The 112,714-nt window shown below is 60.6% G+C and carries 102 protein-coding genes and 3 pseudogenes; 44 read left to right on the plus strand and 61 right to left on the minus strand.

Going from position 1 to position 112,714, the window contains the following annotated elements; all coding sequences use genetic code 11:
* Positions 1–270, minus strand: a pseudogene (locus tag P7F28_RS24020) (NAD(P)(+) transhydrogenase (Re/Si-specific) subunit alpha); the annotation flags it as partial.
* 225 nt (positions 271–495) lie between these two features.
* On the opposite strand from P7F28_RS24020, the gene P7F28_RS24025 reads away from it, so the two are divergent.
* From P7F28_RS24025 to P7F28_RS24035, 3 genes are all read left to right on the plus strand, one after another.
* Positions 496–978: an NUDIX hydrolase gene (locus P7F28_RS24025; protein ID WP_277187267.1), complete on the plus strand. Its 483-nt coding sequence runs from the start codon at positions 496–498 to the stop codon at positions 976–978.
* 34 nt (positions 979–1,012) lie between these two features.
* Positions 1,013–2,143 carry a tRNA 2-thiouridine(34) synthase MnmA gene (mnmA, locus tag P7F28_RS24030; protein ID WP_277187268.1) on the plus strand — a complete coding sequence of 377 codons (1,131 nt, stop codon included), beginning with the start codon at positions 1,013–1,015 and terminating at the stop codon, positions 2,141–2,143.
* A 183-nt stretch (positions 2,144–2,326) separates the two neighbouring features.
* Positions 2,327–2,884, plus strand: coding sequence for a TetR/AcrR family transcriptional regulator (locus P7F28_RS24035; protein WP_277187269.1), 558 nt, complete (start codon positions 2,327–2,329; stop codon positions 2,882–2,884).
* Positions 2,885–3,148: 264 nt separating this feature from the next.
* Here the strand turns inward: P7F28_RS24035 and P7F28_RS24040 are convergent, their stop codons facing one another.
* The 6 genes from P7F28_RS24040 to P7F28_RS24065 form a co-directional block, all read right to left on the minus strand.
* Positions 3,149–3,766, minus strand: a complete 618-nt coding sequence (locus P7F28_RS24040) for a glutathione S-transferase C-terminal domain-containing protein (protein ID WP_277187361.1) — start codon at positions 3,764–3,766, stop codon at positions 3,149–3,151.
* 123 nt (positions 3,767–3,889) lie between these two features.
* Entirely contained in the window at positions 3,890–5,968 is a 2,079-nt protein-coding gene (locus P7F28_RS24045) for a site-specific recombinase (protein WP_277187270.1), read from the minus strand.
* Positions 5,969–6,088: 120 nt separating this feature from the next.
* Positions 6,089–6,754, minus strand: coding sequence for a membrane integrity-associated transporter subunit PqiC (locus tag P7F28_RS24050; RefSeq protein ID WP_277187271.1), 666 nt, complete (start codon positions 6,752–6,754; stop codon positions 6,089–6,091).
* Complete coding sequence (locus P7F28_RS24055; protein ID WP_277187272.1) at positions 6,751–8,415, minus strand: intermembrane transport protein PqiB; 1,665 nt, start codon at positions 8,413–8,415, stop codon at positions 6,751–6,753. The genes P7F28_RS24050 and P7F28_RS24055 overlap by 4 nt, the downstream gene beginning before the upstream one ends.
* Positions 8,408–9,055, minus strand: coding sequence for a paraquat-inducible protein A (locus tag P7F28_RS24060; protein WP_277187273.1), 648 nt, complete (start codon positions 9,053–9,055; stop codon positions 8,408–8,410). Before P7F28_RS24060 ends, P7F28_RS24055 begins: the two co-directional genes overlap by 8 nt.
* Positions 9,052–9,708, minus strand: coding sequence for a paraquat-inducible protein A (locus tag P7F28_RS24065; protein WP_277187274.1), 657 nt, complete (start codon positions 9,706–9,708; stop codon positions 9,052–9,054). Before P7F28_RS24065 ends, P7F28_RS24060 begins: the two co-directional genes overlap by 4 nt.
* A 495-nt stretch (positions 9,709–10,203) precedes the next feature.
* Between P7F28_RS24065 and P7F28_RS24070 the strand changes: the two genes are divergently transcribed.
* From P7F28_RS24070 to P7F28_RS24085, 4 genes are all read left to right on the plus strand, one after another.
* Positions 10,204–10,773: a cytochrome b gene (locus P7F28_RS24070; RefSeq protein WP_277187275.1), complete on the plus strand. Its 570-nt coding sequence runs from the start codon at positions 10,204–10,206 to the stop codon at positions 10,771–10,773.
* 124 nt (positions 10,774–10,897) lie between these two features.
* Positions 10,898–11,461 carry a YceI family protein gene (locus tag P7F28_RS24075; RefSeq protein WP_277187276.1) on the plus strand — a complete coding sequence of 188 codons (564 nt, stop codon included), beginning with the start codon at positions 10,898–10,900 and terminating at the stop codon, positions 11,459–11,461.
* Between the two features lie 33 nt (positions 11,462–11,494).
* On the plus strand, positions 11,495–12,067 hold the full coding sequence (locus tag P7F28_RS24080) for a YceI family protein (protein ID WP_277187277.1): 573 nt from the start codon (positions 11,495–11,497) through the stop codon (positions 12,065–12,067).
* A gap of 222 nt (positions 12,068–12,289) precedes the next feature.
* Positions 12,290–13,171 (plus strand): DUF5672 family protein, encoded by an 882-nt coding sequence (locus tag P7F28_RS24085; protein ID WP_277187278.1) that lies wholly within the window; start codon positions 12,290–12,292, stop codon positions 13,169–13,171.
* A 63-nt stretch (positions 13,172–13,234) separates the two neighbouring features.
* Here P7F28_RS24085 and secF read toward each other — a convergent pair whose 3' ends face one another.
* The 5 genes from secF to queA all read right to left on the minus strand — a co-directional run bounded on the left by secF (position 13,235) and on the right by queA (position 19,159).
* Entirely contained in the window at positions 13,235–14,185 is a 951-nt protein-coding gene (gene secF, locus P7F28_RS24090; RefSeq protein WP_277187279.1) for a protein translocase subunit SecF, read from the minus strand.
* 18 nt (positions 14,186–14,203) lie between these two features.
* Entirely contained in the window at positions 14,204–16,285 is a 2,082-nt protein-coding gene (gene secD, locus P7F28_RS24095; RefSeq protein WP_277187280.1) for a protein translocase subunit SecD, read from the minus strand.
* Between the two features lie 116 nt (positions 16,286–16,401).
* The gene (gene yajC, locus P7F28_RS24100; protein ID WP_277187281.1) at positions 16,402–16,728 is read right to left on the minus strand and encodes a preprotein translocase subunit YajC; all 327 of its coding nucleotides are present in this window, start codon (positions 16,726–16,728) and stop codon (positions 16,402–16,404) included.
* A gap of 174 nt (positions 16,729–16,902) precedes the next feature.
* Positions 16,903–18,066 (minus strand): tRNA guanosine(34) transglycosylase Tgt, encoded by a 1,164-nt coding sequence (gene tgt, locus P7F28_RS24105; RefSeq protein ID WP_277187282.1) that lies wholly within the window; start codon positions 18,064–18,066, stop codon positions 16,903–16,905.
* 55 nt (positions 18,067–18,121) lie between these two features.
* Complete coding sequence (queA, locus tag P7F28_RS24110; protein WP_277187283.1) at positions 18,122–19,159, minus strand: tRNA preQ1(34) S-adenosylmethionine ribosyltransferase-isomerase QueA; 1,038 nt, start codon at positions 19,157–19,159, stop codon at positions 18,122–18,124.
* Positions 19,160–19,221: 62 nt separating this feature from the next.
* Between queA and recG the strand changes: the two genes are divergently transcribed.
* Both recG and P7F28_RS24120 read left to right on the plus strand, forming a co-directional pair.
* Positions 19,222–21,393, plus strand: a complete 2,172-nt coding sequence (recG, locus tag P7F28_RS24115; protein WP_277187284.1) for an ATP-dependent DNA helicase RecG — start codon at positions 19,222–19,224, stop codon at positions 21,391–21,393.
* A gap of 145 nt (positions 21,394–21,538) precedes the next feature.
* On the plus strand, positions 21,539–22,498 hold the full coding sequence (locus P7F28_RS24120; RefSeq protein WP_277187285.1) for a hydrogen peroxide-inducible genes activator: 960 nt from the start codon (positions 21,539–21,541) through the stop codon (positions 22,496–22,498).
* Between the two features lie 11 nt (positions 22,499–22,509).
* Here the strand turns inward: P7F28_RS24120 and P7F28_RS24125 are convergent, their stop codons facing one another.
* The gene (locus P7F28_RS24125; protein ID WP_277187286.1) at positions 22,510–22,746 is read right to left on the minus strand and encodes a hypothetical protein; all 237 of its coding nucleotides are present in this window, start codon (positions 22,744–22,746) and stop codon (positions 22,510–22,512) included.
* 31 nt (positions 22,747–22,777) lie between these two features.
* Between P7F28_RS24125 and P7F28_RS24130 the strand changes: the two genes are divergently transcribed.
* From P7F28_RS24130 to P7F28_RS24150, 5 genes are all read left to right on the plus strand, one after another.
* Positions 22,778–24,232, plus strand: a complete 1,455-nt coding sequence (locus P7F28_RS24130) for a catalase (RefSeq protein WP_277187287.1) — start codon at positions 22,778–22,780, stop codon at positions 24,230–24,232.
* A 17-nt stretch (positions 24,233–24,249) separates the two neighbouring features.
* The gene (locus tag P7F28_RS24135) at positions 24,250–24,387 is read left to right on the plus strand and encodes a hypothetical protein (RefSeq protein WP_277187288.1); all 138 of its coding nucleotides are present in this window, start codon (positions 24,250–24,252) and stop codon (positions 24,385–24,387) included.
* Between the two features lie 122 nt (positions 24,388–24,509).
* Positions 24,510–24,998, plus strand: a complete 489-nt coding sequence (locus P7F28_RS24140; protein ID WP_277187289.1) for a Dps family protein — start codon at positions 24,510–24,512, stop codon at positions 24,996–24,998.
* A gap of 113 nt (positions 24,999–25,111) precedes the next feature.
* On the plus strand, positions 25,112–25,972 hold the full coding sequence (ubiA, locus tag P7F28_RS24145) for a 4-hydroxybenzoate octaprenyltransferase (RefSeq protein ID WP_277187290.1): 861 nt from the start codon (positions 25,112–25,114) through the stop codon (positions 25,970–25,972).
* Positions 25,973–26,298: 326 nt separating this feature from the next.
* The gene (locus tag P7F28_RS24150; RefSeq protein ID WP_277187291.1) at positions 26,299–27,543 is read left to right on the plus strand and encodes a bifunctional 2-polyprenyl-6-hydroxyphenol methylase/3-demethylubiquinol 3-O-methyltransferase UbiG; all 1,245 of its coding nucleotides are present in this window, start codon (positions 26,299–26,301) and stop codon (positions 27,541–27,543) included.
* A 75-nt stretch (positions 27,544–27,618) separates the two neighbouring features.
* Here P7F28_RS24150 and proC read toward each other — a convergent pair whose 3' ends face one another.
* From proC to P7F28_RS24180, 6 genes are all read right to left on the minus strand, one after another.
* The gene (proC, locus tag P7F28_RS24155; protein WP_277187292.1) at positions 27,619–28,431 is read right to left on the minus strand and encodes a pyrroline-5-carboxylate reductase; all 813 of its coding nucleotides are present in this window, start codon (positions 28,429–28,431) and stop codon (positions 27,619–27,621) included.
* A 17-nt stretch (positions 28,432–28,448) separates the two neighbouring features.
* Positions 28,449–29,144 carry a YggS family pyridoxal phosphate-dependent enzyme gene (locus P7F28_RS24160; protein WP_277187293.1) on the minus strand — a complete coding sequence of 232 codons (696 nt, stop codon included), beginning with the start codon at positions 29,142–29,144 and terminating at the stop codon, positions 28,449–28,451.
* 45 nt (positions 29,145–29,189) lie between these two features.
* Positions 29,190–30,416 carry a glycolate oxidase subunit GlcF gene (gene glcF, locus P7F28_RS24165; RefSeq protein ID WP_277187294.1) on the minus strand — a complete coding sequence of 409 codons (1,227 nt, stop codon included), beginning with the start codon at positions 30,414–30,416 and terminating at the stop codon, positions 29,190–29,192.
* 32 nt (positions 30,417–30,448) lie between these two features.
* Positions 30,449–31,537, minus strand: a complete 1,089-nt coding sequence (glcE, locus tag P7F28_RS24170; RefSeq protein ID WP_277187295.1) for a glycolate oxidase subunit GlcE — start codon at positions 31,535–31,537, stop codon at positions 30,449–30,451.
* Between the two features lie 118 nt (positions 31,538–31,655).
* Positions 31,656–33,167, minus strand: coding sequence for an FAD-linked oxidase C-terminal domain-containing protein (locus P7F28_RS24175; RefSeq protein WP_277187362.1), 1,512 nt, complete (start codon positions 33,165–33,167; stop codon positions 31,656–31,658).
* A gap of 98 nt (positions 33,168–33,265) precedes the next feature.
* A complete protein-coding gene (locus P7F28_RS24180; protein ID WP_277187296.1) occupies positions 33,266–34,681 on the minus strand; it encodes an FAD-linked oxidase C-terminal domain-containing protein in 1,416 nt (471 codons plus the stop codon).
* Positions 34,682–34,852: 171 nt separating this feature from the next.
* Here P7F28_RS24180 and P7F28_RS24185 point away from each other — a divergent pair, with 171 nt between their 5' ends.
* Entirely contained in the window at positions 34,853–35,413 is a 561-nt protein-coding gene (locus P7F28_RS24185; protein ID WP_277187363.1) for a cob(I)yrinic acid a,c-diamide adenosyltransferase, read from the plus strand.
* A gap of 822 nt (positions 35,414–36,235) precedes the next feature.
* Here the strand turns inward: P7F28_RS24185 and aroG are convergent.
* The 4 genes from aroG to P7F28_RS24205 form a co-directional block, all read right to left on the minus strand.
* Positions 36,236–37,309 (minus strand): 3-deoxy-7-phosphoheptulonate synthase AroG, encoded by a 1,074-nt coding sequence (gene aroG / locus P7F28_RS24190; RefSeq protein ID WP_277187297.1) that lies wholly within the window; start codon positions 37,307–37,309, stop codon positions 36,236–36,238.
* A gap of 338 nt (positions 37,310–37,647) precedes the next feature.
* A complete protein-coding gene (gene tldD / locus P7F28_RS24195; protein ID WP_277187298.1) occupies positions 37,648–39,114 on the minus strand; it encodes a metalloprotease TldD in 1,467 nt (488 codons plus the stop codon).
* Positions 39,115–39,232: 118 nt separating this feature from the next.
* Positions 39,233–40,069 carry a carbon-nitrogen hydrolase family protein gene (locus P7F28_RS24200; RefSeq protein ID WP_277187299.1) on the minus strand — a complete coding sequence of 279 codons (837 nt, stop codon included), beginning with the start codon at positions 40,067–40,069 and terminating at the stop codon, positions 39,233–39,235.
* Positions 40,070–40,139: 70 nt separating this feature from the next.
* The gene (locus P7F28_RS24205; RefSeq protein ID WP_277187300.1) at positions 40,140–44,444 is read right to left on the minus strand and encodes a YhdP family protein; all 4,305 of its coding nucleotides are present in this window, start codon (positions 44,442–44,444) and stop codon (positions 40,140–40,142) included.
* Between the two features lie 139 nt (positions 44,445–44,583).
* Here P7F28_RS24205 and P7F28_RS33905 point away from each other — a divergent pair.
* The 3 genes and pseudogenes from P7F28_RS33905 to P7F28_RS24215 form a co-directional block, all read left to right on the plus strand.
* Positions 44,584–44,649: pseudogene (locus P7F28_RS33905) on the plus strand (PT domain-containing protein); the annotation flags it as partial.
* Positions 44,650–44,655: 6 nt separating this feature from the next.
* A pseudogene (glnE, locus tag P7F28_RS24210) lies at positions 44,656–47,466 on the plus strand (bifunctional [glutamate--ammonia ligase]-adenylyl-L-tyrosine phosphorylase/[glutamate--ammonia-ligase] adenylyltransferase); the annotation flags it as partial.
* Between the two features lie 116 nt (positions 47,467–47,582).
* Positions 47,583–48,335 carry a hypothetical protein gene (locus P7F28_RS24215; protein WP_277187301.1) on the plus strand — a complete coding sequence of 251 codons (753 nt, stop codon included), beginning with the start codon at positions 47,583–47,585 and terminating at the stop codon, positions 48,333–48,335.
* On the opposite strand, the gene P7F28_RS24220 is transcribed toward P7F28_RS24215, so the two are convergent.
* Genes P7F28_RS24220 through P7F28_RS24230 form a run of 3 tightly spaced genes read right to left on the minus strand, consistent with a single transcriptional unit; the run spans position 48,311 to position 51,834 of the window.
* Positions 48,311–49,228: a glycosyltransferase family 8 protein gene (locus P7F28_RS24220; RefSeq protein ID WP_277187302.1), complete on the minus strand. Its 918-nt coding sequence runs from the start codon at positions 49,226–49,228 to the stop codon at positions 48,311–48,313. The two genes, P7F28_RS24215 and P7F28_RS24220, sit on opposite strands and share 25 nt — an antisense overlap.
* A 26-nt stretch (positions 49,229–49,254) precedes the next feature.
* Positions 49,255–50,907: a DNA repair protein RecN gene (gene recN, locus P7F28_RS24225; RefSeq protein ID WP_277187303.1), complete on the minus strand. Its 1,653-nt coding sequence runs from the start codon at positions 50,905–50,907 to the stop codon at positions 49,255–49,257.
* A 33-nt stretch (positions 50,908–50,940) separates the two neighbouring features.
* Positions 50,941–51,834, minus strand: coding sequence for an NAD kinase (locus P7F28_RS24230; RefSeq protein WP_277187304.1), 894 nt, complete (start codon positions 51,832–51,834; stop codon positions 50,941–50,943).
* Positions 51,835–52,019: 185 nt separating this feature from the next.
* Between P7F28_RS24230 and hrcA the strand changes: the two genes are divergently transcribed.
* From hrcA to P7F28_RS24245, 3 genes are all read left to right on the plus strand, one after another.
* On the plus strand, positions 52,020–53,036 hold the full coding sequence (hrcA, locus tag P7F28_RS24235) for a heat-inducible transcriptional repressor HrcA (RefSeq protein WP_277187305.1): 1,017 nt from the start codon (positions 52,020–52,022) through the stop codon (positions 53,034–53,036).
* A gap of 135 nt (positions 53,037–53,171) precedes the next feature.
* On the plus strand, positions 53,172–54,239 hold the full coding sequence (gene hemH / locus P7F28_RS24240) for a ferrochelatase (RefSeq protein ID WP_277187306.1): 1,068 nt from the start codon (positions 53,172–53,174) through the stop codon (positions 54,237–54,239).
* 25 nt (positions 54,240–54,264) lie between these two features.
* Positions 54,265–54,672: an RNA-binding S4 domain-containing protein gene (locus P7F28_RS24245; RefSeq protein WP_277187307.1), complete on the plus strand. Its 408-nt coding sequence runs from the start codon at positions 54,265–54,267 to the stop codon at positions 54,670–54,672.
* On the opposite strand, the gene P7F28_RS24250 is transcribed toward P7F28_RS24245, so the two are convergent.
* Complete coding sequence (locus tag P7F28_RS24250) at positions 54,644–54,805, minus strand: hypothetical protein (protein WP_277187308.1); 162 nt, start codon at positions 54,803–54,805, stop codon at positions 54,644–54,646. The two genes, P7F28_RS24245 and P7F28_RS24250, sit on opposite strands and share 29 nt — an antisense overlap.
* A gap of 422 nt (positions 54,806–55,227) precedes the next feature.
* Between P7F28_RS24250 and grpE the strand changes: the two genes are divergently transcribed.
* From grpE to pabB, 4 genes are all read left to right on the plus strand, one after another.
* Entirely contained in the window at positions 55,228–55,833 is a 606-nt protein-coding gene (gene grpE, locus P7F28_RS24255) for a nucleotide exchange factor GrpE (protein WP_277187309.1), read from the plus strand.
* A 243-nt stretch (positions 55,834–56,076) separates the two neighbouring features.
* Entirely contained in the window at positions 56,077–58,032 is a 1,956-nt protein-coding gene (gene dnaK, locus P7F28_RS24260) for a molecular chaperone DnaK (RefSeq protein ID WP_277187310.1), read from the plus strand.
* 213 nt (positions 58,033–58,245) lie between these two features.
* Positions 58,246–59,391: a molecular chaperone DnaJ gene (gene dnaJ, locus P7F28_RS24265; RefSeq protein ID WP_277187311.1), complete on the plus strand. Its 1,146-nt coding sequence runs from the start codon at positions 58,246–58,248 to the stop codon at positions 59,389–59,391.
* 25 nt (positions 59,392–59,416) lie between these two features.
* Complete coding sequence (gene pabB, locus P7F28_RS24270; RefSeq protein ID WP_277187312.1) at positions 59,417–61,195, plus strand: aminodeoxychorismate synthase component I; 1,779 nt, start codon at positions 59,417–59,419, stop codon at positions 61,193–61,195.
* Between the two features lie 3 nt (positions 61,196–61,198).
* On the opposite strand, the gene dgoD is transcribed toward pabB, so the two are convergent.
* Positions 61,199–62,347, minus strand: a complete 1,149-nt coding sequence (gene dgoD / locus P7F28_RS24275) for a galactonate dehydratase (protein WP_277187313.1) — start codon at positions 62,345–62,347, stop codon at positions 61,199–61,201.
* A gap of 102 nt (positions 62,348–62,449) precedes the next feature.
* On the opposite strand from dgoD, the gene P7F28_RS24280 reads away from it, so the two are divergent.
* A complete protein-coding gene (locus P7F28_RS24280; protein ID WP_277187314.1) occupies positions 62,450–63,163 on the plus strand; it encodes a FadR/GntR family transcriptional regulator in 714 nt (237 codons plus the stop codon).
* Positions 63,164–63,165: 2 nt separating this feature from the next.
* Here P7F28_RS24280 and P7F28_RS24285 read toward each other — a convergent pair whose 3' ends face one another.
* Positions 63,166–64,026, minus strand: coding sequence for an MBL fold metallo-hydrolase (locus P7F28_RS24285; RefSeq protein WP_277187315.1), 861 nt, complete (start codon positions 64,024–64,026; stop codon positions 63,166–63,168).
* Positions 64,027–64,209: 183 nt separating this feature from the next.
* Here P7F28_RS24285 and P7F28_RS24290 point away from each other — a divergent pair, with 183 nt between their 5' ends.
* A complete protein-coding gene (locus tag P7F28_RS24290; RefSeq protein ID WP_277187316.1) occupies positions 64,210–65,217 on the plus strand; it encodes a DedA family protein/thiosulfate sulfurtransferase GlpE in 1,008 nt (335 codons plus the stop codon).
* A 5-nt stretch (positions 65,218–65,222) separates the two neighbouring features.
* Here the strand turns inward: P7F28_RS24290 and gloA are convergent, their stop codons facing one another.
* From gloA to miaB, 12 genes are all read right to left on the minus strand, one after another.
* The gene (gloA, locus tag P7F28_RS24295) at positions 65,223–65,609 is read right to left on the minus strand and encodes a lactoylglutathione lyase (RefSeq protein WP_277187317.1); all 387 of its coding nucleotides are present in this window, start codon (positions 65,607–65,609) and stop codon (positions 65,223–65,225) included.
* A gap of 83 nt (positions 65,610–65,692) precedes the next feature.
* Complete coding sequence (locus tag P7F28_RS24300; RefSeq protein WP_277187364.1) at positions 65,693–66,586, minus strand: M48 family metallopeptidase; 894 nt, start codon at positions 66,584–66,586, stop codon at positions 65,693–65,695.
* Positions 66,587–66,673: 87 nt separating this feature from the next.
* Positions 66,674–67,447 carry a 1-acyl-sn-glycerol-3-phosphate acyltransferase gene (locus tag P7F28_RS24305; protein WP_277187318.1) on the minus strand — a complete coding sequence of 258 codons (774 nt, stop codon included), beginning with the start codon at positions 67,445–67,447 and terminating at the stop codon, positions 66,674–66,676.
* A 21-nt stretch (positions 67,448–67,468) separates the two neighbouring features.
* Positions 67,469–68,026, minus strand: coding sequence for a D-glycero-beta-D-manno-heptose 1,7-bisphosphate 7-phosphatase (gmhB, locus tag P7F28_RS24310; protein ID WP_277187319.1), 558 nt, complete (start codon positions 68,024–68,026; stop codon positions 67,469–67,471).
* Between the two features lie 15 nt (positions 68,027–68,041).
* Complete coding sequence (gene glyS / locus P7F28_RS24315; RefSeq protein ID WP_277187320.1) at positions 68,042–70,141, minus strand: glycine--tRNA ligase subunit beta; 2,100 nt, start codon at positions 70,139–70,141, stop codon at positions 68,042–68,044.
* Between the two features lie 17 nt (positions 70,142–70,158).
* Positions 70,159–71,178, minus strand: coding sequence for a glycine--tRNA ligase subunit alpha (glyQ, locus tag P7F28_RS24320; RefSeq protein WP_277187321.1), 1,020 nt, complete (start codon positions 71,176–71,178; stop codon positions 70,159–70,161).
* Between the two features lie 173 nt (positions 71,179–71,351).
* A complete protein-coding gene (gene lnt / locus P7F28_RS24325) occupies positions 71,352–73,001 on the minus strand; it encodes an apolipoprotein N-acyltransferase (protein WP_277187322.1) in 1,650 nt (549 codons plus the stop codon).
* A gap of 113 nt (positions 73,002–73,114) precedes the next feature.
* Positions 73,115–74,020, minus strand: a complete 906-nt coding sequence (locus tag P7F28_RS24330; RefSeq protein WP_277187323.1) for an HlyC/CorC family transporter — start codon at positions 74,018–74,020, stop codon at positions 73,115–73,117.
* A 164-nt stretch (positions 74,021–74,184) separates the two neighbouring features.
* Positions 74,185–74,844: a gamma-glutamylcyclotransferase gene (locus P7F28_RS24335; RefSeq protein ID WP_277187324.1), complete on the minus strand. Its 660-nt coding sequence runs from the start codon at positions 74,842–74,844 to the stop codon at positions 74,185–74,187.
* A 9-nt stretch (positions 74,845–74,853) separates the two neighbouring features.
* A complete protein-coding gene (gene ybeY, locus P7F28_RS24340) occupies positions 74,854–75,321 on the minus strand; it encodes an rRNA maturation RNase YbeY (protein ID WP_277187365.1) in 468 nt (155 codons plus the stop codon).
* The gene (locus P7F28_RS24345) at positions 75,321–76,451 is read right to left on the minus strand and encodes a PhoH family protein (protein WP_277187325.1); all 1,131 of its coding nucleotides are present in this window, start codon (positions 76,449–76,451) and stop codon (positions 75,321–75,323) included. Before P7F28_RS24345 ends, ybeY begins: the two co-directional genes overlap by 1 nt.
* A gap of 33 nt (positions 76,452–76,484) precedes the next feature.
* Positions 76,485–77,846 (minus strand): tRNA (N6-isopentenyl adenosine(37)-C2)-methylthiotransferase MiaB, encoded by a 1,362-nt coding sequence (miaB, locus tag P7F28_RS24350; RefSeq protein ID WP_277187326.1) that lies wholly within the window; start codon positions 77,844–77,846, stop codon positions 76,485–76,487.
* 280 nt (positions 77,847–78,126) lie between these two features.
* On the opposite strand from miaB, the gene P7F28_RS24355 reads away from it, so the two are divergent.
* Genes P7F28_RS24355 through P7F28_RS24365 form a run of 3 tightly spaced genes read left to right on the plus strand, consistent with a single transcriptional unit; the run spans position 78,127 to position 80,438 of the window.
* Entirely contained in the window at positions 78,127–78,504 is a 378-nt protein-coding gene (locus tag P7F28_RS24355; RefSeq protein WP_277187327.1) for a VOC family protein, read from the plus strand.
* Between the two features lie 33 nt (positions 78,505–78,537).
* Positions 78,538–79,716 (plus strand): MFS transporter, encoded by a 1,179-nt coding sequence (locus P7F28_RS24360; RefSeq protein ID WP_277187328.1) that lies wholly within the window; start codon positions 78,538–78,540, stop codon positions 79,714–79,716.
* A 35-nt stretch (positions 79,717–79,751) separates the two neighbouring features.
* Entirely contained in the window at positions 79,752–80,438 is a 687-nt protein-coding gene (locus P7F28_RS24365; RefSeq protein ID WP_277187329.1) for an HAD family phosphatase, read from the plus strand.
* Positions 80,439–80,454: 16 nt separating this feature from the next.
* Here the strand turns inward: P7F28_RS24365 and glpK are convergent, their stop codons facing one another.
* The gene (gene glpK, locus P7F28_RS24370) at positions 80,455–81,951 is read right to left on the minus strand and encodes a glycerol kinase GlpK (protein WP_277187330.1); all 1,497 of its coding nucleotides are present in this window, start codon (positions 81,949–81,951) and stop codon (positions 80,455–80,457) included.
* A 223-nt stretch (positions 81,952–82,174) separates the two neighbouring features.
* On the opposite strand from glpK, the gene P7F28_RS24375 reads away from it, so the two are divergent.
* Positions 82,175–82,558: a hypothetical protein gene (locus tag P7F28_RS24375; RefSeq protein ID WP_277187331.1), complete on the plus strand. Its 384-nt coding sequence runs from the start codon at positions 82,175–82,177 to the stop codon at positions 82,556–82,558.
* Between the two features lie 63 nt (positions 82,559–82,621).
* Here P7F28_RS24375 and P7F28_RS24380 read toward each other — a convergent pair whose 3' ends face one another.
* Entirely contained in the window at positions 82,622–82,819 is a 198-nt protein-coding gene (locus P7F28_RS24380) for a hypothetical protein (protein WP_277187332.1), read from the minus strand.
* Between the two features lie 441 nt (positions 82,820–83,260).
* On the opposite strand from P7F28_RS24380, the gene ggt reads away from it, so the two are divergent.
* From ggt to P7F28_RS24400, 4 genes are all read left to right on the plus strand, one after another.
* On the plus strand, positions 83,261–84,898 hold the full coding sequence (gene ggt / locus P7F28_RS24385) for a gamma-glutamyltransferase (RefSeq protein ID WP_277187333.1): 1,638 nt from the start codon (positions 83,261–83,263) through the stop codon (positions 84,896–84,898).
* An 88-nt stretch (positions 84,899–84,986) separates the two neighbouring features.
* Entirely contained in the window at positions 84,987–86,285 is a 1,299-nt protein-coding gene (locus P7F28_RS24390) for an MFS transporter (RefSeq protein ID WP_277187334.1), read from the plus strand.
* A gap of 309 nt (positions 86,286–86,594) precedes the next feature.
* Entirely contained in the window at positions 86,595–87,419 is an 825-nt protein-coding gene (locus P7F28_RS24395) for a ferritin-like domain-containing protein (RefSeq protein ID WP_277187335.1), read from the plus strand.
* A 13-nt stretch (positions 87,420–87,432) separates the two neighbouring features.
* Positions 87,433–87,927, plus strand: coding sequence for a hypothetical protein (locus P7F28_RS24400; protein WP_277187336.1), 495 nt, complete (start codon positions 87,433–87,435; stop codon positions 87,925–87,927).
* A gap of 52 nt (positions 87,928–87,979) precedes the next feature.
* On the opposite strand, the gene P7F28_RS24405 is transcribed toward P7F28_RS24400, so the two are convergent.
* From P7F28_RS24405 to P7F28_RS24420, 4 genes are all read right to left on the minus strand, one after another.
* Positions 87,980–89,473, minus strand: coding sequence for a DEAD/DEAH box helicase (locus P7F28_RS24405; RefSeq protein ID WP_277187337.1), 1,494 nt, complete (start codon positions 89,471–89,473; stop codon positions 87,980–87,982).
* 200 nt (positions 89,474–89,673) lie between these two features.
* Positions 89,674–90,294: a hemolysin III family protein gene (locus tag P7F28_RS24410; protein WP_277187338.1), complete on the minus strand. Its 621-nt coding sequence runs from the start codon at positions 90,292–90,294 to the stop codon at positions 89,674–89,676.
* Between the two features lie 100 nt (positions 90,295–90,394).
* Entirely contained in the window at positions 90,395–91,693 is a 1,299-nt protein-coding gene (locus P7F28_RS24415; protein ID WP_277187339.1) for a cytochrome c, read from the minus strand.
* Positions 91,694–91,714: 21 nt separating this feature from the next.
* The gene (locus P7F28_RS24420; protein ID WP_277187340.1) at positions 91,715–92,452 is read right to left on the minus strand and encodes a cytochrome c; all 738 of its coding nucleotides are present in this window, start codon (positions 92,450–92,452) and stop codon (positions 91,715–91,717) included.
* 466 nt (positions 92,453–92,918) lie between these two features.
* On the opposite strand from P7F28_RS24420, the gene P7F28_RS24425 reads away from it, so the two are divergent.
* Positions 92,919–93,734, plus strand: a complete 816-nt coding sequence (locus tag P7F28_RS24425; protein ID WP_277187341.1) for a CopD family protein — start codon at positions 92,919–92,921, stop codon at positions 93,732–93,734.
* 8 nt (positions 93,735–93,742) lie between these two features.
* Here the strand turns inward: P7F28_RS24425 and P7F28_RS24430 are convergent, their stop codons facing one another.
* The 7 genes from P7F28_RS24430 to hda all read right to left on the minus strand — a co-directional run bounded on the left by P7F28_RS24430 (position 93,743) and on the right by hda (position 99,292).
* Positions 93,743–94,042 (minus strand): hypothetical protein, encoded by a 300-nt coding sequence (locus P7F28_RS24430; RefSeq protein ID WP_277187342.1) that lies wholly within the window; start codon positions 94,040–94,042, stop codon positions 93,743–93,745.
* An 89-nt stretch (positions 94,043–94,131) separates the two neighbouring features.
* The gene (panB, locus tag P7F28_RS24435) at positions 94,132–94,947 is read right to left on the minus strand and encodes a 3-methyl-2-oxobutanoate hydroxymethyltransferase (RefSeq protein ID WP_277187343.1); all 816 of its coding nucleotides are present in this window, start codon (positions 94,945–94,947) and stop codon (positions 94,132–94,134) included.
* Between the two features lie 25 nt (positions 94,948–94,972).
* Entirely contained in the window at positions 94,973–95,653 is a 681-nt protein-coding gene (locus P7F28_RS24440; protein WP_277187344.1) for a deoxynucleoside kinase, read from the minus strand.
* On the minus strand, positions 95,650–96,177 hold the full coding sequence (gene folK, locus P7F28_RS24445; RefSeq protein ID WP_277187345.1) for a 2-amino-4-hydroxy-6-hydroxymethyldihydropteridine diphosphokinase: 528 nt from the start codon (positions 96,175–96,177) through the stop codon (positions 95,650–95,652). The genes P7F28_RS24440 and folK overlap by 4 nt, the downstream gene beginning before the upstream one ends.
* Before the next feature lie 76 nt (positions 96,178–96,253).
* Positions 96,254–97,819 carry a polynucleotide adenylyltransferase PcnB gene (pcnB, locus tag P7F28_RS24450; RefSeq protein WP_277187346.1) on the minus strand — a complete coding sequence of 522 codons (1,566 nt, stop codon included), beginning with the start codon at positions 97,817–97,819 and terminating at the stop codon, positions 96,254–96,256.
* Entirely contained in the window at positions 97,812–98,498 is a 687-nt protein-coding gene (locus P7F28_RS24455; RefSeq protein ID WP_277187347.1) for an HAD family phosphatase, read from the minus strand. The genes pcnB and P7F28_RS24455 overlap by 8 nt, the downstream gene beginning before the upstream one ends.
* Positions 98,499–98,509: 11 nt before the next feature.
* Entirely contained in the window at positions 98,510–99,292 is a 783-nt protein-coding gene (gene hda / locus P7F28_RS24460; RefSeq protein WP_277187348.1) for a DnaA regulatory inactivator Hda, read from the minus strand.
* 192 nt (positions 99,293–99,484) lie between these two features.
* Here hda and purM point away from each other — a divergent pair, with 192 nt between their 5' ends.
* Positions 99,485–100,540 (plus strand): phosphoribosylformylglycinamidine cyclo-ligase, encoded by a 1,056-nt coding sequence (gene purM, locus P7F28_RS24465; protein ID WP_277187349.1) that lies wholly within the window; start codon positions 99,485–99,487, stop codon positions 100,538–100,540.
* 161 nt (positions 100,541–100,701) lie between these two features.
* Here purM and P7F28_RS24470 read toward each other — a convergent pair whose 3' ends face one another.
* The 3 genes from P7F28_RS24470 to mutL all read right to left on the minus strand — a co-directional run bounded on the left by P7F28_RS24470 (position 100,702) and on the right by mutL (position 103,883).
* Complete coding sequence (locus P7F28_RS24470; protein ID WP_277187366.1) at positions 100,702–100,953, minus strand: nucleotidyltransferase domain-containing protein; 252 nt, start codon at positions 100,951–100,953, stop codon at positions 100,702–100,704.
* Positions 100,954–101,031: 78 nt separating this feature from the next.
* The gene (gene miaA / locus P7F28_RS24475; protein ID WP_277187350.1) at positions 101,032–101,988 is read right to left on the minus strand and encodes a tRNA (adenosine(37)-N6)-dimethylallyltransferase MiaA; all 957 of its coding nucleotides are present in this window, start codon (positions 101,986–101,988) and stop codon (positions 101,032–101,034) included.
* Positions 101,985–103,883 carry a DNA mismatch repair endonuclease MutL gene (gene mutL, locus P7F28_RS24480; RefSeq protein ID WP_277187351.1) on the minus strand — a complete coding sequence of 633 codons (1,899 nt, stop codon included), beginning with the start codon at positions 103,881–103,883 and terminating at the stop codon, positions 101,985–101,987. Before mutL ends, miaA begins: the two co-directional genes overlap by 4 nt.
* 168 nt (positions 103,884–104,051) lie before the next feature.
* Here mutL and P7F28_RS24485 point away from each other — a divergent pair, with 168 nt between their 5' ends.
* Positions 104,052–104,711: a DedA family protein gene (locus P7F28_RS24485; RefSeq protein WP_277187352.1), complete on the plus strand. Its 660-nt coding sequence runs from the start codon at positions 104,052–104,054 to the stop codon at positions 104,709–104,711.
* A 54-nt stretch (positions 104,712–104,765) separates the two neighbouring features.
* On the opposite strand, the gene P7F28_RS24490 is transcribed toward P7F28_RS24485, so the two are convergent.
* Positions 104,766–105,017 carry a GlsB/YeaQ/YmgE family stress response membrane protein gene (locus P7F28_RS24490; RefSeq protein WP_277187367.1) on the minus strand — a complete coding sequence of 84 codons (252 nt, stop codon included), beginning with the start codon at positions 105,015–105,017 and terminating at the stop codon, positions 104,766–104,768.
* A 468-nt stretch (positions 105,018–105,485) separates the two neighbouring features.
* Here P7F28_RS24490 and P7F28_RS24495 point away from each other — a divergent pair, with 468 nt between their 5' ends.
* From P7F28_RS24495 to P7F28_RS24505, 3 genes are all read left to right on the plus strand, one after another.
* Positions 105,486–106,412, plus strand: coding sequence for a peptidoglycan DD-metalloendopeptidase family protein (locus tag P7F28_RS24495; RefSeq protein WP_277187353.1), 927 nt, complete (start codon positions 105,486–105,488; stop codon positions 106,410–106,412).
* A gap of 113 nt (positions 106,413–106,525) precedes the next feature.
* On the plus strand, positions 106,526–106,999 hold the full coding sequence (gene bamE, locus P7F28_RS24500; protein WP_277187368.1) for an outer membrane protein assembly factor BamE: 474 nt from the start codon (positions 106,526–106,528) through the stop codon (positions 106,997–106,999).
* A gap of 31 nt (positions 107,000–107,030) precedes the next feature.
* Positions 107,031–107,405, plus strand: a complete 375-nt coding sequence (locus P7F28_RS24505; RefSeq protein ID WP_277187354.1) for a hypothetical protein — start codon at positions 107,031–107,033, stop codon at positions 107,403–107,405.
* A gap of 313 nt (positions 107,406–107,718) precedes the next feature.
* On the opposite strand, the gene P7F28_RS24510 is transcribed toward P7F28_RS24505, so the two are convergent.
* Positions 107,719–108,219 carry a hypothetical protein gene (locus P7F28_RS24510; protein WP_277187355.1) on the minus strand — a complete coding sequence of 167 codons (501 nt, stop codon included), beginning with the start codon at positions 108,217–108,219 and terminating at the stop codon, positions 107,719–107,721.
* Positions 108,220–108,357: 138 nt separating this feature from the next.
* Positions 108,358–109,032, minus strand: coding sequence for a glycine zipper 2TM domain-containing protein (locus P7F28_RS24515; RefSeq protein ID WP_277187356.1), 675 nt, complete (start codon positions 109,030–109,032; stop codon positions 108,358–108,360).
* 725 nt (positions 109,033–109,757) lie between these two features.
* Here P7F28_RS24515 and P7F28_RS24520 point away from each other — a divergent pair.
* Positions 109,758–110,525, plus strand: coding sequence for a hypothetical protein (locus P7F28_RS24520; protein WP_277187357.1), 768 nt, complete (start codon positions 109,758–109,760; stop codon positions 110,523–110,525).
* An 8-nt stretch (positions 110,526–110,533) separates the two neighbouring features.
* Here P7F28_RS24520 and P7F28_RS24525 read toward each other — a convergent pair whose 3' ends face one another.
* Positions 110,534–110,674: a hypothetical protein gene (locus P7F28_RS24525; protein ID WP_277187358.1), complete on the minus strand. Its 141-nt coding sequence runs from the start codon at positions 110,672–110,674 to the stop codon at positions 110,534–110,536.
* A gap of 568 nt (positions 110,675–111,242) precedes the next feature.
* Here P7F28_RS24525 and P7F28_RS24530 point away from each other — a divergent pair.
* Positions 111,243–112,196 (plus strand): pentapeptide repeat-containing protein, encoded by a 954-nt coding sequence (locus P7F28_RS24530; RefSeq protein WP_277187359.1) that lies wholly within the window; start codon positions 111,243–111,245, stop codon positions 112,194–112,196.
* Positions 112,193–112,714: hypothetical protein (locus tag P7F28_RS24535; RefSeq protein ID WP_277187360.1), on the plus strand; the 522-nt coding region annotated here is incomplete at its 3' end. The genes P7F28_RS24530 and P7F28_RS24535, both read left to right, overlap by 4 nt.

Consider the following 112,714-nt stretch of genomic DNA (forward strand, 5'->3'; position numbering starts at 1 on the left):
GATCAGCACTGCGCCGCGCGCGAATTGAGCCAATTCGGCATCGTCGGGCGACTGTACTTTCAGCACGATTTCGGCGGATAAGGCCGTATGCGCATCGACGATATCCGCGCCCGCAGACGCGTAGGCATCGTCGATATAACTCGCCGGTAAACCCGCGCCGCTCTGCACCGATAGCCGATGCCCCTGCGTCACTAGTTTCTTGACCGTCTCGGGCGTAGCGGCGACGCGCGCCTCGTTCGCCCGCGTCTCGGCAGGCACTCCGATATGCATCTTGAATCCTCCTGTCTTTTATTCTTCCCTCGTGCGGTTCAGGCGTCGGGAAGGCTTTTAGGCTGAGTCTTATTTCAAATGCTGGAACGATAGGGCTATCGCCACTGTAACCGAAGAATGTGCCCGCCAGAATCGGATCTGGCACCTGTTCCGGCTTTGTCGTCTCAGCGCTTTCCCTGATGTGCCGCGGGCGTGTTCCACGCCGTGACGGTAAAATATCGGACCATGAAATCAGATACTTGGGCCCCCCACGTTACGGTGGCTGCCGTCGTCGAACGCAATGGACGCTTTCTCGTGATTGAGGAGCACACGTCTGCCGGGCTTCGAATCAACCAACCGGCCGGTCATCTCGAAGCAGGCGAAACGCTCGTTCAGGCCGTGATTCGCGAGACGCTCGAAGAAACGGCGCATCACTTCGAGCCGGAGGCGCTGGTCGGCGCGTATATGACGCATTTCGCGCGGCCAAGCGGCGATGTCACGTATCTGCGCTTCACGTTCTGCGGCAAGGCGGGCGAGGAAGTGGCGGGGCGCGCGCTGGATGATGGCATCGTGCGCGCGATGTGGCTGACGGTCGATGAGTTGCGCGCATCGGTCGAGCGGCATCGGACGCCGATCGTGCTGAAGTGCGTCGAAGACTATCTTGCCGGGCGGCGCGTTCCGCTCGATTTCATTCACACGCATTCGGTCGCGCCGATCGTTCGGGCCTGACGAGCTTTACCAGGCCTTATTGGGCAGTTTTCATATGAGCAAGCAAAAAGTAGTCGTAGGCATGTCGGGCGGCGTGGATTCGTCGGTCACGGCGTGGCTTCTGAAGGAGCAGGGCTACGACGTAGTCGGCCTCTTCATGAAAAACTGGGAAGACGATGACAACGGTGAGTATTGCTCCACGCGTCAGGACTGGATCGATGTCGTATCGGTCGCGGATCTGATCGGTATCGACGTGGAAGCGGTCAACTTCGCCGCCGAATACAAGGACCGCGTGTTCGCGGAGTTCCTGCGCGAATACTCGGCCGGACGCACGCCGAATCCGGATGTGCTCTGCAACGCCGAAATCAAGTTCAAGGCCTTTCTCGATCACGCGATGTCGCTGGGCGCGGAGACCATCGCGACTGGCCACTATGCGCGCGTGCGCGAGCAGGACGGCCTGTTCCAGTTGATGAAGGCGACGGATTCGACCAAGGATCAGTCGTACTTTCTGCATCGGCTGAATCAGGCGCAGTTGTCGAAGACGCTGTTTCCGCTCGGCGAAATTCCCAAGACGCAAGTGCGTGAGATCGCTGCGCAAATCGGTTTGCCGAACGCGAAGAAGAAGGATTCGACCGGCATTTGCTTTATCGGCGAACGGCCGTTCCGCGAGTTTCTCAACCGCTATCTGCCGACGAAACCCGGTCCGATGAAAACGCCGGATGGCAAGATCGTCGGCGAGCATATCGGGCTGGCGTTTTATACGTTCGGGCAGCGCAAGGGCATTGGTATCGGCGGGGCGAAGGACGGGAGCGGCGAGCCGTGGTTCGTCGCAGCCAAGGACATGTCGAACAACACGCTGTATGTGGTGCAGGGGCACGACCATCCGTGGCTGCTGTCGCATACGCTCGTCGCGGGGAATACGAGCTGGGTTGCGGGCTTTGCGCCCGAGGAAGGCGCGGCTTGCGGCGCGAAGACGCGCTATCGCCAGCAGGACGCCGCGTGCGTGTTTGCGCGCGCCGAAGACGGCCGCTTCGCGCTTGATTTCGACGACGCGCAATGGGCCGTCACGCCGGGTCAATCGGCTGTGTTGTATCAGGGCGATGTATGTCTGGGCGGCGGCATCATCGAACAGGCGGCGGCGCAGTCGGCGATAAGCGAGAAAGCGGTGGCTTCGGCGGCGCGCTGATCGCTGATTCGAAGTTAGAAAATGGAAGCCCCGGCAAAAGTCCGGGGCTTTTTTTGCGCGCGCAAACCGGCATTTCGCCCGATAAAGCGACAAAAGCTTTTTTGATACAAGTGCTTGACCGTCTATCTAGCGATAGATAAATTGCATTCGGTACGCTAACGAACACCGCCAATCGGACCCGATATGGACAAGAACACCGTACGCGACGCGCTTCTCGAGCACGCCCAGTCGCTGATGATGACGCGCGGCTATAACGGCTTCAGCTACCGCGACTTGTCCGAATTGGTCGGAGTGAAGACGTCGAGCATTCACTATTACTTTCCGTCGAAGGAAGATTTGGCGCTCGAAGCCGTGAACGCGTACAGCGCGGATCTGATGTCGTCGATCTACGCCATCGACAGTTCCGCGCCCGCCGACAAGAAGCTCGATCGCTATGCGCGCTTGTTTGGCCGCATCATCGGGGACGGGCGGCGCGTGTGTTTGTGCGGCATGCTCGCGGCGGAAATCGATTCGCTCCCGGAGAAGGTGCGACAGGCGGTGCAATCGTTCTTCAAGGCCAACGAAAACTGGCTGGCGAAAGTGCTCGCCGAAGGCGAAGCGCAGGATACGCTCGATGCCGGCGGCAAACCGGAATCGGCGTCGCGGACCTTGTACTCGGCGTTTCAGGGCAGTCTGCTGGCCAGCCGATTGTTTCAGACGCGCACGCGAATCGAAGAAGTCGCGGAAGCGGTTCGCCGGTAGATAAAGCTGTGGATAACTCTGTGAAAAACACCTTTACCAGCGTTGATTTATCTACCGCTGAGTAGATAGATTTTGGCGTGAAATTTGCACGAGGTATCTGCTCAGGCGTTTCGTAACGTGAAAGGCCATACGTGTCGGGCGATTCAGCATATCAACGCAAGCTCGCCGCCCGACGCAGTAAAACAAAGGTTCGACGTCTCTATCTAGTGGTAGATTTAATTTGACTGCAAGCAGCGGTCGATGGCGTCATTCGATGAAGGCCATTCATGCCTTGTCTTTGGGAATCGTGTCGATAAACGACTGCCGCTGCGTCAGACGCGCATAGTACTTGTCCAGATTCGGATGGGCCTCGCGCCAGTTCAGCTCCGGCATGCGGAAGTCGAGATACCCGAGCGTGCAGCCGCAAGCGATATCCGCAAGCGTAAAGCGATTGGCTGAGCACCATTGATGCGCATCCAGCCCACGCGCCATCGCGATAAGACCATCGTGAATCTTGGCGCGCTGCCGCGTCAGCCACGCTTCACTGCGATGCGCTTCCTCCCGCAACACGCCTTCCAGGCGAATCAGCACCGCTGCGTCCAGCATGCCGTCGGCGAGCGCTTCCCAGCAGCGCACTTCGGTGCGCTCGCGGCGCTCCTGCGGCAAGACCTTGCCCACTGGCGTCAGCGTGTCGAGGAATTCGCAGATCACGCGCGAATCGAACACCGCTTCGCCGTCGTCCAGAATCAGACACGGCACTTTGCCGAGTGGGTTGAAATCGTGGATCTTGGTCTCCGATGCCCAGACGTCCTCGAGCACCAGTTCGCATTCGATCTTCTTCTCCGCCATGACGATCCGTACCTTGCGGACGAACGGGCTGGTGTGCGAACCGATCAGTTTCATCATCAAGTCTTCGCTGTTATTCCGAAATGTGGGCGAGATCGATCTTAACCGCCGCGCACAACGCATCGGCGGAATTGAGAATGGGCCGCGCGGTGGTGTCGTCTGGTGACAACATTGCCGCGCTCAGCCACCTTGTTTCGATGGAAACAGCAGCAGCATGGGATGGGTGATGACGCGCCGCAGGACTGCGCGACGTAGCGCGCGCGCCTGAGCGCGATGCAGATCGCGCGAGCGCAACGCCAGCGAAAACGCCAGGTGGAAGCTCACGCCGACATTGAGCAGGCCCATCGACAGAATGCCGAGCAGCGCATGCCAGAACTGATGCGTGTGAAGAACGTGCATTCCGAGCACACCAGCCGATACGGCGACCACGCCCGACGACAGCGTAATGTGCCGTACTTCGAACGAAAACGGCGTGAGTTGATCGATGAGCGCGGGCACCAGGCCCATCATCATGCCGAGCATGACATTGCCGACGATACCCGACAGGTTCTTGCGAAAGAACGCCGCGAGCCGCGCCGCGCCGGCCGCGCCCAACGTAAGCCGCAGCCGACGATGGTGCGTCAGCACATCGCCGATACGATGCAGCACGAACCAGTTATCCGCCGCGCCCGCGATCAGACTCGACGACCACAGCAACACACCCGTGAAGGCCGCGTAGATAGGCGTGAGCCCGAACAGCGAATACGACTCGATGGTCTCGTGCGCGGTCTCCGGCGAGATGATGTCCACGCCGAATCCGTGCGCGGCGATCAATTGCACCGCGAGACACACGGGCGCGACCGCCACCACGTTGCCGAAAATCGCGGCCGCCTGCGTGCGCATCAGCGCGAGCACGGAGTCGACGTAACGGGCCATGCCATCGGGTGTATCGGCGCGATCGAGTTCGCGGGCGATGGTCGGCGCGGTCATGGCCGGCTGCTTGGTGGCAATCGTGAAATGCAGGAAGTGCATCAGCAGAAAGCTGGCGGCGTAGTTGATGCCCGCCAGCACGCCTTCGAGCGTCGGCGAAAAGCCCGCGCCGAGAATGGCGAACTTGACGCATACGGTCGCCATGGTCACGAGGCCGCCGCCCATCGCCATGTTGACCATCTGCCGGTATTCGCTGCGGTTTCGCGCGATGTAGTGCTCGCCGGTATCGCCATTGCTCTCGACGACCTTGCGCGCCAGCAGCGAAAAGTTGCTGCGCACGAGATGCAGCACGCTCTGGCTGCGCTGATTCGCGCCGATGAGTTCAGCGATCAAACGTGCGCGTGCTCTCCGATCATTGCCGGCGAGCCACGCTTCGAGCAGTCGCAACGCACGCGCGATCCGCATGCGCATCCGCTCGATCTGAAACACGATATCCACGGAAACGCCATTGCGAACCAGATGCCCGTAAATGCCGCCAGCCGCGCTCGCGCATTCGTCGAGCATCATGCGCAATACGTTGACTTCGCGCAGCAGTGCGTGCAGGTCGTCGTTGTGGTGCGTTTCGCGCCATTGTGCATGCGCCGTTTCGACGGCAAGCAGTGCGCGATTCAGTTGAAAGAACGGCCATGCCTGGCGAATCGCGAGCTTGTCGTGATCGGCGAGACGTTCGCGCACGAACTTCGACAGACCCGTCGAACTGATTTGACACGTCAGCGTGTGCAAGGCAGCAAGCAGATCGCGCGACAAACGATCATCGACATGATGTTCGTGCGGAGTGATGTCGTAGGCAAACAGTGCGTGCAGACCGGACAGCACATCGTCGGGAAGGTCGGCGATCCATTGCGCATCGCAGCGCGCGGGGAACATCAGCGCGGCGAGGCCGCTCAACTGGCGCGTATTGCCCGCAGGCGGAATCAGCGATGCGTGCAGCCGTGCGGCCACCGCGCCGAGAAACCCAGGCTGCGTCGGCATGCCCGATTCGCACAGCAGAGAAATGCCGTCGCTTTCGCGCAGCGTCGCGCGCAACAGGCGGGCAACGCGTGAACGACGCTCATCGCAATGATCGAGCACATGCAGCAGATAGCGCAGACGTGCGTGGATGGACGGTGGTTCGGCGTCATGCGCGATCTTGCTGCTTTGATGCAGCCAGTGCGCCAGGTCGATCAGCCATTCGTTGCGCTCGGCATGCGGCGCATCGGGATCGGCGATGGCGAGCAGCGTGTCGAGCTGCCGGCTGGCGCTGCGCGACGCGCGCCATTTCGCGAGAAGGTGACGAATGGAACGAAACATGAAAGCCCCGTATTCGATGAGGGCTTTGCAGTTTCGAATTCGAGATGGGTCGGCGCAAGACGCCAGTGCGATTCAGACTGTTTCATCGCACGTCCGGCGCGCGGCCGGACGTGCTTTTTCTCACTGCGCCTGAGCGTTCGTCACGTTCGTCATCGTGCCGGACGCGGGGCACGGCACGCTCTTGGTCTTGCTCGATGCCGGCATCGACCCGAGGCTGCGCACGCCCGCCGATATCGCCGCGGCAATCTCGTCCACTGCCTTGCGATGGCCGGCCACCAGCGCGTCGTAGCCTTTCTCCACGCGCTCCGGCGCGACCGTGCGGCAGGTCATCACCGCATCCGCGCCCGCTGTGTGTACGCTCCACACGGCATCGATCACGGCTTGCGAACCGGGCCACGACTCGAAGCGCTGCACACTCACCTTCACGCGATACACCTTCGCGGACGGCGGCGCAGCGGTGCCGTACACATCGATCGAGCCGAGCCGCTGCGTGAGATCCGCCGATAACGCGCGACGCACTTCATCGGCGGGAAGCGAAGCCCAGCGTTCGTCTTCCAGCACCTTCACCTGCGCCGGACTCGTCTGCACCACCAACTGGTTCTTCGCGACCTGCTGCGGCATATCCACCGGCGCGAGTTCGAAGTAGAACGGCACACTCGATGTCGCCGGTTGCGCGCTCGCGCCCGTCGGTCCTGCCAGCGTATAAAAGTTGCTCGTCGGCGACGACGCGCACGCGGCCATCAAACCAGCCGCGCTCAAAATCGACCACAACGCGCCGAACCTCATGGCTTGTCTCCTTGTTTGCCGCGCAACAGCGATTCCGGATGGCGTTCCAGATAATCCGCCAGCGCATTGAGCGATTGAAGCGTACGCGTGAGTTCCTGCATGGCCTGACGCGTATCGGATTGGATCGGCGAGTCGGATTGCAGCGTGGATTGCGCCGCGCTGAAGGTCTTCTTCGCCTGATCGAGCGTGTCACGCATTTCCGGCATGACTTCCTTGTCCATCTTGCCGAACAGCGCGTTGGCGTTCTTCAGCGATTCGTTCAGATTCGAGCCGATCTGGTCGAACGGAATCTTGTTCAGCTTGCGCGCGATATCGGCAATCTGCAGTTGCAGTTCGTCGAGCGTGTTCGGCACGGTCGGCAGTTCGATCGGGTCGCCTTCAAGATTGGCCTTGGCGGCAGGCGCCTTCGGGAAGAAGTCCAGCGCGACATAAAGCTGGCTGGTCAGCAGATTGCCGGTGCGCAACTGTCCGCGCAGACCGCGCTTCACCATTGCCTCCAATACCTTGCCGCGTTCTTCCGCCGTTTCTTCGCCCACGCCTTCCGCGCCGCGTCTGCCCAGACGGCTCGGATACAGGTCGATGGTCACCGGCATCATCAGCGAGTGCTTGTTGCGGTCATAGCGCACGCCGATACCCGTCACCTGACCCAGCACGATGCCGCGGAAATCCACCGGCGCACCGACCGACAAGCCGCGCAGCGACTGATTGAAGTTCATCACCACATGCACCGCTTCGCCGTCGGGATCGCGCATGGCGTCGGCCTGATCGGAACCCAAGCGGAACGTGGCGTTGTCCTTCGCCTGCGGACCGGCCTGCTGATTCGGCGGCGTCTGGAACGCGATACCACCGAGCACCACGGTCGCAAGCGACTGCGTGTTGAGCGTGAAGCCGCTCGAATCGAGCCGCAGATCGACGCCGCTCGCATGCCACCAGCGCGAATTGCTGCCGACGTACTGATCGTACGGCGCGTTGACGAAGGCCTGCATGGTCACGCCGGTGCCGTCCTTATCGAGCGAAAACGCCGTGACCTGACCCACCTGCACGCGGCGGTAATAAACCGGTGAGCCGATATCCAGCGAACCGAGCGAATCACCGTGCAGCGTGAACGTGTGACCCTTCTGATCGCCTGTGATGGCGGGCGGCGTTTCAAGCCCGATGAAGTAGCTTTGATCTTCCGTCGAACGTCCCGCGTCCACGCCGATATACGCGCCCGACAGCAATGTCGATAAGCCCGTCACGCCGCTTGCGGCCACGCGCGGACGCACGACCCAGAAACGCGTGTCTTTCACCGCGAAATCGGTGGCTTCCTTGGTGAGTTGCACATCGACGAGTACGCGCGAATGATCCTTCGACAGGTTGATGGTTTTCACCGTGCCGATATCCACGTCCTTGAACTTCACCTTCGTCTTGCCCGGTTCGAGACCTTCCGCGCTCACGAAGCTGATGGTCACGGTCGGCCCGCGCCCCGATACGGTCTTCACGACCAAAATCACGCCGATCAACGCGGCGACGATCGGAATCAGCCACACGAGCGACGGCAGCCAGCGGCTGCGCGGCTCGATCACCGGTTCCGGCAGATTCGGCGGCAAGCCTTTGTTATCGCCACCGTTCGATGGCTCTTTCGGTGAATCCGGCCCATTCGGACCTTGGGCACTAGTCATGTTTCTTTCCTGACGGTTCTATGTTGTCCCAGATGAGACGCGGGTCGAATTGCATGGAAGCGAGCATGGTCAGTACGACGACCGATGCGAACGCCAGCGCGCCCGGCCCGGCGGTAATCACCGCGAGCGACTTGAAGCGCACCAGCGCCACCGTAAGCGTGATGACGAAGACGTCGAGCATGGACCATCGGCCGATGCCTTCGACGATGCGAAACAGCGTCGTACGTTGACGCGGCTGCCACGTCGAACGCCGCTGCACGCTGATGGTGAGGAACGCGAGCGAAAAGAGCTTGAGCATCGGCACCAGAATACTGGCGATGAAAATCACTGCGGCCAGCGGGTAATCGCCGTCGTTCCAGAACAGCGCAACGCCGCTCATGATGGTGTCCTCCTCGGAGCCGAGAATGGACGACGTATGCATGATCGGAAACAGATTCGCGGGAATATAAAGGATCGCCGCGCTGATGAGCAGCGCCCACGTGCGCGCGATGCTGTCCGGATGACGGCGATGCACGATCGCGTTGCATCGCGTGCAGCGTTGCTTTTCGATGGTGTGCGCAAGCGGCTGAACCAGTCCGCACGCGTGGCATCCGACGACGTGTTCGCGCGAGGCCGTGGTGTATTGCGTCGGATCGCTCATGATCTCTGCCTCACGTGACGCGCGGCGCGCTTCGGTTTCTGCGGCAGCCTGGCCGCGATATCCCACAGCGCGCGGGGATCGAAACTTACGACCACGGCGACCATCAGCGTGAGCGCGCCGAATGCAAACAACGCGGCTTCGGGGATCACGCGCGCAATACTAATCATCTTCACCAGCGTGACCAGCACGCCGAGCATGAAGACTTCGATCATGCCCCACGGCCGCACGAACTGAATGGTGCGCAAGACGATATTGAAACCGGGCGGCACGAAGCCCGCGCGCAACGGCATCAACACGTAAAGCAGCGCCACCAGTTCGGCAAGCGGAAACAGAATGGTCGAACAGAACACCAGAACCGCGATGATTTCCATCTGCTCGCTCCACAACGCGACGATCGCGCCGATCAGCGTGGTCTCTGACGTCAAGCCATTCGCATCCAATTCGACGATAGGAAAAGCCTGCGCGATCACAAAAGTGATCAGCGCAGCCAGCGTCATGGCGCAGATGCGATCGAGATTGCCCGACATGGCGCGATACAGCAGCGCGCCGCATTGCGGACACTTCGCTTTACTGTGCGTGGGCAACGCGCGTTTGGTGAAGAGCGCGTCGCACTCGTGACACGCGATCAGTTCATCCGATTCGTTCACGTTCATGGTCGATTGACGAGCCTTCTCATGATGTTCGTTCTGGCGCCGCGTAATCGGATGGAACCGAAATTAGCAAGGAGCGGGCCAGCGCGGAATGGTAGCAGGACATGGTATCAAACATAGAATGGCTTACGATTGCTTGACTGCTAGCGCGCTTCGTAAGCAAAGGTAAACACGATATGGAATAACGGCTTATCGTTGCTCGTTACTTTTTGTGGCTGGGAGATGGTGCGTAATCGCGTGCTTATGTGTGTGCGTGTTTGCGTGCGTATGTGCGTGCGTTTGTGCGTGCATATCTGCGCGCCATGATCGACCGTTGCACGGGCGCAATAGTTCGTTGCAGGCGTGAACGCAAGTCTCGCCAAGCCTTGCTGCACAAGCCTTACGGACCGAAACGCGGCTTTTGGCGAGTGCTGGCAAACTACGAACGTTGTTGTAGCATGGCGTCCGTCGCTGACCGCAGCAGCTTTGCGTCGAACCACAAACCTTTGGACAAGCACTATGGATAGCAGCGTACACGCCGTGTCGGCGCAGCAGCAGGATCGATACAGTGCCACAGCCATCGGCCTGCATTGGGCGATCGCCTTGCTGATCGTCTGCGGCTTCTGGCTTGGCTGGATCATGACGGATATTCCCGGCATCACACCGACCAAGCTCAAGTATTTTTCATGGCACAAGTGGATTGGCGTGACCGTGTTCGCGCTCGCCGTGATCCGCGTGGTCTGGCGCGTTACACACAGCGCACCCGCCGATCCGCCCGGCATGCCCGCATGGCAGAAGGGCGCGGCCCATCTCACGCATTTCCTGCTTTATCTGCTGATGCTGGTGATTCCGATCTCGGGTTATCTGTATAGCTCGGCAGCGGGATTGCAGGTGGTCTATCTCGGCATTCTGCCGTTGCCGACCATCATCGGACCGGACAAGGCGTTGAAGGTCACGCTGCGGCTCGTGCATATCTATCTGAACTACACGTTGCTCGCGTTCTTCGTTCTGCACGTGCTCGCAGCGCTCAAGCATCATTTCGTCGATCGGGATGGCTTGCTCGGCCGCATGCTGCCGTTCCTCCGATAAGCGATTGTTTCCCGGCCGTTGGCGGCGCATTTCCTCCCCGCTGATTGTTCTCGCGGCCTTTTGATTTCCAATACCGGTTTGCCGTTCGGACCGTGTTCAAAACTCACAAAGACACAAGGCGCACATGAAAGTGAAACTCAATCGTTGGATGCTGGCAGGTGTCGCGGCGACATCGCTGGCTTTGGCCATCGGCGCGCAGGCGCAAGTTGACGTGAGCAAAAGCTCGGTCGTCGCTACATCGAAACAAATGAACGTGCCGACCGATGGCAAGTTCAACAAGTTCAGCGCGCAGATCAGTTTCGATCCGGCCAAGCCTGCTGCGGGCAGCGCGAACATCACCATCGATACCGGCAGCTACGACCTGGGCGATGACGACTACAACAAGCAAGTGCGCGGCGCCGAATGGTTCGATGCCGCCAAGTTTCCGACCGCGACCTTCGTCTCGAGCGCGATTGCACCGGCGGGCGGCAACAAGTTCAACGTGACCGGCAAGATCACGATCAAGGGCAAGTCGCAGACGGTTACGGTGCCCGTCACCGTGACGCAGTCGGGCGCGACCGAAACCTTCGACGGCGCGTTGCCGATCAAGCGCACCCAGTTCGATGTCGGAACGGGTGAGTGGAAAGATACGTCGATCGTCGCGGACGACGTCGTCATCAAGTTTCATATCGTCGCCGCGAAGAAGTAAGCGGCTTTCAGCCTTACGCACAAGGAGCATCACTTGAAAAAAATCTCGATCATCGCGGGCGTTCTGGCGCTCGGTCTCTCGGCCAGCGCATTCGCCGACACGTACAAGCTCGACCCGAACCACACGTACCCGAGCTTCGAAGCCGACCACTTTGGCGGCGTCTCGACCTGGCGCGGCAAGTTCAACAAGAGCAGCGGCGATGTCACGATCGACCGCGCGGCGAAGACGGGCACGGCGAACGTGACCATCGACATCTCGTCGATCGATACGGGCAATGACAAGCTCAACGAACATCTGCAAAAGGCCGAATTCTTCGATGCCACCAAGTTCCCGACTGCGGAATACAAGGGCACGTCGATGAAGTTCGAAGGCGATGTCCCGACCGAAGTCGTCGGCACGCTGACGATGCACGGCGTCACCAAGCCGCTGAACCTGAAGATCGAGCACTTCAAGTGCTTCATGAACCCGATGATGAAGAAGGAAGTCTGCGGCGTGGAAGCCACGACGACCTTCGATCGCGGCGACTTCGGCATGGATTACGGCAAGTCGTATGGCTTCAGCCTGAAGACGACGCTGCATATTCAGGCGGAAGGCGTGAAGCAGTAAGGGCTTTATTGCAGGCAAGTTTGAGTTTGTAAAAGCCGCTTCGCGCCTCGTGCACGAAGCGGCTTTTTGTTGTTTTCACCGTTTGTGCATTCGATCAAAAATGACTGTTGCGCAGTTCTAAGAAAACTTCCACGTTGATATTCTGGTCGGTGCATTTCAATCGTGCCAGGGATGCTCGCTTTCGCCTGGCGACAAGCAATCCAGACCTTGGAATCAACCAGCATGAATTCAGGCCCGCGCCTCGATCTGCGCAACGTGACCGTGTGTGCGGTCGATTGCGTCAATCCCCGTCTGGCTTCCCGCGCAATCGATATTTCCAGCCGTCACTGCGAGTTTGGCGATGCGATTCTTTTCACGCACGAAGACATTTGCGCCCACGCGCGTATTATGCGGACGCCGCATCTGGCCTCGCGCGAGGCGTACAACGACTACGTGCTCAAGGAAATGATCGAGTATATCCACACGCCGTGGGTGCTCGTCATTCAGTGGGACGGCTATGTCGTCGATCCTGCCGCGTGGCGCGACGAGTTTTTCCAGTACGACTATATCGGCGCGCGCTGGCCGTGGCATAACGACGGCATGTCGGTCGGCAATGGCGGCTTCTCGTTGCGCTCGGCTAAACTCATGCGCCTGCTCGCCAGCGATGCATTTCCGCTGGTCGATGGCATCTACGAAGACAAACTGATCGGCCGGCACTATCGTCCGAGGCTCGAAGCCGAACACGGCATTCGCTTCGCGCCCGACGAGGTTGCAGACCAGTTTTCCTTCGAAAACAGCTCGCCGCCCGGACCGACGTTTGGTTTCCACTCGCCTCACAATATGTGCCGATTCCTGAGCGAGCAGGAACTGATCGCATTACTTGATATGGCGACGCCGCGTACTATCACCTCGCGGGCAATGATCGTCTTGCTTGCCAATTATTTTTGTCGATTCGAGTTCGCGCAACTCGGGATTCTGTACGGGCGGACCAGCGAACATATGCCGACGGACGAGATCAGGACAATGCTCACCGCAATCGGCATGAGTGCCGATCTGGGTGCCTACTGCGTCACGCTTTGCGAACATCTCGGGCATCGCGCGACCGCGCAACACGTCGCCGCGTAAGCGCAAAAAAATGGGCCGGTCTCTTCAGACCGGCCCATTTTCTTTCAACGCTTTAATCGAGGCTTAAACCTGCGCCCCCGCATTCGGATCATTCGGATCGAAGCGATCCTTCTTGTCCTTCACGAGATCTTCACGCTTCACGCCGAACCACATGGCCAGCGCCGCAGCCACGAACACCGACGAGTAGATACCGAACAAGATACCCACCGTCAGCGCAAGCGCGAAGTAATGCAGCGTCGGGCCGCCGAAGAAGAACATCGACAGCACCATCATTTCCGTACAGCCGTGAGTGATGATGGTTCGCGACATCGTCGAGGTAATGGCGTGGTCGATGACTTCCTTCACCGTCATCTTGCGCTGCTTGCGGAAGGTCTCGCGAATCCGGTCGAAGATAACCACGGATTCGTTCACCGAGTAGCCGAGCACCGCGAGAATCGCCGCCAGCACGGAGAGCGAGAACTCCCACTGGAAGAACGCGAAGAAGCCGAGAATGATCACCACGTCGTGCAAGTTCGCGATGATGCCCGCCACCGCGTACTTCCATTCGAAGCGGAACGACAGATAAATCACAATGCCGATCACCACGCAGGCCAGCGCCGCCAGCCCGTTGGTGACCAGTTCCTTGCCAACCTGCGGACCGACGAACTCCACGCGCTGCAACGTGACCTGCGCGTTGTCGGCCTTGAGCGCGGTCATCACCTGGTCGCTCTGCTGGGCTGAGGTCAGGCCTTGCTTCAGCGGCAGACGGATCAGCACGTCACGCGAGGTGCCGAAGTTCTGCACCTGCGCGTCGCCGTAACCGAGCTTGGTCATGGTCGCGCGAATGGGTTCGGGCGAAATGGCTTGTGGATACTGCACCTCGACGACCGTTCCGCCGGTGAACTCCACCGACAGATGCAACCCGCGATGCACGAGGAAAAACACGGCGACGAGGAAGGTCACGAACGAAATCACGTTGAAAATCAACGCGCGTTCCATGAACGGCAGGTCGCGGCGAATGCGGAAGAATTCCATTTTTCGATTGCTCCGGAATCAGTGGGACTGGCCCGGTTTCTGTTGATCGATGCCCGGCCCCGAACGGCGGCGCACGGTCGGCTTGCCGGCGCGCGCAGGCGCTTCATCCGGCGCTGCCACCGCCGATGCCTGCTTGCGCGGCACAGCGGTCTTCTTCTTGCCCTTGGCGGTCTGCACGATTTCATCGACAGGCGAATCGTCGCCGCGTTGAGCCGCGAGGTACGCCGCTGCAGCTGCGTCGGAATCGCTGCCTTCGGGACGCCACACCTGTCCGATCGCCAGCGATTTCAGCTTCTTCTTGCCGCCGTACCACAGGTTCACGAGGCCGCGCGAGAAGAACACCGCCGAGAACATCGACGTCAAAATGCCGATACAGTGCACCACCGCGAAGCCGCGCACCGGACCCGAACCGAAAGCCAGCAGCGCCAGACCGGCGATCAGCGTGGTCACGTTCGAATCGAGAATGGTGGCCCAGGCGTGCGCGAAACCTTCCTGAATCGCGGTTTGCGGCGGCGCGCCGTTACGCAGTTCTTCGCGAATACGTTCGTTGATCAGCACGTTTGCATCGATCGCCATACCAAGCGCGAGCGCAATAGCCGCGATACCCGGCAGCGTCAGCGTGGCCTGAAGCATCGAGAGAATCGCGACCAGCAGCAGCAGGTTCACCGACAGCGACAGCATGGAGAACAGACCGAACAGCAGGTAGTACGCGATCATGAAGACGGCGATTGCGGCGAAACCGTACTGCACCGAATCGAAACCCTTCTTGATGTTGTCCGCGCCCAGGCTCGGCCCGACCGTGCGTTCTTCGATGATATCCATCGGCGCGGCCAGTGAACCGGCGCGCAGTAGCAGCGCGAGATCGGTGGCGGCTTGCGGCGTCGGCTGGCCGGTAATCTGGAAGCGGTCGCCCAGTTCCGACTGGATGTTCGCCACCGTCAGCACTTCGCCCTTGCCCTTTTCGAACAGGATCATGGCCATCGGCTTGCCGATGTTGTCGCGCGACACGCTCGAAATGGCGCGTCCGCCCGCCGAATCCAGACGGATATTCACCGAAGGACGCTGATGATCGTCAAAGCCCGTCGATGCGTCGATGATGCGGTCGCCGGTGAAGATCACCTGCTTGCGCAACAGTACGAGGCGGTCGCCTTGCTTGAACGCTTCGTCGCCCGGCGGCACCGGATCGTTCGGGCCGATGTACGTGTTGATCGGATCGGCGAGGCGCGCTTCGAGCGTCGCCGTCCGGCCGATGATGTCCTTCGCCTTCGCCGTATCCTGCACGCCCGGCAGTTCGACCACGATCCGGTCCGAACCCTGCTGCTGGATCACCGGTTCCGCCACGCCGAGTTCGTTGACGCGGTTATGCAGCGTGGTGATGTTCTGCTTGAGCGCGCCGTCTTCCACCAGCTTTTGCGCCGCCGCCGAGAACGTGCCGACCACCTGGAAGCCGTCGCCGCCCTGGCGCGTCGTCCATTGCAGTTCGGAGACGCCGGTCTGGAGCAGGGTGCGCGCGTTGTCCGCGCCCGCCTGATCCGAGAAATTCACCACCACCGACTGCCCGACGCGGTTCACGCCGCCATCGCGGATATTGCGGTCGCGCAGATACGTGCGCGCGTCCGCAGCGTCCGAGTCGAGCTTCTTGTTCAGCGCGCCGGCCATGTCCACTTGCAGCAGGAAGTGCACGCCGCCGCGCAGGTCCAGACCGAGATACATCGGCAGCGCGTGCATGGCGGTCAGCCAGCCCGGCGACGCGCTCTGCAGATTCAGCGCGACGATGTACTGCGGATCGGTCGGATCGGTATTGAGCGATTTGGTGAGCAGATCCTTCACGCGCAACTGCGTGTCGGTGTCCTTCAGGCGCACGCGAATATTCGGGCTTGCCGAGGAATTATCGAAGGTGACTTCGTCGGCCTTGATATTGCTCGCGGTGAGTGCGCTTTCGACATTGGCGAGCGTGGACGAGTCGAGCTTGACCGTGGCCTTGCCGCTCGATACCTGTACCGCAGGCGCTTCGCCGAAGAAATTGGGCAGCGTGTACACGAGGCCGATGACGAGCGCCACCAGCATCACGACATACTTCCAGAGGGGATAACGATTCATGGGGATGGCCGAACGGATAGTTGGCTGCGGGGAGAAGCGCGTCCGGCGTTACGCGCGATGAGTGTTGGAATGCCCTCGTCGAACGAGGCCGCGCCGGACGCGAAGAACGAGTGGCCTTACAGCGCTTTGATGGTGCCCTTCGGGAGAATGGTCGTCACGGCAGCCTTCTGCACGGTGATTTCCGTGCCTTCGGCGATTTCCACGCCGACGTAGGCTTCCGACACCTTCGTGACCTTGCCGACGATCCCGCCGTTCGTCACCACTTCATCGCCCTTGGCCATGGCCGAAAGCATGTTGCGATGTTCCTTCTGACGCTTCATCTGCGGACGGATCATGATGAAGTACAACACCGCGAACATCAGGATCAGCGGCAGGAAGCTCATCAGACTGGATTCCGCACCACCTGCGGAGCCTTGAGCGAAGGCATTCGAAATGAACGACACGTTGGTCTCTCCGTTAATTCGTGTTCAAAAACTTGGCTGGAATTCAGCCCGGCATTCTACCACTCGCACCGCGCCCGAATGGCTGGAATGGGCTTTACCATCAAGCCGTTACAGCTGTTTGGCAAGAGCCGACGCAAGCAATAGAAAGCAGATTGTAATGCGATGCGCGCCGCTTCAGTCCACGCCGCGCGCGCGGTTCTCGGCAAATGTCTTGCGAAACGCCTCGAACGTATGATTTTCGATCGATTCGCGCACTTCGCCAATCAGCTGAAGGTAATAGTGCAGGTTGTGGATCGTGTTCAATTGCGCGCCGAGAATTTCCCCCACGCGATGCAGATGATGCAGATAACCGCGCGTGAAGTTCTGGCACGTATAGCAGGTGCAAGTCTCGTCGAGCGGCTTCAGCGAGTTCTTGTGCGATGCGTTCTTGATCTTCAGATCGCCGAAACGCGTGAACAGCCAGCCGTTGCGCGCGTTACGCGTGGGCATCACGCAATCGAACATATCGACGCCGGCCGCGACGCCGTTCACCAGATCTTCCGGCGTGCCTACGCCCATCAGATAGTGCGGCTTGTCGGCGGGCAGCTTCGGGCCGATGTGATTCAGCACGCGCATCATGTCTTCCTTCGGCTCACCGACCGACAAACCGCCGATCGCGAAGCCGTGAAAGTCGATTTCGCTCAGACCCGCCAGCGATTCATCGCGCAAGTCTTCGAACATGCCGCCCTGCACGATGCCGAACAGCGCGTTCGGATTCCCCAGCTTATTGAATTCGTCGATGGAGCGTTTGGCCCAGCGCATCGACATGCGCATGGAATCGGCGGCTTCCTTGTGCGTGGTCGGCACACCGTTGGTCGCGTAGGGCGTGCATTCGTCGAACTGCATGACGATGTCCGAGTTCAGCACCTTTTGAATCTGCATCGACACTTCGGGCGACAAGAACAGCTTGTCGCCATTGATCGGTGAGGCGAACGTGACGCCTTCTTCGGTGATCTTGCGCAGATCGCCCAGCGAAAAGACCTGAAAGCCGCCGGAGTCGGTCAGAATAGGCCGGTTCCAGCCCATGAATTTGTGCAGCCCGCCGTGCGCGCCGATCACTTCCAGACCGGGACGCAGCCACAGGTGGAAGGTGTTGCCGAGAATGATCTGCGCGCGGATTTCTTCGAGTTCGCGCGGCTGGATTGCCTTGACGGTGCCGTAGGTGCCGACCGGCATGAAGATCGGTGTTTCGATCACGCCATGATTGAGCGTGAGGCGGCCGCGGCGCGCTTGCCCGTCGGTCGTCAGTAATTCGAATTTGAGGCCGTTGTCGGGCGACGTGAATTGACCATCGGTCATTGATGAAGCTCCATGCAACCGGAGAACAGTCCGGCGCAAATGTGGTTGATGAAAATCAGCTTGTCCGGCGCGTCAGCAGCATGGCGTCGCCGTAGCTGAAAAAGCGGTAACGCTGTTCGATTGCGTGCTGATACGCGTCGCGGATCGTGTCCATGCCGGCGAAGGCGGAGACGAGCATCATCAGCGTGGATTTCGGCAGATGAAAATTCGTCACCAGCCGATCCACCACGCGGAATTCGTAGCCCGGCGTGATGAAGATATCCGTTTCGGCCTGCGTTGCCGCGAGCGGTTTGCCCGCGTTGGCGGCGTCACGTGCGGCAGCTTCGAGGGCGCGCATCGACGTGGTGCCAACGGCGATCACCTTGTTGCCACGCGCCTTCGTCGCCGCGATGCGATCGACCAGCGCTTGCGGCAGGTCGTACCACTCGCTGTGCATCTTGTGCTCGGCGATATTCTCGACGCGCACCGGCTGGAACGTGCCCGCGCCGACATGCAGCGTCAGCGTCGCGCGTTCTACACCTTTTGCGTCCAATCGCGCGAAAAGCGCATCGTCGAAATGCAGGCCGGCGGTCGGTGCGGCTACCGCGCCGGGATTGGCCGCATAGACCGTTTGGTAGCGCGTCTCGTCGTACGCGTCGGCGTCGTGCTCGATGTACGGCGGCAACGGCAAGCGCCCGAATTGCTCGATCAGCGTCAGGCAATCGCTCGGGAAATGCAGCGTGTAGAACGGCTCGACACGCTCGCCCACCGTGACGTCGAAGGCATCGGCGAGACGGATCGTGCTGCCTTCCGTCGGGCTTTTGCTGGCGCGGATTTGCGCGAGCGCCGAAGTCGCGCCCGTCAGACGCTCTATCAGGACTTCGACGCGTCCGCCACTGGCCTTCTGGCCGAAGAACCGTGCCTTGAGGACTTTGGTATCGTTGAAGACGAGCAGATCGCCCGAATCGACGAGATCCGGCAATTCAGAAAAACGACGGTCGATCAGGCCGTGATCGCGCACCTCGAGCAGACGGCTCGCGCTGCGCTCGGTGAGCGCGCTCTGCGCGATCAGCTCGGGCGGCAGATTAAAATCGAAATCGGAAAGCGTGAACATGGCGTGAACCGTGACGCGAATGCGCCGACCAAACCTCACATTGTACTTTGCGAAGAGACCCGATGCCCTTGTCTGACCGCCGCCTGGCCGACACGACCGATCCGCAGCCCGCCGAGGCGAGCGCCGCGCCGTCGCGCAAGAAGGCGAAAGCGGACGAGAAACCCAAGCCAGCGGTCAAAACCGCGGACAAGCTGGCCAAGCTCGGCCTCAAATCGGACATCGATCTCGTGCTGCATCTGCCGATGCGCTACGAAGACGAAACGCAGCTCACGCCCATCGGCGAACTGATTCCGGGCGATGTCGCGCAGACTGAAGGCGTGGTGTTCGACAACGAAATTGCGTACCGGCCGCGTCGTCAATTGCTGGTGAAAATCCACGACGATTCCGGCGATGAACTCACCCTGCGCTTCCTCAATTTCTACGGCTCGCAAGTCAAGCAAATGGCGATCGGCACGCGGCTGCGCGTGCGCGGCGATGTGCGAGGCGGTTTTTTCGGGCTGGAGATGGTGCATCCGACCGTGCGCCCCGTGGACGACGACACGCCCTTGCCGCAAGCGCTGACGCCGGTGTATCCATCGACGGCGGGTATCTCGCAGGCGTACTTGCGCAAGGCGATCGATAACGCGTTGACGCGCGTTTATTTGCCCGAGCTGTTGCCGGAGCCGATCGCGCGCGAACATCTGAACCCGCTGAACGTACCCGGTCTGCTCGATGCCGTGAAGACGCTGCATCACCCGCACGCGGATTCGGACGAGCACGCGATGATCGACGGCACGCATCCGGCGTGGACGCGCATCAAGTTCGAGGAATTGCTGGCGCAGCAGTTGTCGCTGAAGCGCGCGCACGAGGAGCGCCGCACGCGCGCCGCGCCCGCCATGCCGCGCAGTTTGCCCGATGACGACGCATCGCTCGTCACGCGTCTGCTCAAGGCTTTACCGTTCGCGCTGACCGGCGCACAGCAACGTGTGGTCGCCGAAATCGCGGGCGAACTGACGCTCGCGCATCCGATGCAGCGCCTGCTGCAAGGCGATGTCGGCAGCGGCAAGACCATCGTTGCGGCACTGGCGGCGGCGCAGGCTATCGACGCGGGTTATCAGGCCGCGCTAATGGCGCCGACCGAAATTCTCGCGGAGCAGCACGCGCGCAAACTACGCGGCTGGCTGGAACCGCTGGGCGTGACGGTCGCGTGGCTCGCGAGCAGTCTGAAGGCGAAGGAAAAGCGCAGCGCGCTGGAAGCGGCGGCGCTCGGCACGGCGAAACTGGTGATCGGCACGCACGCGATCATTCAGGACGCGGTGGAATTCGCGCGTTTAGGGCTTGTGATCGTCGATGAACAACATCGTTTCGGCGTCGCGCAGCGGCTGGCTTTGCGTGCGAAGGCGCAGAACGCATCGGATGGCGCGCGCGATTTCCAGCCGCATCAACTGATGATGTCGGCCACGCCGATCCCGCGCACGCTGGCCATGACGTACTACGCGGACCTCGATGTATCGACCATCGACGAATTGCCGCCCGGCCGCACGCCGATTCTCACCAAGATCGTCTCCGATGGCCGTCGCGATGAGATCATCGGCCGCGTGCGCGAGGCGGCGCTGACGGGACGGCAGGTGTACTGGGTGTGTCCGCTGATCGAGGAAAGCGAGACGCTTCAGCTTCAGACGGCTGTGGATACGTATGAAACGCTCGTGGCCGCGTTGCCGGACTTGCGCGCCGGATTGGTGCACGGACGGCTCGCGCCCGCCGAAAAAGCCGCCGTGATGGACGCCTTCGCGCGCAACGAAGTGCAATTGCTGGTCGCGACGACGGTGATCGAAGTGGGCGTGGACGTGCCGAATGCCTCGCTGATGGTGATCGAACATGCGGAGCGTTTCGGGCTTGCGCAGTTGCATCAGTTGCGCGGACGCGTGGGGCGGGGGAGCGCAGCATCGGTGTGCGTGTTGATGTACGCGAATCCCTTGTCGCAGACGGCACGCGCGCGTCTGCAGACCATGCGCGAGACGACCGATGGTTTCGAAATCGCCCGCCGCGATCTCGAGATTCGCGGTCCCGGCGAATTCCTGGGCGCGCGTCAGTCGGGCGAAGCAATGCTGCGTTTCGCGAGCCTCGAAAACGATGGCTGGCTGATCGATCCCGCCCGCGCCGCTGCGGACGCCATGCTCAAATCTTTCCCCGATGCCGTCACGAATCATCTTGCGCGCTGGCTCGGTGCTCGCGAACAATTTTTAAAAGCCTGATGATGAACTTGCCGACATCGCGCAGGTCTTCATCTGACGAATTCGCCAAAGAAATCCCGCCTGCCGAAACTTCGCGAGTTGTCGAAGCACCGCTGGCAGGTGTATAACTCAAACCTATCGAATCAATGTATTTCATTGGCCACCAATGACTCTCACTGAACTGAAGTACATCGTCGCGGTTGCGCGCGAACGGCATTTCGGCCGCGCGGCCGAGGCATGCTTCGTGAGCCAGCCGACGCTGTCGGTGGCCATCAAGAAGCTCGAAGACGAACTCAACGTGCAGATTTTCGAGCGAGGCACGAGCGAAGTCAGCGTGACGCCGATCGGCGAACAGATCGTGACGCAGGCGCAGCGCGTGTTGGAACAGACGCTCGCCATCAAGGAAATCGCCAAGCAGGGTAAAGATCCGCTGGTCGGTCCACTGCGGCTGGGCGTGATCTATACGATCGGGCCGTATCTGTTGCCCACGCTCGTCAAGCAGATGATCAAAGCGGTGCCGCAGATGCCGCTGATGCTTCAGGAAAACTACACGCTCAAGCTGATCGAACTGCTCAAGCAGGGCGAAATCGATGTCGCGATCATGGCGCTGCCGTTTCCCGAAACCGGGCTGATGGTGCGTCCGCTTTACGACGAGCCGTTCGTGGTCGCGATGCCATCGGGTCACGCGTGGGAAAACCGCCCGAAGATCGATCCAGACGATCTGAAGCAGGAAACCATGCTTCTGCTCGGCAGCGGCCATTGCTTCCGCGATCACGTGCTCGGCGTGTGTCCTGAACTGATGCGTTTTTCGCAGAACGCGGATGGCATTCAGAAGACGTTCGAAGGCTCGTCGCTGGAGACTATCCGGCATATGGTGGCGAGCGGCGTCGGCATTACGGTGCTGCCGCGCATGTCGGTGCATGAGGTCAAGCCGCACGCGGCGGGTATCGACGCCGGCCTGCTCAGCTACGTTCCCTTCGATGAACCCGTGCCCGATCGTCGCGTGGTGCTGGCGTGGCGCAAGAGCTTCACGCGCATGCCCGCCATCGATGCGATTTCGGATGCGATTGCCGCGTGTGATCTGCCAGGCGTGAGGAAGCTGGATATGCCGGTGGCGGTGAACTAACCGCTTTCGGTTCAAAAACAGACGCCGCGTTTCTGCAAAGGAACGCGGCGTTTTTTATCGCCTTTTTCGTTGCCTATTAAATAGATAAATTTAATCGAATAATAAAAATCAATAGCATTTGCTACGATGCTCCTCATCCACACCGCGAGGACATCTCCATGAAGCACTGGAACGCACTGAGCGAAATCGCCATGACCATCCTCGCCGATTTCGCCCGCGCCGTCGCGTGACGAATCGATCGCATTCATCCAACGCCAACGCATAAGCAGGAGTATCACGATGACGACCCAACGACTCACAACCGCAGCCGGCGCGCCCGTCGGCGATAACCAGAATTCGCAGACCGCCGGTCCGCGCGGCCCGGTGACTTTGCAGGATTTCTGGCTCGTCGAAAAGCTCGCGCATTTCGATCGCGAAGTCATTCCCGAGCGACGCGTCCACGCGAAAGGCTCGGGCGCATTCGGCACGTTCCGCGTCACGCACGATATCTCGCGTTATACGAAGGCGAAAGTCTTCGGCGAAATCGGCAAGGAAACGCCCATTTTCATGCGCTTTTCGACAGTAGCAGGCGAGCGCGGCGCAGCCGACGCCGAACGCGATGTGCGTGGTTTCTCGATCAAGTTCTACACGGAAGAAGGCAACTGGGACGTGGTCGGCAACAACACGCCGATATTCTTTATCCGCGATCCGCTGAAGTTTCCCGACTTCATCCACACGCAGAAACGCGATCCGTACACCAACATGCGCAGCAATGTCGCCGCGTGGGATTTCTGGTCGCGCCATCCGGAATCGCTGCATCAGGTGACGATTCTCATGAGCGATCGCGGTATCCCGAAGAATTATCGGCAGATGCATGGTTTCGGCTCGCACACGTTCTCGTTTGTCAACGCGGAAGGCGAGCGCTTTTACGTGAAGTTCCACTTCAAATCGCAGCAGCCGCTCGAAAACTATACCGATGCCGAAGCCGCCGCCGTGATCGCGAATGACCGCGAAAGCGCGCAGCGCGATCTGGTGGACAACATCGACAACGGCAATTTCCCGCGCTGGAATTTCCGCATTCAGGTGATGACGGAAGCGCAGGCTGCGCAATCGGAAATGAATCCGTTCGATATCACCAAGGTCTGGCCGCACAAGGACTTTCCGCTGATCGATGTCGGCACGATCGAGTTGAATCGCAATGCGCAGAACTACTTTGCGGACGTCGAGCAGGCCGCGTTCACGCCGGCGAACGTGGTGCCGGGCATCGGCTTTTCGCCGGATCGCTTGTTGCAGGGACGGCTGTTTTCTTATGGCGATACGCAGCGTTATCGCCTCGGCATCAACCATCATCAGATTCCGGTGAATGCGCCGCGCGCGCCGGTCGTGAACACCTTCCATCGCGATGGCGCGATGCGCACCGACGGCAATCTCGGCGGCCGCGTGAACTACGAGCCGAATCGATACGGCGAGTTCGCGCAGGATGCGAGCGTGAACGAGCCGGCGCTGGCGGCGGGCGCGGTGTATCGCTACGACCATCGCGAAGACGACGATTACTACAGTCAGCCGGCCGCGTTGTTCGCGCTGTTCGATGATGCGCAGCGCGAGCGTCTGTTCGGCAATATCGCGCGCCATATCAACGGCGTGCCGCAGGACATTCTCGCGCGTCAGATCGAGCATTTCCGCAAGATCGATCCGGCCTATGCCGAAGGCGTGATCGCCGCGCTCGATGCAATGGCCGAAGCGCGGGCAGTGTGAACGAAAGGAGAGCAATCATGAGCGAAGCATTGAACACCATCGGGCAAGCGGTGGACCGCATCGAAACATCGACGCGCGGTGTGCGGATCGCGCTTGCGTTCGGGATCGTCGCGGCGGGTTATGGATTGATCGTCGCGGGCGGCGTGATCGGCTGAAAGCCTTGCCGCGCAACGATTTGCGCAACGTTTTACGTTAGACTGTCGAGCGCCCGACGCCGAGCGTATCGAAACGGTTCGCGCGGCGTACACAACGTTTGAATCACACTAACGGAGTCATCATGGCGAAGAAAGGCACTGCACCTGCCGTCAATATCGGCATCAACGACAAAGACCGCAAGAAGATCGCCGACGGACTGTCGCGTCTGCTGGCCGACACGTACACGCTGTATCTGAAGACGCACAATTTTCACTGGAACGTCACGGGTCCGATGTTCAACACGCTGCATCTGATGTTCGAGACGCAGTACAACGAACTCGCGCTCGCGGTGGATTCCATCGCTGAACGCATTCGCGCGCTGGGCGTGAATGCGCCGGGCAGCTATAAGGAATTTGCGAAGCTTTCGTCGATTCCCGAAGCGGACGGCGTGCCGGCTGCGGAAGACATGATTCGTCAACTGGTCGAAGGTCAGGAAGCCGTGGTGCGCACCGCGCGCGAAATTTTCCCGGCAACCGAAGCCGCCAACGACGAACCGACCGCCGACCTGCTCACGCAACGCATGCAGACGCATGAGAAGACCGCGTGGATGCTGCGTTCGATGCTGGCCTAAGACTGGCTTAAGGCACGCTTGCATTCAAGCTTGGACCGAAGCCCCGCTCGTCGCGGGGCTTTTGCTTTGGCGCTGATCTAAAATAGTCCGTCGCGAAAATCACGCTCAGGATCATGCTCGCCCGACTTCCGCTCTACATGCGCCTTGTGCGCCTCGACAAGCCCATCGGCAGCCTGCTGCTGCTGTGGCCGACGCTCAATGCGCTGTGGATCGCGTCCGACGGCCATCCGTCGCCGATGCTGCTGATCATCTTCGTGCTCGGCACCTTGCTTATGCGCTCGGCAGGCTGCGCCATCAACGATTACGCCGATCGCGATTTCGACAAATACGTCAAACGCACCGCAGAGCGCCCGATCACGTCGGGCAAGATCCGCGCGTGGGAAGCGGTGGCGCTGGCCGCCGCGCTTTCGCTGATCGCGTTTCTGCTGATTCTTCCGCTCAACACGCTCACGAAAGAGCTGTCCGTTTTCGCGCTTTTTGTCGCGGGTTCGTATCCCTTCACGAAGCGTTTCTTTGCGATACCGCAGGCGTATCTCGGCATCGCGTTCGGCTTCGGCATTCCGATGGCTTTCGCCGCGATTCAAAACCATGTGCCGATGCTCGCGTGGATCATGCTGATTGCGAACGTGTTCTGGTCCGTCGCTTACGACACCGAATACGCGATGGTCGATCGCGACGACGACATCAAGATCGGCATCCGCACGTCAGCGCTGACCTTCGGCCGCTTCGATGTCGCGGCGGTCATGCTGTGCTACGGCGCGTTTCTGGCGATATACGCGGGTATCGGTTTATCGCTCGGATTCGGCTGGGCGTACTGGCTCGGCTGGCTCGCGGCGGCGGCGTGCGCGGTCTATCACTACGGATTGATCCGCAATCGCGAGCGCATGCCGTGTTTCGCTGCGTTCAAGCACAACAACTGGCTCGGCGGCATGTTGTTCGCGGGCATTGCGCTGCATTACGCGTTAATGCGTTGATAAGTCGCTTACACGCCGCGCGTGCCAGCATTTCAGATAAATGAGGAATGCTGCGGATTTTTGACGTATTTTGCATTGCCTTCATGTTGTGCGTCGCTCAAAATCGAAATCGGCCAACGTGTTTTTCAAGCGAATGCGCCGTTTTGATAATTCGAGCGCTTTGGCTCACCTGCGCCGATCTCAATACGCCTGCCTTGAACTGCATTGCGTCCCAAGCTGGCGGGCGTGTTTTTTCACAATCGTGAAAATTCATCTGTTTAACTAAATAGCTGACTTCGATATCGTTGCGCGTAATCAAGTCAGAATGCTGATTCAATACACATATCATGGGCTCCTTGACACGATTCAACCTGACTGAGCTCGTTACGCATTACCACGTCAAAAGCTTTATCGAAACCGGTTATGGCGAAGGCGTATCGTGCAAAGCCGCACTCGACGCGGGATTTGCACAAGCGATTTCATGCGAGATTTACGATGCAGTTTTCAAGCGAGCGCAGCAAACCGATCAATTGCGGGTCGTGCATTCCGACAGCCTCGCGTTTCTTCGGTCGAAAACGGTAAAAGAAAAGCTGGCGGAAGGCCGCAGTCTCATCTTTTTGGATGCCCATTATCCCGGCGCCGATTACGGCAACGAAAGTTATCGCAGTGAGACGTTCGAGCCGGAGAAGCGGTTGCCGCTGCTTGCGGAACTCGACACACTGCGTGGCATTGCGGATAACGCGCTGATCGTGCTGGACGATATCCGCATTTATCGGCGCGATTTCAAGGTTGGCTTCGGCGCGCTGCCTGATTGGACCGAAGACGCTTTCGACAAGGAAGCGGAACTTCTTGCCCTGCTCGGTGCTTTCGAGTCGAGCCATTCGCTGCACTGGTTTTCGGAGGACAGCGGATATGCCGTGCTCTGGCCGCGCGCCTGGGGTGACTGCGGTCTCACCAAATGGATACAGCCCGGCGATCGCACTCGGCCGAATCACATCACGATCGGCGTGACGGGCACCACCGGCTTCTCGCTCAACCGGCGTCTGCTCGATGCGCGCTTTTCGAATCGCTGGCTGGTCGGCCAAGGGTTGGATATCGGCGGCGGCGATGACAGTCTGGCAATTTACACGTCGCTGTTTCCGCGGATCGCCAGCGTCACGGTCTACGACTGGGAACAGGGCGATGCGCAATATCTTCACAACGTGCGCGACGACAGCTTCGACTTTGTCTATTCCGCGCATTGTCTGGAACATGTCGTCGATCCGCGCATCGCGATCCGGCACTGGCTGCGTGTCGTCAAGCCGGGCGGCCATCTCGTCATCACCGTGCCGGATGAAGACCTTTACGAGCAAGGTGTCTGGCCTTCGACATTCAACAACGATCACAAGCACACGTTCACCGTCTTCAAGCAGAAGAGCTGGTCGCCCGTTTCGATCAACATTCTCGAACTGTTACGCGGATTCGACCGCGAAGTATCGATCGCGAAAATCGAACGGCTGGATCACAGCTTCCTGCGCGGGTTCGAGCGATTCGACCAGACGCGTTTGCCTTTCGCCGAATGCGGGATCGAATTCGTGCTGCAGAAAGTGTGAGGGAAGTGTGAGGACAGTGTGAGGACAGTGTGAGGATACGCGGCGGTTCAATTCCGACCGCCGCAAAGCGTCAAGCTACGCCGCGCCGAACTCATCGCCCATTTCGCGTGCGCGCGCATCCGCTGCGAGTGCGCCGCGCACGATGGCATCTTTCACGCCTTGCGCATCGAACGCGTTCAACGCGGCTGCCGTCGTGCCGCCTTTCGATGTCACACGCTCGCGCAACACGCTCGCCGGTTCGCCCGATTGCGCGGCAAGCTGCGCCGCGCCCGTGAACGTCGCGACGGCGAGCGCGCGGCCTTGCGCTTCGTCCATGCCGAGCTGGCGCGCGGCTTCCTGCATCGCTTCGATGAAATAGAACACGTAGGCCGGACCGCTGCCGGAGATCGCCGTGACGGCGTCGAGTTTCGATTCATCGTCGAACCAGACGGCTTCGCCAACGGCTTCGAGTACTTGCGATGCCAACGCCTTCGCGTCATCGCTTACGCCCGGCAGTGCGGCCAGACCCGTCACGCCCATGCCGATCAGCGCAGGCGTATTCGGCATCGTGCGCACGATCTGCGTGTAACCGTTCAGCCAGCGCGACAGATCGCTGGCGCGAATGCCCGCCGCGATGCTGATGATCGTCTGCTTCGTCAGATGCGGCGCGAGCGCCTCGGCCGCGCTCTTGAGCACTTGCGGCTTGACCGCAATCACCACGGCATCGAATTCGCTGAGCTTTGCATCGATCGATGCGCCCGTCGCGATACCAAACTGCTTCGCCGTTCGTGCGCGCGCTTCATCGTTGATATCGATAGCGTAAATATCCGCCGCCAACGTCCCGCGTTTGATCAAACCGCCGATAAGCGCCGCAGCCATATTGCCGCCGCCGATAAATGCAATTTTCATGATGTATTTCGGGAGAGTCAGTGGGTGTAAGTGCGCTTGCCGAAAATCGCCGTGCCGATGCGAACCATCGTCGCGCCTTCGAGCACGGCGGCTTCGAGATCGGCGGACATGCCCATCGAGAGCGTGTCGAGCGGCAGGCCATCGGCGATCAAGGCGCGCATGAGCTCGCGCAGGCGCGCGTGCGGCACGCGTTGTTCATCGAGCGATTCGGCGGGTTCGGGAATGGCCATCAGGCCGCGCAGACGCAAGCCGGGAAGGGCGGCAACCGCGTGCGCGAGCGCGGCGGCTTCATCGGGCGATACGCCGCTTTTCGAGTCTTCGCCGCTCACATTCACCTGAATGCACACGTTCAGCGCGCGCGATCCTTCGGGGCGTTGCGCTGACAAGCGCTCGGCAATCTTCAATCGGTCGATGGAATGCACCCAGTCGAATTGCTCGGCGACCACCTTCGTCTTGTTCGATTGCAACGGCCCGATGAAATGCCATTCGATCTGCGCGCGCACATCGCTCAGCGCCGCGATCTTGGCGATGCCTTCCTGTACGTAGTTCTCACCGAACGCGCGCTGGCCGCACTCGAAGGCGGCGCGCACGTCATCGGCGGGAAAGGTTTTGGAGACGGCGAGCAGCGTCACGTCGGCGGCATCGCGCGAAGCCGTTTTCGCGGCTTGGGCGATGCGTTGCCGTACTTCTTCCAGATGTTGAGCGATGGACATGCGAGGGGAAACGTTCAGAGCAATCTGAGCATTATACGAAGCGCATCAGCCGTAAATCAGATGCTCCAGCAGTTGAATCCAGTGCGTGACGGGCGTGGACGTGCCGCTCTGCAAATGCGCGATACACCCGACATTCGCCGACACGATCACCTGCGGCTCGGTCTTCTCCAGCCGGTCGAGCTTCTGATTACGCAGCGTGTACGAGAGCTTCGGCTGCAACACCGAATACGTTCCCGCCGATCCACAGCACAAGTGGCTATCCGCCGGAAGCCGCACTTCGAGTCCGAGCGCCGTCAGCAATTGCTCGATGCGTCCGCGAATCTGCTGCCCGTGCTGCAAGGTACACGGCGGGTGATACGCGACCGTATGCACGCTGCGCCGACGCGCGAGCGCCGTCAGTTCTTCTTCGTACTGCGGCAGAATTTCGGCCAGATCGCGCGTCATATCGACGATGCGTTGCGCCTTTTCCGCGTACTTCGGATCGTGCCGCAGCAGATGCGCGTATTCCTTCACCGTCGCGCCGCAGCCCGACGCGTTCATCACAATCGCCTCGACGCCGCTTTCCACATACGGCCACCATGCGTCGATGTTGTTGCGCACGTCGTCCAGCGCGTCGTCGTTGTAGCCGAGATGCAGGCGGATCGCGCCGCAGCAGCCTGCGTCCGGCGCGGTGACGATTTCGATGCCGAGCGCATCGAAAACGCGCGCGGTGGCGGTGTTGACGTTGGGCATCATCGCGGGTTGCACGCAGCCGGCGAGCATCAGCATCTTGCGATCGTGCTTCGCGGTTGGCGCGGCAAGCGGCTTTTCGGGCACCGGAATCTTCGCGCGTAGTTTGCGCGGCAGGAAGGTGCGGAACTGCTGGCCGAGCTTCATCGCGGGCGTGAAGATCGTGCTGTTCGGCAGCAGGCTTGCGAGCATGCGACGCTGCACGCGCTGCGACATCGGACGCTCGACTTTCTCTTCCACCACTTTGCGCCCGATTTCCACCAGCCGTCCGTATTGCACGCCGGACGGGCAGGTGCTTTCGCAATTGCGGCAAGTGAGGCAGCGGTCCAGATGCATCTGCGTGCTGCGTGTGACCGGCGCGCCTTCCAGCATCTGTTTCATCAAATAGATGCGGCCGCGCGGCCCGTCGAGTTCGTCGCCGAGCAGTTGATACGTCGGGCAGGTCGCCGTGCAGAAGCCGCAATGTACGCACTTGCGCAGGATGGCATCGGCTTCGTCGCCGTCTGCGGTGCCGCGGATGAAGTCAGCGAGATTGGTTTGCATCGCTCGTTCTCGTGTTCTCGTCGGCTGGCTGGCTAGAAATCGGGATAGAGACGCGCGCGATTGAAAACGCGCGCCGGATCAAATGCGGTTTTGAGACCGCGATGCATCTTCATCAGCGGCGCGGGCAGCGGCGTGAAGACGCCTGCATTGCGGTCATACGCGGAACCCGCGCGGAAGATAGTCGCGTGGCCACCCGCCTGTTTCGCGCTGATGCGCACGGTCTGCGGATCGGTGTCGGTGATCCACCAGCGTTGCGCGCCGCCCCATTCCATCAACTGCGCGCCCGGCAAGTGCAAAGGCTCCGCGATCGATGGCAACGCCAGCCGCCACAGCGCCGAACGCGGTTCGATCACCGCGAAAAACGGGTCCGTCTGTTCACGCATGCCGACCCAGAAACGGTCGGCTTCGACGGCATCGACCACTTCGCCGCCGAGCGTCGTGCGCGCGGTTTTCACTGCCGCTTCCGCGCCCGCCAGACGCAGCGCCAGCGTGCCATCGCGCCACGCGCTGCCGGTGATCGGCAAGGGATGGCCGCCCCATTCGTTGAGCTTGCGCACGCCGTCGGTGGCGTGCATATCGAATTTGAGCGTGGCTTCGGCGACCGGACGCGGCAACACTTTGATCGACAGTTGCAGAATCAGCCCGAGCGTGCCGAGCGAACCCGCGAGCAGACGCGATACGTCGTAGCCCGCCACGTTCTTCACCACTTGCCCGCCGAAATGCAGCACTTGTCCGTGTCCGTTCATCACCACCGCGCCGAGCACGAAGTCGCGCGGTGCGCCGGTCCACGCGCGACGCGGTCCGGCCAGCCCCGCCGCGATGCAGCCGCCCAGCGTCGCGCCGCGTCCGAAATGCGGCGGCTCGAACGGCAGCATCTGATCGTGCTCGCGGAGTTTGGCTTCGATGACAGCAAGCGGAGTGCCGCTCTTCGCGGTGATGACGAGTTCCGCCGGATCGTAGGCGACGATACCGCTGTGCGCGCGGGTATCGAGTATTTCGCCTTGCAGCGTCTGGCCGTACCAGTCCTTGGTGCCGCCGCCGCGAATGCGCAGCAGCGTGCCGCTTTCCGTGGCACGCGCGATCCTCTCCGACCAGCCGGCGACGATGTCGTCCTGTTCCATGATGTCCCGCTCTGAGATGCGTTTTTTTACGGCTGTCCGGTCGATTGTACTGGCCGTTTTACGACGTAATACCCGGTGAAACGTGGATAGCGGAACTGTTTTGCGCTTCCTGAAAGCTTTAGAAGCGCGGTAACTCGGGATGCGGCAGCAGTCCGCCGCGTACGTGCATCTTCCCGTATTCGGCGCAACGCGCACGCGTCGGGATACCTTTATCGGGATTGAGCAGGAACGGCGGATCGAACGCGCGTTTGACGGCGAAGAAGGTATCGCGCTCTTCCGGCGAAAATTGCACGCACATCGAATTGATTTTTTCGATGCCCACGCCATGCTCGCCCGTCACCGTGCCGCCCAGTTCCACGCACGCTTCGAGAATGTCGCAGCCGAATGCTTCCGCGCGATGCCATTCGTCGAGATCGTTGCCATTGAAGAGAATGAGCGGGTGCATGTTGCCATCGCCCGCATGGAACACGTTGATACAGCGCAACGCGTACTTCTTCTCCATCTCTTCGATGCGTTTGAGCAGCGGCCCGATAGAACGCCGCGGCACCGTGCCGTCCATGCAGTAATAGTCGGGCGAAATGCGGCCCGCAGCGGGAAACGCGTTCTTGCGCCCCGACCAGAACTTGAGTCGCTCGCTTTCGGAACGCGAAATCTGAATGCGCGATGCGCCATGCTCGCGCAACACGGCCGTCATGCGCACGATTTCCTCCGCGACTTCGTCGTGCGTACCGTCCGATTCGCACAGCAAAATGGCGGCGGCGTCCAGATCGTAGCCGGCCTTGACGAACTCCTCGACGGCGCGCGTCGCGGGTTTGTCCATCATTTCCAGACCCGCCGGAATGATGCCCGCAGCGATGATCGCGGCGACCGCGTTGCCGCCTTTCACGACATCGTCGAAGCTGGCCATGATGACTTGCGCGGTCTGCGGCTTCGGAATCAGCTTGACGACGATTTCCGTGACGATCGCGAACATGCCTTCGCTGCCGATCAGCACGGCGAGCAGATCGAGACCGGGCGCATCCGGCGCGAGCGAGCCGAATTCCACGACATCGCCGTCGATGGTCACTGCGCGCACGCGCATGACGTTATGAACGGTCAGGCCGTATTTGAGGCAATGCACGCCGCCCGAATTTTCGCTGACGTTACCGCCGATCGTGCACGCAATCTGCGATGACGGATCGGGCGCGTAATACAGCCCATAAGGCGCGGCGGCTTCGGAAATGGCGAGATTGCGCACGCCGGGCTGCACGGTCGCGGTGCGCGCGTAGGGATCGACTTCGATGATCTTGCGAAAGCGCGCCAGCGACAACACGATGCCATGACGAATCGGCATTGCGCCGCCTGACAGCCCGGTGCCCGCGCCGCGCGGCACGATCGGCACATTCAGACGCGAGCAAATCTGCACGATGCGCTGCACCTGCGCTTCGGTTTCCGGCAAGGCGACCGCGAGCGGCAGCCGCCGATACGCGGCAAGGCCATCGCATTCATAGGCGGCGGTGTCTTCATCGCGGAACAGCAAACAATGCGATGGCAGCACAGCCATCAGCGCCTGAACCACTTCGCGCTGACGCACGGCGAGCTGATCTTCCGTCAGTTCTTCGGCTTCCTCGTGCGGCAGATTCGGCGACATTTGCTGATGCTTCAATTCGTCGGGTGCGTTCATGTCTCCTCCGTTTCTTTTCGCGCTCGTTCGACGCTTCGACGATTCGGCTATCTTGCTCGACTTCGTCAGGCTTCGAAAGCGAAGATTTTCCCCGGATTCATCATATTGCGCGGATCGAGCGCGTGTTTGATGGCGCGCATCACGCCGATCGCATCTTCACCGTGCTCCTCGACCAGAAAACGCATCTTGTGCAGACCGACGCCGTGCTCGCCGGTGCACGTGCCTCCCATCTTCAGCGCCCGCGACACGATTCGATGGTTGATGCTTTCCGCTTCTTCCAACTCTTCGGGCTTGGCCGGATCGAGCAACATCGCGACGTGGAAATTGCCATCGCCCACGTGACCGACGATCGGGCAGGGCAGCGACGACTTCAGCAAATCCTGTTCGGTTTCCATCACGCATTCGGCGAGACGGGAGATCGGCACGCAGACATCGGTCGTGACGGCGCGGCAGCCGGGCTTCAGTTGCAGCATCGCGAAATAGGCGCTGTGACGCGCGTTCCACAGACGGCTGCGGTCTTCGGGCCGCGTCGCCCATTCGAAATCGGTGCCGTGATTCTCCGACGTGATTTCCTGCACGGTTTCCGCCTGTTCCTTGACGCCGGATTCGGTGCCGTGGAATTCGAAGAACAGCATCGGCGATTCGCGCAGCGTGAGATTCGAATGCTTGTTGATGGCGCGGACCGCGAGTTTATCGACGAACTCGACGCGCGCGATCGGCACGCCCATCTGAATGGTTTCGATGACGGCGCGCACGGCATCGCCCATCGACGGGAACGCGCAGACGGCGGCGGAAATGGCTTCCGGCTGCGGGTAAAGCCGCACGGTGATTTCGGTGATGACGCCGAGCGTGCCTTCCGAACCGACGAACAAGCGCGTCAGGTCATACCCCGCCGACGATTTGCGCGCGCGCGTGCCGGTCTTGATGACGCGGCCATCGGCGGTGGCGACGGTGAGGCCGAGGACGTTTTCGCGCATCGTGCCGTAGCGCACGGCGTTGGTGCCGGACGCGCGCGTGGCCGTCATGCCGCCGATGCTGGCGTCGGCGCCTGGATCGATCGGGAAGAACAGGCCGGTGTCTTTCAGCGCTTCATTGAGCTGCTTGCGGGAGATGCCGGGCTGCACGGTGACGGTGAGATCTTCGGCGTTGATCGCGATCACGTCCTTCATTTCCGACAGATCGATCGATACCCCGCCTTGCACCGCAAGCAAATGCCCTTCGAGCGACGAGCCGTTGCCGTAGGGAATGATCGGCGTATCGTGTTCCGCGCACAGCCTGACGATGGCCTGCACTTCTTCCGTGCTGCGCGCGAAGACGACGGCGTCGGGCAGTTGCGGATCAAACGGCGATTCGTCGCGGCCGTGGTGTTCGCGGACGGCTTGCGCGGTGGACACGCGATCGGCGAATTGCGCTTTGAGCGAATCGAGCAGTGCGGAAGGAAACGGGCGGCGCAGGGCGTTTTGTTCGGCGGGGTGGTTCACGGGGGTCTCCGTTTTTCGAGCTTTCTGCGCTGTGGTGCGGTTCTGCGCGCGTGATGGGTATGCCGGTTGCAAGGCTTATCTCATTTTACGCCGATGCCGCGATGCCCGGCTGTTGGGGCTCTCCGGGCTTTTTCGATGCCTATAATGATTTCGTTCTTATTGGAGACGATGATGGGTAACCGCCTTAGCAAGATTGCGACGCGTACGGGTGACGATGGAACCACTGGCCTCGGCGATGGCCGCCGCGTCTCAAAAGACGATGCGCGGATTCAAGCGATTGGCGATGTGGATGAGCTTAATTCTTGTATTGGGGTTTTGCTCTGTGAGCCGTTGCCGCCTGATGTGCGTAATGCGCTGACTCAGATTCAGAACGATTTATTTGATTTGGGCGGGGAATTATCCATCCCCGGCCATTCAATGATTGCCGATGCGCATTTGGAACGGCTGGATGGTTGGCTCGCGGAATATAACGGGACGCTGCCGGCGTTGAAGGAGTTTATTTTGCCGGGCGGGTCGAGAGGGGCGGCTATGGCGCATGTTTGCCGTACTGTGTGTCGTCGAGCTGAACGCTCAATTGTGGCGCTCAGCCGCGTTGACGCCGATGGCGTTAATGATGACCCGAGGCGATATGTTAATCGATTGTCGGATTTGTTGTTTGTGTTGGCGCGCGTGTTGAATCGGGCGGATGGGGGAAGCGACGTCCTTTGGACGCACTCTCATTCAGAAAAGTAAGAGATAACCAGGTAAGAAAAAATTTGTTTTATTAGTTGAAATGTACCTTTCCGTGATTTAAGTTTCTTCGAGCATGGCTCATTCTGAAAGCCATACATATTTATCGGGGAAAAATATCTTGGCTAGGTTAACTCAGGAGCAGATCATGTTCCTCAAGGCGCATCGAATTCCCGAATCTTTACTTTTCAACGCAGAGGGTCTTTCGAAGAGAGCTCGGATTCTCGCGATGGAGGCCTTCGACAAAAAATTCTTTTACGGTGGCTCTGTATGCTCGAACGGTGGCCATTCACTTCGCACGAAGGCGGGACACTGTATCCAGTGTGACACCTCGAGAATTGCGTTTCAGCTTCGTAGCTCAGACGCGGGATTTGTCTATCTCTGCTACTCGAAACGCATTGAACTAGTCTAAATTGGATTTAGCAAAGCTCATCCGCAAGATCGGACTGCAAAGCTTAACGAGCAAGGGTATGGAGGTGCCCACGATTGGGATGTTAAGAGATTTCTCTGGCTGGATAGAAATGCTGGGCGACACGAGTTTTCAATTCACGAACAGCTTTGCAAATACCAGAAGATCGTGTCTTATCAAAAAAACTTTGGTTTAGTAGTCGATTGCCGCGAATTATTTGATTGCCCGCTGAACATCGCGATCGACGTTTTCGACGCGGTGCAGAAGAGTAAAACTTAGTGGCACGCCTCAAGCGCACGTAGTACCCATTGTGAGCTTGCTCGTCACACTATCGCATAACACATTCGACGCGCGGGATCGAATTTGCCACTTGCTGTTGCTCCGCGTGCCTGTCAACGCGGAGCAGCTTTATCGAATCAATTGCCGCTCGTACTCTTCAAACGTCGCTGTTTAACACAGTAGGCTAGTTTCTCGAGTACGTTTATGCTCTCTTCCCACCCAATACAAGCATCAGTAATACTCTGCCCGTACGTCAATTCACACCCCTCCCGCAAATCCTGCCGTCCAGCAACAAGATGCGACTCCACCATCACCCCAACAATCCTGCTATCGCCAGCCGCAAGCTGCCGTCCGATGTCTTCACAAACCGGAATCTGATTCTCATGCTTCTTCGAGCTATTAGCATGACTCGCATCAATCATTAAGCGCGCGGCCAATCCAGCTTTACCGATATCACTACAAGCCGCATCCACAGAAGCCGCATCGTAATTCGGCGTTTTACCGCCGCGCAGAATGATGTGGCAATCCTCATTACCAGCAGTCGAAACAATCGCCGAATGCCCGCCTTTAGTAACCGACAGGAAATGATGAGGCTGCGACGCAGCCTTAATCGCATCCACAGCGATCTTCACATTTCCGTCCGTGCCATTCTTGAACCCAACGGGACATGACAACCCAGAAGCCAATTCACGGTGCACCTGCGACTCAGTAGTCCGAGCCCCAATCGCGCCCCAGGAAATCAAATCCGCAATGTACTGCGGACTAATCATATCGAGATACTCAGTCCCAGCCGGCAGCCCCATCTCATTGATATTCATCAGCAGTTCACGCGCCTTACGCAAACCGTCATTGATCTTGAAGCTGTTATCCATATACGGATCATTAATCAGCCCCTTCCAGCCGACCGTCGTGCGCGGCTTTTCGAAATAAACCCGCATCACGATCTCAAGCTCGCCCGCAAACCGCTTACGCTGCTCAACCAACCGCTCCGCGTACTCCAAAGCCGCCTTAGGATCATGAATCGAGCAGGGTCCGATGATCACGATCAACCGATCATCCATCCCATGCAGAATGCGATGCATCGATTGCCGTGCGTTGTAGATCAACTCCGACGTCGCCTCAGCGCAAGGGAATTCGCGGATCAAATGCGCCGGCGGCGTCAGTTCTTTCAGCTCACGGATACGAACATCGTCGGTATTGTGCGGGGGCATTTCAGTTCTCCAACTAGCTAATCCAGCGAAATTCGAAGGCGGAAATAAAAAAACCGCCAGACTCGCTGGCGGTTTTCTCGGGAATTCAGGTTTGTTCGACTTACGACAACCCCTCTCCATCCGCCAGCGGCTTGAGATGCCAAAAGAAATAAAAATAAAACTTGGCGGACATGATGGGTCGAAACGCGTATCGAAAAAAGTTGTGACTGACTTTATAACCTCAAACCTGCGGCGCTGGCAACCCATCGCACCGCAAAACGCGGGAAATCCGCATCGCATCGAGTCGGCACCAAGAGGCAGGACCAACGCGACGCGGAAAAACCGCACTAGAACTAAAACTACACCGTGCCGCCCACCGTCATCTTCTCGATGCGCAAGGTCGGCTGGCCCACGCCTACCGGCACGCTCTGGCCTTCCTTGCCGCACACGCCCACGCCGCTGTCCAGCGACATATCGTTGCCGATCATCGTCACATACTTGAGCGATTCCGGCCCGCTGCCGATCAGCGTCGCGCCCTTCACCGGATACGTGATCTTGCCGTCCTCGATCATGTACGCCTCGGACGCCGAGAACACGAACTTGCCGTTGGTGATATCGACCTGACCGCCGCCGAAATTCACCGCGTACAAACCGTTCTTCACCGACGCCAGAATTTCCTTCGGGTCCTTGTCGCCGTTGAGCATGTACGTGTTGGTCATGCGCGGCATCGGCAGGGCGGCGTAGGATTCGCGGCGCGCGTTGCCCGTCACCGGCATCTTCATCAGGCGCGCGTTGAGCGAATCCTGAATGTAGCCCTTGAGAATGCCGTCTTCGATCAGCGTGGTGCACTGCGTCGGATTGCCTTCATCGTCGATATTCAGCGAGCCGCGACGATTCGGCAGCGTGCCGTCATCTACCACCGTGACGCCCTTTGCCGCCACCTTTTCGCCGATACGTCCCGCGAACGCCGACGATCCCTTGCGGTTGAAATCGCCTTCAAGTCCGTGGCCGATCGCCTCGTGCAGCAGCACGCCCGGCCAGCCCGGCCCGAGCACGACGGTCATCGCGCCAGCCGGAGCGGGGCGCGCTTCCAGATTCACCAACGCAGCGTGCACGGCGTCATCGACATACTTGGTCAGCACTTCTTCCGTGAAATAGCCGTAATCGAAGCGCCCGCCGCCGCCGCCCGTGCCGATTTCGCGTCGGCCGTTCTGTTCGGCGATCACCGTCACCGAGACGCGCACCAGCGGACGGATATCCGCAGCGAGCGCGCCATCGGAGCGGGCGACCAGCACCACGTCGTATTCGCCCGCGAGACCGGCCATCACCTGAACGATGCGCGGGTCCTTCGCGCGCGCCATTTTCTCGACGCGTTCGAGGAGTTTGACCTTGGCGTTGGCATCGAGTGAATGGAGCGGATCGGCTGGCAGATACAGGTCGCGGCCCGACACGCCTGTGAGCGTACTGGCCGATTTGATCTTGTGCTTGCCGCCGCCTGCCTTGGCGATCGAACGCGTGGCGAGCGCCGCCTGACGGATGGATTCGGGCGACAGGTCATCTGAATAAGCGAACGCGGTGCGCTCGCCGGACACGGCGCGCACGCCGACGCCCTGATCGATGCTGAAGCTGCCCGATTTGACGATACCTTCTTCGAGACTCCACGCCTCACTACGCGTGGATTGGAAATACAGGTCGGCGTAATCGACACGATGCGTGAAAATTTCCGCGAGCGTGCGCGTGATAAGCCCCTCGTCGAGGCTGTAGGGCGTGAGCAAAACGTCCTTCGCCGTAGCCAGATTGCGAATGCCGGGTTCGATAATGTTCATGCGTTGCCTATTGCGAGTTCGTTTGCAAGTTCGGAACCGAGTTCGGTATTAGTTCAGATTATTCTAATATCTGAAACGATAAGTCCATATGAAGCGCGAATGACTACGCTTCAAGACCTCAAAAAATCACGCGATGCCGTAGCGCGGGCAAACTCTGCCGCACCGCCGCCATCTTTTCCAGGTCGATGCCGCCCATGACCACGCCCGCGCCCTCATCCAGCACGGCGACGACTTCGCCCCACGGATCGACCAGCATGCTGTGTCCCCACGTGCGCCGGCCATTCTCATGCGTGCCGCCTTGCGCCGCCGCCAGCACATAGCACTGATTCTCCACGGCGCGCGCCTTGAGCAGCGTATGCCAGTGCGCGCGGCCCGTCGTGTAGGTGAACGCGGACGGTACCACCATCAGCGCACAATCCCCGAGCTTTCGATACAACTCCGGAAAGCGCAGGTCGTAGCACACCGACAAGCCGACGCGTCCGAACGGCGCATCGAAAGTCTGCGTTTCGGTGCCGCGGCAAATGGTACGCGCCTCGTCGAACGATTCTTCGCCGCGCTCGAAATTGAACAGATGAATCTTGTCGTAGCGCGCCACGGGCTTGCCAGTCGGATCGAACACGAGCGTGGTGTTCAGCACCCGATTCGCGTCCGGCGATTGCAACGGCAAGGTCCCGCCGATAATCCACACGCGATGTTCCCGCGCGGTATCGGTGAGAAATTGCTGAATGGGACCGTTGCCGAATTCTTCGCGGATCGCGAGCTTGTCCGTGTCCTTGAAGCCCATAAAGCAGAAGTATTCGGGCAGCAGAACCAGTTGCGCGCCGCCTCGCGCGGCTTCGGCGATCAGCCGTTCCGCTTCGGCGAGATTGCGGTCGCGATCGGGCGTGCTGACCATCTGGAGCGCGGCGACCTGAAACTGCGGGGCCGTCGCGTGTTCGCTCGATTTTTCGCTCATGTTTTGCGCTGATTGCCAAAAAGGTGACGAAAATAGGGCGGTAGCCGCGGTGTATCGTTCGATAGGCGCTTTAGTTGGCGGCTGACGGAATGACAGCAGCGGCTGGTGTTTCGATCTTACCCTGATCGCCATGCAGACGCTGGACGACCGGTTTTTGCCACGAACCGGTGATCGAATAATCCAGCGCGAAGGCTTTCTTGATCGATTGCGACAGCGCGATATCCGCCGCCAGCGCGCCCAGCCCGAGCAGGGGATTGATGACCGCCGCGCCAATCGCAATGGTGCCCGCGCCGACGGTCGGCACCACTTTCACGTTCAGGTTTTGCGTCTGCTTCGGCAGATCGACCATGCCTTGCATCTGCACGCGCGCGGGCGAGGTCACCATCAGAAAATCATCCGTCCGTCCGATGCCCTGATCGATCCGCGCTGTGCCCGTGATCTTCTCGAAGGGCAGACCCTTGCCGACCACATCCTCGAAATGCAGCGTCAGCAGACTGGCGAGCGTGCGCAGGCTGAAGATGCCGAGCCACTTCGCCGCGCCTGCCCGCATGATCGCGCCATGACGCAGATCGACATCGACACTGCCGTCGAGCGTATTCATGTCGATGTTGGTCGGTCCACCGTTCCACGCCGCGTGACCCGACACCGTGCCGTCGCCCTTGTTGACCGAATGCGGCAGTCCGAAGCGATCGATCAGCGCGCCGCCGTTTTTCACATCGAGCTTGAAATCGAGCGAGGTGCGGCGCGGGATATTGTCGTCGGTGTCGTAGGGCATCGACTCGTCGGGCGATGCGGTGTGCATGACCGCGCCCGGCAGCGTGCGCCACGTGGCGTTGGCGGAAAGCGTCGCGTCGGGATTGGCGAGTTCGAACTTATCGAGCGTCCAGACGGGATCGTCGGTGACGAAGTCGTTGTGGGCATCGACTTCGAGACGGCCGAGATCGCGATTACGGAACACGAGTTCATTCACGATCAGATCGATCGACGGCATGTTGCGCGGTGGCTTGCGGATCACCTTGCCGACCAGATCGTCTTCAGTCTTGTCCGGAATCACGACCTTGGCGAAGCGCGCCTGCAACGCGCCCGGACTGCCAGGCGTCGCGCCCGGCGTCCACGCGAGATAACCGGACACCTGGTTCGATGCCACATTCGCCTGCCACTTCCGATCCGTCTCGCTCGCGCCGATCACCACGTTCTCCCAACGCCGATTCAGCAGCTTGAGCGTGGTGAAGTGGATCGCGGCGCGCGTGGGGATGAACTGGCGCACGTTCTCGCTCATCGGCGGGCGCGGCGTGTTCATCGCGGCGGGCGCTTCGGCTTGCGCGGACGCGTTGATATCGGCGATGACCTTGCGCCACGCATCGGCATCGAGTTCGTTCAGATCAACGGCCGCCGTCACGCCTTCCGATGGCAAATCCGCTGGTTTGTTCACGCCGATCGCGCCGCGCAGCACTTTCAGTTGCGCGCGCATGTTCATCGGATCGGCGGGATTTTGCGGATCGACCTTCACCTGCGCGCGGCCGATTTGCTGCAACAGATACTGCGCCTGCACGGGACCGAGCGTGAGTTGCGCGTCGTGTACATCGGCGGAACCGGGCTGCGGCTTGAAGGTGAACGAGAAGGGCATCGGCGTGCCTTGCGCCTTGCCGAACGGCGCGGGCAGATCGAAGCCAATGCCCGTCAGATCCGACTTCGCTTCCACATCGGGCAACGCGTTCTTCTTGCCGCGCACGTGCATCTCATACGGCGCCGTGCCGGTGATGCGCTTCAGAAACTGCACGGCCTGCGGACTCATACGCGCATCGAGCTTCTGCGCCACGTCCGAACCGATACGCCCGTTCACATCGAACGCATAGCTGCCGTCGGGCTGCACGCCGCCTTTCGCGCGCACATCGCCGCCGAGCAATTGCGCGGTCAGTTCATCGAGTGTGACGGTTTTGGCGGCGAAGCGCGCCGTGCCGCGCAAATGGCTCAGCGGCGGCAAGTTGGCGTAGCGCACTTCGTTGTCCGCGAAAGTGAGCGCGCCTTTGTATTCGGTCTTGATCGGCGGCGTGGGCGCGGGCGGTCGATAGCGAGGGATGCCGAGCGTCAGGTCGAGCACGGCATCGCCTTTGGCGTCGAGCTTGCGCGTGGCGTGCTTCGCCATCAAACCGAGCGAGCTGTCATCGACGTACTGAAGCATGTCCGCGAGCGGGCCGCGCGCGTGTCCGTCGATCCACAACTTGGTTTCGCGATTGCCCGTATCGTCGATCCGGCCCGTCAGCTTCGAAACACGCACGCCGCGATAATGCCCGCGCTCGACATCGAAACCGAGCTTGTTCTGCGCCAGATGAAACGTCCCGTCGATGCCTTCGAACGCTGGCCAGAAGTTCGGCAAGCCATTGAGCATCTTGCGCGGCGGGAACGGCGTCGGATCGAACTTGCCGCCGGTAAAGGGCGCGGTGATCTTGAACACGCCTGCGTCGGGAAACTTCGCGTAGGGGAATTTGGTGAGATCGCCGTGCACTTCCAGCGTCCCGTTCCGCGCGATGCCGGCCTGCAACGCATGCCCGAGATACACGCGCACGCGCTCGTTCAGACTCGTCGGCAGATAGCGCACCAGACGCGTGATTTGCAGATGCGCGACCTTCGCCTTCAGATCGAGATTGCCGCGTCCGCTGCCCTGATTCCAATACGTCGCGGTGACTTCGCCTTCGGCATCGGGATTCTTGATATGCAGCGTATCGAGCTGAATGGTGAAGGCGCGGCGCGCTTCGCCCGGCGCGATGCTGTCCGCGACCGTCCAGCGCGCGTGACCTTTGAGCGTATCGAAGGTCAGGCGCGGATCGTCGAATGCGCCGGGAATCGTGACCGCCGCATTCTTCGAATCGATATCGATGGAACCTTGCGCTTCGTTCGCATCGACCTTGCCCCACAGATTTTCGACGCCCGGAATGCCTGCGCGCGGGTGATTGTTGATCGTCAATCCTGGCGGCGGTTCCTGCGCCTGCACGCTGATGCCCTGAAGCGTGCCCTTGACCGCGTAGTGAATGATCGGCACGTCGCCTTTTTCGCGCTGACGTTTGGCATCCTCTTCGTTTTTCGGCGGCGCGCGTTCGGTGTAGATGGAGTAATCGGCAATCTGGCCATGCGGATTGAAGCGCACCAGTTCGTTGAGCACGCGCGCGGGCAGCGGCAACGCGCGCAGAAAGTCCGCGAGAATGCCCAGATCGACGCGATCGCCCGCGACGCGGAACAACTGTCCCTTTCCAACCGTCGCCGGTCGATATTCGCCCTGCAACGATTGCGATACCAGCAGGCGCGAAACCGGCGTGCCATCCGCGAGCGGCGGCTGACCGAGTTCCGCATGAAGATTCGACAAATCGAGTTTGTAGCTGCCGTCGTTGTGATTCAGCGCCCATGTCATACGCGCGATCGGCAAGTCGAGACGCGGTTGCGTGGCGCGCACGCGCAAGCCGATATCCGCGCCCGTCAGTTCGCCCGATGCCTTCTGCAACTGCCCGCGCGCGAAATCCAGCCAGATGTGGTTATCGACGCGGCCGCCGTACATCGTGAACGGCAGCTTGATATAGCGCGCGAGCGTCGGCAGATCGACGGGACCGGTGGACATGTAGAGGCGTCCGGTCCAGTTCGCGGGCGCGCCCATCGCGGCAAACGGCTCGTGGCGGAAATCGGTGCGGAAGTCGAGCGGGCCGTGCAGCACGTCGCCATCGGCGGGCGCTTGCAGTGCGAGCCGATGCCGCAAGCCATCGTTTTCGATTGCCAGTTGCAGACGCTTGAACGCGATTTCCGGCGCTTCGCGGCTGGCGTCGCGCCAGCGCAAGGTGCCATCGCGCAGGGCGATATGTCGCTGGCCGAGCAGCCATGTGGTGAACGCGTTCGATCCCGTGCGATGCGTCGGCAGCGGCACGCCCGCAATGCTCAGATGTCCATCCTTGTCGCGCGCGATGATGACATCGGGACCATCGACGGAAAGATCGGCGAGACGCGGCTGAAGATGCAAAAGCGATGACCACGACAGCCGCGCGCTCGCATGCGGCACCGCGAGACCGGGCGAACCATCGGCGGTATCGATACGTAAATTGTCGATATCGAGCACCGGCTGAAGTCCTGACCAATGCGTCGAAATCCTGCCGATACGCAACTGTGCATGCAGCTTCGACGACACCAGTTGTTCGATCCTCGGCCTGAACGCATCTGCCTGCGGCAGCACCACATAACGCAGCGCGATATAGATGCCCGCCACCGCGAAATACAGCACGGCGGCAACGATCAGCAGGATTTTGAGAACGCGCGTCAGTACACGCTCGGCGTTGCCGCTGGGCTCGCTTTGTCCAACTTCGGTCGGGTCGACGGATCGTCTGCTGTCGGACATGCTGCGGCTGTCGGGCGATATGGTAGTTTTGTGTGATTGACGTTGCAATGTAACACGGTGTCAACAGTATGACGGCGGCGCGTGCGCGCCGTCTGCGTAAGATGGCGGGACATGAAGCACTGTCCGAAGCAACGAGCCAAGCAACGAGCCAAGCAATGAGCCAAGCAATGAGCCAAGCAATGAGCCAAGCAATGAGCCAAGCAATGAGCCAAGCAATGAGCGAGCCCAACCTTTCATGACCGACGAGACTCTCCTCAGTTCCGATTATTCGAACTACGCATCACGCGCTTACCTGGCGCGTCCCGAACTGGCGGCGAACATCGCTCAATGGCGCGACGCGCCGATCACACGCGAGTGGATCGAGTCGCGCCTCGATTCGCTTGGCGAACTCTGCACCGAAACCGGCGTGCTGAACGAAGCCGCGCTCAAGACCGCGCTGCGCCGCCTGCGCACCGAAGTCTTCTGCACGGTGATGGAGCGCGATCTGGCCGGAACCGCGAGCGTCGCCGAAGTCACCGGCGCCATGACCGATCTCGCCGAAGCGACCATTCAGCGCGCGCTCGCGGTGTTATCGGCGGATCTGGAAGCCTTGTTCGGCGAGCCGCGCGGACCGAACGGCGAACGGCTGACGCTGGGCGTGGTCGGTATGGGCAAGCTCGGGGGACGCGAGCTTAACGCATCGTCGGATATCGATCTGATATTTATTTATGAAGACGATGGCGAAACCGCTGGCGGCACGCGTTCGCCATTGACCACGCAGGAATTCTTCACACGGCTTGGACGGCGGCTGATCGGCGCGCTGGCGGAAATCACGCAGGACGGCTATGTGTTTCGAGTCGATATGCGGCTGCGGCCCAATGGCGATTCCGGCCCGCTGGTGTGCAGTCTCGGCATGCTCGAAGAGTATTTCTACGTGCAGGGTCGCGAGTGGGAACGCTATGCGTGGATCAAGGGGCGCGTGGTTTCGGAGCGCGAGAGCGAGTCGGCGCAACGGCTGATCAAACAACTCGAATCGATCGCGACGCCGTTTATCTATCGACGCTATCTCGACTACGGCGTGATCGCGGCGATCCGCTCGCTGCACTTGCAGATTCGGCAGGAAGCGCGTCGGCGTGCGTCGATGCGTCCCGACAAAGCCGACGATATCAAGCTCGGTCGCGGCGGTATCCGCGAGATCGAATTCAGTGCGCAGGTATTTCAGTTGATTCGCGGCGGACAAGCAGCGGATTTTCGTATCCGTCCGACGCTTGCCGTGCTCGCGCGTGCCGCGGCGCATGGGCTGTTGGCGACGTCGGTGTGTGACTCGCTGACGGAGGCGTATTTGTTTTTGCGGACCATCGAGCATCGGCTGCAATATCGCAACGACGCGCAAACGCACGCCATGCCGGTCGCGGACGATGAACGTCTGCTGCTCGCCAGGTCGCTCGGTTTTGCCGATTACGCCGCGCTGATGGCGAAGCTCGATGCGCATCGCAATTTCGTCGAGCAGCAGTTCGACGAGATTTTCGCGGACAAAGTCGGCGGCGAGAACGGCTGCGGCGTTGCGGAAGATTCGGCGGCATCGCAAATCTGGAGCAGCGCGCTTGCGGACGATTCCGCGCAGGAAGAACTCGGCGCGCGTTTGATGGAACTCGGCTTCGCCAATCCCGCGCCGGTGCTCGCGCGTCTGACCGCCGTGTGGAATTCGTCGCGCTACAACAGTCTGGCCGAGCACAGCCGCGAGCGCTTCGACGTGGTCGCACAGCGCGCTTTGGAAGCCGCGCAATCCGTCGATGCCCCGCGCCGTGGCGAGACCATCGCGCGTCTGTTCGATCTGCTCGAAGCCATCGGCAAACGCGGCGCGTATCTCGCGTTGCTGACGGAATATCCGGCGGCGCTGGAGCGCGTGCTGTCGGTGTTGTCGGGATCGAAATGGGCGTCGGGATATTTGATTCGCCATCCGCAATTGCTCGACGAATTACTCGACGATGAAGCCATCGCTAGCCCGTTCGACTGGGAGCAATTCAGGCGTTCGCTGACCGCGCGGCTGACGGCGGCTGAAGATGCGGAACATCAGATGGACTTGCTGCGGCATATGCACCAGGCCGAAGTGTTCCGCATTCTGCTGATCGATCTGGCGGGGCATCTGAGCGTCGAACATGTGAGCGATCGTCTCTCCGAACTCGCGGATGTCGTGCTCGATGTGACCGTGCAAACCGTGTGGAAGCATTTCCCGAAGCGTCATATCGACGTGCCGCGTTTTTCGGTGATTGCGTACGGCAAGCTCGGCGGCAAGGAACTCGGGTACGCGTCCGATCTCGACCTGATCTTCCTCTACGACGATCCGCACGATTCCGCTTCGGACATCTACACGTCGTTCGCGCGCCGCCTGATTACGTGGCTCACCGCCGCGACCGGCGCAGGCACCTTATTCGATGTCGATTTGCGCCTGCGTCCGAACGGCGAATCGGGCCTGCTGGTGACGGACCTCGATTCGTTCCGCCGCTATCAAATCCGCGAAGGCGATGCCGCGAATACCGCGTGGGTCTGGGAGCATCAGGCGCTGTCACGCGCGCGTTATTGCGCGGGCGATACGGCCATCGGCGCGGCCTTCGAATCCATCCGCGCCGACGTCCTCACGATGGAACGCGACGCGCCGACGCTCGCACGCGAAGTCGCCGCGATGCGCGAGAAAGTGGCGGCGGGGCATCCGAATCGCAGCGAACTGTTCGATCTCAAGCACGATCGCGGCGGCATGGTGGATATCGAATTTATCGTGCAGTACTGGGTATTGTTGCATTCGCGCGAGCATCGGGAATTCGTGCGCAACGCGGGGAATATCACGCTGCTGAAGATCGCGGCGCGTAGCGGGTTAATTACCGAAGCGGAGGCCGAGTCGATTGGCGCGGTGTATCGGCACTATCGGAAGTTGCAGCACACGTTGCGGCTCGATGGCATGGAAAAAGCGCGCGTGGTGCCGGACGTGGTTGAAGGCGAGCGGGAAGCGGTGAAGGCGTTGTGGGCGCGGGTGTTTGGGGAATAAGGCATTTCAGAATCCGACGCTTGCGGGTCAAGATTTAAGCTTATATAGGTAGTCTGCCTGCTTGCGCTGATGCTGCCGTGCCATACTGAACGATCGTCCGTTTTTAGTGCTCTGTTATGTCCGAACACATCTCAATCGCCGTTGCCACGCCCACGCATCGAGGGCTTTTCTCGGCGTCGTATGTCCGTGGCGTGTGGGGGTTGCAAAGCGCGTGTATTCAGCGCGGTATTCCGGTCGAATTGCTGATCCTTTCCAATCTCACGATGGTGGATCGCGCGCGCAACTTGCTCACGAGTTTCTTTCTGCATCGCACGCAATTCAGCCACATGCTCTTCCTCGATGACGATATGGGTTTTGTCGTCGAAGATCTGATGCGCATGTTCGAGTGGCCGCAATACGACGTAATCGCGGCCATGTACGGCAGTAAGAATATCGACTGGGCGCGCGTAAAAGAAGCGGTGCTCAGGCATCCCGAAGTCGATCCATCGCAACTGGCGCAAGTGGCCGGCCGGACCGAAGGCATGTACACCTTTCTCCGCGATTCCGACCGCGCCGCCGATGCCCTGCATGCGCCCATGCCCGTGAGCGAAATCGGCACCGGTGTGATGCTGATCTCACGTGCTTGCCTGGAAAGGCTGGTTGCCGCAGGTATTCCGTCGGCGGCGCCGAACGCGGAATCGGACTTTCCGGTGCACGAGTTCTTCCGGCAGAAGGTGATCGACGGCCGGCTCGTCGGCGAGGACTTCTACTTCTGCAATCTGGTGCGTGAATACGGTGGCACGGTGTATGGATGCGCGTGGCCGCGCATCGTGCATAGCGGACCGTATGATTTTGTCAGCAACATTCAGGCAATTGAGTCGCTGTCCTGACTGCCGAGCAAGCTCTCGATAATCCGTTGCTTGAGCATGCTCGCCTCCTGAAAGCGCGCGTTATGGTCGAGTACGCGCGCGAACAGCATGGCTTGATCGATCGTGGTGATTTCTTGCGGCTTCAGCCCATCGATCCGCGCGCGATCCGCATATCGCCAGTAAAAATCGCCGACGCTTGGATTGCACCATTTGTGCCACGGCTTCACGCTATCGACGAAATGGAGCACGGCCAATCCGCTTTCCGATAACACGCTGTCGAATTGTGCTTCGGTGATATCGAACGCGGAAATTTGCCGGTTCCATTTCACGTCGAGCGTAATTTTTCTGCCTTCCGCATATTTATTAATCACGCATTGATCCGGCCACGCCAATTCATTCTCGTATTCGCAATAGATGGCCTTGGCTTTCTCGAGCATGTTGTCGTTTCGAAGCGCGTCGAGATTCATCAGCAACATGCCGGAATTCAGATACGGATCGCCGCATTGTCGCGGAACTCTGCTTGATTGCGCGCCGGCCGGATCGGGGACGCCGGCCAATAGATTGTTTCCGAGATCGACGGCGTGCAGCGCGGCGAGGTCGGATAGAACCAGCGTGTCTGCATCGAGATAAATGGCGCGCGGTTCGTGAATCAAAGACGGAATCAGCAACCGGAGATACATCGCTTGCGAAAAGTGATGCGATGCTTTCCATGCGCTGAATTCGCCGGGCTCAACCGGCCGCAATTCGACTTCCACTTCGAGATTCGCAGCAACTGGCGCGATGTGCTCCAGGTCATCGGCTGGAATGACCCAGACAATCCGCAATGCCGAACGGGAATGAAGCGCGAGCGAATACGTGGAAACCGCAGCGTAATGCGCGTAATTCCGATCAAACGAATAAACCACCGTAATCATGTGATTCCGATATAACCGTGGCGCGATCACGCCGCCAGCATTTCCTTCGCATGCTTGCGCGTGGTCGCGGTAATTTCCAACCCGCCAAGCATCCGCGCCACTTCTTCGATGCGCTTCGACTTATCCAGCGGCGTGACGCTGCTGACCGTGCCGCCCGCATCGTCCGATGCTTTGGCCACCTGAAAATGCTGATCGCCGCGCGCGGCCACCTGTGGCAAATGCGTGACGCACAGCACTTGCCGGTCACGCCCGAGTTGATGCAGAAGACGCCCGACCACTTCCGCCACGCCACCGCCGATACCCGTATCCACTTCGTCGAAGATCAGCGTGGGCGTGGGACTCGCGGTGCTCGCGATCACGGCGAGCGCGAGACTGATCCGCGCCAGTTCGCCGCCTGACGCGACTTTGGCCAGCGGTCGCAACGCCACGCCCGCGTGACCCGCGACGCGGAATTCGATCTGCTCTAATCCATTCGCGCCGCCCTCGCTGAGCGGCACGAGCGCGACGTCGAAACTGCCGCCTGCCATCGACAATTCCTGCATGCCTTCGGTGACGGCTTTCGACAGCGCTTTTGCTGCTTTGGCGCGTGCCTTCGATAGCGTTTTCGCTTCCTTGTCGTAGGCGTTACGCGCTTTCTCTGCCGCGGCGTTCAACGCATCCAGATCGGCGGCGGCATCGAGTTCGGCGAGTTGACGGCGGCGCGCTTCGTGTTCCTCGGGCAGCGTTTCCGGCTGAAGGCGGAATTTGCGCGCCGTCGAATGCAGTTGCTCCATGCGCTTTTCGACTTGCGCGAGACGGTCCGGATCGAGTTCCAGACGCTGTGCATAGTGCGACAGCGAATACGACGCTTCCTGTAACTGAATTTCCGCTGGCTCCAAAGCAGCAAGCACATCGTTCAAGGCGGGATCGATATCAGCTAGGCCGCGCAGCTTCGAAATGATCGCGCCGAGTTGCGAAATCATCGCTTCATCGGATTCGGAGAGCGCGCCGAGCGCAGCTTGCACGCCATCGATCAGACTCGCCGAATGCGACAGCCGATGATGCTCCGCGCTCACTTCTTCCCACTCGCCCGTTTGCGGTGCGAGCTTGTCGAATTCGCTCAATTGCCACGCGAGACGTTCGCGTTCCAGTTGCAGTTCGCGGTCGCGGCTTTGCGCTTCGTCCACCGCGTGTTGCGCGTCGCGCCACGTGCGCCATGCGCGATTCACCGTGTTCGCGGTATCGAGCAAACCGGCGTGTGTATCGAACAATTCGCGTTGGGCGTCGGGGCGCATCAGCAATTGATGCGCGTGCTGGCCGTGGATATCGACGAGCATTTCGCCGACTTCGCGTAATTGCGTGAGCGTAGCCGGCGTGCCGTTGATAAACGCCCGCGAACGTCCGCCCGAATCGATGACCCGGCGCAGCATCACCAGATCGCCGTCCTGCGATAACGCGTGTTCTTCGAGCCAGCGCGTCACTTGCTCGTGCGTCGAAAACTCCGCGGTGATGTCGGCGCGCGGCTGGCCGGTGCGTACCACGCTTGCGTCGCCACGTGCGCCTAAGGTGAGCGCGAGGGCATCGATCAAAATGGATTTGCCTGCGCCGGTTTCACCCGAAAAAACCGTAAAACCGGAATCAAACTCGATATCCAGCGTGGCAACAATGACGAAGTCTCGAATCGACAGATGACGGAGCATGGACGCGTAGGAAAGGGAATTCGGATGAACGAATCAGCCGGCCGTGTCTTGCGACGGATGCTCGTTCCAATGCAGTTTCTTGCGCAGCGTGGCGTACGTGCTGTAGCCGACCGGATGCAGCACCGGCACGGTATGCCGCGAACGCCGCACTTCGATTGAATCGTTCAGTTCGACGGCGGTGAACGACTGCATGTCGAAGTTCACGTTGACGTCGCGCCCGCCGATGATCTGAATGGTCACCTTGGAGTCGTCGGGCAGCACGATCGGCCGGTTGGAGAGCGAATGCGGCGCGATCGGCACCAGCACGAAGCCCTGCAATTGTGGATGCAGAATCGGTCCCGCCGATGACAGCGCGTACGCCGTCGAACCCGTGGGCGTGGCAACGATCAGCCCGTCCGAGCGCTGGTTGTACATAAAGTGGCCGTCCACCGAGACGCGCAGTTCCGCCATGCCCGAAAAACCGCTGCGGTTAACGACGACGTCGTTGAAGGCGAGCGCGTGGTAGATCGGTTTGTCGTCCCGCACGATGCGCGCTTCGAGCAGCGTGCGTTCTTCGCGTTCGAATTGGCCGCCGAGCATAAGCAGGACGATTTCGCGCATATCGGCGAGCGCAATGTCGGTGATAAAGCCGAGCCGCCCGTGATTCACGCCGATCAGCGGCGTCTTGTATGGCGCAAGCTGGCGTCCGACGCCGAGCATGGTGCCGTCGCCGCCGAGCACGACGGCCACATCCGCGCGCGCGCCGATTTCCGCCACCGACAGCGCCGGGTAATCACTGACGCCGACATCCTTGGCCGTGCCCGCTTCGAACACGACTTCGAAGCCTTCTTTCGCAATGAGATCGGCGAGCGAGCGCAACGGCGCTTCGATGCCCGGTGTGTTGGTGCGCCCGACGAGCGCGACGGTCTTGAATTGGCCAATTTCCATGCCGGCATTACACCATAGGTAAAAGCCTAAATGAACCTCGAGCGATGCCTGACGCACACGCCGTCATCCGATGCGCGGGCACGCCCGTTGTTTCTGGCTAGAATGGAACGAACGATCAACTCCGCGCAGCTCGTGAAGAACGGCCTGGCGCGCCGCTTCCGGACCCGTTGCGTTAAACTTTGCCCATGCTAGACCCACGTGCACAAACCCTCCTCAAGACACTGATCGAGCGATACATCGCCGAAGGTCAGCCGGTCGGTTCGCGCACGTTATCACGGCATTCCGGGCTGGAGCTGAGCCCCGCGACCATCCGCAACGTCATGTCCGATCTCGAGGACCTCGGGCTGGTCGCAAGTCCGCACACTTCCGCCGGGCGCATTCCCACGCCGCGTGGGTATCGACTGTTCGTCGATACCATGCTGACCGTCGAAGCGCCGCGCGACGAAGCCATGACCACGGCAGTCAAGACGCGTCTGCAAGGCGAGGAGCCGCAGAAGATCGTCGCGGCGGCCGCCAGCGTGCTCTCCAGTCTGTCCTCGTTCGCGGGCGTCATCCTCACGCCGCGCCGTAGTCACATGTTCAAGCAGATCGAGTTCATGCGGCTGTCGGACAAGCGTATTCTGCTCATCATCGTCACACCGGAAGGCGACGTGCAGAACCGGATGATGGCCACCCAGCGCGATTATTCGCCCTCGCAGCTCACCGAAGCGTCCAACTATATCAACGCGCATTTCGCGGGCCTGTCCTTTGACGAAGTACGCCGCCGACTGCGCGAGGAAATCGATCAGTTGCGCGGTGACATGACCGCGCTGATGCAGGCGGCAGTCGTCGCCAGCACCGCCGAGACCGATCCCGGCGAGACCGTTTTGATTTCCGGCGAGCGCAATCTGCTCGAAGTCGCGGACCTTTCGTCCGATATGGCGCGGCTGCGCAAACTGTTCGATTTGTTCGATCAAAAAACTAGCCTCCTGCAATTGCTGGATGTGTCGAGTCACGCGCAGGGCGTGCAGATCTTCATCGGCGGAGAATCGAATCTCGTGCCGATCGAAGAAATGAGCGTGGTGACCGCGCCATACGAAGTGAACGGCAAGATCGTCGGCACGCTCGGCGTGATCGGGCCGACGCGCATGGCGTACAACCGCGTCATTCCGATCGTCGATATCACCGCGCGTCTGCTGTCGATGTCGCTCAGCAGTCAATGAGCGGTCAATAAGGCATTTATCTTGCAGCCTGGCGCAATCGCGCGCCACTAGGCCGTTCGGCTAATGATGCGGTTTTCGGCGCGTCGCTATAATGGTTTTCACTTTATCGACGACACCGCGCGGCGGCCTTCCTTTATGCGTTTCGACCTCGAGTTGCCTTCGCAGCCTAGCGCTTCCCATCGCGTGGCCGTGCTGCTGATCAACCTCGGCACGCCGGACGCGCCCACGCCGCGAGCGGTGCGCAAATATCTCGCGCAGTTTCTATCCGATCCGCGTGTGGTCGAAATTCCCGCGCTCGTCTGGCAGATCATTTTGCGCGGCGCGATTCTGCCGTTCCGCAGCCGCGCATCGGCGAAAAAATATGCGCAGGTGTGGATGCCGGAAGGCTCGCCTTTGCGCGTCTACACCGAAAAACAGGTCGATGGCTTGCGGCGGCTGTTCGCGGCCAACGACTATCAGGTGATCGTCGAATACGCGATGCGTTACGGCACGCCGGGCATCGGCGCGATGCTCAATCAGTTGAAGCTCGAAGGCGCGGACCGCATTCTGCTGCTGCCGATGTATCCGCAATACTCGTCGTCCACCACCGCGACCGCGTTCGACGACGCCTTCACCGCGCTCAAGCGCGTCCGCACGCAGCCCGAAATCCGCACGATTCGCCATTACGCCGACCATCCCGCCTACATTTCCGCGCTCGCCGATCACGTTCGCGATTACTGGAAACATCACGGCGCGCCGGATTTCGCGGCGGGCGACAAACTCGTGTTGAGTTTTCACGGCGTGCCCAAACGTACGATGGACCTGGGCGATCCGTATCACGATCAATGTCAGATCACTGGCGCGCTGCTGGCCACGGCGCTCAATTTGTCGCCGGTGGAATGCCGCGTCACGTTTCAATCGCGATTCGGCCGCGCGGAGTGGCTTCAGCCGTACACCGCGCCGACGCTCGCGGAACTCGGCGCGGGCGGCGTGTCGCGCGTGGACGTGTTTTGTCCCGGCTTCACGGCGGATTGTCTGGAAACGATCGAGGAAATCGGCATCGAAGTGCGCGACGAGTTCCTTAAGGCGGGTGGCAAGCATTTCCATCGCATTCCTTGCGTGAACGCGTCGCCGGTGTGGATCAAGGCGCTGGGGGAGATCGCAGCGCAGCATTTGCAGGGCTGGCCGGTGCATGCGCCGCAGCCGCTGACGGTGGCCGCGTGAGCATCGAATAATTGAGCAGTCACGGATGAACTACAAGATTTCGACGGAACCCGGTGCGCGTTTGCGTATCGATAAGTGGTTGTGGGCGGCGCGCTTTTTCAAGACGCGCTCGCTCGCCAGCGACGCGGTGGAGAAAGGCCGCGTGAAGATCGGCGGCGCGAATGTGAAGCCGTCCAAGGACGTGCGCGTAGGCGATATCGTGGAAATTGATATCGAGCGGATTGTCTGGCAGGTCGAAGTGCTCGGCCTGTGCGATGTGCGCGGGCCCGCGCCGGTCGCGCAGACGCTTTACGCCGAAACGGAGGACGGACGCGCCAAACGCATGGCCGAAGCCGAGCGCCGCAAGACGTTCCGCGAGCCCGCAGCCGGCATGCAGGGCAGGCCGACCAAGCGGGACCGCCGCGTTATCGACAAATTTTCAGGTTCGGATTGAAGTAGCGTTCCATGGTCGCGTGAATGCCGCCGTACTCGGTCGTACGGTCGGTCACAGCGCCAGATACGCAAATGGTGGTCGTTCCTGCAACCAGTACCAGAGCGACCACCGCGATAGCAAAGGTCAGTTTCATGGCACCCCCGGAAACGGGTAAATCCGCATGATTGCGGATCAGGAAACGGGCAAAGGCTCAGCGGTTGAAAAGCATTCGTAGGCTTAGGGTTAACCTGCGCCTTCGACGCTTAATTCGAAGTGTAGGCGAGGGTATCGATTCCCTCAATCTGAATTTGCGCAGTGCGGCGAAATGCGCGTTACTGATTGTTTCTGTTGGTTTTTCGCCGCAGAAGTGTCACTTAAGCGCAAAAGACGGCGCAGAGATTTCGTCGTAAAAATTGCCTGTCGAAGTCTTGAAATCGCGCGCCGCCGCCCCAATTTCCGCCGCTAGTGCGAAAAAGCGCAGAGACAGGTCTCAGCCGCTGCCACAATCCACACCGGTCCGCGAAGATGCAACACGCTTCGCATCCGATTCATTCACCGCAACAGATATTCAGCGACATGGAAAACACGCAAGAGAATCCAGCGAGCCAGAACCCGACGCCCGCCGACGAAACCGCGCGCCAGGCCGCCGACCCGACTCAGGCAAACGCGCAGGCCAACGCTCAAGGCGCGCCCGCCGACGGCGCCGTGCCGCCGCAAGCCGATCCGAACGAAGCCGAAGCTCAGCTTGCCGAAGCGCAACTGAAAATCGCCGCGCTTCAGGAGGAGTTCCTGCGCGCCAAGGCGGAAACCGAAAACGTGCGCCGACGCGGTCAGGAAGACGTGCAGAAGGCGCATAAATTCGCCATCGAAAATTTCGCGGAGAACCTGCTGCCGGTGCTCGACAGCCTGGAAGCGGCGCTGGCCGACCAGTCGAGCGATGTGGCCAAGGTGCGCGAAGGCGTCGAACTGACCTTGAAGCAACTGACCGGCGCGCTGGAAAAGGGCCGCGTCGTCGCGCTCAATCCGGTCGGCGAGAAATTCGACCCGCATCGCCATCAGGCAATTTCGATGGTGCCCGCCGAGCAGGACGCCAACACCGTCGTCACCGTGCTGCAAAAGGGCTACGTGATCGCGGATCGCGTGTTGCGTCCGGCGCTGGTCACCGTCGCTGCACCCAAGTAAGACGCGAATGCCGGCGTCGCGCCGCTTTTGATGGCGGCGGGCGGGAAAATCGCTGTCGCGGAACAAAAAAGTTATAGACCGCATCGCTTTCAGGGTCTTGAAATCGAATTTGGCGGGCTTATCTTGCGTACAGGTATGAATTTTGGGCGTTCGGCCCGGTAATCGGCGACTCAGAAGAGCGCGGGGTGAGCAAAATCACCCGCCGCAACGCCACTGCGATCAAAGTTAGGAGAGGGATAAAAAATGGGCAAAATCATCGGTATCGACCTCGGCACCACGAACTCGTGCGTGGCGCTGATGGAAGGTAATTCGGTCAAGGTTATCGAAAACTCGGAAGGTGCACGCACCACGCCGTCGATCATCGCTTATATGGACGACAACGAAATTCTCGTTGGCGCGCCGGCCAAGCGTCAGTCGGTCACGAATCCGCGCAACACGCTGTACGCAGTCAAGCGCCTGATCGGCCGCCGCTTCGAAGAAAAGGAAGTGCAGAAGGACATCAACCTGATGCCCTACAAGATCGTCAAGCACGACAACGGCGATGCATGGGTCGAAGCGCATGGCAAGAACCTCGCGCCGTCGCAAGTGTCGGCCGAAGTGCTGCGCAAGATGAAGAAGACCGCTGAAGACTATCTCGGCGAGCCGGTGACGGAAGCGGTCATTACGGTTCCCGCGTACTTCAACGACAGCCAGCGTCAGGCAACCAAGGACGCAGGCCGTATCGCCGGTCTGGAAGTCAAGCGCATCATCAACGAACCGACGGCAGCGGCACTGGCTTTCGGTCTGGACAAGGCTGAAAAGGGCGACCGCAAGATCGCCGTGTTCGACCTCGGCGGCGGCACGTTCGATATCTCGATCATCGAAATCGCGGATGTGGACGGCGAAATGCAGTTCGAAGTGCTCTCGACCAACGGCGATACATTCCTCGGCGGTGAAGACTTCGACCAGCGCATCATCGATTACATCATCGGTGAGTTCAAGAAAGAGCAGGGCGTCGATCTGTCGAAGGACGTGCTCGCGCTGCAACGCCTGAAGGAAGCCGCCGAAAAGGCCAAGATCGAACTGTCATCGACGGCTCAGACCGACATCAACCTGCCGTACATCACGGCGGACGCGACCGGTCCGAAGCACTTGAACCTCAAGTTCACGCGCGCCAAGCTGGAAGCGCTGGTCGAGGAACTGATCGAGCGCACCATCGAGCCGTGCCGTATCGCGATCAAGGACGCAGGCGTGAAGGTCGGCGAAATCGACGACGTGATTCTCGTCGGCGGTATGACGCGTATGCCGAAGGTGCAGGAGAAGGTGAAGGAATTCTTCGGCAAGGACCCGCGCCGTGACGTGAACCCGGACGAAGCCGTGGCGGTTGGCGCTGCGATTCAAGGTCAGGTTCTGTCGGGCGACCGCAAGGACGTGCTGCTGCTCGACGTGACGCCTCTGTCGCTCGGCATCGAAACGCTCGGCGGCGTCATGACCAAGATGATCAACAAGAACACGACCATCCCGACGAAGCACGCGCAAGTGTATTCGACGGCGGACGACAACCAGGGCGCCGTGACCATCAAGGTGTTCCAGGGCGAGCGTGAAATGGCCGCAGGCAACAAGCTGCTCGGCGAATTCAACCTCGAAGGTATTCCGCCGGCGCCGCGTGGCACGCCGCAGATCGAAGTGACTTTCGACATCGACGCGAACGGCATCTTGCACGTCGGCGCGAAGGACAAGGCGACCGGCAAGGAAAACAAGATCACCATCAAGGCGAACTCGGGTCTGACGGACGCGGAAATCGACAAGATGGTGAAGGACGCCGAAGCGAACGCGGAAGAAGATCACAAGCTGCGTGAACTGGCCGATGCGCGTAACCAGGGCGATGCTTTGGTCCACAGCACGAAGAAGGCCGTCGCCGAGTACGGCGACAAGGTTGACGCGGCGGACAAAGAAAAGATCGAAGCGGCGCTGAAGGATCTGGAAGACGCGCTGAAGGACAACGCATCGGACAAGGCTACGCTGGACGCCAAGGTCGAAGCGCTGGCGCAGGCATCGCAGAAGCTCGGTGAGAAGATGTACGCCGACATGCAGGCACAGCAAGGCGCGGCGAACGCGGCGGCCGGTGCGGCGGGCGCGGGTGCATCGGCGGAAGCGGGCGCGAGCCAGCAGCACGACGATGTCGTCGATGCCGACTTCAAGGAAGTGAAGAAGGACTAAGCCGTTGAGGGCGCGTGATTGGAAACGGTCACGCGCCTTTTCGGTGTTATCACCGGGACGCGTGTGCGTCTGACGTGGAGCGCGCCTGGCGAGCCTTTTTGGCTCTCCGGGCACGTTGTTTTTTAGAGGCGTACCGCTCTGGAAGAACAAAGCGGGCGTCAGAGGTAACTGACAGGAACCGTCGCGGGTCAAGCGCGGCGGCATCGAACCGACATGGCGAAACGGGACTACTACGACGTTTTGGGCGTCGCAAAAAACGCGAGCGACGACGAGATCAAGAAGGCGTATCGCAAGCTCGCGATGAAGTATCACCCTGACCGCAATCCGGACAACAAGAAGGCGGAAGACAATTTCAAAGAGGCGAAAGAAGCCTACGAAATGCTCTCCGACCAGCAAAAGCGCGCCGCTTACGATCAGTACGGCCATGCGGGCGTAGACCCGAACATGGCGGGCGCAGGTGCGCAAGGCTTCGGCGGCGGTTTTGCCGATGCGTTCGGCGATATTTTCGGCGACATCTTCGGTCAGGCGGCAGGTGGCGGCGCGGGTGCGCGCGGCGGTCGCGGCGGCCCGCAGGTGTATCGCGGCGCGGACTTGCGCTACAGCATGGAAATCACGCTGGAGCAGGCCGCGCACGGCTACGACACGCAGATTCGCGTGCCGAGCTGGGTCAATTGCAACATCTGCCACGGCTCGGGCGCGAAGCCCGGCACCAAGCCGGAAACCTGCCCGACGTGTCATGGTCAGGGCCAGGTGCGCATGTCGCAGGGCTTTTTCAGCATCCAGCAGACGTGCCCGAAGTGCCACGGCACCGGCACCTACGTTCCCGATCCGTGCACGAACTGCCACGGTCAGGGCAAGGTGAAGGAAACCAAGACGCTGGAAGTGAAGATTCCGGCCGGTATCGACGACGGCATGCGGATTCGTTCGGCGGGCAATGGCGAGCCGGGCATCAACGGCGGGCCGAGCGGTGACTTGTACGTGGAAATCCACATCAAGCAGCATTCGGTGTTCGAGCGTGACGGCGACGACCTGCATTGCCAGATGCCGATTCCGTTCACCACGGCAGCGCTGGGCGGCGAAATCGAAGTGCCGACGCTCGCGGGCCGTGCGAGCTTCACGGTGCCGGAAGGCACGCAGTCGGGCAAGACGTTCCGGTTGCGCGGCAAGGGTATCAAGGGTTTGCGCTCCAGCATCGCGGGCGATTTGTACGTGCACGTTCAGGTGGAAACGCCGGTCAAGCTCACCGACCAACAGCGCGATCTGCTTAAGCAGTTCGAGAAGTCGCTGTCGGAAGGCGGCGCGCGGCATAGTCCGCAAAGCAAGAGCTGGTTCGATCGCGTAAAGAGCTTCTTCGATTGATGCGGTCTCAGTTGTCGGCATGACGATGAAAACCGAAGAGCGCGGCGCGATTTTCGCGCTGCTCGACGATTGCGACTCGACCGCCGAAAGGCGGTCGAGTCGTTTGTACACGGACTTCGCGCACGAGCGCGTGTGCGTGGATGGGCGTGCGCTCGAATCCGTGTGCGCGGAAGTTGAACGTGATGTGCAGCGTGGACTGCATGCGGTCGTGGTCGCGGACTACGAGTTCGGGCGCGATCTTCAGTTCGGCGTTGCGGCGCGCAGCGATAAGCACGCATTGCGCGTGCTGTTGTTTCGCTCTTGCGCGTTGATGTCGTGCGATGAGGTGAGCGCGTGGCTGACCAACGACGAAGCCACCGGTATTGGCGGCATCGAGCCGAGCGTCACGCGTGATGAATTCGATGCCGCCATCGCCTCGATCAAACAAGCGCTGACCGAAGGCGAGTCGTATCAGGTCAACTACACGTTTCGGCTGAAGTTCGATGTGTTCGGCGCGCCGGTCGCGCTGTATCGGCGATTGCGGGAAAGGCAGGCGGTGCGCTACGGCGCGCTGATCGCCTTGCCGGATGGGCGCAGCGTGGTGTCGTGCTCGCCGGAGTTGTTCATCGAAAAGCACGGGGACGTGCTGCGCGCGCGGCCGATGAAAGGCACCGCGCCGCGTGAATCCGATCCACAAGCGCTGCGTCACGATCCGAAAAATCGCGCCGAGAACGTGATGATCGTCGATCTGTTGCGCAACGATATGTCGCGCGTGGCGGTGACGGGTTCGGTGAATGTGCCGGCGCTGTTTTCGGTCGAGCCGTATGCGTCGGTGTGGCAGATGACCTCGACGATCGAGGCGCGCGTGATTCCCGGCACGGACTTCGCGGCGATCGTGCGGGCGCTGTTTCCGTGCGGATCCATTACCGGTGCGCCGAAGTATCGGACCATGCAGTTGATCGATGAAATCGAAAGCACGCCGCGCGGGCTTTATACCGGCGCGATCGGCTGGCTGGATGCGAGCGGCGACTTCTGCATGTCGGTGGCGATTCGGACCTTGGTGATCGATGCCGATGGCACGCGCGGCGAGTTGGGTATCGGCGCGGGCATCGTGTTGGATAGCGTCGCGGCGGATGAGTACGACGAGTGTTTGCTGAAGGCGCGGTTTCTGACGGGCATGGACCCGGGCGTCGAGCTTTTCGAAACGTGCTATGCCACGCTCGAGAATGGTGTGCGCCATGTCGCGCGCCACGTCTCGCGGCTGAAGAACAGCGCGTCGTATCTTGGATTCGCGTTCGATGAAGCGAAGCTTCGCGCGCAACTTGACGAACACATCGCGGGATTCGATTCGGATCAGCCGTATCGATTGAGAATCGCGCTGAACAAGAGCGGGCGGACCGCGATTACGAGCGCGGTGCTTGCCGCGTTGCCTTCAGATACGGTCGATGTTTTTCTCGCATCCGATCACGGATTCCCGCCGCAATCATCGCGCGATCCATTGCTGAAGCATAAAACCACGCGCCGCACGGACTACGACCGCGCGTGGAAAGCCGCTGAAACACAAGGCGCGTTCGACATGCTGTTCACCAACGAGCGCGGCGAAATCACCGAAGGCGGACGGTCGAGCGTGTTCGCTCAACTAAATGGTCAGTGGTTCACGCCGCCAATCGACGCCGGCGTTTTGCCCGGTGTGATGCGCGCGGTGTTGATCGAAGAACTGAAAGCCGTCGAGCGCACGCTGACGCCCGACGATCTTCAAAACGCGCAAGACGTGCTAATCAGCAACGCCTTACGCGGCGCGGTGAAAGCGCGGCTAAAACGCTAAGCATCACCACTCGGCGACAGAACCATCCGCATGCCGCCAAACCGGGTTCCGCCAACGATGCCCGACCTTCGCCATCTCGCGCACCTTCTCCTCATTCACTTCGATCCCCAGACCCGGCCCTGACGGAATCGTCACCATGCCGTCGTCGTACTTGAAGACTTCAGGATTCTTGATGTAATCGAGCAGGTCATTGCCCTTGTTGTAGTGAATGCCAAGGCTCTGCTCCTGGATAAACGCGTTGTAACTGACCGCATCGATTTGCAAGCAGGTGGCCAACGCAATCGGACCGAGCGGACAATGCAGCGCCAGCGCCACGTCATACGCTTCCGCCATCGACGCAATTTTGCGGCACTCCGTCAGCCCGCCCGCGTGCGACGCGTCCGGCTGAATGATATCGACGTAACCGCCTGCCAGAATGTGCTTGAAATCCCAGCGCGAATACAGCCGCTCGCCGAGCGCAATCGGCGTGCTGGTCTGATTGACGATATCGCGCAAGGCCTCGACGTTCTCCGACAACACCGGCTCTTCGATAAACATCAGCTTGTACGGATCGAGCTCCTTGGCGAGCACTTTCGCCATCGGCTTGTGCACGCGCCCGTGAAAATCCACGCCGATACCCACGTTCGGCCCGACCGCCTCGCGCACGGCCTGCACGTTGTCGATCACGCCTTGCACCTTGTCGAAGGTATCGATGATCTGAAGCTCTTCCGAGCCGTTCATCTTCACGGCCTTGAAGCCGCGTTCGACCACCGCGCGCGCATTGTTCGCGACATCGCTCGGACGGTCGCCGCCGATCCACGAATACACCTTGATCTTGTCGCGCACCTTGCCGCCAAGCAGCGCGTGCACCGGCACGCCGTGATGCTTGCCGAGAATGTCCCACAGCGCCTGATCGACGCCTGCGATCGCGCTCATGCCGATGGGCCCGCCGCGATAAAAGCCCGAGCGATACATTACCTGCCACAAGTCTTCGATATTGCGCGGGTCCTTGCCAACCAGATAATCCGCGAGTTCATCGACGGCGGCAGCGACGGTATGCGCGCGCCCTTCGACGACCGGCTCGCCCCAGCCGGTGATGCCCTCGTCGGTTTCGATCTTGAGGAAACACCAGCGCGGCGGAACGATAAAGGTTTCGAGCTTCGTGATTTTCATGTGCGTCTCCGGATAAGTAGCGTCATAGTAGCAAAATCAGCGCTTGTAGTGCTATTAATAGTATTATTCGGGTGAAATCCGGCGCTTCGGGCAAGCGGCCAAATGCACGATAATCGTGCAAATTCCAAGGAGACCACCATTCAACGCGATCTGCACGGGCGTGTCGCCCATGAACTCGGCAGCGCCATTCTGCGAGGCGATTTTCCGCCGCAATCGCCGCTGCCGCGTGAAGCCGAGCTGATGGAACGCTTCGGCGTCAGTCGCACGGTGTTGCGTGAAGCGTTGCGCACGCTGACATCGAAAGGGCTGATCGAGTCGCGGCCGAAGGTCGGCACGCGCGTGCGTAACAAAGCAGCCTGGAATCTGCTCGATGGCGACGTGCTCGAATGGTATTCACGCGTCGCCCCGCCGATGCAGTTCGCCATCAAGCTCCAGGAAATGCGCGAGATGATCGAGCCGTTCGCGGCATCGCTGGCGGCGGACAATCACGAAGCGTTCACCCGAGAACGCCTGACGAAAGCGCACGGCGCGATGGTCGCGGCACAAAACGTCGATGAATGGGTGCGCGCCGATCTCGATTTCCACCTTTGCGTGCTCGCCGCATGCAGCAACGAATTGCTGATCCCGCTGGGCACGTTGATCGAACGGACGCTCGAAGGGCAGTTGCGCTTAAATGCGAAACGCGCCGAGGTCTTCAACGCATCGCTGGCGGAGCATACGGCGGTGTTCGACGCGATCATCGCCCGCAATGCAAATGCAGCCCGTCGCGCGATGGAGAATCTGCTCGGTGTGACGCGCGGGCGGATCGAAAGCTAGAGCTAGAGCGTGTTCAACGGAATGCGCAGATAACGCGTGCCGTTACCCGATGCCTCGGGAAAGCGGCCCGCGCGGATATTCACTTGTATCGCCGGAAGAATGAGCGTCGGCATGCCGAGCGTGGCGTCGCGTGCTTCGCGCATCGCGACGAATTCGTCGTCGCTCTTGCCGCCGCCGACGTGAATGTTGTGCGCGCGTTGCTCGCGTATCGTCGATTCCCAACGCGGTTCGCGTGTCTCGGGCGGATAGTCGTGGCACACGAACACGCGCGTGTCCGGATCGAGCGTGAACAGGCGCTGAATCGATCGATACATCGTGCGCGCATCGCCGCCGGGGAAATCGCAGCGCGCCGTGCCCAGGTCAGGCATGAACAAGGTATCGCCGACAAAAACAGTATTGCCGAACGTGTACGCCATATCGGCGGGCGTGTGGCCGGGCACATGCAGCGCAGTGGCTTCGACAGAACCCACGGCAAAGCGCTCGCCATCGCGGAACAGGTGATCGAACTGCGAGCCATCGAGCGGAAAACCGGCTTCGAGATCGAAGATCGGCTGGAACATGCGCTGCACTGCGCGGATCGATTCGCCTATGCCGATTTTCCCGCCCAACTCACGCTTCAAATACGGCGCGGCGGAAAGATGATCGGCGTGCGCATGCGTCTCCAGAATCCACTCGACGGACAAGCGCTGCTCGCGCACGAACGCGATCACGGCATCGGCGGAACGGGTGGTGGTGCGCGCGGCTTTCGGATCGTAGTCGAGAACGGGATCGATGATTGCGGCGCTGGCGCTTGAGCGATCGAACACCACGTAGGTCATGGTGCCGGTGTCGGGATCGAAGAATGGCTGGACGTCGGGATTCACACACGCACTCCAAGGTTGCAATCCGCCGATCCGCCCCAACGATACCCAACTTGCGATAGTTACTCGCGAAAACCGCTGCCCCGATTGCGCATCATTTTTGGGATGGCGATACAGTGTAACCCTTTGCGTGCGGCGCGCATCTCGCGGGCGTCACGTTCACGAAAGCATCAACAAGGATTTCGAATGCCGCTCGTCCCGACCGCGCTTGCGACGTCGTGGGGCGCGTGGGCCGTCTTCGTCAGCGTCCTCGCGACGCAACTCGGCGTGCCGGTCCCCGCCGCGCCGATGCTCATCATTGCCGGCACGCTCGTCGCTCAAGGCGCGGCGTCGTTCTGGCAAATGCTGCTCGCCGCCGTGCTGGCCGTGCTTATCGCGGATTCCTTGTGGTTTGCGGCAGGCCGTCTTTATGGCCGGCGCTTTCTGACATCGCTCGTGCGCTTTTCTCTTTCGATCGATTCGACGCTGCGCACCGCGCGCAACTGGTTCGAGCGCTTCGGCGTGCCGCTGCTCGCACTGTCGAAGTTCGTGCCGGGACTCGGCCTCGTCTCCGCGCCGATGCTCGGCACCACGCAGATCGAAGTGCGCATCTTCGTGCTGTGGGATGTGATCGGCGCGACCGCGTGGGCGAGCTTCTGGATGCTCGGCGGCGCGGCTTTGCAGCATCAGATCGCGGAAGGCATTGCTTTGGTGCGCGAGAACGGCGCGACCGTCGTCGATGTGCTCGTGATTGCGTTCGTCGGCTTCGTGCTGTATCGATGGATACGCCGGCAGCAATTCCGCATGTGGCTGGAAAAGTATCGCATCACGCCCGATCAGCTCGACGCGATGATGCGCTCCGACGCGCCGCCCGTGATCTACGATGCGCGTCCCGCCGACGTGCGCCGCAAGGAGCCGTATCGGATAAAAGGGGCGGTGGCGCTGGACCTCGACTCACCCGATCTCGTCGATCAGATTCTGTCGGAGCACGAAGTAGTGGTGTACTGCGTGTGCCCGAACGAAGCGACCGCGAAGCTGATTGCGCGGCGTCTTCAGGCGAAGGGATTCAAGCATGTGCGGCCGCTGAAGGGCGGACTCGATGCGTGGGAAAAGCACGGCTATCCGGTCGAAGCCATTCCGCTGGAACCGGCGCATGCCGCAGCGGATCACGAAGAAGAAGGCTTCATCACGATCCGCGCGACGGCACCGGAATAAGCCACTTACGAGTGCTTTTCGATCAGTTCGACTTTGTAGCCGTCCGGATCTTCCACGAACGCGATCACCGTCGTGCCGCCCTTGACCGGACCGGCTTCGCGCGAAACCTTGCCGCCCGCGCTGCGAATGCGTTCGCATGCATCGGCGGCGTTGTCCACTTCGAGCGCGATATGGCCGTACGCCGTGCCCATATCGTACTTTTCCACGCCCCAGTTGTAGGTCAGTTCAAGCACGCTGTTTTCGCTTTCGTCGCCGTAACCGATAAAGGCGAGCGTGTACTTGTACTCGGTGTTCTCGCTTTGACGCAGCACTTTCATGCCGAGAATGCGCGTGTAGAAATCGATCGAACGTTGCAGATCGCCGACGCGCAGCATCGTGTGAAGAAGTCGCATGATGGGGTTCCTGTTGTGTGGGACGCCCGCGTATGAATGAATGCGGGTTGCGAGAGAAATTGTACCGTCGCACACAAAACCCGTCAGAGCGCGGGCAACAGGTCCGGCGGATGATGCTTGAGCGTGTGCCGCGCCTCGCGGAATTCCGGAAAGATCGATTCGACCGTCTGCCAGAAACGCGGGCTATGGTTCATTTCACGCAAATGCGCGAGTTCATGCGCAACCACATAGTCGATGATCGATAGCGGAAAGTGAATCAACCGCCAGTTGAGGCGAATCTTGCCATCGCTCGAACAACTGCCCCAACGCGTCAGCGCTGAAGACAACGCGTACGCGCGAAACTCGACGCCGAGCTTCTGCGCATACACCGCGAGCCGTTCACCGAAAATGCGCTTCGATTCCGATTGCAGCCAGCCTTGCACGCGATCCTTGATCTGCTGCGCATCGGCGAGGGCGGGGAGGGCGAGTTTCAGTGCGTTGGTTTCGGGATCGAACGTGAGCGTACTCGCGCCCACGCCGATCGTCACGCGCACGGTCTTGCCGAGATACGGAAACTCCGCGCCATCTTTCCATTCGATCCGCGGCAACGCGCGCTGCTCCACGCGCGTCTGCCATTCGGTGAGCTTCTTGAAAATCCAGTTCTGCTTGTCACCGATCGCGCTTTCGATATCCGCAATCGTCACCCAACGCGGCGCGGTAATCGACAACCCGGTTCCGTCGATACAAAAGCCAATGGTGCGCCGCGACGATCGCTTCAGCCGATAGTCCAGCGCACGCGCACCCAGCGTGATACGGCGAAGACGTTCGCCATCGCGCAACGGTTTGACGACAGGAGGCGCAGCAGGCGAAGGCGGAACCTCACCACGCAGCGGCGCCTGCGCGGGAGCCGAGAACACCGGCGCATGCTCGAAGGGCAGATCGAGCTGCGTGTTGTCGAGCGCGACGGCGGGACGCTGCCGCGATGGAGGCTTCTGCATCGGTTCGGCTTTGCGCTCACGGCGCAGGAATGACGAGAAGAACGAAAAGGGCACGCAGCGGCTCGATATAACGGCAACGAGACCGCGTCAGCGGCTCGCGCCCGCGGCGCCGGTTTCACCCGGCTGCGCGTTCGACGCGCCGTAAGCGTTCGGATCGATCCGGCGCATTTCCGTTTCGATCCACTGCTCGACGCGCTCGTTCACTTCTTCGGGCGAGAGGCCGGCCGTGTCGATCGGCTTGCCAATCGACACCGTGACTATACCCGGATATTTGATGAAGGAATTACGCGGCCAGACATGACCCGCGTTATGCGCGATCGGCACAACCGGCGCGCCTGTCGCGACCGCGAAGCGCGCGCCGCCCGTCTTGTACTTGCCCTGGCTGCCCACACGCGTGCGCGTGCCTTCGGGAAACATGATGACCCACGCGCCTTCTTCCATGCGCGCCACGCCCTGACGCGTGACGGACGCGAACGCATCGCGCCCTTGCTTGCGGTCGATATGGACCATCTTCAGGAGTCCGAGCGCCCAGCCGAAGAACGGCACATACAGCAATTCGCGCTTGAACACATAGCAAAGCGGACGCGGCATCAGCGCGGGAAATGCAAGCGTCTCCCATGCCGATTGATGCTTCGAAAGCAGCACAGCCGGACCATTCGGCAGATTCTCCCAACCCTGAATGGTGTAGCGAATGCCGATCAGATGCCGGAGCACCACGATGGTCGATTTGCACCAGCCCGCCGCCATCCAGTAACGCTTGTCGGCGCGCATAAACGGAAACGCAATAAAGCAGGCCGTCGCGTACGGCACCGTGTACACGACGAAGTAAATCAGCAGCAGCAGCGAACGGATGAAGCGCATGTTTTTATTTTGATGCCCGAATCAGTCGTGATGACGCGCGAGGAAGTCGAGCGCGAATGCACGTAAGTCCTTATGCACGAGCGTGCCTTCGGGCATGTTGCCTTCCTTGAGCGTTTTTTCGCCCTTGCCGGTGAGGACGAGATGCGTAGGAAAGCCGAGCAATGCGCCCGCCTGAAGATCGCGAAGCGAGTCGCCGACCACGGGCGTGTCTTCCGGATCGATCTCGAAACGGTCGATGATCTGCTGCAACATGCCCGCCTTCGGCTTGCGGCATTCGCACTGATCTTCGGCGGTATGCGGACAGAAGAACACGGCATCGATCCGCCCGCCGACCGCTGCGGCCGCGCGATTCATCTTTTGGTGCATCGCGTTCAGCGCGGCCATATCGAACAGACCGCGTCCGATGCCCGATTGATTCGATGCAATCGCCACGCGATATCCCGCCTGATTCAGCCGCGCGATGGCTTCGAGACTGCCGGGAATGGCGACCCATTCGTCCGGCGACTTGATGAACGCATCCGAGTCGACGTTGATGACGCCGTCGCGATCGAGGATGACCAGCTTCTTGCTCATGACCATGGCGGCGCTCTCTTCTTATGCGGCCAGCTTGGAAATATCCGCGACGCAGTTCATCTGCTGATGCAGCGCGTTCAGCAGCGCGAGGCGGTTATTGCGCAGCGCGGGATCTTCCGCGTTCACCATTACATCGTTGAAGAACGAATCGACGCTCTCACGTAACGCAGCGAGCGCCGTGAGCGCTTCGGTGTAGTTGCGTGCGGCAAGCGTGCTCTGCACCCGCGGCGTGACCGCTTCGATCTGCGCGTACAAATTCTTTTCCGCCGATTCGACCAGCAGTTCCTTGTTCACCGACGAAGGCGCGCCTTGCTCCGACTTCTTCAGGATGTTGGAGATACGCTTGTTCGCCGCCGAAAGCGTCGCCGCTTCCGGCAGCGCCGCGAACTCGCGCACGGCATCCAGACGCGCGACGATATCGTCGAGACGCGTGGGGTTCAGGCTCAGCACGGCTTCGATATCGTTCGCTTCGAAACCGCGTTCGCGCAGCAAACCGCGCAGGCGATCGAGGAAGAACGCATAGACCGCTTCGGTCGAATCCGCGACTTCGGGCACGTTGGCAAACTGACGTTGAGCGGCAGCGACGAGTTCGCGCAAATCGATCGGCAGCTTCTTTTCGAGCAGAATGCGCAGCACGCCGAGCGCATGACGACGCAGCGCGAACGGATCTTTCTCGCCAGTCGGCGCGAGACCGATGCCCCAGATGCCGACGATGGTTTCCAGCTTGTCCGCCAGCGCGACCGCAGCGCCGACGCCGGTGGACGGCGTGTCATCGCCCGAAAAGCGCGGTTGATAGTGCTCCGTGCACGCCAGCGCGACTTCTTCCGGCTCGCCATCGTGCCGCGCGTAATACGTGCCCATCGTGCCTTGCAGTTCGGGGAATTCGCCGACCATGTCGGTGAGCAAATCCGCTTTCGCGAGACGCGCGGCGCGGCGGGTCAGCGTGGCATCGACACCGACCATCGGCGCAATTTCGCCTGCCAGCGCTTCGAGTCGCTCGACGCGTTGCAGCGTCGAACCGAGCTTGTTGTGATAGACGACGTTGGCAAGCAAGGGCACGCGATCTTCGAGACGCTTCTTCTTGTCCTGCGTGAAGAAGAACTTCGCGTCGGCCAGACGCGGACGCACCACGCGCTGATTCCCTTCGACGATCTCGCCCGGCGTTTTCGTATCGATGTTCGACACGATCAGGAAGCGCGAACGCAGCTTGCCGTTTTGATCGGTGAGGGCGAAGTATTTCTGGTTGGTTTGCATCGTGAGGATCAGACATTCCTGCGGCACTTGCAGGAATTCCTCGTCGAAGCGGCATTCGTAGACGACTGGCCATTCGACCAGCGCGTTCACTTCGTCGAGCAGCGCTTCGGGCATCACCACGCGATCTTCGGCGGCGAAAGCCTGCAACTGCGTACGGATCGATTCACGGCGATCGTCGAAGTTGGCGACGACGTGGCCCTTCGAGCGCAGCGTTTCGGCGTAGTCGTCCGCGTTCGAAATCGCGATCAGCCCTTCCGACATGAAACGATGACCGATGGTGGTATCGCCCGAATCGACGCCGAGCGCGCTGACCGGCACGACGCTGCGGCCATGCAGAGCGATCAGACGCTTGACCGGACGCACGAACTGCACGTCGGTGCCGTCCGGGCGCTGGTATGTCATGACCTTGGGAATCGGCAGCTTGGTGAGCGTTTCGCTGAGCGCGTCTTGCAGGCCGGCGGCGAGCGTCGCGCCCGGCGCGGCGTAGCGCAGGAAGAAGGCTTCGGCCTTGCCGTCCTGCGCGCGTTCGAGGTCAGCGAGCGGGAAGTCGGGAAAGCCGAGCGCCGCGAGTTTCTTGGCAAGCGGCGGCGTGGGCTTGCCTTCCTTGTCCAGCGCAACCGTCACCGGCAGCACTTTCTCGCGCACCTGCTTTTCCGGCGCGACATCGCGCACGTTCTTGATGAGCACGGCGAGGCGGCGCGGCGTCGCATATTTTTCGAATGAAGGCGTGCCGTCGATCAGATCGCGCGCGGCCAATCTTTCGACGATGCCATCGGCAAATGCGGTGCCGAGACGCGCGAGCGCTTTCGGCGGCAGTTCTTCGGTCAGCAGCTCGACGAGCAGCGATGCAGTAGTGGATTGCGTCATTGTTCTGTCGGGCCTCGTCAAACCTGTTCGTTATTGCCGGTGGGCGCGGTTTCCGCCCGCAGCGGCGGCGCCCAGTCGGGGCGCGCGGCTTCCTGCTGATCGGTGACCAGTTGCGGGTCGCCTTTGATCGGATTGCCGAGCATCGGGAAACCGAGTGCTTCGCGCGATTCGTAGTAAGTCTGCGCGACCAGACGCGACAACGCGCGAATACGTCCGATATACGCTGCGCGCTCCGTGACGGAAATGGCGCCGCGTGCATCGAGCAAATTGAATGTGTGGCCGGCCTTCAGCACGAGTTCATACGCGGGCAGCGCGAGTTTCGCATCGATCATCTTCTTCGCTTCTTCTTCGTAGCTCTTGAAGAGATGGAACAGCAATTCGACGTTCGCGTGCTCGAAGTTATACGTGGATTGCTCGACTTCGTTCTGGTGATAGACATCGCCATAACTCAGACGACGCAGCACACGGCCGTTCGGACCGTCTTCTTCCCATTCGGTCCACACGAGGTCATACACGTTCTCGACCTTTTGCAGATACATCGCGAGACGTTCGAGACCGTAGGTGATTTCGCCCAGCACCGGCTTGCAATCCAGACCGCCGGCTTGCTGGAAGTAGGTGAACTGCGTCACTTCCATGCCGTTGAGCCACACTTCCCAGCCCAGACCCCACGCGCCGAGCGTCGGATTTTCCCAGTCGTCTTCGACGAAGCGCACGTCGTTCTGCTTCAGATCGAAACCGAGCGCTTCGAGCGAGCCGAGATACAGATCGAGGATGTTTTCCGGCGCGGGCTTGAGCACCACCTGATACTGGTAATAGTGCTGCAGCCGGTTCGGGTTCTCACCGTAGCGGCCGTCTTTCGGCCGACGCGACGGTTGAACATAGGCCGCGCGCCACGGCTCCGGGCCGATCGCGCGAAGGAACGTGTGAACGTGCGACGTGCCTGCGCCGACTTCCATGTCGATCGGCTGAAGCAGCGCGCAGCCCTTGTCGTTCCAGTAGGACTGCAGCGTCAGAATGATTTGCTGGAAAGTAAGCATGATTGCCTTGAATGCGTGACGGAGGGGGTTCGCTCGTTATTTTCGAGCGATGCAACTCCGAGGCTCGGCCGAGGTGCGGAAACCTTAGATTTTAGCCGAACGCTGAGGGCATGCGGCTTTTTGGGAAGCGCGCTGCGTTGACCGGCGCTGTCGATCAACGAGTCGAACGATGCTCAGCGCTTGTTGCTGCGCGGACGTCCCGGCGCGAACGCAAACCCGAACGCCAGCAGCACCAGCGACACCACGATCACCGTCACGTTCCCGCTCGTGATATACGGCGTGCTTCCCGACATCCCTTGCACGGTTGCTTCAAGCGAGCCGGTCGTAAACGTCGGCAGCTTCGACACGACTTTGCCATCCGCGCCGATCACCGCCGTCATGCCAGTATTGGTGGCGCGCAGCATCGGCCGTCCGGTTTCGAGCGAACGCATGCGCGCAATCTGCAAGTGCTGATCGAGCGCGATGGTATTGCCGAACCACGCAAGATTCGTCGAATTGACGAGAATGCCCGCAGGCGTTTCCTGATTGCGAAGCGTATGCGCGATCTCTTCGCCGAAAATATCCTCGTAGCAGATATCGACGGCGATCGGCTGATTCTTCACGAAGAACGCTTTCTGCGCGACCGGACCGCGCGCGAGATCGCCGAGCGGAATGCCCATCATCCGCACGAACCAGTGGAAGCCCGTCGGCACGAACTCGCCGAACGGCACCAGATGATGCTTGTCGTAGCGATACACATCGTTGATGCCGGGCGTGATGCCGAAGAGACTATTCGTGTAGTCGGTCACGTTGCCATCGGGCAGCATCGTCACGCCGATCGCGCCGAACAGAATCGACGAATTCGTGTTGTTGGCGAAGTTGCGAATTGTCGTGGCGAAGTCTTGCGGCACTTGCACGGCGAGCACCGGCAATGCCGTCTCCGGCGTGACGATCAGATCGGCCGGCTTTTCGGTGATAAGCCGCTTGTACAGCGCCAGTGATTCATCCACGCCCGCCTGCTCGAACTTCATTTCCTGTTTGACATTGCCTTGCAGCAGACGCACGGTGATCGGCGCATTGGCGGGTGTCGTCCATTGCACGAGCGACAGCAACATGCCCGCGATGACGGTCGCGAGCGCTGTCGCCGCCGGCAACAACGTGCGCGTGAATACCGCCTGCACGACCAGCGCCGCGAACAAAGCAAGCACCCACGCCACGCCATATACGCCCGCGATCGCGCCAAAGCCCGCGAAGGGACCATCGACTTGTGCGTAGCCGCTGGCGAGCCACGGAAAGCCGGTGAAGATCAGCCCGCGCAACCATTCGCCCAGCGCCCACGCGCTGGCGAATGCAAACGCGCCGTGCCACGTCGGGGCGAAGCGCGGCGCGGCGTCGATATCGCGCGATGTCGCGGCGTCTTCATCGCCGAAACGTGCGCGGCCCGCGACCAGCGACCACACCGCGCTCGACAAGGCCGGATACAACGCGAGATAGAGCGAGAACAAGGCGACCGCCGCCGCTGCGAGCGGCGCGGCCATGCCGCCGTACACGTGCATGCTCACGTATAGCCACCACACGCCCGTCACGAAGTTGCCGAAGCCGAACGCCCAGCCCGTCGCCGCCGCGCTCAGCCAGCCGCGCGTGCGCGAAAGCCACGCAAAAAACAGCGTGAAAATGACGAGTTCGATCCACCCGCCATGCGGCGTCGGCGCGAACGAAAGCGTGTTTGCCCCGCCCAGCACGGCGGCGACGAGGTAATGCCAGAACGGCAACGCGCGCGGCGAAGCGGAAACGGCGGACGCGTCACGTTGACGGGAGGGAAAGCGAGTCGATGAATCGGCCATAAATTAGGCGGTCAGGCGGTCAGGCGGTCAGGCGGGAGAACGGACTGCAAGGATAAAGCAGTTGAATGACACCGGCCGATGCGGGAGATCGGCCGGTCAACACACGCTGAGCGTCAGTCGCGCATTTCATCCTCGTCATCGTCCGCGCGATGATGTTGCTGCGCGAGATTCGGAGCACGTCGTACGAGCAAAACGTGAATCTGCCGCGCATCGCCACGGAGGATTTCAAACACGAAATCGTCGATACGCACCTTCTCGCCGCGATGCGGCACGCGCCCGAACCGATGCGTCACCAGCCCGCCGATGGTATCGACTTCCTCATCGGAGAAATCGGTGCCGAATTCTTCGTTGAACTGTTCGATGCCCGTCAGCGCGCGCACACGATGCCGGCCATCCGGCGTGGCAATGATATTGCCGGCTTCCTCGTCGAAATCGTATTCGTCTTCGATATCGCCGACGATCTGCTCCAGCACGTCTTCAATCGTGATGAGGCCCGCCACGCCACCGTATTCATCGACGACGATGGCGATGTGATTGCGATTCACGCGGAAGTCGTGCAGCAGCACGTTCAGGCGCTTCGACTCGGGAATGAACACGGCGGGGCGCAGCATGCCGCGCACATCGAACTCTTCTTCGGCGTAATAACGCAGCAAATCTTTCGCGAGCATCACGCCGATGATGTTGTCGCGATTGCCCTCGAACACCGGATAGCGCGAGTGCGCTTTTTCGAGTACGAAAGGGATGAATTCGGCGGGCTTGTCCGCGATATTGATGGCGTCCATCTGAGCGCGCGGAATCATGATGTCGCGCGCGCAGAGATCGGAAACCTGAAAGACGCCCTCGATCATGGAGAGCGAATCGGCGTCGAGCAGGTTGCGTTCGTGCGCATCCTGAAGCACTTCGAGCAGTTCGTCCCGCGTTTCGGGTTCGTGCGAGATGAAATCGGTCAGACGTTCGAGGAGCGAACGCTTTTCTGGGGGTTTCTCGGTGTGGCGTCGACTGGGATAGGGTTCGTTCATAGCGGAGCGCCCGGCTTCTTCCGGGCGCGTTTTGACGGAAAGTTAAGCATACACCAAGGGAAAATGCGGGCTGAGTGGGGCGGCGCGCATCTGAAAAGGCATGCTAGCGGAAAAATATGAGACACGTATGTCCAACGCGGTGCATTGGCCGATCGGCCGATGGTTCATCGCGGCGCTTCCTCTTCGCGACACCGCCGCAGAAGCGCTTCCAGCGCGCGATCCGGCATGCCGCTTTCGCGCAGAGCATCGACGGTTCGGCTGACGTAGTCGAGCGTCGTGCCGTATCGGCCGCTGGCGCAGCCGAGCACCGTGCGCACGATTGGATCGGCGAGCTTGCCAGTGTAGGACGTCGCCTCGCGGCGCATGACGAAGGCGAGCGCATCGACACGGCGGCCGTCGGCGAGCGTGCACGGCAGCCACGCGGGACGATACGATGCCATCGCCATTTCGCGTCGCCAGAGCACTTCGAGATGCGGAATCGCGCCTTCTCCGGCCAGTCGAAACGCCATGCCGGTGCACGAGCCGCCGCGATCCAGCGCCAGTACGAGTCCCGGCTGCTCGGGCGTGCCGCGATTCACACGCGACCACAAATACAGCCCGCGATGGTAGCCGTGCACCTTGCCGCGCACGGCTTCGACGGTCGGCAAACCGGGGTTCCAGATCAGCGAGCCATAGCCAAACAGCCATAGATCGGACCGGCGATCCCAATGCGCAAGCGCCGCCTCGCGCGAGGCGGCAAGCTCTTCATCGGTGAGCAGGGGACATTCGACGAGTGCCGGCGGATACGCCAGACAGGGTGTGAAAGAAGGGTCGGGATCGGGCATCGGCCTGCGTCAGTCGTCGGTCAAAGGCAGGTAAGGATCGGAAAAGCCAAGAGACTTCATGATATCCGTCTCTATGGATTCCATCTCTTCCGCCTCGACTTCGACCTCGTGATCGTAGCCCTGCGCGTGCAGCGTGCCGTGAACGATCAGATGCGCGTAGTGCGCCTCCAACGGCTTTCCCTGCTCGTTCGCCTCACGCTCGACGACCGGACAGCAGAGAATCAGATCGCCCGCGACCGGATCTTCCTCGGTTTCCGCATACGCAAAAGTGAGCACGTTCGTCGCGTAATCTTTTTGACGATACGTCCGGTTGAGCACGCGCCCTTCGTCTTCATCGACGAAACGGACGGTCAGATCCGCGTCCGCGAACAGCGAAGCCTTGATCCAGCGCGAAACCGCCGCACGCGACAACAAAGCCTTGTGCGACGGATACGCCTTCGCGGCCGGAAACTGAATGGTGAGACCCAGGCGATGCATCACGACGGCTTCTGCGAGTTTTGTGAGTTCTGCGATGCACGCGCCGACGCTTCGGCAAGCGCGGCGTCTTTCTGCGACTGCGCGTCGTAAGCCTCGACGATGCGCGCGACCAGCGGATGCCGCACCACGTCCGCCGACGTGAAGTGCGTAATGGCGATGCCGCGCACTTCCGACAGCACATGCTGCGCTTCGATCAGCCCGCTCTTGTGGCCCCGCGGCAAATCGACCTGCGTGGTGTCGCCCGTCACGACCGCCTTCGAGCCGAAGCCGATCCGCGTAAGGAACATTTTCATTTGCTCGGGCGTGGTGTTCTGCGCCTCGTCCAGAATGATGAACGCGTGATTCAGCGTGCGGCCGCGCATGTACGCAAGCGGCGCAATTTCGATCATTTGACGTTCGAACATTTTCGCGGTCTTGTCGAAGCCGAGCAGATCGTAAAGCGCGTCGTACAGCGGACGCAGATACGGATCGACCTTTTGTGCGAGATCGCCCGGCAGGAAACCGAGCCGCTCGCCCGCTTCGACCGCCGGACGCGTCAGCACGATACGCTTGACCTGATCGCGTTCCAAAGCATCGACCGCGCAGGCGACGGCGAGATAGGTCTTGCCCGTACCCGCCGGCCCGATACCGAACGTCACATCATGCGCGATGATCTGCTTCAGATAATCGCGTTGCGCGGGCGTTCTGCCGCGAAGATCGGCGCGGCGCGTGTACAGCTTCGGGCCGTGATCTTCGTCGTCGCCGAGATCGATGGTCGCGCTCGGTTCGTCGAACGGATGATCAGGATCGCCGCGAAAACGCGGATCGACTTCCTGATCCGCGCTGCCGTTGGTTTCGCGCGCATCGCGCGCGCGGCGCGTGGCGTGACGCGCTTCGACCAGCGCGAGCTGGATGTCATCGACGGAAATGGGATCGCGCGCGCGGTTGTAGAAATTTTCGAGCGCCGCGAGCGCCACTTTCGCGCCACGGCCGCGAATCGCGATCTTGTGACCGCGACGCGAGAGCGTGACATCGAGCGCCTGCTCGATCTGTCGCAGGTTTTCGTCGAGCGGGCCGCAGAGGTTGGCAAGCCGCGCGTTATCCTCGCGCGGAGCGGTGAATTCCAGATGCTGCGTAGGAGCGTTCTTCAAAGTGAACTGAATATCCTTGTCTTAGTGCGCCACTCAATGCGTCATTTCGGGCGCGAGCACCAATTCGCCACGCAGCGAATGCGGATACGCATGCGTGATTTTCACGTCGATCATCTGGCCGATCAGGCGCGCGTGCGACTGCACCGGCGCCGGAAAATTCACCACGCGATTATTCTGCGTGCGGCCTGCGAGTTCGTTCGGATCTTTGCGCGCCGGGCGCTCGACCAGAATACGCTCGGTCTTGCCCACCATCGACGCGCTGATGCGCTGCACGTTTTCTTCGATGGTCGCCTGCAGATGTTGCAGGCGTTTGAGCTTCACTTCGCGCGGCGTGTCGTCATGCAGATTCGCGGCGGGCGTGCCGGGACGCGGGCTGTAGATGAACGAGAAGCTGGTGTCGTAACTCATCTCATCGACGAGCGCCATCATCTTGTTGAAATCGTCTTCCGTTTCGCCGGGGAATCCGACGATGAAATCCGTTGACAGCGACAAGTCCGGCCGGATTGCGCGCAATTTGCGAATCACCGACTTGTATTCGAGCACGCTGTAGCCGCGCTTCATCGCCATCAGAATGCGGTCCGAGCCATGTTGCACCGGCAAATGCAGATGCGAGACGAGCTTCGGCACTTTCGCGTAGGTATCGATCAGACGCTGCGTGAATTCCTTCGGATGCGAAGTCGTATAACGAATGCGTTCGATGCCCGGCACCTCCGCGACGTACTCGATCAGCGTCGCGAAATCCGCGATTTCGTTCGATCCGAGCGTCAGCGCGCCGCGATAAGCGTTCACGTTCTGGCCAAGCAGCGTGACTTCACGCACGCCTTGATCCGCGAGACCGGCGATTTCGGTCAGCACGTCGTCGAGCGGACGCGATACTTCCTCACCGCGCGTGTACGGCACGACGCAATAGCTGCAATATTTCGAGCAGCCTTCCATGATCGATACGAACGCGCTCGGACCATCCACGCGCGCAGGCGGCAGATGATCGAACTTTTCGATTTCGGGGAAGGTGATATCGACCTGCGCGCGGCCCGTGGCGCGGCGCTGATCGATCATCGCGGGCAAGCGATGCAGCGTCTGCGGCCCGAACACGAGATCCACGTACGGCGCACGCGCCACGATCGATGCGCCTTCCTGACTGGCCACGCAACCGCCCACGCCAATCAGCAGATTCGGGTTCGCTTCCTTCAGTTCGCGCACGCGGCCGAGGTCGGAGAACACTTTTTCCTGAGCCTTTTCGCGCACCGAGCAGGTATTGAACAGAATGACGTCCGCGTCTTCGGGCGTGTCCGTCTTCACGAGTCCTTCCGCCGCGCCGAGCACATCGACCATTTTGTCGGAGTCGTACTCGTTCATCTGGCAGCCGAAGGTCTTTACATAAACTTTCTTGGTCATGAATCTACGCCGGTCACAGTGGTTAACCTGGGGGCGCTCATTAAAGGATTGAAAAGGGATTCGCGGACTTCTACGCTGATCTGGCCGCTTTTTACTGCAATTTAGCCCGATATTATAGCGCCGGCAGCGATTCCTTACGTCGTTGCGTGGGTAGGGCAATGCCTTCCGATTCCCTCATTTTCAAATCCGCTTTGATAATGATTCAAAGCGTAGCCCAATTCTCAATTCGCGGCCCGCTTCGCAAAATGGCGATCACTTCTTCACCTTTGCGCGGTCTGCCATGCAACTCGATCACGTCACCCTCATCGCGCCCGACTGCGATGCCTTCATGCGCTTTTTCGTCGATGTCGCGGGGATGCGCGTCGGGCCGCGTCCGCCTTTCGGCGTCGATGGCTACTGGCTGTATCTCGATGCGCGGCCGGTTCTGCATCTGATCGGCACGGGCGGCGCGGCTTCGGCGGAACGGCCAGCTTCCGCACGCATCGATCACTTCGCCCTGCGTATCGACAATGCCGCCGAATGGTCCGCGCTGACTGATCGGCTCGAAACGCACGGTTACGCGTATCAACTCGCCGACGTGCCGCTGGCGCGCGAACGCCAGTTGTTCATGCGGCTCGCGCCGGGTGTCGTCGTCGAATTCGTGACTGCGCGTTCTTAACGCGTCTACCGCTTCTCCCTCTACGGAGCCATCATGCCTCTGCCTCTTCTTGCGCTGGCGATCAGCGCGTTCGCCATCGGCACGACGGAGTTCGTCATCATGGGCTTGCTGCCCAATGTCGCGCACGATCTCTCCGTTTCGATTCCATCCGCCGGGCTGCTCGTGTCCGGTTACGCGCTGGGCGTTGCAGTCGGCGCGCCCTTGCTTGCGGTGCTGACCGCGAGACTGCCGCGCAAACTCACGCTCCAATTGCTGATGCTCGTGTTTATCGTCGGCAATGTGTTGTGTGCAGTCGCGCCGAACTACGAATTGATGATGGTTGCGCGCGTGGTGACTTCCTTTGCGCATGGCTCGTTCTTCGGCATTGGCGCGGTGGTGGCGGCGTCGCTCGTGCCCACGGAAAAGCGTGCAAGTGCGATTGCTTTGATGTTCACCGGCCTCACGCTCGCAAACGTACTGGGCGTGCCGTTTGGCACGTTCATCGGTCAGGAACTCGGCTGGCGTGCGACGTTCTGGATCGTCGCGGGTCTCGGCGTGTTTTCTGCGCTCGGCGTGACCGCGCTCGTGCCGAATCGACACGACGCCGCGCCCGCCGGTCTTGCCCACGAAGTCCGCGTCCTGCGTGATCCGCAAGTGTGGCTCGCGCTCACTATGACCGTGCTCGGCTTCGGTGGCGTGTTTATCGTGTTCACCTATATCGCGCCGATTCTCGAACAGGTCGGCGGATTCTCGCCACGCGGCGTGACGCTGGTGCTCGTGCTGTTCGGCGTCGGGCTGACGATCGGCAATATGATCGGCGGCAAACTCGCGGACCGCGCGTTGATGCGTTCGCTGATGGGCATTCTTCTCGCGCTCGCCATCGTGATGGCGGTTTTTGCCAAGACCAGCCACAGCCAGATCGGCGCGATTGTCACGATTTTCCTCTGGGGCATTGCCGCGTTCGCGACCGTGCCGCCGTTGCAGACGCGCGTGGTCGAGAAAGCAAAGCAGGCGCCGAATCTGGCCTCGACGCTGAATATTGGCGCATTCAATATCGGCAACGCGGGCGGTGCATGGCTGGGCGGTGCGGTGCTCACGCATGGTTACAGCCTCGATGCCTTGCCGTGGGCGGCAGCGGCCGTGGCTATCGCGGCCCTCGCCGTGACGTGGTTCGCCGCGCGACTCGACGCGCAACCCGTTAGCCATGATGCAAAGGTTGCCGACGCGTGCTGAGCGCTATCATGTCGGCTCACCAAAACTGAACAAACATGATCGATCACCTCATCTGCGACTGCGACGGCGTGCTCGTTGACAGCGAAATCATTGCGGATCGCGTCATGCTCGACGTGCTCACCGAGACGTTTCCGGGCATCGATTTCCACCCCGTGGTCAAGACCGCGTTCGGTCAGCAGACGTCGCGTTTTCTCGCGGGGCTGGAGACCAAGTTCGGCCTTACCATGCCGCCGGATTTCGTCGATACGATCGAAGCGCGCGTTTCTGTCGAACTCGCGCGTTCGGTCGGGCCGATCAAGGGCGTGCGTCGCGCGCTCGAAATGTGCGGCTTGCCGGTCGCGGTCGTCTCGAACAGCCGCATGGAGCGCGTGCAGGCGTCGGTGCGGCGCGCGGGGCTGGACGAGATCGTGGGGAATCGCGTTTTCAGCGCGCAGCAGGTCGCACGGCCGAAACCTTATCCCGATGTCTATCTCTTCGCAGCTGAAACGCTTGGCGTCGATCCGTCGCGTTGTCTGGTTGTCGAAGACAGCATCGCCGGACTGACGGCGGCGCGCGCGGCGGGTATGAAGACTATTGCGTTTATCGGCGCGAGTCATATTCCTTCGGGCTACGCGCAAGTCCTGCACGAAACCGGCATCACGCGGATCATGGCGCATATGGATGAGTTGCCCGCACTGGTCGATGCAGGCGTGCGCGGCGATTTCGGCGACGTACTCTCTTGACTTTCGCTGCATGGGTTTATGCGTCCGCCCATAGCTTCGCCGCGTCCACCGCGCGCTTCCATCCAGCGAGACACGCTTCGACTTCCGATGCCGGCATCGACGGTTCGAAGCGGCGGTCGAGTTGCCACTGCGCCTTCAATTCTTCGATGTCCTTCCAGTAACCCACCGCGAGTCCCGCGAGATAAGCCGCACCGAGCGCGGTCGTCTCCGCGACGCGCGGACGCAGGACATCGACGCCCAGCACATCGGCCTGAAACTGCATGAGCAGATTGTTCGCGCATGCGCCGCCATCCACGCGTAGCTGCGCGATCCGATTGCCCGAATCCGCTTCCATTGCCCGCAACACATCGAGCGATTGATACGCGATCGAATCGAGCGCCGCCCGCGCGATATGACTCGACGCCGTGCCACGCGTCACGCCGAACAAGGTGCCGCGCGCCCGCGCGTTCCAGTGCGGCGCGCCCAGACCGGCGAACGCGGGCACGAGAAACACGCCATCGCTATGCGGCACGCTGCGCGCGAGCGCTTCGATTTCGCTTGCGTGCCGAATGATGCCGAGCCCGTCGCGCAGCCATTGCACCACCGCGCCCGCAATGAAGATGCTGCCCTCCAGCGCATAGTTCACCTGATCGCCGATCTGCCACGCAATCGTCGTCACGAGATTGTTGCGCGACTCGATCGGCTGTTCGCCAGTGTTCATCACCAGGAAGCAGCCTGTGCCGTAAGTGTTCTTGACCATGCCGGCGTCTGTGCACATCTGTCCGAACAGTGCGGCGTGCTGATCGCCCGCGATGGACGCGAGCGGCACATCGGCGGCGAACACCGAACCTTGCGTCGAGCCATACACTTCCGACGACGTGCGCACCTCCGGCAACATGCTGCGTGGAATGTCGAAGGCTTCCAGCAGTTCGTCGTCCCAGCGGCGCGCGTGGATATCGAACAGCATGGTGCGCGACGCGTTCGTGATGTCGGTGACGTGCAGTGCGTGCCGCGTGAAATTCCACATCAGCCAGCTATCGACAGTGCCGAATGCGAGGCGTCCTTGCTTCGCTTTGTCGCGCGCGCCTTCGACGTTATCGAGAATCCAGCGGATCTTGGTCGCGGAGAAATACGAGTCGATCGGCAAGCCGGTTTTGCTGCGCATCAGCGCTTCCAAACCGCGCGCCTTGAATTCGTCGCACATGGAGGCGGTTCGGCGGTCCTGCCAGACGATCGCGTTGTACACCGGCTTGCCGCTCTCGCGGTCCCACACGATGGTCGTCTCGCGTTGATTCGTGATCCCCACCGCCGCAATCGACGACGCACTCAATCCCACGCGCGTGACCGCTTCGGCCGCGACGCCCGCCTGCGTTGACCATATTTCCTGCGGATCGTGCTCGACCCATCCGGCCTGCGGATAGATCTGCTGAAACTCCTTTTGCGCGATGGACACCACGTTGCCGTTTCTGTCGAACAGCATAGCGCGCGAGCTGGTCGTGCCTTGATCGAGCGCGAGAACGTACTGATCCTGCATGAGCTTCCTCCGGGTCGAGCGGCAGTCGCAAACAAGGCGATGCCGGTACGTTCAATCTATCGGAGGCGCGCGGCGTGGACAACCTGGCCGGATGGCATAGGCCAAAAGCGCAATCGGCCTACGCACGCGGAACATGCCGATTTGCCTATGCCATTCGGCCGAGTGGCGCGGTCCGCAGGATCGTCCGATACTGGCGGCTCGAATCGAACGAGAGGTGAGTGCAATGCGAATGCTGGCTGTATCGAGCGTGCTGGCCGTGACCGTGCTGGGCGGGTGCGTTTCCACGCCGACTAATCTTGATGGCTCGTTGGGCGCGCCGTCTTTCAGCGCGCTTCAGTCGATGTGCGGAACGTCGTCCGTGGATTACGGTGCGGAGGCGCAATCCGTCTATTCGGCTTTCTACGATGCTTACGTTGCGCAAAAGCGTGGCGCGTTGCCGAAGGATCGCTATTGCGCGTTCCAGGCGTCGATCGCTGAGCGATACAGCGCGTACAAGGCGAATCCCGGCGCGGAGGCGCAGCGTGCGTGGGCGAATTTCTTTCTGGATCAGCGGGCGCAAGCTTTGAGCTGGCGCGCATCGGTCGATCCGACTTTGCGCGCAGGCTGAACGCGTGAGGGGAAAGCGGAGCGGCGAGCAGGGCGCAGCGTGATTGCCGCGCCCGCGAATTTGCTACGAGAAACGCTTGAAAGCCTTAATGGTGGAATCGCCTGAAGCGGTGAGACGCCATTGTTGGCGGCCCGAGGCGAGATTTTCGAGTTGTACGAGCTGACGTTCGAGTAGGGCGTCGAGCTCTTGCCTTTCCATATCGACCTGATTAGGCGCTTCCTGAACCAATAGCAGCGTGGCAAATTCGTGCGGACTCAGCATTGCGTTCTCCATGACGACCGAACAGCATCAGCAGCCGGCTTTGTGAGCCGGATCGTTTTGCTTCGAAACGTTTTACGGGGAAACCGACAACCGGGCAGTCGCGCTGTTTTGTGTGCTGCGCGAGCCGGGAATTCGGATTGTAGGCAAGCGTCAGACGAGTGCCAACCAACACTGAGAAAATTTTGGCTTTGACTTTTGAGGTGCGAGAAGGCGGTTCGACAAAGAGCGGAATTTGCAGAAACCACTTTAAGTGTCTGATGCAGTGCACACAGACGCGGGCCGCCGCGCATCCATGCTTTTATTGCATCAATTCATACAACAAATGAATTTGTTTAAGCTTACGGGGGCAATGCAATATTCCGCTTCTGCTTAATCGCCTGACCCCATCGACTAACGCTTCGTGATGCGGTTCTGATCGCTCGTAATTCCGGAAAAGACACAATGACTCGCTTCAATTGGCAGAACCCGTATCCCACGCCGCGCTTGCCGGTATTCGCACGCAATATCGTTTCCACGTCGCATCCGTTGGCTGCGCAGGCGGGTTTGCGCATGCTGTGGAAGGGCGGCAATGCTGTCGATGCGGCGATCGCAGCGGCGGCCGCTATCACTGTCGTCGAACCGGTTTCGTGTGGCTTGGGCGGCGATGCGTTCGCGCTGGTTTGGGACGGCAAGAAGCTGCACGGGCTGAACGCGTCGGGTGTGTCGCCGGCGGCGTGGAATGTCGATTACTTTCGTCGCAAATACGGCGAAGAAAATGGCCTCGTGCGTCAGCCGAAGCGCGGCTGGGATGCGGTGACGGTGCCCGGCGTGATCGCCGGATGGGAAGCGCTTCATGCGAAGTTCGGCACGCTGCCTTTCGCCGATCTGATGGAACCGGCTATTGAGATTGCCGAGCGTGGGCATGCGGTGGCGAGCATCGTCGCGTACAAGTGGGCGGCGGCGGTGCCGGAGTTGAAGGATCAGCCGGGATTTGCGGATGTCTTCATGCCGCACGGACGCGCGCCCGAAGTCAGCGAACTCGTGCGCTTTCCTGGCCACGCGGCCACGCTGCGTCAACTGGCGAAGCACGGTCCGCGCGCATTCTACGAAGGTGAAATCGGTGAACGCATCGCGGCGTTCGCGCGTGAATGCGGCGCGGCCATGACCATGGACGATCTGCGCAACTACCGCGCGGACTGGGTCGAGCCGATCAGCAAAGATTATCGCGGTCACACGGTTCACGAGATTCCGCCGAACGGGCAGGGCATCGCGGCGCTGATCGCGCTCGGCATTCTCGACAAGTTCGATGTGAGCGCGCTCAGCGTCGATCGCATCGAGTCGCAGCATTTGCAGATCGAGGCAATGAAGCTCGCCTTTGCCGATGTATATCGCTACGTCGCCGATCCGCGTTCGATGGAAGTCACGCCCGAGCAAATGCTCGATGACGCTTATCTCACCGAGCGCGCCAAACTCATCGATCCGACCAAAGCCACGCAATTCGACTTCGGCATGCCGAAGGCGGGTGGCACCATCTACATGTCGGCGGCCGACGAGCGCGGCATGATGGTCAGCTTCATCCAGTCGAATTACATGGGCTTCGGTTCGGGCGTGGTCGTGCCGAATTCCGGCATCGCGCTGCAAAACCGTGGCTGTGGTTTCTCGATGGACCCGAAATCGGCGAATGTGGTCGAAGGCGGCAAGCGGCCGTTCCATACGATCATTCCGGCGTTCCTCACACAGAATGTCGGCGGTAAGCAGGAAGCCGTGATGAGCTTCGGCGTGATGGGCGGCGACATGCAGCCGCAAGGCCATCTGCAATCCATCGTGCGCATGTTGGACTACGGCCAGCAGCCACAGGCCGCATGCGACGCACCGCGCTGGAAGGTGAACCGCGATTTCACCATCGACATCGAAGCTACGCTCGACGCCGAAACCGCGCGCGCGCTCGAAGGACTCGGCCACACCATCAAGTCCGTCGATGATCCCTACATGGACTTCGGCTCGGGCCAATACATCTGGAAGCTGGATCGCGACGATCCCGAGCGCGGCTACGTGGCCGCAAGCGACAGCCGGCGCGATGGGCTTGCCGCAGGTTTCTAACTAAAAAAGCACGTCGCCATTCAGATCGCTGCTTGCGAGCAGCGAATGGCGGCGCACGCCTATACGAAATCAACGGAGACTTCATTTCATGAACGACTGCGCCGTCCCCGCGCCGCCCTTAACGAAGTCGATGGTCCGCCGAATCGTCTTTTCATCGTCGATCGGCAACGCGCTCGAATGGTTCGACTTCCTGGTGTACGGCTATTTCGCCGCGACCATCGCCAAGGCGTTCTTTCCCGCGCAAGACGAATGGCTCTCGACGATGCTCGCCATCGGCACCTTCGGCATCTCGTTCCTGATGCGGCCGCTCGGCGCAATCGTCCTCGGTATCTACGGCGATCGGAAAGGGCGTAAGGCAGCGCTCACGCTCGCCATCCTTCTGATGATGATTGGCACGCTGACGATGGCCGTGATGCCGTCGTATCAGCACATCGGGATTGCCGCGCCGCTGTTGATCTTGCTCGCGCGTCTGATTCAGGGATTCGCGGTGGGCGGAGAATTCGGCAGCGCGACGGCGTTCATGGTCGAGCACAGCGCGTCGCGACGCGGCTATTACGCGAGCTGGCAGTTCGCGAGCCAAGGTCTTGCCGCGATTCTTGCCGCCGCGTTCGGCACGGTGTTGAGCGCATGGCTGCCGCAACCACAACTCGAAAGCTGGGGCTGGCGCATTCCGTTCGTGTTCGGCTTGCTGATCGGACCGGTCGGGTATTACATCCGCTCGCATTTGGATGAGACGCCGGAGTTCATCGCGAATCGGCGGGCGCAGAAGACGACCGCATCCGATGTGTCGTTCTCGAATCAATGGGTGAATTTGTTGCTGGCGGTGGGCATCGTCGCGCAATCGACAGTCGGCGTGTATGTCCTGCAACTTTATATGCCGATGTACGCGGTCAAGCAGCTTCATCTGCCCGCGACGGCATCGTTCGCTGTCGTGGTGCTGAATGGCGGATTGCAGTTCATCTTTTCGCCGATCATGGGCGCGTTGTCCGACAAGCTCGGGCGAATTCGCATCATGCTCGGCACGTCGATCGTCATGGGCGTAACGATTTATCCGATGTTTTCGTGGCTTCAGGCGCATCCGACGGTGGCATCGCTAGTCGTGCTTCAGGCAGTCGCGGGCATTCTCAAAGCCGCGTATTCCGGCCCGATGCCCGCGCTCATGTCCGAGATATTTCCCACGCGCGTGCGTTCGACAGGTTTGTCGATTGGATACGCGCTCGGCGTGACCTTGTTCGGCGGGTTCGCGCCGACTATTGTCGAAGGTTTTATTCACGCCACGGGTGACAAACTCGCGCCAAGCTATTACGTGCTGCTCGCTGCGGTGTTGTCGGGCGTGTCGCTGGCGATCGTTGGTTGGCGCATGCGCCGTGCATTACGGACGGCGTGACTACAATCGCAACCTGGTGTTTTCTCGCGCTTTAAACTGCCTCATATCAATAAAGGCATGATTCCTGCTATTCAAAGTCAGTGAGTGGTTGCTCAGAGTCGTAAGAATTTGACTTCGACGGAACCGATCGGCATATGGACAAGTCTGTCCCCGATGTCTGCAAACTCATTGCGGGACAGCTAAGATGGTTGGATCGACCTCGAGCGTATCCTTAGTTCGGGTTGGTAACGAATCATCGCGGAATCAATTGAACCACGGCCGCCCTTTATGGCCGATGGCGCGTTTCAGTTCAGCCAGGGAGCGCGATACATGCACCTAGACAGTACCCACGTGATGCCGTGGCGCATCGAAGACATCGATCTCAATCGGATAGATCGTCAGAAGGCGGCATCGAACGAATATTTGCTTTTGTTGTTATGCGCCTGTTCGTTTATCGAAAGCGGCACCGACCTTTATACGAGCAATCTCAGCACGTATTTCAAGGACGATTCGGAGATCGCCGCGTGGCTCAATAATGAGTGGGAGCCCGAAGAAATGCAGCACGGGCGCGCGCTCAAGGCGTACATTCATCATGTTTGGCCGGATTTCGATTGGGACACGGCTTTCAAGAATTTCTTCGAGGAATATTCGAAAACCTGTTCCTACGAAGCTTTCGAAAAGAAGCGCGCCCTCGAAATGGTCGCGCGCTGCGTTGTCGAAACGGGGACGGCCACGCTTTATCGCGCTATCAATAAATGTTCGGACGAACCGGTGCTCAAAGAAATCACCGACAACATCCGTACAGATGAAGTGCGTCACTACAAGCACTTTTTCCAGTTCTTCAAGAAGTGGAACAAGATCGAAGGCAACGGGCGGATTGCGGTGCTCGGCGCATTGATTCGCCGTGTGCTCGAGCTCAAGAGCGAGGATTCGGAAATCGCGCTGCGACATGTATTCGCAGTTCGTTATCCTGATCGTGCGCAGGATTCGGAGTACAACCGCGAATTGTCGGCGCGTGTGAATGCGCTGGTGCGGCGGAATTTGTCGGCGGATCAGTGCATCAAAATGTTGTTGAAGCCGCTCGATTTGCCCGCGCGCATTCAGCCCGGCGTGCAGATTCCGCTTGCGAAGATGACGCAGTTTTTCTTCCGTTGAGCGTCGAAGGCGAATGACGAGCACGGCGCAGACAACGGTATTCGACGCATGGACGCCGCCACTTCGCGCGCTTTTCGAGCGCGCGCCGGATGGATTCGCTTTCTCGCTTTGTGCGGCTGACAGCAACGGTCGCATTCGAACCGCGTTGCTGAGCGCGGGCGAACTGATTGCGCCGGATGCGCGTACGCTGTGCTTCGCTTTATGGCCGACATCGCGTACCGCGCAAGCCATCACGCAAGACGGCCACGCCACGCTCACGTTCGTATTCGACGAAGCGTTTTATCAAGTGCAATTGGATACGCGATGCATCGCGCTGGAAGGTGTGCCGCTTGCGTGTTTTGTCGGCTGGATCGAAAGCGGGGAAGCGCAGCGTGTGGCTTATGCGCGTTTGACGGGCGGTATTACGTTCGACTTGCCCGACGCGCAGAGTGTGCAGGCGCGCTGGCGTGAGCAAATCGAATGGTTGAAGAGGGCGGCGAGCGCCGCCCTAAAAGACAAGCCGACTTAAGCAAGCCGACATAACCAAGCCGACATAACCAAGCCGACATAACCAAGCCGACTTAACGCGCGCGCTCGGACGAGCGGTTGCCGTCGCGGCGTGTCGAATTGCCGTCGGTGCGCGGCTTGCCGCCGAGCAGCGCGCCGGGATTGCCTGCCTTGGCACCGCCGCCTCGCGCGTTGGAGCCAGCTGGCGCTGCATCGTGGGAACGACGCGGTGCAGGATTGGCTTTCGGCGCGGCGGGTTTCTGACTACGGCCATCGCGCGGAGCCTGAGCTTGCGGCTTGCTGCCGGCCGGTTTCGCTGAACGCTGCTCGCCGCCACGACGCGCCTCACCCTCACGCGGCGCACGACGCCCCTGACCTTGGCCTTGTCCCTGACTACGCCGCTGAATCGGCTCAGGCTTCGCATTCGGGTCCGGCTCGAAGCCAGGCACCACTTCCTGCGGAATCGCGCGCTTGATCAGCCGTTCGATATCGCGCAACAACTGGTGTTCATCCACGCACACGAGCGACACGGCTTCACCGTCCGCGCCCGCACGCCCCGTCCGGCCAATCCGATGCACATAATCTTCCGGCACGTTCGGCAAATCGAAGTTGACCACATGCGGCAACTGGTCGATATCGATCCCCCGCGCCGCGATATCCGTCGCCACCAGCACTTGCAGCGTTTCCGCCTTGAACTCGGCCAGCGCACGCGTACGCGCCGACTGGCTCTTGTTGCCGTGAATGGCCAGCGCGCTGATACCGTCCTTCGTCAACTGCTCAGCCAGCCGATTCGCGCCGTGCTTGGTCCGCGTGAACACGAGCACCTGAAACCAGTTGTTCTGCCGGATCAAATGCGTCAGCAACTCACGCTTGCGGTCACGATCGACCGGATAAATCTTCTGTTCGATACGCTCAGCCGTCGTATTCCGGCGCGCCACTTCGATCAGCGCGGGTGAATCCAGCAGGCTGTCGGCGAGCGCCTTGATTTCATCGGAGAAAGTGGCCGAGAACAGCAGGTTCTGGCGCTTCGCCGGCAGACGCGCCAGCACGCGCTTGATGTCGTGAATGAAGCCCATGTCGAGCATGCGGTCGGCTTCATCGAGTACGAGGATTTCGAGCTGCGACACGTCGATGGTCTTCTGCTGCATGTGATCCAGCAGACGCCCCGGCGTCGCCACGACGATATCCACGCCACGGCGCAGCGCATCGATCTGCGGATTAATGCCGACGCCGCCGAACATCACGGTCGATTTGAGCTTGAGATACTTGCCGTAAGCACGCACGCTTTCTTCGACCTGCGCGGCGAGTTCACGCGTCGGCGTCAGAATCAGCGCGCGCACCGGGCGCTTGGCGCTGCCGGTGGCGGGCGCAAGTTGCGACAGACGTTGCAGAATCGGCAACGTGAAACCGGCGGTCTTACCCGTGCCGGTTTGCGCGCCCGCGAGCAGATCGCCGCCCTTCAGGACGGCGGGAATGGCCTGGAGCTGAATCGGAGTCGGGCTGGTATAGCCCAGTTCATTGACAGCGCGCAGCAGAGGTTCGGACAAGCCGAGTGAATCAAAGGACATAACGGTTTTTCGAGTTCGTTATAGCGAGCGGCGCGTGCGGGCGAGGTTCACCGCGACAGCGCAAATGCGACGCTCGGAAGTAAATCGGGCGGCGGGGCCATAAAAGCGACGGTCGTGGACCGACGGGCGATGCCGCAAGAGTTCGGCGCGCTATCAAGACACGCCAACTGGCCGTAAGTTGCATCGAATCAATGCGATGCTTATGCGACGTAACGCGCAACACTCACGAACTGACAAAGACTGCCTGCCAGCACGAACAGGTGCCAGATACCGTGGCCGTGCCGGATACGCTCGTCGTTGATGAAAAAATAAATGCCGGCGCTGTAGATCACGCCGCCCGCCACCAGCCACGCGGTGCCCGCGGGTGGCAGCGCCGTCACGAGCGGATGAACGGCTACGAGCGCGAGCCAGCCCATCAACACGTACAGCACCATCGAGACGCTGCGGGTTCGGCGCCCGAGCGTGAGTTCCTGCGTGATGCCGAGCGCTGCAAGCCCCCAGCTCACGCCGAATAAGGACCAGCCCCAGGGGCCGCGCAATGTCACTAGCGTGAAAGGGGTATAGCTGCCTGCGATCAACAGATAGATGGCCGAATGATCGCACTTCTGGAGGATCGCCTTCACGCGCGGCGAGCGCACCCAATGATACAGCGTCGAAATCAGATACAGCACGACGAGCATGGCGCCGTACACCGCGAAGCTCACGATCTTGTACGGATCGCCTTCGAGCGAGCCCATCACGACAAGCGCCGTCAGCCCGGCCACCGACAGGACCGCGCCGATCAGATGGCTGATGCTGTTGAAACGCTCACCGAAATGCATATGCTGATTCGCCTCACCAAAAGACAAGGGGCGCGGCCCGATTGAAGGCTGCGCCCCGGTGCGTATTGTACGCTGTCCCGGTGAGGGACCTACAAAGTCGTCAGTCCAGCGGCGCCGAACGCAGATTGCTCACTTGCTGCGGCGACACCGGCGTGCCGTGGTTGCCCCACGACATACGGATGTAGGTCACAACCGCAGCGACTTCCGTATCCGACAGCGACTGCGCGAACGGCGGCATGCCGTGCGGCATCGGATTGCCTTCCGTGCTCGGCGGATAACCCCCGTTGAGCGTCATGCGGATCGGGTTGACGGCCGATGGCATCTGGATGGACTGATTGTTGGCCAGCGGCGGATACGCCGGCGGCTTGCCCAGACCGTTCTCCGCGTGACACTTCGCGCAGTTCTCGGTGTAGACCTTCTTGCCCATCGTAAGCAGCTCGCCGCCGAATTTTTCCGACGTTTCCAGTTGCAGCGATTCCGGCGCTTCCTTCTTCTGCGGAATCGACTTGAGATACGTCGAGATCGCGTTGATGTCGCCGTCGCTCATGTATTGCAGGCTGTTGTGGACCACTTCGGCCATCGGACCGAACACCGCGCCGCGCTGCGACACGCCGGTCTTCAGCAGATCGTTGATGTCCTTGATGTCCCAGTCGCCCAGACCCGCTTCCTTGTTCGACGTCAGCGACGGCGCGTACCAATTTTGCAGCGGAATCAGACCGCCGGCGAACGCCGCCGAACTGACCGGACCGCCCATCGCGTTGATCGAGGTGTGGCACATGCCGCAGTGACCGAGACCTTCGACCAGATACGCGCCACGGTTCCATTCCACCGACTTGGTCGGATCCGGCTTGTACTCGCCTTCCGAGAAGAACAGCGTGCGCCAGCCGATCAGCAGATTACGGTTGTTGAACGGGAAGCGCAGTTCATGCGGACGGCTCGGTTCGGAAACCGGCGGGACCGAACGCAGATACGCGTAGATCGCGTCCGAATCGGCGCGCGTGACCTTGGTGTAGCTCGTGAACGGGAAGCCCGGATACAGCAGCGAGCCGTCCTTCGAACGGCCGGTGTGCATCGCGCGATAGAAGTCGTCTGACGTCCATTTGCCGATGCCGTACTTGTCGTCCGGCGTGATGTTCGGCGTGAACATGGTGCCGAAGGGCGTAGCCATCGGCAGGCCGCCGCCGAATTGCTTGCCGCCGCGAACCGTGTGGCAGGCGATACAGTCGCCGGCGCGCGCAAGGTATTCACCTTGTTTGACGAGCGCGGCCTGATCGGCGGGCGTTGCGGCCTGTGCGCCGCCGGAATGCAGGTTCTCGCCACCCGACCAGAGGACGGCGGCGGCTGCGACGGCTGCCACCACGACAGCCGAGGAAAGTGCGAACAGGGACTTGCGTTTCATTGTGTTGTCGCTCCAGACGCCTTATTGCGGTTCGCTGCCGCACGTGAGCGGCATCTTCAACGAGCCAGCGGGCGCGGGCACCGGGTTGGCGGGTGCTTGTTGCGTGGAAAGCCACGCGGCGACGGCGGTCACGTCGTCGTCGGTCAGGCGCGAGGCGATGTCATGCATGCAATCGGGTGCAATGGCGTGGCGCGTGCCCGACTTCCATGCGCCGACCTGCGCGCTGATGTAATCCGAATGCAGGCCGACCAGACCCGGAATAGCCGGCTGCATGCCGGTCAGACCCTTGCCGTGACAGGCCGCGCACGCGGGAATGTTCTTCGACGGATCGCCGTTCAGCACGATCTGCTGGCCGCGCGCGAGCGTGGAGGCCGACTGATTCGACTTGGCCGGCTGCGGATACGGCGGGCGCTGCTGCGAGAAGTACGTCGCGATCTGATGAAGGTAGTCGTCCGAGAGATACGTGACGAGGTAGTTCATCGGCGGGTACTTGCGCCGCCCTTCGCGGAAATTCTGGAGCTGGTTGTACAGATAGTCGGCGGGTTTGCCGGCAAGACGGGGAAAGTAATCGTTGTCCGTGCCTTCGCCATGAACACCGTGACAGGCCGTGCAGCCTTGCACGCGGGCGGCCATGCTGTCGGTAGCAGGCTGATTCGGCGTCTGGGCCTGCGCCTGAGCGCCGAACACGCCAGCGCTGCCGATCAGTGCCAATGCAAGCAGCGGACGAAAGATGCGTCTTGAAAACACGCGACACTCCATGAAATTCGGGGACCTGCCGAGCTTCGTGCGGCTCGGTGCGAAGGTGGCGAACCACGGCCACAAAGAAGCGGCGGAGGGTGGCGGACCACGGCCGCAGTGGCTCGTAGAGCCTCTGATGCGACGCGGAATTCTATCATCGATGCATGATGATGACTATTTGATGCAATGTGTAAGCGATTGTGCGACGCGCTTTTTGCAACACGGCGCGCGGCAATCGCGACAATATGCCGCGCGGCCATTGCGCGCTCGAATCCGTCGATGCTGCGCCACCGCATAACGCCACGTTTCGACAAAGCCTCGACTTTCTCAATATTCGATGACGTCCCCGCGTCGCCAAGCTTAGGAAGCGAGATGCAAAGTATCAAGGCGTTTCGAAGCTGCGGTGCACAGGCGGCATCGATTAGACTTCGCATTTTTTGAGCGTGATGATTTTCGTGGCTGGCTTTCGACTCGACGGACGGGCTTCGTGAACGGCGATCCGATCGCGCTCGCGCAGATAGCGGTCGCCGCGCTCGGCGATATCGCGTTTGCGGCGACACTCGGCGCGATGCTGCTGGATCGCTGGGCGCGCGCCGAGTCTTCGCTCGCGCCTATCGCAGCGGTCGTGCTTGTGCTGTGCAATGTGGCTTCGCTGTGGCTGCTGGCGATGGAAATGAGCGGTGCATCTTTTGTCGATGCAGGCGCGTCGCTCCGGCTCGTGGTGATGGCGACGCACGCGGGCACCGGCTGGGCGGTGGCGCTGTTGGGTAGCGTGATCTTGCTGCTGACCGCTAAGCGAGCAGGCCTGACGCCGATGCTGATCGTCGCGCTGATCGCAGCGGCGGGGAAATCGGCGATTGGCCATGCGGCGGATGCGGGCACGTTTTCCATCGCCGAAGCGGTGCAGATGGTGCATCTGCTGGCGACAGGCGTATGGGGCGGCGTGGTCATCGCAGGCGCGATGGTTTTGCCGCAGACCGGCGCGCAGTTCATGCGCGTGCTGCACAACGTGTCCCGCACCGCGATGATCGCCGTCGCATTCGTGCTCGCCACCGGTCTCTACAACGCAATACGCGGAACGGGCGGCGCGCTATCCGTACTGGCATCGAGCACATGGGGACACGCGCTCGACGTCAAACTTGTGTTGGTGGCGCTCGCGCTAGCGATTGGCGCGTGGAATCGCTGGATCGTGATGCCGCACGGAGCGCCGCAAAAGGTAATCCGCTTGATGCAAATAGAAGCGCTGGCGATCATCGGCGTATTCATCGCGGCATCGGTGCTTTCGCACAGCATGCCGGGATAAAAATCCGCCTACTCGTACCCGAGCCGATGACTCACGATCGGCGCACAAAACAGCGCAACGCCCGCGCCGACGATCTTCCCCTGCAACTCGACGAACGCGGTATGCGTGTTCACATCGAACAGCAAGCCGAGCAACTGCGGCAGACAAAACACCGCAACCGCGCCGATAAACCACTGCGTCACCGATGCAATCCGCCAGCCGCGCTGCGCCCCGATCCCGCCCGCGATCACGCGCGCGACGCCGAACGCGACCAGCGCGCCGACCGTCAGTTGCGCTCGCACATATTCATCGGGAAGGGCTTGCCACATCGTTGTTCTCGTTTAGTGGTGACGTGTCGCCAGCTTAGGCGCAGGAAACGCGCCCGTATGTACGAGACAACGCAAAACCATCAGAAGAATCAGAACGTGTGCTCAGGACCCGGAAAACTGCCGTCCTTCACCGCGCGCACATAGGCTTCGACCGCAGCAAAGATGTTCGGCTGGCCCTGCATGAAATCCTTGACGAAGCGCGGACGCTTGCCGTGGAAGATGCCGAGCATGTCGTGCAGCACCAGCACTTGCCCCGAACAATCGATACCCGCGCCAATGCCGATCGTCGGAATCGCGATTTGCTGCGTGACATCGCGTGCGAGCAGCGTCGGCACCGCTTCGATCACGAGCAATTGCGCGCCCGCTTCCTGCAACGCAATGGCATCGCGCTTCATCTGCTCGGCGGCCGCTTCCGACTTGCCCTGCACCTTGAAGCCGCCGAACGCATGCACCGATTGCGGCGTCAGTCCGACATGACCGCACACCGGAATCGATCGCTCGACGAGAAAGCGCACCGTTTCCGCGAGCCATTCGCCGCCTTCGATCTTCACCATCGCCGCGCCCGCGCGCATCAGCTTGACCGCGTTCGCGTAAGCATCTTCCTTCGAGCCGATGGTGCCGAACGGCATATCCGCGACGATCAGCGCACTACGCTGACCACGCGCCACCGAAGCCGTGTGATACGCGATGTCTTCGAGCGTAACGGGCAGCGTCGTGCCGTGCCCTTGCAGCACATTGCCGAGCGAATCGCCGATCAGCAACACATCGACGCCTGCGCGTTCGAGCAGCGCGGCGAAGCTGGCGTCGTAACACGTCAGCATGGCGATGCGTTCGCCCGCTTCGCGCATGGCCTGAAGTTTCGGGACGGTGGCCGTCGAACGGCTGGTTTCCTGCAGATACGTCATGATTGATCCAACTTGAAAAGCGGTCTCAGACCGATACGCCTTTGACAAAGAATTCCTTGCGCCCGCGCATCGTCTCGATACGGTCGATAAGCAAGGCAAGATCGTCTTCCGATGCGAGCGGGTTCAGATGCTCGGCATTCACCGTCAGCAACGGCGACGCATCGTAGTGATAGAAAAACTCGTTATACGCATCCGACAACGCGCGCAGATACGAATCCGATATTTGCAGTTCCATTGGCAGGGCGCGCTTTTGTATGCGCGAGAACAGCACTTCGGGACTCGCCTGCAAGTAGACCACGAGATCGGGCGCGGGTCCGCTCGCCTGAATACGCGATGCGATGTCTTTGTACAGCGCGAACTCATCGTCGGGCAAGGTGAGGCGCGCAAAGATTTCGCTTTTCTGCGTGAGAAAGTCGGCCATCAACGGCGTGTTGCCCGAGAGCATCTCCGTGACTTCGCGTGTTTGCGCGGCGCGTTGCAGCGCGAAGCTCAACTGCGTGGCGAGCGCGTGACGCGTGGTGTCGCGATAGAACCGTTCGAGAAACGGATTGTCCTGTGGACGCTCGAACAGCGTGCGCATCGACCAGCGTTCAGCGAGCAAGGTCGCCAGCGTGGTCTTGCCGACGCCGATCGGCCCTTCGATTGCGATATAACGATGCGGCGGACGCAGTTGCGGCGCCGTGACGGTGAGTGGCGGAACGCTCATCGGCAGATAGGTTTGGAGGGTTTGACTGCGGCGGGCATGCACTGACACGTCGCGACTTTTTCGATGCGCTGATCCGCGACGCCATCGACGAACGCATCGGCACGGCCACGTTGGGGAATGATGAGATCGGGTTCGAGTTCGACGAGCGGGATCAGCACGAAAGCGCGCTCCGTCATACGCGGATGCGGCACCACGAGATCCGCTTCATCGATGCTCGACGCGCCATACAACAGCACATCGAGATCGAGCGTACGCGGCGCATTGCGATACGGCCGCTCGCGCCCGAACTGTTCTTCGATCATATGACACAGACGCAGCAGCGAACGCGCGGGCAACGAGGTTTCGAGCTTGACGACGCAATTGAAGTAGTCGTCGCCCGATGAATCGATCGGCGCGGTGCGATAGAGGCTCGACTTCGCGAGCACAGTGATCGTGTGCTGCTGGGCAAGACACACGACGGCGTCTTTCAGGGTCTGGCGCGCATCGCCGAGATTCGCCCCCAGGCCCAGATAAGCAATCGTCATGGCAAAAGTCCTGTGCTTGGGTTGCAGCGAAAACGGATAGCTCGAACACTATCCGCTACTGTAACCAAAACCGGCTTTATTCGTTGTCCGCGCCTTCGTGCCCGTCATGCGCGTCGCTTTCTTCGCGTTCGGTGGCTTGCGTGTTGGCATCGCCCGATTTGCGCTTTGCATTGCTGCGACGGCGACGCTTCTTCGGTGCGCGGTCCTTGCCGCCTTGCGATAACAACGACTCGCGTTCCGCGCCATCGCCACTGATGAAGTCCGTCCACCATTGACCGATGGACGCATCCAGCTCGCCCGATTCGCAACGCAGTAGCAGGAAATCATACCCCGCTCTGAATCTTTGGTGTTCCAGCAACTTCATCGCGCTTCGACCGCGCTTTTCCAGCCGATGCTGAAGCCCCCAGATCTCGCGCATATCCGATGAAAACCGCTTGTGGATCGCGAGTTTTTCGGTCTGCATATCGAGCACGTCGTCCATTGCGCGATGCAGTGCGGGGACGGGGAATTCGCCGTTTGCGGTGAACTGTTGCCAGCGCGTCTGCACGTCGTGCCACAAGAGCGTCGCGAACAGGAATCCCGGCGATACACCCTTGCCCGCGCGCACGCGTTCATCGGTGCTGGTCAACGCAAGCGTCACAAATTTCTCGCCGTGCGGCTGTTCGAGCACGACATCGAGCAAAGGCAACACGCCGTGATGCAGGCCTTCCTGACGCAAACGCGTAAGGCACGCCAGCGCGTGACCGGATAACAGCAGCTTGAGCATCTCATCGAACAGACGCGCGGCGGGCACATTGTTCAGCGAGTCGGCGAGTTCCTTGATCGGCGCGCGCGTGGCTTCATCGATCTCGAAGCCGAGCTTCGCCGCGAAGCGCACCACGCGCAACATGCGCACCGGATCTTCGCGATAACGCGTGGCCGGATCGCCGATCATGCGCAGCAGGCGCGCGCGGACATCGGCCATGCCGTCGTGATAGTCCAGCACGGTTTGCGTGGCCGGATCGTAGTACATCGCGTTGATGGTGAAGTCGCGGCGCGTGGCGTCTTCGTGCTGCTCGCCCCAGACGTTGTCGCGCAGCACGCGGCCGCTGGCATCGACGGCATGCGTACGGCTGTCGAGTTCGCCGCGTTTAAGACGGCGCGGCGGCTCGGCGGCCGGTTCCGGCGGCACGTCCATCAACGCGCGAAAGGTCGATGTCTCGATGATCTCCTGCCCGAACTGCACATGCACGATCTGAAACCGCCGCCCGATAATGCGCGCGCGCCGGAACAGCTTCTGCACCTGATCGGGCGTGGCGTCGGTGGCGACATCGAAATCTTTCGGCGCGATACCGAGCAGCAGATCGCGCACCGCACCGCCGACGATAAACGCGCGATGTCCCGCCTGCTGCAACCCTTCGGTCACGCGCACGGCGTTCTTCGAGATCAACGACGGATCGATGCCGTGAATGTCCGAAGACAGAATCACCGGCACATTGGGATCGCGCTTGGGCACAGCGGAGGCTGCGGGCGCTTTCTTGCGCGTGGTTTTGCGCGCCGGTTTCGCGGCTTTGGCTTCGGCTTCGGTAGCAGGAACGTCGTTACCTTCCGGGAGAGCGGCGCTTTCTTGCCCGAACAGCTTGCGGATGAGTTTTTTAATCACGTGTGTCAAACAGGTTCAGGATGCGCCAGCCTCGGGCTGCCGCGTGCGCGCGCAGGGTGTCGTCGGGATTGGTCGCGACGGGATCGGTTACGCGTTCGAGCAACGGAATGTCGTTGTGCGAGTCGCTGTAAAAATAGCTGTGCTTGTAATCGTCGATTGTCTTGCCGAGCGTGGCGAGCCATTGCTCGACGCGCACGATCTTGCCTGCGCGATAACTCGGCGTGCCCGTGGGCCGGCCCGTCAGCGCGCCTTGCGGATGATTATCGACCGTCTCGACCTCGCACGCGATCAAGGTTTCGATACCGAACGCTTCCGCGATCGGCGCGGTGATGAACGAGTTGGTCGCGGTGACCATACAACACAGACCGCCGTTGTCCTGATGCTCGCGCACCAGCGTCACGGCCGCCGGCACGATGCGCGGATTGATGACTTCGCGCATGTACTGCGCGTGCCAGTCAGTCAATTGCTCGCGCGAATATTTGGCGAGCGGCGTGAGCATGGCGTGCAGATAGGCGTTGATATCGAGCACGCCCGCCTTGTAGTCGGCATAGAAGGCATCGTTCTGACGCGCGAATTTATCCGCATCGACAATGCCGAGCTTCACCATGAAGCGGCCCCATTCGTGGTCGCTGTCGGTGGGAATGAGCGTGTGATCGAGATCAAAGAGGGCGAGGTTCATGGGAGCGCATTTTACTTGAAGCGGGTCGGAGCGTTGTCTGGCGCGGCTGAGAGCGGATCGCCGAGCAGGTCGGTGAAGTCGTCGGACAGCGATTCGGTCGAGTAGGGCAGATTGCGCGTGACGACCATCGTGCGGATCAGTTGCTTGGTCACCGCGCGCTTTTTTTCCAGCGAAAAGCGGTCGAGATCGTCGAGCAGCGCCATCAGACTACGCATATCGCGATGAAAACGCGTCAGCAGATACGCGGGCACGTCGTCGGCGAGTACGAGGCCGCGTTCGCGCGCCGCGTGTTTCAGCACGGCGGCTTTGGCATCGTCGGACAGCGGCTGGAGCTGGAACACGAGACCCCAGCCGAGCCGCGTGCGCAGGTCTTCGCGCACGTCGAGCGTCATGGGCGCGGCGTTGCCGGCCGCAACCAGCGCGCTCGGCGGATGCGCCCGCACTTCGTTGAACAGATTGAACAGCGCGATCTGCTGCGCGGCAGACAAGCGATCGCAGTCATCGACGGCGTAGAGCGTGACCTGCGGATCGAAATTGAATGCGTTCAGCGCGCTCTGCGGGCTCAGGAAACGCGCGTGGCCTTGCGCTTCATGGACCAGCGCGTGCAGCAGATGACTGCGCCCGCTGCCGGGCTCGCCCCACAGATAGAACGTGCGATCCGCGACGGGGCCTTCCGCGAGCGCGGATTCGAGTTCGCGCAGACGCGTCACGAGTTCGTGATTGCTCGCGGCGAAAAAATTGTCGAAGGTGGCAGGCGGCGGCGTGCCGAGATCGAGCGTCAGTTGGCGTTGCACGGGAGATCGGGTTCGTCGAAGCGGCTTGGAGCGTTGTTCGGGCGTTTCTTGAAAATGAGCCGGCGCTTGATGCCTGCGCGCCTGACGGATCGTCGCCGATCTCGAAAAGGTGCGGGGAAGCGTTCGCGAAACCAGCCGGCCGGCTCTCATCGGGTAAAATCGCATTTTACCGACCTTCTTGCACTCGCCTCCATGAATCAACCGAAATCCGCCTCTGACGCCCAAGGTTTGTCGTACCGCGACGCGGGCGTCGACATCGACGCGGGTGACGCGCTCGTCGACCGCATCAAGCCCTTTGCCAAAAAGACGATGCGCGACGGCGTGCTGGGCGGCATCGGCGGATTCGGCGCGCTGTTCGAAGTGCCGAAGAAGTACAAGGAACCGGTGCTGGTGTCGGGCACGGACGGCGTGGGCACTAAGCTGCGCCTGGCGTTCGACCTGAACCGTCACGATACCGTCGGCCAGGATCTGGTCGCGATGAGCGTGAACGACATTCTGGTTCAGGGCGCGGAACCGCTGTTTTTCCTCGATTATTTCGCATGCGGCAAGCTGGACGTGGATACGGCGGCGGACGTGGTGAAAGGCATCGCGCAGGGTTGCGAGTTGTCAGGTTGCGCGCTGATCGGCGGTGAGACGGCGGAAATGCCGGGCATGTATCCGGCCGGCGAATACGACCTCGCCGGTTTCGCGGTCGGCGCGGTGGAAAAAAGCAAGATCATCGATGGCTCGACCATCAAGCCGGGCGATGTGGTGCTCGGGCTGGCATCGAGCGGGATTCATTCGAACGGTTTTTCGCTGGTGCGCAAGATTATCGAGCGTGCGAATCCGGATTTGAATGCTGACTTTGACGGCCGTTCACTGGCCGACGCGCTGATGGCGCCGACGCGAATTTACGTGAAGTCGTTGCTGTCCGCGATGCAGAGTGTGACGGTGAAGGGCATGGCGCATATCACGGGCGGCGGGCTGGTGGAGAACATTCCGCGCGTGCTGCGCCAAGGGCTGACGGCGGAGCTGGATCATCGCGCGTGGCCGCTGCCGCCGCTGTTCGCGTGGCTGCAAAAGCACGGCGGTGTCGCGGATGCGGAGATGCATCGCGTATTCAATTGCGGGATCGGGATGGCGGTGATCGTCGCGGCTGAGGACGTTGCTTCCGCGACTAGTTTGCTTTCCGCTGGCGGCGAGCAGGTCTGGACGATCGGCGTCGTGCGCGAGAGTAAGGAAGGGGAAGCGCAGACGGTGGTGGTTTGATTTTTCGGGTTGGTTGAGCAAAAGCCCTCGCGGAATGCGAGAGCTTTTTGTTTTTCAGCGGAGCGAGCGGGCAATTCGCTCGACATAGCCACGCGCCGTCCTCGACGCGTCGAGCATATGATCGACGTAATTTGCGAGCCTCAACTGATGCTGCTTGGCATTCATACTGCACGTGCCTCGTTCAATACCTCAACCCTGAACTTGGGCGATAAATCGCGCGGCGTGACCACATCCACAGGAACGCCGAGCAGTTCCTCAAGTTCTACCTGTATCGCGCCCAGATCAAATAACGTCGCGCCGGGCAGGGCATCAACGAGAATATCCAGATCGCTGCCGTCGTCGTCATCGCCATGCAGCGTCGAGCCGAAGACGCGAGCGTTAGCGGCGTGATTGGCCGCAACAATCCGGCGTATGTCGTCGCGATGCGCTCGAAGTGCGTTCGAAGGTTAGGTCATGTCGTGTCGGAGATGAGCTTGAGCGTGATTTCTCAATCATAACGCGGCATTTTCGGACGTAACGCGTTCCATCGCCGCCACCGCCCGCTCCGTCGCATCCGAATCACAACAATCAATCACCACGCGCTCCGGCATCGCTCTGAGCCAAGTTAGCTGCCGCTTGCACAACTGCCGCGTTGCGAACACGCCTTTATCGCGCATTTCGTCGTAGCCGTACGCGCCGTCGAGATACTCCCACGCTTGCCGATACCCCACGCACCGCATCGAAGGCATCGACAGATCGAGGTCGCCGCGTGCGCGCAGACGCTTCACTTCGTCGATGAAACCGTGCGCCAGCATCGTATCGAAGCGCGCTTCGATACGTGCATGCAGCACGGCGCGGTTCGAAGGCTCCAGCGCAATCGGCACGAATCGATACGGCTCGTCTTCGCTCGTCATACGCGGCGCGGCCAGCAACGCCGACATCGCTTGACCCGACAGCATGAACACTTCGAGCGCCCGCTGAATGCGCTGCGAATCGTTCGGTGCGAGCCGCGCAGCCGTCACCGGATCGACCGATGCGAGCCGCGCGTGCAAAGCAGGCCAGCCATTGCGCGCGGCTTCTTCGTCCAGCGATGCACGCACGGAAGCATCAGCGGAAGGGAGATCGTTGAGGCCTTGCGTCAGCGCCTTGTAGTACAGCATCGTGCCGCCGACCAGCAGTGGCACGCGCCCGCGCGCGATGATTTCGCCGACCAGCCGCATCGTGTCCGCGCGAAATTGCGCGGCGGAATAAGACGAAGCCGGATCGATGATATCGATCAGATGATGCGGCGCGACCGCGCGTTCCTCCGCGCTCGGCTTGGCCGTGCCGATATCCATCTCGCGATACACCAGCGCCGAATCCACACTGATGATCTCGACCGGATGCCGCTGCGCGAACGCCAGCGCCGCCGCCGTTTTGCCCGACGCGGTCGGCCCGAGCAAACACGCAATCGGAAGGAGCGTGCTCATTGTCCGCGCATGAAAAGGCGGTCGAGATCGGCGAGCGTGAGCTGATACCACGTCGGACGGCCGTGATTGCACTGGTCGGCGCGTTCGGTCGCTTCCATCTGGCGCAGCAGCGCGTTCATTTCATCGAGCGTAAGACGGCGATTGGCGCGCACCGCGTTGTGGCACGCGAGCGTGCCGAGCAGTTCGTGCTGACGTTCGGTGAGCACGCGCGACCCGCCGTACGCGTGCAGATCGGCGAGCACGGCGCGCGCGAGCGATTGCAAATCCGCGTCCTTCAGAAGCGCAGGCACCGCGCGAATCGCAATCGATGTCGGCGATAACACCGCGAGGTCGAAGCCGAGCGCATCGAGCGTCTCGCGTTCCTCCTCGACGATGCCGATTTCCACCGGCTCGGCGTTCATCGACACGGGAATCAGCAGCGGTTGCACCGCGATCGTCCGATCGGCCAGCGCGAGCTTGAATTGCTCGTAGAGAATGCGCTCGTGCGCGGCGTGCATATCGACGATCACGAGGCCGCGCGCGTTCTGCGCCAGCACGTAGATGCCGTGAATCTGCCCGACCGCGAAACCGAGCGGTTGTTCGTCGGTGTAGGTGGACGGGTGCTGTTTGGCGAGCGCCGGTTCATTCACGACAGCCGGCGTTTCCTTGCGCCCGAACATCGCATCGTAAAGGGCGAGCGGTTGCGCGACGGGCAAGGTGCCCTGCGTCATGCGCGACTGACGCATCCAGTTCGTGCCGTTCTCGCTCTTCAGATTGAGCGATTCCGTCGCGCTCGTAAAAGGCTTCGCGCTGAACGAAGACTCGCCGGTCGGCATGATTTGCGCCGAATGTCCGCCCGAAGTCGTTTCCGGCGATGCCCCCGCCTGCCGCGCCAACGCCCGCTGCACGGCATGAAACACGTATTGGTGGATCGAGCGCGAATCGCGAAAACGCACTTCGATCTTCGACGGATGCACGTTCACATCCACCGACTCCGGCGGCAGATCCAGAAACAGCACATACGCCGGATAGCGATTGCCGTGCAGCACATCCTCATACGCCGCGCGCACCGCATGCGTGAGCAACTTGTCGCGCACGAATCGGCCATTCACAAAGAAATACTGCTGATCGGCGCGGCCGCGGCTGGCGGTCGGCAAACCGGCGCAGCCATACACCGCAAGCGGACCCGCGCGCTCATCGAGCGGCAGATGCGCGGTCTCGAACACCTCGCCGAGAATCTTGGCGACGCGCGTTTGCGGATCGCTGGCGTTCCAGTGTTCGATGGCACGGCCGTTATGCATCACCGAAATCGCGACATCGGGGCGCGCGAGCGCCGTGCGGCGAATCACGTCGAGGCAATGGCCGAGTTCGGTCTGCTCGCTCTTGAGAAATTTGCGGCGTGCGGGCGTGTTGAAGTACAGCTCGCGCACTTCCATCGTTGTGCCGACGGTGCCGGCGGCGGGCGAAATCGCGCCCGTTTGCGCATCGATACGTGTGGCGTGCGCGCAGCTTTCCGTGCGGCTCGTGATGAACATTTCGGCCACCGATGCGATCGAAGCAATCGCCTCGCCGCGAAATCCGAGCGTGGCGACGGCTTCGAGATCGGCGAGTGAGCGGATTTTGCTGGTCGCGTGGCGCATCAGTGCGAATGGCAACTCGTTGGGCGGAATGCCGCAGCCATCATCCGCAATCACGATGCGCTTCACACCGCCTTCGTCGAGTGTGATGCGAAGCGTTTTTGCACCTGCATCGAGTGCGTTTTCCAGCAGTTCCTTGACTACCGATGCCGGCCGTTCCACCACTTCGCCCGCCGCAATCTGGCTGATGAGCTGATCGGGCAGCGGAGCGATGGCGCGCGAACGGCGCGCGAGCACGGCGGTCAAATCGCCGGCGGAGGGTTCGTTGAGATCGGCCATGACGAATTATAGCGATTCACGCCTGACCGCTCTCCCGCGTTCTTGCCTTTGAAAAAGCGCTTTTTAACCGCTGCGACGCGTCGGTTCGGTATCATGGCGCGACTCTTTTTATCCGCCGCAGGTCATTTCTTTTGCTGAAAGCCCGGCCTAATTTTTCGAGGAAAGCTTTTGGACACGCTGCTGCAATTCGTTGGACTCATCCTTCACATCGACAAGTCGCTCGGCGTCTTTATTCAGAACTACGGCGCGTGGGTGTATGCCGTGCTGTTTCTGATCGTTTTCTGCGAAACGGGGCTGGTCGTGTTCCCGTTCCTGCCCGGCGATTCGCTGTTGTTTATTGGCGGCGCGTTTGCGGCGAGCCATGAGATGGATCTCACCGCGCTGATCGTGCTGTTGCTGGTCGCGGCCGTGCTCGGCAATACGGTCAATTATTGGATCGGCCGGAAAATCGGTCCGAAGGTATTCGACACCAATATTCCCGTACTCGAACGCTTTCTCGATCGCGCCGCGCTGCAAAAGACGCATAACTTTTATGAGCGTCATGGCGGCAAGACAATCGTGATCGCGCGATTCGTGCCGGTGGTGCGCACGTTCGCGCCGTTCGTCGCGGGCGCATCCGAGATGAATCACGGGCGGTTTCAGTTGTTCAATATTCTCGGCGCGCTGATCTGGGTGCTGCTGCTCGTGTTGCTCGGTTATTTCTTCGGCAACATTCCGTTCATCAAGCAGTATCTGAATGTGATCGTGCTGGTGGGGATCGGCGCGGCGGTGGTGCCGGTTGCGCTGGGCGCATTGTGGAAAATGAGCCGTCGCGGTTCGAAGGCGTAAAAAAGCGAGGCCGTCGTGAGACGGCCTCGCTTCTTGCTGCGGGCTTAGTGAAGCTTAGCCGCGGCGAATCAGTCGGATGATGAAGATCAGCACGACCGCGCCGATTACCGCCGTCAGCAGCGAGCCGAAAATGCCGCCGCCGAACGACACGCCGATCAAACCGAACAGCCAGCCGCCCAAAAACCCGCCGACGATACCGACGAGAATATCGACCAGCACGCCGAAGCCCGCGCCGTTCATGATGAGACCGGCGAGCCAGCCCGCGACGCCGCCAATGATCAGGCTGAGAATGATGCCGTGTTGCAAGATTTGCATACGATAAACCTCGAATAAGTTGAACCACCGAGGGAACGCGAGACGCTCCCGCCTTCTGGCGGCGCTCAATTTAGCCGATGCACCTGACGGATGGCCCATTGATTTGTCAAGGTTTGTCGCTGTTGCGCGAAGTTTGACGATGCAATCGCAGCGGAACGCATCGCGCGTGTATCCGTCAAAAATTTAGAATGCCAAAGCGCTGTCAGCGGAACGACGCAGTGTGCCGTTTATGTCACATGCCACGCGTGGTTAGCCGATTGTGTAATGTTTTATGCTCACGGCTGGTGAGCGCGTGGGTTGCTGTAATCGCGGCGGTGACGGCGTCGTGTTACGGCATACTGCAATGCGGCGGCACGTCGATAAACGGCGTCCCATTCAGCATTTGCTCGGGCGGCTGAGGTGCCTTAATTGCGCGCGAGTTAAAGATCAAAAACGGATAGCAGGGGAAGGTTGGTGTTGATGCGCACAGATGTTTTCGGCCCGCAATCGCGCGTGGCCTTCGCGAGCAAGGCGCTCGCAGCGGCGGCAGCAGCAGGTGCGGCGGTCATATTGGCGGGATGCGCGTCGGATCGCACGCCTGCGCCGATCGTCGAAAGTTCGGCGTTGAGCGCGCCGCCGGTCGTGCAGAGTACGGCGTCTTCATCGCCGATCGTCACGCCCGCGCCGGTCGTGCCGCTTGCGCCCGCGCCGGTCGAGCCGGGGCTCTATCGCGTGAAGCCGGGCGATACGCTCTATGGCATCGCGCGTCAGTACAAGCAGAAGCCCGCCGATCTGGCGAAATGGAATCCAACGCTGCCGGAAAGCAAGCAGGTGAATGTCGGACAGGTTCTGCGCGTCGCGCCGCCGGGATCGGCTGCCGTGGCGAGCGCGCCTTCGACTTCGTCCAAATCCGCGTTGCCGCCCCTTTTGCCGACGAACGATAAGCCTTCGACGGCTGCATCGGCGACACAGAAGGAAGCGGTCAAGGAAAAGCCCGCAGCTACCACGGCAAGCGAAGACAAAACCCCGGCCGCATCGAAAGGCACGTTCAACTGGCCCGCGCACGGTGAAGTGGTGCGCAAGTTCGGCGCGAGCGGCAACAAGGGTATCGATATCGCCGGGAAGGTGGGCGAGCCGGTAAAGGCGGCGGCATCCGGCAAGGTGGTGTATGCGGGAAGCGGCTTGCGATCCTACGGGCGCATGATCATCGTCAAGCACAGCAACGATTATCTGACCGCCTACGCGTACAACGAAAAGCTGCTCGTGAAGGAAGGCGACATGGTCAAACAAGGCGCGACCATCGCCGATATGGGCACGGGGCCGAGCGGCTCGCCGTCGCTGCATTTCGAAGTCAGAAAGTCCGGCGCCGCCGTCGATCCGGTGCCGCTGCTCGGCGCGGGCGGCTGACGCGCAACGGAACGCAGGAGGTTGAAGTGAGAAAGATCGTTATCGCCGTGTTTGCTGCTTTCGTTGCGGCGTCGTTGCTTGCCGGCTGCGACCAGCAGCAAAGCGAGGAAGCAATGGGCAAGCTCAAGTCGTTTTTCAATTCCGTGAAACCGGACAATCTGCTGCTCAAGGATCTGAAGCCGGGCATCACCACCGAAGCGCAGATTCGCGATCAAATGGGCGAGCCGGAAACCACGCGCACCTTTACCGACGGCTCTAAGCGGCTGGAATATCCGCGCGGGCCGGCCGGCACCACCACCTATTTCGTCGATATCGATTCGGACGGCCACTTCGTCAACGTGACGCAAGTGCTGACCGCTGAAAATATCGCTAAGGTGCGGGTGGGCATGACGATGGACGAAGTTCGCCGCCTGCTCGGCAAGCCGACCACGCTCGCCGAATATCCGCTCAAGAAAGAGCGCGTGTGGAGCTGGCACTGGCTCGAAGACGGCGTGAATCGCGACGCCATGTTCAATGCGCATTTCGGTCCGGACGGCACGGTGGTCACGACATCACGCTCGGAAGCGGAGGGCGGCGGGCGTCATTGAAGGGTTGGGCGGGGGCAGTTGGAGGAGCAAGATGAATAACGACAAAAGAAAAGCATTGATGGACGAAGCGTGGCGTTTCCGCGAACGCGCCGCGCAGCATAGCGAGCAAGAGAGCATCGTCAGATGGGATTGCGGGCGCGGTCACGGATGGGACGACACGCTCGACCATGCGCAGAACGTGCGCTGCATGAACTGCGCATCGCAGCGGCGCGAGATTGAAACCAGGCGTTTGCACGATATCGCGCGGGTGCGCGGCGGCTTTTTTGAACCGCAGGCATTCGGCAACGCGGGCGCATCGCTGAGCTGGGAGTGCGCGCATGGGCATCGCTGGAGCGCGCGGGCGGAAGACGCCGAGCGGCAATGGTGCGCGGTCTGTGCGCGGACGCTGTATTCGGGGTATCGCTGAAAAGTGGCTGAAAAAGTGGCAAAAAGAAAAAGCCGGCAATCTTTCGATTAGCCGGCTTTTGAGTTTTTTGTCGGAGCGATGGTGTGCATCACCTGCTGTTCGCCAGGCCGTTGGCAAAAACGTGCGCCGTGTTACTGGGTCGCCTCACTTTTACCCACGATTCGGTCGAATGCCGCTCGCTTTTTCGGTTGCCGCGCGTACTGCCTGATTCCCCGACGCGCGAGCACAGATTATCACGATCAGCCTTTCCTCAGAGCGTTCGTTTGCCGACATTCGGCGCACGGGTGACGCGGAAACAACAGTCGAACCGTGCTCAATTTTCCGACGAAACCAACTCGGCTTTTTCCACGTTTTCCGATGCGTTTCGCATATTCGCCGCCACCAGCGATTGCGTCACCATGCTCGCTTCCGCCTGCGCGATATGTTCGAGCGTCGCATCGTCGAGTTGCGCGGCGAAGATATCGAGCGCGAAGCAGAGGCGGGCGTATTCGGCGTCGTCGAGCGCCCAGACGCCGGTGCTGGCGTGGCGCGCATCGAGACTGACGAGCGCTTCGTGTGCGAGCGTGATGTCGGCATCGAATTCGGGTGCATGGCCGAGCTGGCAGAGCTCTTCGGCCACCAACAGATGACGGCACAGCGTCATGAACAGCGCCTGCGAGCCGTGTCCGCGGCGGAAGGCGTCGAGTGCGCTATAGCACTGCAAAAGCATGGTGTTGATCATCGGTTCGCGCGCGGTGCGGCTGTAGGTGAGCGCCCGCAGCAACGGCGACATTGCGGGACGGCCGGATTTCATGTTCGTCGATTTCTTTTTCACGGAAAGTCTCCCGGGAAGTGTGTGCGTCTTCTAAGGCAATTTGATGCATCAGCGCTTCGTGACGCGGGTTGCGATGAGCTTGGAAGGCATCATCGCACCCGTTAATTAGCGCTGACTTAAACCATTTCAAGCCGCAATTTACGCCGGAACGAGCGATTCACCCGACACGCGCACCGATTGACCGACCGCCACGCCCGGCGCGGCATCGTAATTGAACGTGCGATAGCTGCCGTCGTTCATGCGCACTTGCACCTGATACGTCGTTGCCTTGTGCACCACATGTTCGATCTGATTGCCCGCCAGTCCGCCGCCGATTGCACCGATGATCGTCGCCGCCGTCTTGCCACGGCCATTGCCGATTTGCGTGCCAGCCAAACCGCCCGCCAGCGCGCCACCGATCGCGCCGATGCCGGTGGTCGGCTGCGCGGTCTGGATCGCGTTGACGGCGGTCACTTGTCCGGCGTACGGATCGTAAGCGGGCGCGGTGTTTTGCGCATAGTTGGTGGCGGGCGCGGACTGTGTTTCGGCGGGAGCCGTCCGATGCACCGCGTTCGTGCTCACATGATGCCCACGCACGGCGCGCGGCAGCGGCGCTTCTTTTTCGGTGTTCTGTACAACGGGCGCGGCCTTGGCGGCTTGTGTATCGACGAGTGGCGATGCAGTGACCGCCGCCGCCGTTGCCTTCGACGATGGCAACAGCCCGGTCATGGCCGCGATGCCGGTGCCGCACGCGAGAATGACAGCGACTGCTGCGCCCGCGACGAGCGGATGGATACGCGACGACTTCGTTTGATATTCGGGTACGGCGCTCATGGCAGCGACTCCTGTGGATGCCTGCCTGCTATAACGCCGCGTACGCCGCGCGGTGGACCGCGCGGCTGTGACATTTGTAAGTAAACGTGCGAACCGGCAGCGTTTATTCGATGAAGCGATTCAGCGCCTGAGTGAAGCCAGTGAACGTGGTATTTGCTATGCCGATATAGAGCGTGGCGAGCGTGCTATAGGTACCGATGTGGAACTTCGTATAGTCACAGAGAAGCTCCAGGTTCTTCTCTGGCGGTTTATTCCTGAATGACGATTCGATACTGCAAACGCAAAAAAGCCGCTGAACCTTTCGGAACAGCGGCTTTTTCTTCAAACTGGTGGCGAATCAGGGAGACAAGGACAAATCCCGGAGACGCCCGCCCCGCTTGGTTCTGAGGGGTCAAAGCCCTAAAAACTGGTGGTCCACTGGTTTGGACCTCTTAATTCTAGCGCGATTTTCGAGCGATCTGTTTGCCGCCGGCAAGCCCCCGAGTGGGCTATGCAGCAGTGGCGAATGATGTATTGATCAGCGACACGACCGAAGTCTCGATGGCGAACCGACAGTTGAGCGCACGAAAAATCTGTCCGTGCCTGCTGTTTAGGCACACCAAATCACCGGCGCCGCAACACCACCAGCCGCGCTATTTCACATGAAGTGGCACGTTTCGCTGTTAGCATTAACGTTACAACGAGTGAGTGTTCGTCGCACAGGCGATGCGGAAAAGGAACAGAGAATGAGCGAGCAGAAAAAATTTTGGAGGTTTCTGAAAAGCGTTTTGGATTTTGCCATTGTCCGCGCAATACCAAGTCTCTTTTGCTGGTTTTTTGTGTGCTTGATTATATTTTTGGGTGGTGGTGTTTTAGACGCCGCCACAAGCGGAGGGTTAGAATTACCCAAAATAGCAAGCGTGTCTTCGCTTTATGAGTCCCGCTTTCTTCTCGCTTTCCCAGTCGCTGCCGCAGTAATTTTTGTCATTTTTAGCGTAGCCACGGTTATTGCAAAGAAGATTCGGCCGAGCCTCCCCAATTGGCGTTTCCTCCACGAACCTCTAATTGAAGATGAAGAATTCAAGCATAGAATATACGAAGAAGCAATTGTTCAGTTTATAGCGCTTGGTTCAGTTTCCATCTCCGTGGCAATTCACGCATGCCTATCGAATATTTTTTTTAAAACCTCAATTTTGGCGGCTAACATAAGGGGCGGAGTATGGGTGGGTGCGGCGCTTTGGGTCGCCGCTTTCATTTGGAGTTGGCTGATCAATACCCTACAACCCGCGGGATTGCCGGCAAGTCCGACTGAAGGTGTTAAGGCGCCAACACTTGTTGATGAAGATGCTCCGGGGCACCAGCCTAGCAAGCCGACGCCCATCGCTAAGGCGGAAAAGCCATTTCAATCCGAGAAATCCGACGTCGCGCCCGCGCCGCCTGCTAATCCACAGGCAAGCCCTACACAAAAACCGCCTGAAACCGGCGCGCGCAAAAGCGATTCTACCATCAAGTGATTTGCCGATTAAACGTGGAAGAAGAATATGCCTATGGCCAGCAGCACGATGCCGACTACCAGATTTATAAATCCAACTTGAATATCGGTCAAGCCGAATTTCCATACCAGCCTTACGTTTTTCTGCGGTCTTGAAGAAAGATTGTCCATTTTCGCTGGCTCCGAGATTTTCACGGGTGGGGCGTGCCTTGGTTCTAAAGCAGCCGCAGGCAGGAGGCGAGCCAAAAAAGCACAGACCCGATAATTAATCGCGTCCCGTTGGGGTCCGTCAACGGCCTAGTCAAAAAATTGCTGCCCCACATTGGTTACCATTGAGATCGCAAATTTCAAATAGCCGTCCGGCGGTTTTTTTGCGGTTGGATCGCTCGGCTATACATGCTGCACGACTCGAATCGCTCGCGTAACGCACGGAAAACACCAAAAAGGCTCGGCTTTGGCAACCGCGCTATTGATAGAGAACATCCTCGGACCCGAGTCGGCGGCGAGTTCGGCACTTCTCTATCCCTTTACCGATAGCCGGTTTGATCGAGACGCACCAGCCTTCGCCGTCCGACGCCGCTCGCCGCCTAGCCTCCAAGGACGCGTTCGAGTCGGCGAAATCGACCGCTGTTTTTGAGCTTGCCGGAGCTGTGATGGCCAGCCTCCATCCCGGGCCTTTTTCCACTTGGGTCAGATAAGATGCTGCTCTGAGCCAAAACTGACCCGCTTCGCAAGCCAAATGCAATTTTTCAAACGATGGGCCAGGTCCTCTAGCGCGGCCAAAGGTGCTCGAGCAGCCACGCCCAGCGCGGTGAACGCGCCGGTGACGCCGCCTCCACCCGTGCAGTCCACGGAAGGCATGATTGCCTCGGAAGTCCTGAAAAAGGGGAACCGTGAGCAGATTGTCGATTATTACGTTGCGAAAAACCTGAACGCGGAGAACGCTGACTTTTCTTACAAAATCTTGACGCGGCTCAACGCGGCCAAGAGGACGACATTTAACAAAGTAAGCTTTGTTCACGCAGTGTTTGACGGGTGCTATTTCAATCAGTGTCTCTTTGACTCTTGCGATTTCACCGGCGCGCGTTTCGTGGGGTGCAATTTCCATCAAACGTCATTTGCCGGATGCAAATTCGCTTACGCGACGTTCGAGCGATGCCAGATCGACGATGACATTCTGTCGAAAGAAGCGCCGCTTGAGGACAATCTTCGAATGCGGTTTGCCCGCACCCTGCGGATGAATTACCAGCAAATTGGCGACGCAAAGGCGGTGAACAGGGCTATTTCCTTTGAGTTGCAGGCTACCGAGTCTTATCTCTATAAATCATGGGCATCGGGCGAAACCTACTATCGCGAAAAATACCGCGGCGTGGTGATTGCCCGGCAGCTTTGGCGTTGGGTCTGCTTTCGCATCTTGGATTTTGTCTGGGGCAACGGAGAGAGCACTCGCAAATTGCTCAGAAGCTTTCTGCTGGCGTTTGTCATAATTGGTCTGTCGGAGGGCGCCACCGGCGCTAACCCATGGGACGCGCACGCTTATCTGCTGGGACTGCAACACGCGCCAGCCATTTTCTTCGGCGTGGCTGGGGCCGGCTCGTTCGGACCCACTGCAGCGTCCATTATCACGGCCGCGCGGCTCGTCGGGATGGCATTGCTGACAGCCATTCTCATCAAGAGGCTCGGCCGTCGATGACCGTTCATTACTATGCGTTCGGCTCCATTTGCCGAGGCGAAGTCGATCGGGGCTCGGATGTCGATCTGCTTGCGTGCGTGTCTGGCGAGCGGGTTGACCTCGACCTTCAAAAATTCTCAATTTACAGCCACGGCCGGCTTGCCGAGATGTGGCGCGCCGGCAATCCGTTCGCTTGGCACATTCGTCGCGAGTCTCGACTGCTGTTCGCGTCAGACGGGATAGACTTTGTGGCCAGCCTCGGCGATCCTGAACCGTATCGTGACCGTCGCGCCGACTGCGAGAAATTCGCCCGATTATTCGACGAGTCGGCGCGCGCCTTGGGCGCAAACGAAAATAGCTGCATTTTTCACTTGTCTTGCATGTTTTTGGCCATGCGAAACTTCGCAACCTGCCATTCGTTCGGTGGCGGAGTCCCAATTTTTTCGCGTCGATCGCCACTTCTTCTGAAACATCCTGTGCCGATTCCAAACGAAATTTTCGAGACGTTCGCCCGGGCAAGGATTCTGTCGACACGGGGC

Origin of the sequence: Caballeronia sp. BR00000012568055 (assembly GCF_029439455.1) — a bacterium.
Taxonomy (GTDB): domain Bacteria; phylum Pseudomonadota; class Gammaproteobacteria; order Burkholderiales; family Burkholderiaceae; genus Caballeronia.

Excerpts from the sequence above, each read along its gene's own strand:
- P7F28_RS24025 (WP_277187267.1), top strand. The coding sequence starts at position 496 with ATGAAATCAGATACTTGGGCCCCCCACGTTACGGTGGCTGCCGTCGTC.
- mnmA (WP_277187268.1), top strand. The coding sequence starts at position 1,013 with ATGAGCAAGCAAAAAGTAGTCGTAGGCATGTCGGGCGGCGTGGATTCG.
- P7F28_RS24035 (WP_277187269.1), top strand. The coding sequence starts at position 2,327 with ATGGACAAGAACACCGTACGCGACGCGCTTCTCGAGCACGCCCAGTCG.
- P7F28_RS24040 (WP_277187361.1), bottom strand. The coding sequence starts at position 3,766 with ATGAAACTGATCGGTTCGCACACCAGCCCGTTCGTCCGCAAGGTACGG.
- P7F28_RS24045 (WP_277187270.1), bottom strand. The coding sequence starts at position 5,968 with ATGTTTCGTTCCATTCGTCACCTTCTCGCGAAATGGCGCGCGTCGCGC.
- P7F28_RS24050 (WP_277187271.1), bottom strand. The coding sequence starts at position 6,754 with ATGAGGTTCGGCGCGTTGTGGTCGATTTTGAGCGCGGCTGGTTTGATG.
- P7F28_RS24055 (WP_277187272.1), bottom strand. The coding sequence starts at position 8,415 with ATGACTAGTGCCCAAGGTCCGAATGGGCCGGATTCACCGAAAGAGCCA.
- P7F28_RS24060 (WP_277187273.1), bottom strand. The coding sequence starts at position 9,055 with ATGAGCGATCCGACGCAATACACCACGGCCTCGCGCGAACACGTCGTC.
- P7F28_RS24065 (WP_277187274.1), bottom strand. The coding sequence starts at position 9,708 with ATGAACGTGAACGAATCGGATGAACTGATCGCGTGTCACGAGTGCGAC.
- P7F28_RS24070 (WP_277187275.1), top strand. The coding sequence starts at position 10,204 with ATGGATAGCAGCGTACACGCCGTGTCGGCGCAGCAGCAGGATCGATAC.
- P7F28_RS24075 (WP_277187276.1), top strand. The coding sequence starts at position 10,898 with ATGAAAGTGAAACTCAATCGTTGGATGCTGGCAGGTGTCGCGGCGACA.
- P7F28_RS24085 (WP_277187278.1), top strand. The coding sequence starts at position 12,290 with ATGAATTCAGGCCCGCGCCTCGATCTGCGCAACGTGACCGTGTGTGCG.
- secF (WP_277187279.1), bottom strand. The coding sequence starts at position 14,185 with ATGGAATTCTTCCGCATTCGCCGCGACCTGCCGTTCATGGAACGCGCG.
- secD (WP_277187280.1), bottom strand. The coding sequence starts at position 16,285 with ATGAATCGTTATCCCCTCTGGAAGTATGTCGTGATGCTGGTGGCGCTC.
- tgt (WP_277187282.1), bottom strand. The coding sequence starts at position 18,066 with ATGACCGATGGTCAATTCACGTCGCCCGACAACGGCCTCAAATTCGAA.
- queA (WP_277187283.1), bottom strand. The coding sequence starts at position 19,159 with ATGTTCACGCTTTCCGATTTCGATTTTAATCTGCCGCCCGAGCTGATC.
- recG (WP_277187284.1), top strand. The coding sequence starts at position 19,222 with ATGCCCTTGTCTGACCGCCGCCTGGCCGACACGACCGATCCGCAGCCC.
- P7F28_RS24120 (WP_277187285.1), top strand. The coding sequence starts at position 21,539 with ATGACTCTCACTGAACTGAAGTACATCGTCGCGGTTGCGCGCGAACGG.
- P7F28_RS24125 (WP_277187286.1), bottom strand. The coding sequence starts at position 22,746 with ATGAATGCGATCGATTCGTCACGCGACGGCGCGGGCGAAATCGGCGAG.
- P7F28_RS24130 (WP_277187287.1), top strand. The coding sequence starts at position 22,778 with ATGACGACCCAACGACTCACAACCGCAGCCGGCGCGCCCGTCGGCGAT.
- P7F28_RS24135 (WP_277187288.1), top strand. The coding sequence starts at position 24,250 with ATGAGCGAAGCATTGAACACCATCGGGCAAGCGGTGGACCGCATCGAA.
- P7F28_RS24140 (WP_277187289.1), top strand. The coding sequence starts at position 24,510 with ATGGCGAAGAAAGGCACTGCACCTGCCGTCAATATCGGCATCAACGAC.
- ubiA (WP_277187290.1), top strand. The coding sequence starts at position 25,112 with ATGCTCGCCCGACTTCCGCTCTACATGCGCCTTGTGCGCCTCGACAAG.
- P7F28_RS24150 (WP_277187291.1), top strand. The coding sequence starts at position 26,299 with ATGGGCTCCTTGACACGATTCAACCTGACTGAGCTCGTTACGCATTAC.
- proC (WP_277187292.1), bottom strand. The coding sequence starts at position 28,431 with ATGAAAATTGCATTTATCGGCGGCGGCAATATGGCTGCGGCGCTTATC.
- P7F28_RS24160 (WP_277187293.1), bottom strand. The coding sequence starts at position 29,144 with ATGTCCATCGCTCAACATCTGGAAGAAGTACGGCAACGCATCGCCCAA.
- glcF (WP_277187294.1), bottom strand. The coding sequence starts at position 30,416 with ATGCAAACCAATCTCGCTGACTTCATCCGCGGCACCGCAGACGGCGAC.
- glcE (WP_277187295.1), bottom strand. The coding sequence starts at position 31,537 with ATGGAACAGGACGACATCGTCGCCGGCTGGTCGGAGAGGATCGCGCGT.
- P7F28_RS24175 (WP_277187362.1), bottom strand. The coding sequence starts at position 33,167 with ATGTCGCCGAATCTGCCGCACGAGGAAGCCGAAGAACTGACGGAAGAT.
- P7F28_RS24185 (WP_277187363.1), top strand. The coding sequence starts at position 34,853 with ATGGGTAACCGCCTTAGCAAGATTGCGACGCGTACGGGTGACGATGGA.
- aroG (WP_277187297.1), bottom strand. The coding sequence starts at position 37,309 with ATGCCCCCGCACAATACCGACGATGTTCGTATCCGTGAGCTGAAAGAA.
- tldD (WP_277187298.1), bottom strand. The coding sequence starts at position 39,114 with ATGAACATTATCGAACCCGGCATTCGCAATCTGGCTACGGCGAAGGAC.
- P7F28_RS24200 (WP_277187299.1), bottom strand. The coding sequence starts at position 40,069 with ATGAGCGAAAAATCGAGCGAACACGCGACGGCCCCGCAGTTTCAGGTC.
- P7F28_RS24205 (WP_277187300.1), bottom strand. The coding sequence starts at position 44,444 with ATGTCCGACAGCAGACGATCCGTCGACCCGACCGAAGTTGGACAAAGC.
- P7F28_RS24215 (WP_277187301.1), top strand. The coding sequence starts at position 47,583 with ATGTCCGAACACATCTCAATCGCCGTTGCCACGCCCACGCATCGAGGG.
- P7F28_RS24220 (WP_277187302.1), bottom strand. The coding sequence starts at position 49,228 with ATGATTACGGTGGTTTATTCGTTTGATCGGAATTACGCGCATTACGCT.
- recN (WP_277187303.1), bottom strand. The coding sequence starts at position 50,907 with ATGCTCCGTCATCTGTCGATTCGAGACTTCGTCATTGTTGCCACGCTG.
- P7F28_RS24230 (WP_277187304.1), bottom strand. The coding sequence starts at position 51,834 with ATGGAAATTGGCCAATTCAAGACCGTCGCGCTCGTCGGGCGCACCAAC.
- hrcA (WP_277187305.1), top strand. The coding sequence starts at position 52,020 with ATGCTAGACCCACGTGCACAAACCCTCCTCAAGACACTGATCGAGCGA.
- hemH (WP_277187306.1), top strand. The coding sequence starts at position 53,172 with ATGCGTTTCGACCTCGAGTTGCCTTCGCAGCCTAGCGCTTCCCATCGC.
- P7F28_RS24245 (WP_277187307.1), top strand. The coding sequence starts at position 54,265 with ATGAACTACAAGATTTCGACGGAACCCGGTGCGCGTTTGCGTATCGAT.
- P7F28_RS24250 (WP_277187308.1), bottom strand. The coding sequence starts at position 54,805 with ATGAAACTGACCTTTGCTATCGCGGTGGTCGCTCTGGTACTGGTTGCA.
- grpE (WP_277187309.1), top strand. The coding sequence starts at position 55,228 with ATGGAAAACACGCAAGAGAATCCAGCGAGCCAGAACCCGACGCCCGCC.
- dnaK (WP_277187310.1), top strand. The coding sequence starts at position 56,077 with ATGGGCAAAATCATCGGTATCGACCTCGGCACCACGAACTCGTGCGTG.
- dnaJ (WP_277187311.1), top strand. The coding sequence starts at position 58,246 with ATGGCGAAACGGGACTACTACGACGTTTTGGGCGTCGCAAAAAACGCG.
- pabB (WP_277187312.1), top strand. The coding sequence starts at position 59,417 with ATGAAAACCGAAGAGCGCGGCGCGATTTTCGCGCTGCTCGACGATTGC.
- dgoD (WP_277187313.1), bottom strand. The coding sequence starts at position 62,347 with ATGAAAATCACGAAGCTCGAAACCTTTATCGTTCCGCCGCGCTGGTGT.
- P7F28_RS24280 (WP_277187314.1), top strand. The coding sequence starts at position 62,450 with ATGCACGATAATCGTGCAAATTCCAAGGAGACCACCATTCAACGCGAT.
- P7F28_RS24290 (WP_277187316.1), top strand. The coding sequence starts at position 64,210 with ATGCCGCTCGTCCCGACCGCGCTTGCGACGTCGTGGGGCGCGTGGGCC.
- gloA (WP_277187317.1), bottom strand. The coding sequence starts at position 65,609 with ATGCGACTTCTTCACACGATGCTGCGCGTCGGCGATCTGCAACGTTCG.
- P7F28_RS24300 (WP_277187364.1), bottom strand. The coding sequence starts at position 66,586 with ATGCAGAAGCCTCCATCGCGGCAGCGTCCCGCCGTCGCGCTCGACAAC.
- P7F28_RS24305 (WP_277187318.1), bottom strand. The coding sequence starts at position 67,447 with ATGCGCTTCATCCGTTCGCTGCTGCTGCTGATTTACTTCGTCGTGTAC.
- gmhB (WP_277187319.1), bottom strand. The coding sequence starts at position 68,026 with ATGGTCATGAGCAAGAAGCTGGTCATCCTCGATCGCGACGGCGTCATC.
- glyS (WP_277187320.1), bottom strand. The coding sequence starts at position 70,141 with ATGACGCAATCCACTACTGCATCGCTGCTCGTCGAGCTGCTGACCGAA.
- glyQ (WP_277187321.1), bottom strand. The coding sequence starts at position 71,178 with ATGCTTACTTTCCAGCAAATCATTCTGACGCTGCAGTCCTACTGGAAC.
- lnt (WP_277187322.1), bottom strand. The coding sequence starts at position 73,001 with ATGGCCGATTCATCGACTCGCTTTCCCTCCCGTCAACGTGACGCGTCC.
- P7F28_RS24330 (WP_277187323.1), bottom strand. The coding sequence starts at position 74,020 with ATGAACGAACCCTATCCCAGTCGACGCCACACCGAGAAACCCCCAGAA.
- P7F28_RS24335 (WP_277187324.1), bottom strand. The coding sequence starts at position 74,844 with ATGCCCGATCCCGACCCTTCTTTCACACCCTGTCTGGCGTATCCGCCG.
- ybeY (WP_277187365.1), bottom strand. The coding sequence starts at position 75,321 with ATGCATCGCCTGGGTCTCACCATTCAGTTTCCGGCCGCGAAGGCGTAT.
- miaB (WP_277187326.1), bottom strand. The coding sequence starts at position 77,846 with ATGACCAAGAAAGTTTATGTAAAGACCTTCGGCTGCCAGATGAACGAG.
- P7F28_RS24355 (WP_277187327.1), top strand. The coding sequence starts at position 78,127 with ATGCAACTCGATCACGTCACCCTCATCGCGCCCGACTGCGATGCCTTC.
- P7F28_RS24360 (WP_277187328.1), top strand. The coding sequence starts at position 78,538 with ATGCCTCTGCCTCTTCTTGCGCTGGCGATCAGCGCGTTCGCCATCGGC.
- P7F28_RS24365 (WP_277187329.1), top strand. The coding sequence starts at position 79,752 with ATGATCGATCACCTCATCTGCGACTGCGACGGCGTGCTCGTTGACAGC.
- glpK (WP_277187330.1), bottom strand. The coding sequence starts at position 81,951 with ATGCAGGATCAGTACGTTCTCGCGCTCGATCAAGGCACGACCAGCTCG.
- P7F28_RS24375 (WP_277187331.1), top strand. The coding sequence starts at position 82,175 with ATGCGAATGCTGGCTGTATCGAGCGTGCTGGCCGTGACCGTGCTGGGC.
- P7F28_RS24380 (WP_277187332.1), bottom strand. The coding sequence starts at position 82,819 with ATGCTGAGTCCGCACGAATTTGCCACGCTGCTATTGGTTCAGGAAGCG.
- ggt (WP_277187333.1), top strand. The coding sequence starts at position 83,261 with ATGACTCGCTTCAATTGGCAGAACCCGTATCCCACGCCGCGCTTGCCG.
- P7F28_RS24390 (WP_277187334.1), top strand. The coding sequence starts at position 84,987 with ATGAACGACTGCGCCGTCCCCGCGCCGCCCTTAACGAAGTCGATGGTC.
- P7F28_RS24395 (WP_277187335.1), top strand. The coding sequence starts at position 86,595 with ATGCACCTAGACAGTACCCACGTGATGCCGTGGCGCATCGAAGACATC.
- P7F28_RS24400 (WP_277187336.1), top strand. The coding sequence starts at position 87,433 with ATGACGAGCACGGCGCAGACAACGGTATTCGACGCATGGACGCCGCCA.
- P7F28_RS24405 (WP_277187337.1), bottom strand. The coding sequence starts at position 89,473 with ATGTCCTTTGATTCACTCGGCTTGTCCGAACCTCTGCTGCGCGCTGTC.
- P7F28_RS24410 (WP_277187338.1), bottom strand. The coding sequence starts at position 90,294 with ATGCATTTCGGTGAGCGTTTCAACAGCATCAGCCATCTGATCGGCGCG.
- P7F28_RS24415 (WP_277187339.1), bottom strand. The coding sequence starts at position 91,693 with ATGAAACGCAAGTCCCTGTTCGCACTTTCCTCGGCTGTCGTGGTGGCA.
- P7F28_RS24420 (WP_277187340.1), bottom strand. The coding sequence starts at position 92,452 with ATGGAGTGTCGCGTGTTTTCAAGACGCATCTTTCGTCCGCTGCTTGCA.
- P7F28_RS24430 (WP_277187342.1), bottom strand. The coding sequence starts at position 94,042 with ATGTGGCAAGCCCTTCCCGATGAATATGTGCGAGCGCAACTGACGGTC.
- panB (WP_277187343.1), bottom strand. The coding sequence starts at position 94,947 with ATGACGTATCTGCAGGAAACCAGCCGTTCGACGGCCACCGTCCCGAAA.
- P7F28_RS24440 (WP_277187344.1), bottom strand. The coding sequence starts at position 95,653 with ATGAGCGTTCCGCCACTCACCGTCACGGCGCCGCAACTGCGTCCGCCG.
- folK (WP_277187345.1), bottom strand. The coding sequence starts at position 96,177 with ATGACGATTGCTTATCTGGGCCTGGGGGCGAATCTCGGCGATGCGCGC.
- P7F28_RS24455 (WP_277187347.1), bottom strand. The coding sequence starts at position 98,498 with ATGAACCTCGCCCTCTTTGATCTCGATCACACGCTCATTCCCACCGAC.
- purM (WP_277187349.1), top strand. The coding sequence starts at position 99,485 with ATGAATCAACCGAAATCCGCCTCTGACGCCCAAGGTTTGTCGTACCGC.
- miaA (WP_277187350.1), bottom strand. The coding sequence starts at position 101,988 with ATGAGCACGCTCCTTCCGATTGCGTGTTTGCTCGGGCCGACCGCGTCG.
- mutL (WP_277187351.1), bottom strand. The coding sequence starts at position 103,883 with ATGGCCGATCTCAACGAACCCTCCGCCGGCGATTTGACCGCCGTGCTC.
- P7F28_RS24495 (WP_277187353.1), top strand. The coding sequence starts at position 105,486 with ATGCGCACAGATGTTTTCGGCCCGCAATCGCGCGTGGCCTTCGCGAGC.
- bamE (WP_277187368.1), top strand. The coding sequence starts at position 106,526 with ATGGGCAAGCTCAAGTCGTTTTTCAATTCCGTGAAACCGGACAATCTG.
- P7F28_RS24505 (WP_277187354.1), top strand. The coding sequence starts at position 107,031 with ATGAATAACGACAAAAGAAAAGCATTGATGGACGAAGCGTGGCGTTTC.
- P7F28_RS24515 (WP_277187356.1), bottom strand. The coding sequence starts at position 109,032 with ATGAGCGCCGTACCCGAATATCAAACGAAGTCGTCGCGTATCCATCCG.
- P7F28_RS24520 (WP_277187357.1), top strand. The coding sequence starts at position 109,758 with ATGAGCGAGCAGAAAAAATTTTGGAGGTTTCTGAAAAGCGTTTTGGAT.
- P7F28_RS24525 (WP_277187358.1), bottom strand. The coding sequence starts at position 110,674 with ATGGACAATCTTTCTTCAAGACCGCAGAAAAACGTAAGGCTGGTATGG.
- P7F28_RS24530 (WP_277187359.1), top strand. The coding sequence starts at position 111,243 with ATGCAATTTTTCAAACGATGGGCCAGGTCCTCTAGCGCGGCCAAAGGT.